This window comes from Pseudomonas sp. YNh (assembly GCF_037993085.1).
Lineage (GTDB): Bacteria > Pseudomonadota > Gammaproteobacteria > Pseudomonadales > Pseudomonadaceae > Aquipseudomonas > Aquipseudomonas putida.
The window spans coordinates 1-113,150 of the sequence record NZ_JBBMRJ010000003.1 but is presented as its reverse complement, the minus strand read 5'-3'; the positions used below and the strand labels follow the sequence as shown (position 1 = coordinate 113,150).

Sequence of the window (113,150 nt, the reverse complement as noted above, 5' to 3'; positions counted from 1 at the left end):
GCCAAGGCGCCGCTGGGCAAGGCCCTGGCCCTTGACAGCCGTGATGCCGACGCACATGCCGCCCTGGCGCTGGTGTTCCAGGCCGAAGGTGAGCCGACACTGGCGGAGGCGCACTTTCGCAAAGCCTTGCAGGCCCGCACGGGCGACACGCGAATTCGCAACAATTACGGCAGTTTCCTTTATGCTCAGGGGCGATTTGCCGAGGCCGAGCAGATGTTTCGCCTGGCCAGTAGCGATACCCTGTATCCTGAGCGCTCACGCGTGTACGAGAACCTGGGCCTGACCGCCCTCAAGCTCGATAGCCGCGAGGCGGCGCACGCGTATCTGCTCAAAGCGTTGCAACTCAACCAGCGGCAACCGAAAGCGTTGCTGGAAATGGCTGAGTTGTCCTACGAAAACAGGCATTATGTGCCGGCCCGGGACTACTACGATCGTTTCAGCCAGTTGAGCGACCACGATGCCCGTAGCCTGCTGCTGGGTAGCCGCCTTGCCAGGGTGTTCGACGAGCAGGGCACATTGGCCGAGCTGGGCCAGCAATTACAACGACTTTATCCCGGTACGCCGGAATATCAGCAATACCTGTCGGAGCAACGATGAACGCCGCGCATCCCGAAGTAGCAGTAGCGCCTGGCCAGAACCCCGGTGAGCTTTTGCGCCTGGCCCGTGAGAAACGGGACTGGTCTCAAGCCGAGGTGGCCCGCAAGCTCAACCTCACTGTCAGTTCGTTGAACCATGTGGAAACCGGCGCCTTCGACAAGCTGCCCGGGCATACCTTCGCCCGTGGCTATATCCGCGCCTATGCCAAGTTGATGGACCTTGACCAGGCCACCCTGGTAGAAGCCTTCGACCGCTACACCGGTACCCACGCCAAAGGCAGCGATGTGCACTCGCTGGGGCGCATCGAAGAGCCGGTACGCCTGTCGCACAACATCCTGCGCGGCGTCAGCCTGTTGTTGCTGGTGGCCGTGGTCGGCGGTGGCTTCGTCTGGTGGCAGGACCAGGGCAGCCTGCGTGGCAAGGACCTGGCCAAGATGGCCCTGGAGCACGTCGAAGTCGAAAGCGCCGACGGCACCACTCAGATTCACCCGCTTGACGAGCCTGAAGATCAGGCTGTTACCGCTGGCCAGCAGCCTGAGAGTGCGCCGCTGGCACTGGAGCAGGGCACTGCCGAACAGCCTGCCGCTACCGCCGAACAGGCCCCGGCAAGCCCGGCGCCCACGGCTGCTGCACCCGCACCCGCCCAGCAGGTGCCTGCGCAGCCCGCAGCCAGCGTAGCGCCTGCTCCGGTCGCACCGGCCACCCCTGCACCGGCCGCCGTTGCGCCAGCAGCACCTGCAGCCGCCGTGGCCGCTGCCGAGCCCGCCGCAGTACCGGCAGGCAGCGCCAAGGTCGCCATCCAGTTCACCGCCGATTGCTGGACCCAGGTCTCCGATGGCAACGGCAAGGTGCTGTTCAGCGCCGTCAAGCGCAAGGGGGACAACCTCGAGCTGACCGGCAAGCCGCCGTTCGCGGTGCGCCTGGGCTTTGCCCGTGGCGCCCAGGTCAGCTACAACGGCCAGGCCGTCGATGTTGCCCCGTTCACCAGTGGCGAGACTGCTCGCCTGAAGTTGGGACAGTAAGTCATGCACGGCGAATCTCCGATCAAACGTCGCGAATCCCGCAAAATCTGGGTCGGCAATGTGCCGGTAGGTGGTGATGCACCTATCGCGGTGCAGAGCATGACCAACACCGACACCAACGATGTCGCCGCCACCGTGGCGCAAATCCAGCGCCTGGTCGATGCCGGCGTGGACATCGTGCGGGTTTCGGTGCCGGACATGGACGCGGCCGAGGCGTTTGGCAAGATCAAGCAACTGGTCAGCGTGCCGCTGGTCGCCGACATCCACTTCGACTACAAGATCGCCCTGCGCGTGGCCGAACTGGGCGTCGATTGCCTGCGTATCAACCCGGGTAACATCGGCCGCGAAGACCGTGTTCGCGCCGTGGTTGATGCTGCCCGCGACCGTGGCATCCCGATCCGCATCGGCGTCAACGCCGGGTCCCTGGAAAAGGACCTGCAGAAGAAGTACGGCGAACCGACCCCGGCGGCGCTGGTGGAGTCGGCCCTGCGCCACGTTGAGCACCTCGACCGCCTGGACTTCCAGGACTTCAAGGTCAGCGTCAAGGCATCCGATGTGTTCATGGCCGTCGAAGCCTACCGGCTGCTGGCCAAGCAGATCGTGCAGCCGCTGCACCTGGGCATCACCGAAGCGGGTGGCCTGCGTTCAGGGACGGTGAAATCCGCCGTCGGCCTCGGTATGCTGCTGGCCGAGGGCATTGGCGATACCATCCGTATCTCGCTTGCGGCCGACCCGGTCGAAGAAGTGAAAGTCGGCTACGACATCCTCAAGTCGCTGCACCTGCGTTCGCGTGGCATCAACTTCATCGCCTGCCCGAGCTGCTCGCGGCAGAACTTCGATGTGGTCAAGACCATGAACGAGCTGGAAGGGCGCCTGGAAGACCTGCTGGTGCCGCTGGACGTGGCGGTGATCGGTTGTGTGGTCAACGGCCCGGGTGAAGCCAAGGAAGCCCATGTAGGCTTGACCGGCGGCACGCCGAACCTGATCTACATCGACGGCAAGCCGGCGCAGAAACTCACCAATGACAACCTGGTCGATGAGCTGGAAAGGCTCATCCGTCAGAAAGCGGCCGAAAAGGTCGAAGCCGACGCGGCGCTGATCGCCCGTGGCTGACACACAGAATTCGTAAGGACTTTTCGTGAGCAAATCGCTGCAAGCCATCCGTGGCATGAACGACATCCTGCCAGAACAGTCGCCACTGTGGCGCTACTTCGAAGGCACCGTGGCCGGTCTGCTGGATACCTACGGGTACAGCCAGATCCGTACGCCGATCGTCGAGTTCACCGAGCTGTTCAAGCGCTCGATCGGTGAAGTGACCGACATCGTCGAAAAAGAGATGTACACCTTCGAGGACCGCAACGGCGATTCGCTGACCCTGCGCCCCGAAGGCACCGCCGCGTGCGTACGTGCCGTGCTGGAGCATGGCATCACCGGCAACGGCCAGGTGCAGAAACTGTGGTACATCGGCCAGATGTTCCGCCACGAGCGCCCGCAGAAGGGCCGCTACCGCCAGTTCCACCAGATTGGCGTGGAAGTGTTCAACCTGGATGGCCCGGACATCGATGCCGAGCTGATCATGCTGACCTGGCGCCTGTGGGGCCTGCTGGGCATCCAGGATGCGGTCAAGCTGGAGCTCAACAGCCTGGGTACCAGCGAAGCCCGTGCGCGCTACCGTGATGCGCTGGTCGAGTTCCTCTCGGCGCGCCTCGAGCAACTGGACGAAGACAGCCAGCGCCGCCTGAAGAGCAACCCGCTGCGCATCCTCGACAGCAAGGACCAGAACACCCAGGCGGTGCTGGTGGGGGCGCCCAAGCTGGAAGATTACCTGGACGAAGCCTCGCGCGTGCACTTCGAGGGCCTCAAGGCCCGCCTGGACGCCGCCGGCATTCCGTTCGTGATCAATACCAAGCTGGTGCGTGGCCTGGACTACTACAGCAAGACCGTATTCGAGTGGGTCACCGACAAGCTCGGTTCCCAGGGCACCGTGTGCGCCGGTGGCCGCTACGACGGCCTGGTCGAGCAGATGGGCGGCAAGCCGACCACGGGCGTCGGTTTCGCCATGGGTATCGAGCGCCTGATCCTGCTGCTGGAAACCCTGGGCAAGGTGCCGGAGTCCATCAACCGCCAGATCGACGTCTACCTGTGCGCCTTTGGCGAGCAGGCCGAGCTGGCTGGCCTGCGCCTGTCCGAAACCCTGCGCGACCGCTTGCCGGGCCTGCGCCTGGCGGTGAACGCGGGCGGTGGCAGCTTCAAGAGCCAGTTCAAGAAAGCCGACAAGAGCGGGGCGCTGTTCGCCCTGATCCTCGGTGACGAGGAACTGGCCAGGCAAGAAATCGGCTTCAAGCCCCTGCGTGGCCAGGGCGAACAACAGAACATTGCCTGGGATGCTCTGGCAGAGCACCTGGAAACCGCGATCGCGCAAGCGTAACGCGGTTCAACAAGCGAATAGGCGAAAAGGAGTATTGGGGTGTCGAGTACCGATGATGATGACCTGGCAGGGGTCAAGGACTGGTGGAACCGCAACGGCAAGCCGCTGCTGACTGGCGCATTGCTGGCAGGCGTGGTGGTGTTGGGCTGGAATACCTGGCACAAGTACCAGAACAACCAGTCGCAAGGTGCCTCGCAGCTGTATCAGGCGTTGCTTGAAACCAGCCTGACGCCGACTGGCCAGCCAGACGCCACCAAAGTTGCGGAACTGGCCGGCAAGCTCAAGAGCGAGTTTGGCGGTACCGCCTATGCCCAGTACGGCAGCCTGTTCGTGGCCAAGGTCGCGGTCGAGAGCGGCAAGCTCGACGACGCCGCTGCCGAGCTCAAAGGCGTGCTGGACAAGCCGGCCGACGTGACCCTGGGCGAGATTTCGCGCCAGCGTCTGGCCCGCGTGCTGGCCGCCCAGAACAAGGCCGAGGATGCCCTCAAGCTGCTCGACGGCGACGCCGACAAGGCCTTCCTGGCCAGCCGTGAAGAGTTGAAGGGTGACCTGCTGGTACAGCTGGGTCGCGCCGACGACGCGCACAGCGCTTACGAAAAAGCCAAGGCTGCGTTGTCCGATGAGGCGGCGGTCGGTGGCCTGCAATTGAAGCTGGATGACCTGGCTAAAGGGGACGCGTAAGTGATCGGTTGGAAACATGCAGCAGTGCTGACCCTGGCCGTACTGGCCGCCGGTTGCAGCAGCAACAGCAAGAAGGAACTGCCCCCGGCCGAGCTGACCAAGTTCACCGAGGAAGTGGTGCTGAAGAAGCAGTGGAGCCGTTCGATCGGTGACGGCCAGGGTGAGACCTACAACACCCTGGTACCGGCCATCGAAAACGACCGTATCTACGCCTCCGACGTCAATGGCGAAGTCTTCGCCCTCGACCGCATCACCGGTGACGTGGTGTGGAAGAAGGACCTGGAGCTGCAGGTTTCCGGCGCTGTCGGCGTGGGCTACGGCCTGGTCATGCTCGGCACCCTCAAGGGCGAAGTCATTGCCCTGGACTCCAGCACCGGTGAAGAGCGTTGGCGCTCGCGCGTGACCAGCGAAGTGCTGGCCCCGCCCGCCAACAACGGTGATGTAGTCGTGGTGCAGACCCAGGACGATCGCCTGATCGGCCTGGATGCCGCCACTGGCGACCGCCGCTGGATCTACGAGAACTCCCCGGCCGTACTGACCCTGCGTGGTACCGGTGCTCCGATCGCCACCAATCGCCTGGCCGTCGCCGGCCTGTCCACCGGCAAGGTGGTCGCGGTGGACATCAACAACGGTGTGCCGGTGTGGGAAAGCCGCGTGGCCATCCCGAAGGGCCGTTCCGAGCTGGACCGTGTGGTTGATATCGACGGCGGCTTGCTGCTGTCTGGTGGTACCCTGTACGTCAGCACCTACCAGGGCCGTGTAGCGGGCCTGGACCTGGAAAGCGGCCGCGAGCTGTGGCAGCGCGATGCTTCCAGCTATGTGGGCGTCGCCCAGGGCTTCGGTAACGTCTACGTCAGCGAAGCTTCGGGTACCGTGGAAGGCGTGGATGAGCGCTCTTCCAGCGCCCTGTGGAGCAACGACAGCATGGCTCGCCGCCAGCTGACCGCCCCTGAAGTGTTCAGCAGCTACGTGGCTGTGGGTGACTTTGAGGGTTACCTGCACCTGCTGAGCCAGGTGGATGGCCGCTTCGTCGGCCGTGAACGTATCGATAGCGATGGCCTGCGCGCCCGCCCACTTGTGGTCGGCGACACCATCTATGTCTTTGGCAACAGCGGCAAGCTCGAGGCACTGACCATCCGCTGAAGCTATGCTTGAAGCCTTGGCGGGCTTCAAGCCGCGGCGTAGGACACGCCGCCCAAACTCCGGCCGCTGCCTTGCAGCGGCCTTTGCATTTTCAAGAATTCGAGAGTGGAGAGCCGATGGTTCCCGTAATTGCCCTGGTGGGCCGCCCGAACGTCGGCAAATCCACCATGTTCAACCGCCTGACCAAAACCCGCGATGCCATCGTGGGTGACCTGTCGGGCCTGACCCGTGACCGCCAGTATGGTGATGCCAGCTGGCAGGGTCGTTCCTTCATCCTGATCGACACCGGCGGTATTACCGGTGACGAAGTGGGCATGGACGAAAAAATGGCCGAGCAGTCGCTCATGGCCATCGAAGAAGCCGACTATGTGCTGTTCCTGGTCGATGCCCGCGCCGGCATGACCGCCGCTGACCAGATGATTGCCGAGCACCTGCGCAAGCGCAACAAGTCGGCGATTCTGGTCGCCAACAAGATCGACAACATCGACCCCGATGTTGCCCGCGCCGAGTTCTCGCCGATGGGCATGGGCAACGCCATTCCGGTGGCGGGCTCCCAGGGCCGTGGTATCAGCGCCCTGATGGAAGCCGTGCTCGGCCACCTGCCACGTGATGCCGAGGAAGAAGCCCTCGACCAGAACGTCGCCGAAGGCGAGGAGGCCGTGCGCATTCCTGGCCCAAGCGAGAAGGATGGCATCAAGATCGCCATCATCGGCCGCCCGAACGTCGGCAAGTCGACCCTGGTCAACCGCATGCTCGGCGAAGAGCGTGTGGTGGTCTACGACGAGCCGGGTACTACCCGAGACAGTATCTACATCCCGTTCGAGCGTGATGGTGACAAGTACACCTTCATCGACACCGCCGGGGTGCGCAAGCGCGGCAAGATCCACGAGGAAGTCGAGAAGTTCTCGGTGGTCAAGACGCTGCAGGCGATCAAGGACGCCAACGTCGTCATCTTCGTCATGGACGCCCGTGAAGGGGTGGTCGACCACGACCTGAACCTGCTGGGCTTCGCCCTCGAAGCCGGCCGCGCCATCGTCATCGCGCTGAACAAGTGGGATGGCATGGAGCCGGGTGAGCGCGCCTACGTGAAGACCGAGCTGGAGCGCCGGCTGTTCTTCGTCGACTTCGCCGACATCCACTTCATCTCCGCCTTGCACGGCACCGGCGTGGGCAACCTGTACAAGTCGGTGCAGGCCGCATTCACCTCGGCTGTGACCCGCTGGCCAACCAGCCGCCTGACGCAGATCCTCGAAGATGCTGTCAGCGAGCACCAGCCACCGCTGGTCAACGGCCGTCGCATCAAGCTGCGCTATGCCCACCTTGGTGGTGCCAACCCGCCGCTGATCGTGATCCACGGCAACCAGACCGAGAGCATTCCCAAGTCGTACTCGCGTTACCTGGAAAACACCTACCGCCGGGTGCTGAAGCTGGTCGGTACGCCGATCCGCATCGAGTACAAGGGCGGTGAGAACCCGTTCGAGGGCAAGAAAAACACCCTTACCGACCGCCAGGTCAACAAGAAGCGCCGCTTGATGTCGCACCACAAGAAGGCCGAGAAGAAGCGCCGCGACAAGCGCTGATTCCGCGTCAGCTTCTTCGCGGGCTGCCCGCTCCCACAGGTCCTCCACAGATTTTGAATATTGTGCAGCACCTGTGGGAGCGGGTTCACCCCGAAGAGGCCCTTTGATCCAGAGCAATCCCCCTATTGTTTCAACCTTTTTCCTGACTGCTCGATCCGCTATGCTCGGACTCCACCCCGTGCCGGATACACCCCAGGAAAGAGGGCTCCATGATCCGCAGCAAACTGCCGAATGTCGGCACGACCATCTTCACCACCATGTCCCAGCTCGCCGTGCAGACCGGCGCGCTCAACCTGTCCCAGGGTTTCCCTGATTTCAACGGCCCGCAGGCCCTGCTCGATGCAGTGGGCCGGCATGTGGCTGCCGGGCACAACCAGTATTCGCCAATGACCGGCCTGCCGGCCTTGCGCCAGCAAGTGGCGGCGAAGGTGGCGCGGCTGTATGGCGCACAGGTGGATGCCGACCAGGAAGTGACCATCACCCCCGGTGCCACCGAGGCGATCTTCTGTGCCATCCAGGCGGTGGTCCATGCCGGTGACGAAGTGATTGTCTTCGACCCGTGCTACGACAGCTACGAGCCGTCCGTGGAACTGGCCGGTGGCCGCTGTGTGCATGTGCAACTGAGCGACGGCGACTTCCGTATCGACTGGCAGAAGTTCAGTGATGCCCTGAGCCCGCGCACCCGCATGGTCATCCTCAATTCGCCGCATAACCCCAGTGGCGCACTGATCACTCGCGAAGACCTTGAGCAGTTGGCAACGCTGATTGCCGACCGCGATATCTACCTGGTCAGCGATGAGGTCTACGAGCATCTGGTTTACGACGGCGTTCGCCACGCCAGCGTGTTGGCCCACGAGCAGTTGTATCAACGTGCCTTTGTGGTCAGTTCGTTCGGCAAGACCTACCACGTTACCGGCTGGAAGACCGGCTACGTGATCGCGCCCCCGGCGCTGAGTGCAGAGCTGCGCAAGGTGCACCAGTACGTCAACTTCTGTGGCGTGACGCCATTGCAGTGCGCCCTGGCTGATTTCATGGCCGAGCACCCTGAGCATATCGATGAGCTGCCGGCCTTCTACCAGGCCAAGCGCGACCTGTTCTGCGGCTTGCTGGAAGGCTCACGCTTCGACTTTACCCGCACGGCAGGCACTTATTTCCAGTTGGTGGACTACTCGCAGATCCGCCCGGACCTGAACGATGTCGACATGTCGCTATGGCTCACCCGTGAGCACGGTGTGGCGACCATCCCGGTATCGGTGTTCTACCAGCAACCCATCCCCGAGCAACGCCTGGTACGCCTGTGCTTTGCCAAACGTGAGGAGACGCTGCGTCAGGCAGCGGAACGACTATGCGCGATCTGAGCACACTGCCCAACCTGAAAGTCGCCCTGGTGCAAACCACCCTGGCCTGGCACGACCGCGAGGCCAACTATGCACACTTCGAGGTGTTGCTGGAGCAGGTAGGGGAGGTGGACCTGGTAATCCTGCCAGAGATGTTCACCACCGGTTTTTCGATGGATTCCGAAAGCCTGGCCGAACCGGAGAATGGCCCGACCTACAAATGGCTGAAGGCCCAGGCGAAGAAGTACAACGCGGTGATCACCGGCAGCGTGATCATCCAGGCCGCCGATGGCAGCCACCGCAACCGCCTGCTATGGGCGCGGCCGGACGGCGAGATATTGCACTACGACAAGCGCCACCTGTTCCGCATGGCCGGTGAGCACAAGCACTACACCCCCGGTGAACGCCAGGTGCAGTTCGAGCTCAAGGGTTGGCGAATTCGCCCGCTGATTTGCTACGACCTGCGGTTCCCGGTGTGGAGCCGTGACGCCCAGGACACCGACCTGCTGCTTTACACCGCCAACTGGCCGGCTGCACGCCGCCAGCACTGGAACCGTCTGCTACCGGCGCGGGGCATCGAGAACCTGTGCTATGTGGCAGCGGTGAACCGGGTGGGCACGGACGGCAAGGGCTTTGCCTATTCGGGCGACAGCCAGGTGCTGGACTTCCAGGGCGAGAGCCTGCTCGGTGCAGGCGAGGCAGACGGGGTGTTTACCGCCGTGTTGAGCGCTGCGGAACTGGCGGCGTACCGGGCCAAGTTCCCGGCCAACCTGGATGCCGATACCTTCGATTTACACTGACAGCCTGTACCGGCCCTATCGCCGGCAAGCCAGCTCCCACAGGTAACCCACTGCCCTCGGGCCCGGTGCTGTACCTGTGGGAGCTGGCTTGCCGGCGATAGGGCCAGCACCGACTACATCAATAGATGATCAGTACACATCCCGCCGATACCGCCCATCCTCGATCAACTGCTGCACAGCGGCTTCACCAAGCATGCCGTTGAGCGCCGCATCCACCCCCGCAGCCATCCCTTGCAGGCTGCCGCAGACATACACACAGGCGCCATCCGCCACCCAGCGCTTGAATTCCTCGGCTTGCTGCAGCAACACATCCTGCACATACGCTTTCTCGGCCTGATCCCGCGAGAACGCCAGGTCCAGGCGTGCCAGGTCGCCGCTCTGCAGCCAGCCTTGAAGCTCGTCACCACACAGCAGGTCATGCGCCCGGTTACGCTCGCCAAACAGCAGCCAGTTGCGCTGTTCGCCAGCATTCACCCGTGCGCGGATCAGGCTGCGCAGGCCGGCCAGGCCGGTGCCGTTACCGATCAGGATCATCGGGGCTGCGGTCTCCGGCAGGTGGAAGCCGCTGTTGCGCCGCAGGCGCAAGCTCAGCGTGCCGTTCAGTGGCAGGTATTCGGTGAGCCAGCCGGAGCCCAGGCCCAGGTTCCCATCGCTATGGCGCTCCTGGCGCACGATCAGCTCCAGCGCGCCATCACTGGCGATGGAGGCGATGGAGTATTCGCGGCTGCCGATCGGCACCAGGGCGTCTACCAGCGCTTGCGGCTGCAAGCCGATCAGGTGATCACGGCGCGCCGGCAACTGGCGGCCAGCGAGGGCTTGGGCAAGTGTTTCCCCCAGGCCATTCACCTGTACCCGGGCGCTGGCGTCCAGCGCCATGCCCTTGAGGAACGCGTCGATCCGTGGCTGCCCATTGAGCGGCAGTATCTCCACCAGGTCGCCGGCTTCCCAACTGGCAGGCTCTTCAGCCAGCAGGCCAAGCAAGTACACCGGCTGGCCCTGGCTGCCCGGGTTGAGCAGTTCGCGACGCACCAGTGACCAGTTGCCAAAGCTTGGCGGCTGCCAGGCGGCCACTGGCTGGGCGCCGGTCAGTTGCGCCAGCTCCTGCTGCCACTGCTGCAGGGCGGCCTGGTCGGCGTTGTCCACTTCCACCGGGCTGAACGCGCTGCTGGCACCGCGTTCTCCCAGCCACGCCTGCAGGCGACGGGCGAAGCCACAGAAGTGCGGGTACTGGCGGTCGCCGAGGGCGAGCAGGGCATAGTTGAGGTTGTTCAGGGGCCAAGGCTGGCCGAGCACCTTGCGCTCGAAACCGCGGGCGCTGTCGGGTGCTTCGCCGTCGCCGAAAGTACTGACCACGAACAACGCGCGGCGGGCCTGGCGCAGGTCGTCTTCACGCAGTTCGGCCAGTGCGCGTACCTGCACCGGCAGGCCGGCTGCCTGCAACTGGCCGGCACTTTGCCAGGCCAGTTGTTCGGCAAAGCCGCTTTGGCTGGCAAAGCCGATCAGCCAGCTGTCGCCGCTGCCGTTGCCGGTGGCGACGTTGCCCCGGGCTGCGCGGACCTGGCGCTTCTTGCGGCGGCGGTCGAGGTACAGCAGCCAGCCCGTGACGAAAAACAGTGGCATGGTCAAGCTGGCGATGGTGATGATGATGCGCCCCGGCAGGCCGAAGTATTCGCCCACGTGCAGGGCGTAGACGCTCTGCAGCAGCTGGGCCTTGAAGGATTTTTCGGAGTAGCGGTCGTGTCTTTTCACCTGGCCGGTGGCCGGGTCCAGTTCCAGGGTGTTGAAGGCGCGCGGGTGATCGGCGTTGTCCAGCAGGTAGAACAGGTTGGCCGGCTGGCCGCCAACCGGTGGCAGGCGCAGGTTGTAGGCGGCAAGGCCTGGCCCTGCTGCGTCTTTGAGGTTGGCCCAGATGGCGTCGTAGTCGACCACCAGCGGCGGGGCGTTCTTGTCGACTTTCTGCGGCCCGTGGCGGCCACGGCCTTCGCCGCGTTTTTGTTGCTGGCCGGCTGCCGGCGCGTCGGCCAGCAGCTTGTTCAGGCCTTCGCGGTACCACTCATAGGACCAGAACAGGCCGGTCAGGGCGAACAGAAGATAGAACAGCAGGCACCAGGTACCGGCCACGGCGTGCAGGTCCCAGTTGAAGGCGCGGCCTTTCTTGGCCCAGTCGAAAGTAAGCCAGGTGCGCCAGTCCAGCGCCTTGCGCGGCCAGCGCAGGTACAGGCCGGACAGGCAGAAGAACACCAGCATCAGGGTGCAGGCGCCGGTGATCTGCCGGCCGGTGTCGCCCATGGCCAGGAAACGGTGCAGGGTGAGCATGAGGTTGAAGAAGCCTTGCCCGGCCACTTCGCCTTTGAGTTCGCCCGTATAGGGGTCCGCATAGCGCAGCTCGCCACGGCGCTCGCCCGGTGCCGGCATGAAGAAGATGCGTGCGGCGTTGCCTTCACGTACGTCTACCCACAGCATCGATACCTTGTCGTGTTGCTGGGCCTCGACCCGTTGCACCAGCTCGGCCGGCGGCAGTACGCCTTCGGCGCGCACTTCTACCTTGAGCACATCGGCATTGAACGCGCGCAGCAGTTCTTCCTGGAACGAGTACAGGGCCCCGGTGATGCCCATCAAGGCCAGCACCAGGCCAGCGGTGATGCCAAAGAACCAGTGCAATTGGAACAGCGTCTTCTTCACCACATCGATCACCTTGTGTTGCTGCCGCAGACTGCGCGGCGTGCATTATGCCTTGATACGCAAAAGCCCCGCTCAATGAACGGGGCGGGGGTGGGCTTCTTTTGGTGGAAGCTTGTACCGGCCTCTTCGCGGGCTTGCCCGCTCCCACAGGTACACCACAGGGTTTGAAGGTTGTGGTGGACTTGTGGGAGCGGGCAAGCCCGCGAAGAGGCCGCCACAGGAGCAGCCCTTCTAGCGGATCAACCCAATCCCGACATCAGAAGTGGACGCTGGTGGTCAACAGTGCAGTCCGCCCGGCCGCCTGGTTGGCGAAGTGGGTGGAGAAGGCCTTGTCGTAGTACACCTCGTTGGTCAGGTTCTGCACGTTCAGCTGCAGGTCGACGTTCTTGGTCAGCTTGTAGGCGGCCATGGCGTCGTAGCGCACGTAGCTGTCGACCATGGTGGTGTTGGCCACGCTGCCGTACACGTCATCCACGTAGAACGCACCGCCACCGACGGTCAGCTTTGGCGTGATCGAGTAGGTCGTCCACAGGCTGGCGCTGTTGTTTGGGGTGTTTGGCAACTGGTTGCCATCGTTGGCCTTGCCCAGCGGGCCGCCGTCGATCTGGCGAGCCTGCATGTAGGTGTAGCCGGCAAACACCTGCCACTTGTCGGTGATCTTGCCGCTGGCCGACAGTTCGATGCCTTGTACGCGGGTTTCGCCGACGTTTTCGTAGGTGGTGGTGTCCACCTGGACGCGGGCGTTTTCCTTCTCTGTGCGGAACAGCGCAGCGGTCAGCGACAGGCGCTGGTCGAGCAGGTCCCACTTGGTGCCGATCTCGTAGTTGGTGGTTTCCTCTGGCTCCATGTCACTGGCCAACAGGTTGCCGTTACGGTCCGGGGTGCCACCCAGCGGGTTGCCTTCTGTACCTTCGCCGAGCATCGAGCCTGGTGGCGTTGCAGAAGTGGCGTAGGAAACGTAGATACTGCCGTTTTCGGCCGGTTTCCACACCAGGCCCAGCTGGCCGGTCACGAACTCGCTGACATCCTTGCCTTTGGCGGTGGTGGTGCCAGCGGCGTTGTAGGTCTTGTAGTCGGTGTCGAAGTGGTCGTAGCGCAGGCCCATGTTGACCAGCCACTCGGGGGTAAGCTCCAGAGTGTCGAACACGTAGATCGCCCGGGTCTTGCTGTTGGTGGTGGTGCCGGCGTAGTTGCGCGAGATGGTACCGTTCCACGGGTCATCCGGGTTCGGGTTGCTCAGTGAGGTGCAGTTGTAGCCACTGGTGGCGCCGATCATACCGGGGGTGCAGTTGCTGTTGGCGGCGCCGCCAGGCACGGTGTCGGTGTCGACGGTGTAGGACGAACGGTCGCTCTCTTCGCGGCTGAGCTCGATACCGGTGGAGAAGCTGTTTTTCATACCACCGACGTAGAACTCGCCGAACAGGTCGGTCTGGTTGGTGGTGGTGGCGGTGTTGCCGACACGGGTGTTTGCACGGCGCCAGACGCTGCCGTTGTTGACGTTGCCCTTGCTGTCGTCAGGCTGGGTCAGGATGTAGTCCTGCATGCTGTTGCCGTGACGCAGGGTGTTCTTGATGGTCAACGAGTCGGTCAGGTCGTGCTCGATCGCGAAGGTGGCGATGTCTACACGGCTCTTGCGGAAGTCACGGCCGGTCAGGCCATAGAAGTTGTCGCTGTCGCCGCCGTCATTCGGCTTGCTCGGGTGTGCCGAGGTGCGCCCGCCGCTGCCGTTGGTCGGGATGGTGTACGGGATGCCCGAATCCGGCAGGTCGTCACTTTCCAGGTGGTAGTAGTCGAGGTTGACGCGGGTCGGTGTGCCCAGGCCGAAGGCCAGCGACGGCGCGATCCCCCAACGGTCGTAGTTGACCTTGTCGCGGCCGGCAACGTTGCTTTCGTGGGTCATCAGGTTCAGACGGCCGGCAACGGTGTCGCTGAACTGGTAGTTGCCATCGAAGGTGTAGCGCTGGGTCTGGTCACTGCCCCAGGTCCAGGCGCCGTCCAGCGAGTTGCCCAGGTGCGCACGCTTGCTCACCAGGTTGATGGTACCGCCGGCAGCACCACGGCCACCGATGGCCGAGTTCGGGCCCTTGGCCACTTCTACCGACTCGATGGCGAAGATTTCGCGGGTTTGCGCGCCAGTGTCACGCACGCCGTCCAGGTAAGTATCGCCTTGGGCGTCGAAGCCGCGGATGAACGGGCGGTCGCCTTGCGGGTTGCCCCCTTCGCCGGCGCCGAAGGTGATTCCTGGCACGGTGCGCAGGGCGTCCTGCAGGGTCAGGGCGTTGGTGTCCTTGATCACCTGCTGCGGGATGACGGTGACCGAGCGCGGGGTGTCTACCAGCGGCGCGGTGTACTTCTGCGAGGCGGCCTTCTCGACTTTGTAATCGGTGCTGGCCTGTTCAGCCTTGCCGTTGACGCTGGTAGCGTCGAGGGTGATCGCGCTATTGGCGGCCGGGTCGGCGGCATACACCGATGTGGCGCTAAGCGCGACGCCGATGGCGGATACGATCAGGCGTGGCGAACTCACTGCAGATGGTACGTACTGGCGCATTGCTAAGGACCTTCCCCAAGGTGTTGAGGCGGCGGATCTTAATGTAAGCAATTGTGACTAACAATTGAGAGTCGTTACCATTCGTGAAGAATTTACAATCTTTACATTTGGCCTTTACGGTTTCATCAAGCTGAAACGTCTTAAGCGGCGAAAAGGCTTGTGCAGCGCAAAAGGGAATCAATATCATTGGCGCCTTTACATTTCCTAACGGTGCTGCCGCCATGCTGCTTCACATCCCAGGCCTGTTTGACGCTGACGAGCTGGCCCGTATCCGCGAGGCGCTGGAGCAGGCCGACTGGGCTGATGGCAAGGTGACTGCCGGATATCAGTCGGCCAAGGCCAAACACAACCTGCAGTTGCCGGAAGGGCACCCGTTGGCCAAGGAGATCGGCACTGCGCTGATCGACCGCCTGTGGAAAACCCCGCGCTTCATGTCTGCGGCCCTGCCGCACAAGGTGTTCCCGCCGTTGATCAACTGCTACCGCGAGGGTGGCAATTTCGGCTTTCACATCGATAACGCCTTGCGTCAGCCCAAGGGCAGTCCGGAGCGGGTGCGTACCGACCTGTCATCGACGTTGTTCCTCAGCGACCCGGACAGCTACGACGGCGGTGAACTGGTGATTCAGGACACCTATGGTGAGCGGCAGGTGAAGCTGGCGGCCGGGGACCTGGTGCTGTACCCCGGTACCAGCCTGCACAAGGTCAACCCGGTGACCCGAGGCCAGCGTTACGCCGCGTTCTTCTGGACCCAGAGCCTGGTGCGCGAGGACAGCCAGCGGGCGCTGCTGTTCGAGATGGACGATGCCATCCAGCAACTGACTGCCGATGTACCCGAGCACCCCTCGTTGCTGCAGCTGACCGGCACCTACCACAACCTGCTACGCCGCTGGGCCGAGGTCTGAACCGTGTCCTATCAGTTGCGACGTGAGGAAGTGGTGGATGTGGCTGGCTTGCAGTCCATGCTGGAGGAGAGCCCCGGCAAAGCTGCCCAGGCAATCCTGGCAGCGGCTGGGCAGGGCGCGGTCGAGGCGCAGTTGCTGCTGGGGCAGATCCTGCTGGATGGGCGCGGTATCGAAGAAGATGCCACCGTGGCCCGGCGTTGGTTCGGCATCGCCGCACAGGGCGGCAGTGCCATGGCGCATAACATGCTCGGGCGTTGCCTGGAGCATGGTTGGGGGGGGGAGCCGAGCCTGGAGCAGGCAGCCATTCATTATGCGCGTGCGGCTGACGCCGGGCTGGACTGGGGCCTTTACAATCTGGGCAACCTGCTGGCCACCGGGCGCGGGGTGCCGGCCAACCAGGCACAGGCACTGATGTGCTACGAGAAGGCTGCGCAGCTGGGGCACGCCAAGTCGATGAACCTGTATGGGCGTTACCTGGAGCAGGGCATTGCCACGGCGCCCAGCCCGGCGCGGGCGGTGCGCTGGTATCGGCGCTCGGCCGAGGCGGGGGATTTCCGTGGGATGTTCAGCCTGGGGCTGGTGCTGGTCGAGCGCGGGCAGCTGGCCGAAGCAGGGCAATGGCTGGAGCAGGCGCGGGTTGAGGGGAACATGAATTTCCTGCGTGCTGCGTTGGTAACCTTGCAGGGTGCAGGGCCGGTGTTGATGGCCTTTGCGGCGCGGTATGCCGAAGAGATCGAACGGCGCGGGGATTGAAGTTGCCTGTGCTGGCCTCTTCGCGCGCTTGCCGGCTCCCACAGGTACTGCGCTGGGCCTGAAGGAAGCACCGCACCTGTGGGAGCGGGCAAGCCCGCGAAGGGGCCGGTACAGCGGGGCACACATGAAAACGGGGCCTTGCGGCCCCGTTTTGCGTTACAGGTAGTAAGCCTTCAGCGGCGGGAAGCCGTTGAATTCGACTGCGCTGTAGCTGGTGGTGTAGGCACCGGTCGACAGCCAGTACAGGCGGTCACCGATGGCCAGGTTCAGCGGCAGGCCGTACTTGTAGTTTTCGTACATGATGTCGGCGCTGTCGCAGGTCGGGCCGGCGATGACGACTTCTTCGGTTTCGCCTTTCTTCTCGGTCCAGATCGGGAACTTGATGGCTTCGTCCATGGTTTCGATCAGGCCGGAGAATTTGCCCACGTCGGTGTAGATCCAGCGCTCGACGGCAGTGCGCGACTTGCGCGCCACCAGCACCACTTCGCTGACCAGGATGCCGGCGTTGGCAATCAGCGAACGGCCTGGCTCCAGGATGATTTCCGGCAGCTCGTCACCGAAGTCTTCCTTGAGGAAGCGGATGATTTCTTCGGCGTAGGTTTCCAGGCTGTTGGTACGGGTGATGTAGTTGGCCGGGAAGCCGCCACCCATGTTGATCAGCTTCAGCTCGATGCCGTCTTCTTCCTTCAGGCGCTCGAAGATCACCTTGACCTTGGCGATGGCGGCGTCCCACACGCTGATGTCGCGCTGCTGCGAGCCCACGTGGAAAGAGATGCCGTAAGGCACCAGGCCCAGGTCACGGGCGAGGATCAGCAGGTCCATGGCCATGTCGGTCTGGCAGCCGAATTTACGCGACAGCGGCCAGTCGGCAGTGGTGGAGCCCTCAGTCAGGATACGCACATACACTTTCGAACCCGGTGCGGCCTTGGCGATGTTGCGCAGGTCGGCTTCCGAGTCGGTGGCGAACAGGCGCACGCCCTTCTCGTAGAAGTAGCGGATGTCCTTGGACTTCTTGATGGTGTTGCCGTAGCTGATGCGGTCGGCGCTGACACCGCGGTCCATCACCTTGTCCAGTTCGTAGATCGAGGCGATGTCGAAGCTCGAACCTTTCTCTTTCAGCAGGTCGATGATTTCGACGGCAGGGTTGGCCTTGACCGCGTAGTAGACCTTGGCGAATTCGAAACCGGCGCGCAGGTCGTCATAGGCCTGGCTGATCATCTGGGTATCGATGAGTACGAACGGGGTTTCCTGCTTGTCGGCGAACGCCTTCATTTTCTGGAAGGTGTCACGCGCGAAATAGTCTTCGACCTGGATCGACATGCTCAGGGACTCCATGGGCAAACAAAAAGAATAAGTGGCTGCAAACTGAACGTCCTCCGTATCCCCACTTTGGTTCGCCTACTCAGTACTTGAGCCGGATGGATCGTTTCCAGCATGGACGTTCGGCGCGCACTTTAGGGCGTGAAGAATGCAGAATCAACAGGCAATCCGGGCGTGATCGGCGTGGATCGACGACCAGCCATTTGAATAACCGACTCGTGTGACCGGCTGATGTTCCCCGCGATGTTTCAAGCGTTAAATATTGTGGAATAGACCGTGTTGGCCCCTTTGTGGGTAAACCCGCTCCTATAGGCTTTTCGCAATTCTCGGGTGGGCGGGTTCACCCGCGAAGGGGCCAGAGGTGTTCATATTTATGGCCACATTTTCCTGGTACCCACGTACAGGAAATGGCCCATAAATTTTTTGTTACCGACTGGCGGATTTGCTGGTTTTGATGAGAAACATTACTATTCGCACCCTTATCCGCCTCCCTGATGACCCAGACCGTGTCCGGACACAAAGGCTTCCTCGACCATTACCATGAGCTGATCGGCACCTGGACGCGCAAACTGCGCAATCGCCAGCAGGCTGAAGACCTCACCCACGATGCCTTTGTCCGGGTATTGGAAAACCCGCGCGACCAGGTCGAGCAGCCCCGCGCCTACCTGCACCAGACCGCACGTAACATTGCCGTGGATGGCTTGCGCCGCGAAGACCGCCGCCAGGCCCTGGCGCTGGAAGCGTTAGACGAGGGCACTGGCGGCAGCGATGACCCGGAGGCCTACGTGCATGCGCTGGAATTGGCCGACAGCGTCGAGCGGGCGCTGGCCGAGTTGCCGCTCAACTGCCGGCAGGTGTTCATCTGGCAGAAGCTCGAAGGCCTGACCCAGGCCGAGATCGCCGAGCGGATGGGGTTGAGCAAGAACATGGTCGAAAAGTATATGATCCGCACGCTCCGGCATTTGCGTGAGCACCTGGATGTGTCGGCATGATGAGTCAGGAGACCTTTTCGATGAAACAGCACGGTACCGATACCGTCCGCGAGCAGGCGGCCGCATGGTTTGCCCGCGTGCAGGATGCGCCTCGGGATGCCGGGCTGCAGAAACAGTTGCGCGCCTGGTTGGCCAGCGACGAGCGCCACCGGGAGGAGTACCAGCACCTGTGCCGCGTGTGGCAGGCCGCCGACTTCATTCCACGCCAGCGCCTTGAAGCGTTGTGCCAGCCGGACCCGGTGCAGCAACTGCCGCGTCGGCGTTTCGTGCGTCAGGCCCTGGCTGCCAGTGTCGCGGTATTGGCCTTGGGCCTGGGTTGGGGCGGCTGGCACCACCAGCAACTGAATCACCAGGGTAGCTTGCAGACCGCCTTCAATGAACGCCGCCAGGTCGAACTGCCGGATGGCTCCTTGCTGGATCTCAATGGCAGCACACAGCTGCAGGTCGACTTCAGCGCCGGCCAGCGGCATATCCGCCTGAGTGCCGGCGAGGTGATGTTCAACGTCGCCCACGACAGTGCCCGGCCGTTTGTGGTCGACACCGCCCAGGGCAGCGTGACGGTAACCGGTACCCGCTTTGACGTGCGCCAAGACCCTGCCAGCACCCGGGTGGCGGTGGAGCAGGGTTCGGTGCGTGTGCAGGGCAAGGGCGACGCGCTGGCGCAGCTTACGGCCGGCCAGGGTTCGCATATAGATGCACATGGCGGGGTGGCCGCCCCCTACGCCGTCAATACCGCTGCCGTTACCGCCTGGCGCCAGGGCAAGCTGGTGTTCGACAACGCCACCCTCGCCGAGGTGGTGGCCGAAGCCTCGCGCTATCGTAGCCAACCCCTGCGGGTCGCCCCCGGTAAAGTCGCCCAGATGCGCCTTTCGAGCACCTTCAGCACCGACGACACCGACGCACTGTTGCGGGCCTTGCCGAGCATCCTGCCGGTGGCCATCAAGGCCCATGAAGACGGCTCTCGCGAAATAATTGCGAAATAGATTCAGGTTTTTTCTCGCTCGTTCGTCTTCCTCGCCAGCTGCAACTGCCAAGCATTTCCATTTGCACGCGGTTGGCGTTTATTCCGCATTCCAGGATGTTTCGACGACGTGAACAACAACAAACCCTTCCCACGCTTCCGCGCCCTGGCGCTGGCCCTGGCGGTCAGCGCCGTGACCGTCAACAGCCAGGCTGCTGAGGCGGGCAACACCATCCAGATCCAGGCCCAACCGCTGGCTTCGGCGCTGAATCAGCTCGGTCAGCAAACCAACCTGCAGCTGTTCTTCAGCCCCGAGCTGGTGGCCGGCAAACAGGCCCCGGCGGTGTCCGGCAACCTGGCGCCGGTGCAGGCGCTGCAGCAGTTGCTGCAAGGCAGCGGGCTGACCTTCGAGATGTCCCAGGACACCGTCGTGGTAAAGCCGCTGCCGACTACCCTCGACCTGGGCAGCGGCAGCCTGGAGCTGGCGCCCACCGACATCAAGGTGGTCGGTGACTGGTTGGGCGATGCCCAGCAGAGCGTGGTGCAGAACCACCCCGGTGCGCGCACCGTGGTGCGTCGCGAGGCGATGGTGGAGAAGGGCGCGATGAACGTGCGCGACGTACTGCGCGGCATCCCGGGTGTGCAGGTGCAGGACTCCAACGGCACCGGCGGCAGCGACCTGTCGCTGAACGTGGGCGTGCGCGGCCTGACCTCGCGCCTGTCGCCGCGCTCCACCGTATTGATCGACGGCATCCCGGCCGCCTTCGCGCCCTATGGCCAGCCACAGCTGTCGATGGCGCCGATCTCCTCGGGCAACCTCGACAGCATCGACGTGGTGCGTGGGGCCGGCTCGGTACGCTATGGCCCGCAGAACGTGGGAGGGGTGATCAACTTCGTCACCCGGGCGATTCCGGAAAAGGCTTCGGCGGAACTGTCCACCACCCTGGAAACCTCCCGGCAGGGCGGCTGGAAGCACACCGAGTCGGCTTTCGTCGGCGGCACGGCTGACAACGGCATGGGCGTGGCGCTGCTGTACACCGGGGTGAACGGCAACGGTTACCGTGAAAGCAACAATGGCAACGACATCGACGACGTCATCCTCAAGACCCACTGGGCGCCCACCGATGTCGATGAGTTCTGGCTCAACTTCCATTACTACGATGGCCGTGCCGACATGCCCGGCGGCCTGACCCAGGCCCAGTACGACAGCAACCCGTACCAGTCGCTGCGCGACTATGACTACTTCGCCGGTCGGCGCAAGGATGTGTCGTTCAAGTGGCAGCGCCAGCTTGACGATGCCACCCAGTTCGAAGTGCTGACCTACTACACCGACAGCTTCCGCGGCAGCGCCATCGCCTCGCGTGACATGAAGACCCTGTCATCGTACCCGCGCAACTATCACACCTTCGCCATCGAGCCACGGGTGTCGCGCATCTTCTTTGCCGGCCCGACTACCCAGGAAGTCAGCGTGGGTTATCGCTACCTGAAGGAAGCGATGCGCGAACAGTCGACCCGCCTGGCGCTGATCGACAACGTGCCGACCGTGACGCCGACCTCTGACGGCCACGTGTTCCAGGACCGCAGCGGCGGTACCGAGGCCAGCGCCTACTACATCGACGACAAGATCGATGTGGGCAACTGGACCATCACCCCGGGCGTGCGCTTCGAGCACATCAATACCGACTGGCGCGACCGCCCGGTGCTGGATGCCAACAACCGCCCGGTGGCGGAAAAGAAGCGCAGCATCACCAGCAACGAGCCGCTGCCGGCGCTGAGCGTGATGTACCACATCTCCGACGCATGGAAAGTGTTCGCCAACTACGAAACCTCGTTCGGCAGCCTGCAGTACTTCCAGCTGGGCCAGGGCGGTACCGGCAACAGCACGGCCAATGGCCTGGAGCCGGAAAAGGCCAAGACCTACGAAATAGGCACGCGCTATGACGATGGTGGCTTTGCCGGCGAGCTGACGGCGTTCTACATCGACTTCGATGACGAGCTGCAGTACATCAGCAACGATGTGGGCTGGACCAACCTCGGGGCGACCAAGCACCAGGGTATCGAGGCGTCGGTGCGCTACGACCTGGCCGGGCTGGACCCGCGCCTGGAAGGGCTTTCGGTCAGCGGTGGGTACACCTTTACCCGCGCCACATATGAAGGTGAGATCCCGGGTTTCAAGGGCCGTGACTTGCCGTTCTATTCACGTCAGGTGGCCACCGCCGGCGTGCGTTACGCGGTCAACCGCTGGACCTGGAACCTGGACGCCTACGCCCAATCCAAACAGCGCGCGCCGGGGACCGGGATCAACGCCGATGGCACCTTCAACGGCGACTACATCACCGAGCCAAGTGCGGATGGGCAGTATGGCGATATTCCGGGTTATGTGACCTGGCATGCCCGTGGCGGGTATGAATTCGGGCCCGAGATGTCCAACCTGAAGCTGGCGGCGGGGGTGAAGAACCTGTTCGACAAGCAGTACTTCACCCGCTCCAGCGACAACAACGCCGGCCTCTACGTGGGTGAGCCGCGGACCTTTTATGTGCAGGCCAGCGTAGGGTTCTGACTGGAGATTGCCGGGGCCGCTTTGCGGCCCATCGCCGGCAAGCCAGCTCCCACAGGTACAGCGCGTGTCTTGAGGTTCTCGCTGTACCTGTGGGAGCTGGCTTGCCGGCGATGGGGCCCGAAGCGCCCCTGGCTTTCTAGGACACCACCGCTTCGGCTGGTGAGACGATGCTGGTCTTGGCCCCACGCGATCTGCCCGAACTCAGGTACGCCGCAATCGACTCCTGCGTCACCTCGCCCAAAAACACCTGCTCGGCGTCCAGCACCGGCAACCACGCCCGGTTGAACTCGTACATGCGCGACAGCAGGATGCGCAAATGCTCATCGTGCGAGGCCGTGGCATTGAACGGCCGCAGGAAGTCGCCACACGTCCCTTGCTGGCGGTGCATGTCACGTCGGCGTACATAGCCCAGTGCCTTGTTCTGTGCATCGGTCACCACCACGTAGCGGCGGTCGTGCTCATCCAGCAGCTCCAGTGCATCGCTCACGGGCGTCTCCGGGCTCACCGACGGCGCGTTGTCCGCTGCATCCTCGGCACGCACCAGCAGCAGGCGCTTGAGCGTGCTGTCCTGGCCAACGAAGTTGCTGACAAAGTCATCCGCCGGGTGCGCCAGCAGCGTGTCCGGGTGGTCCAGCTGCAACAGTTTGCCGGCACGGAAGATGGCAATCTTGTCGCCCAGCTTGATCGCTTCGTCGATGTCGTGGCTGACCATGATCACGGTCTTGTTCAGCGCCCGCTGCATCTCGAAGAACTCGTTCTGGATCATCTCGCGGTTGATCGGGTCGACTGCGCCGAATGGCTCGTCCATCAGCAATACCGGCGCGTCGGCCGCCAAGGCACGGATCACGCCGATGCGCTGCTGCTGGCCACCGGACAGCTCGCGCGGGTAGCGCTGCAGGTACTGCTTGGGTTCGAGCTTGATCATATGCATCAGCTCGCGAGCACGCTCGTGGCACTTTTGCTTGTCCCAGCCGAGCAGGCGCGGGACCACGGTGATGTTTTCTTCGATGGTCATGTTGGGGAACAGGCCGATCTGCTGGATCACATAGCCGATATGGCGGCGCAGGGTGACTTCGTCCAGCCCGGTGGTGTCCTCGCCATTGATGAACACCTGGCCCGACGTAGGCGTGATCAGCCGGTTGATCATTTTCAGCGTGGTGCTCTTGCCGCAGCCCGAGGGGCCGAGGAACACGCAGATTTCCCCTTCGTTGACAGTGAGGCTTACCGCGTCGACGGCTTTGACGTCCTTGCCGTTGACGTTGAAGGTTTTGCTGAGGTTCTTCAGTTCGATCATGGGCGCAGTCCTTCTGGAGTCAGGGCACGTTGCAGGGTTTGCAGCAGCAGGTCGGCAATGATGGCCAGCAAGCTGACCAGTACGGCACCGACCAGCAGCATCGACATGTCGCTGCGGCTGATGGAGGTAAGAATGAGCACGCCCAGGCCGCCGGCGCCGATGGTGGCGGCAATGGTCATGACGCCGATGTTCATGACCACGGCAGTGCGCACACCGGCGAGGATCACCGGCACGGCGATGGGCAGCTCGACCATGCGCAGGCGCTGGCCGAAGGTCATGCCGATGCCGCGCGCAGCTTCACGGATACCGGGCTCTACGTTGGTCAGGGCCAGGTAGGTGTTGCGCAGGATCGGCAGCAGCGAATAGAGGAACACCGCGGTGATCGCTGGCAATGGCCCCAGCCCCTGGCCGAACTTGGAATAGAACGGCAGCAGCAGGCCGAACAGGGCAATCGACGGGATGGTCAGCAGCACCGTGGCGCTGGCCTGCAGCGGCCCGGCAACGGCCGGGAAGCGGGTCATCAGGATGCCCAGCGGCACGCCGACGAGAATGGCCAGGCTCACCGCAACGCCCACCAGCATGATGTGCTGCCAGGTCAGTTGCAGCACCTGGGCCCAGTCCAGGTGGCTGAAGGTATCGATCAGGTTCATGGCTGGCCCTCGCTGTTCAGTGGGTGCTCGCGCAGGAAGGTGGCGGCCACGGCAGTCGGGTTCTGGTGCTCGACGTCGACCTTGGCGTTGAGCTGGCGCATGGTTTCGTCATCCAGCTGCTCGGCCAGTGGCTTGAGCAGTGCGGCCAGTTGCGGGTTGGCGTCGAGCACGGCTTTGCGCACCACGGGCGCTGCGGTGTAATCGGGGAAGTAGTGCTTGTCGTCTTCCAGCAGCTTGAGGTTGAACGCACTCAGGCGGCCGTCGGTGGTGTACACCAGCCCGGCGAATACCTGGTTGTTGCGCATGGCGGTGTACACCAGGCCACCGTCCATCTGGCGGATGTTGCGCCGGTCCAGCGGCAGGCCGTACATCTCGCGCAGGCCAACGAGGCCGTCGGGGCGGTTGGCGAACTCGGTGTCCAGCGCCACCAGGTGGTTGCGCTGGCTTTCGTCACGCAGTACCTGGTTGAGGTCACTGATGGTGTTGACCTGCGGGTAGGCCTCGGCCACTTGCTTGGGCAGGCCCAGCGCGTAGGTGTTACTGAACTTCGACGGGGTCAGCCAGATCAGGTCCTTCTTTGCATCCAGCTCCTTGACCCTGGCGAAGGTGGCTTCGGCACTGGGCATGCGCTCGTCGATGTGGTTGTACGACACCAGCGAAACCCCGGTGTATTCCCACATCAGGTCGAGCTGGCCGGTCTCCTGGGCCTGGCGCGCGATGTTGCTGCCAAGGCCGCTGGTGACACGCACGTCAAAGCCATTGGCGCGCAGGTATTGCGCAGTGATTTCGGCGAGCACGGTCTGCTCGGTGAACACCCGGGCGCCGATGCGCACCAGCGGTTTTTCCACTGCCTGGGCAAATCCTGCGAACAGCAGGGCCGCGCCCAGCAGCAAGGCGATTCTCTTGTTCATACGTTCCCTATCCTTATTGGGCCAGGCCACGTTCCAGCCAGCGCTTGCTGGAGAAACTCACCGCCGCGTCCAGCACCAGTGCCAGCAGTGCGGTGCAGGCGGCACCCAGCAGTAGCTGTGGCTGGTTGTTCAGGGCGATGCCGGGGAAGATCAGGCTGCCCAGGCTGTTGGCGCCGATCAGGAAGGCCAGCGGTGCGGTGCCCACGTTCAACGCCAGGGCCACGCGTACACCACCGACGATGATCGGCACGGCATTCGGTAGCTCCACCTGCCAGAGTTGCTGGCGCGGGGTCATGCCGATGCCGGTGGCGGCTTCCTTGAGCGAGGCGGGGACATTTTTCAGGCCCTCGTAGGTGTTGCGCACGATGGGCAGGAGGGAGGCGAGGAACAGCGCGAAGATCGCAGGCCCGGCGCCGATGCCCAGGATACTGAGCGCGATGGCCAGAACGGCCAAGGGAGGGATGGTGTTGCCAACGTTGAAAAACTGCATGAAGCGCTCTGCCTTGTCGACCCGGTGCGGTCGACTGAGGGCAATGCCAGCCGGGATGCCCACGGCCAACGCCGCCGCCATCGAAGCCAGCACCAGAACCAGGTGCGCTTGCAGGTAGAACCCAAGATCGTCGCGGTAACGCGCGATCGTGTCGATGCCGATCCAGTGGACCAGCAGGGCCAGGATGACGAGCACGGTGGCGCATCCCAACAGCCCTTTTCCGTAGCGTTTAGCCACAGGCGGACTCCTTGTGTTGTCGGCGAGCACACTTCTTTTTTGCCGGCCAGTCCTGGCGGCGGTTGGTGTGTTCGCGAGTAGCAGCGTGACGCACGCCGAAGGCTGCGATCAGGCCATGAGCCGAACCCCGTCGGGCCCGAAAATGCTGATGAAACCAGTCCCCAACCGAAGCGGGTTGCAGGGGAATGGACGTCTCCGTGGGCGCAAAGGTTCCCATCTGAGGCGGCATTTGGCCAGCGTTAATCACTGGCAACAAAGAAAACTCGCACGAAAAAACAGCGCTTTTTTTACGTGAAGGCGTTGAATTACCTGCTATCGAGCCATTTGTCCCGCCAAGCAACATCTCCTTTGAAATTCTCTCTGTATCTCCTTGAGGGGATATTCATTCAGAGGTATGTTTGTTGTGTGGTCCATAGGGATGTGCCCGGAATTTACAGTGGAGTTCGGAATGCTCGAAATGGAGGTCCAGGATGAACTGTTGGCTCAGCTACAGCTGCTGGCCTGCTGCGGCCCGGCTCTGGGTCGACCGCGTGTGGATACCTTGAAGGGCTCAAGGCATTCGAACATGAAAGAGTTGCGATTCAGCGTCGGGAATGGCGTGTGGCGCATAGCGTTCGCTTTTGACCCCTCTCGCTTTGCGGTGCTGTTGGTTGCCGGAGACAAGGCAGGAATCAGTGAACGTAGATTTTACCGGAGCCTGATCGAGCGTGCCGACGCACGTTTCGGACGGCACCTTTCCAGAGGTTGAATGATGAAAACACTCGATGAGGTTATGAACGCGCTGTCGCCTGAGCGCAGGGCGAGAGTAGAAGCACGCGGCCTTGAACTGATTCATGAAGAAATGACCTTGCAAGCCTTGCGCAGGCAGTTGCAAATCACCCAGGACGAGTTGGCGCAGCGCCTCGATATCCGTCAGGGCAATGTTTCGAAAGTGGAGAAGAGAAGTGACATGTTGATATCCACCCTTCGTAGCTATGTTGAGGCCTTGGGTGGAACATTGGAGCTCGTTGCACATGTGCCCGGCCGGGCCCCTGTCACGCTTCAAGGTTTTTGTGATGATCAGGCTCAACGTGCGTGATTGACCAACGGACGGGGATCAGATTTTGGTCCCAGCCCAACTTCAGGTATGATATCGCCCCTTTTTGAATCCCCCAGTCAGGCGATTTCCCATGACCAACCAGGCCGCCGAAGTCGCGAAGCGCCGCACTTTCGCAATCATTTCCCACCCCGACGCCGGTAAGACCACCATCACCGAGAAGCTGCTGCTGATGGGCAAGGCCATTGCCGTCGCCGGTACCGTGAAGTCGCGCAAGTCCGACCGCCACGCCACCTCCGACTGGATGGAAATGGAGAAGCAGCGCGGCATCTCCATCACCACCTCGGTGATGCAGTTCCCGTACCGCGAGCACATGATCAACCTGCTCGACACCCCCGGCCACGAGGACTTCTCGGAAGACACCTACCGCACCCTGACCGCGGTGGACTCGGCGCTGATGGTGCTCGACGGCGGTAAAGGTGTAGAGCCGCGTACCATCGCCCTGATGGACGTGTGCCGCCTGCGCGATACGCCAATCGTCAGCTTCATCAACAAACTCGACCGTGACATCCGCGACCCGATCGAACTGCTCGACGAGATCGAGGCCGTTCTGAAGATCAAGGCTGCGCCGATCACCTGGCCGATTGGCTGCTACCGTGACTTCAAGGGTGTGTACCACCTGCAAGGTGACTACATCATCGTCTACACCCCGGGCCACGGCCATGAGCGTACCGAGGTGAAGATCATCGAGAAGCTCGACTCCGATGAAGCCCGCGCGCACCTGGGTGACGAATATGATCGCTTCCTCGAACAGCTTGAGCTGGTACAGGGTGCATGCCACGAGTTCGATCAGGACGAGTTCATCAATGGCCAACTGACCCCGGTGTTCTTCGGTACGGCGCTGGGCAACTTCGGTGTCGACCATGTGCTCGATGCCGTTGTCGACTGGGCGCCGCGCCCGCTGGCCCGTGTCGCCCACGAGCGTACAGTGGAGCCGGTGGAAGAGAAGTTCACAGGCTTCGTGTTCAAGATCCAGGCGAACATGGACCCGAAACACCGCGACCGTATCGCCTTCATGCGCATCTGCTCGGGCAAGTACGAGAAGGGCATGAAGATGCGCCACGTGCGTACCGGCAAGGACTTGCGCATCGGTGACGCGCTGACCTTCTTCTCCTCCGAGCGCGAGCAACTGGACGAGGCATTTGCCGGCGACATCATCGGCCTGCACAACCACGGCACCATCCAGATTGGCGACACCTTCACCGAAGGTGAGGCGCTGGGCTTCACGGGTATTCCGCACTTCGCCCCGGAGCTGTTCCGCCGGGTGCGCCTGAAGGACCCGCTCAAGTCCAAGCAGCTGCGCCAGGGCCTGCAGCAGCTGGCCGAAGAGGGTGCAACCCAGGTGTTCTTCCCGGAGCGCAGCAACGACATCATCCTCGGTGCGGTCGGTGTGCTGCAGTTCGATGTGGTCGCCAGCCGCCTGAAGGAAGAGTACAAGGTCGAATGCGCCTACGAGCCGATCACCGTGTGGTCGGCGCGCTGGATCAGCTGCGATGACAAGAAGAAACTCGAGGAATTCCAGACCAAGGCCATGGAGAACCTGGCCATCGACGGTGGCGGGCACCTGACCTACCTGGCGCCGACCCGGGTCAACCTGGCATTGATGGAAGAGCGCTGGCCGGATGTGAAATTCCGCGCGACCCGCGAACATCACTGATTTCCAGTGCCGGCTGCTGACCCTGTGGGAGCGGGTTCACCCGCGAATGCGATGTTGAATTTACCGACGCATTCGCGGGTGAACCCGCTCCCACAGGGACCGCACTACGGCCGGGCTCAGTTCCCGGCTTTGATACTGGTCCAGATCCGGGTGCGAATGCGGTCGATCTTCGCCGGCATCGCTTCCAGCGCATACAATTTACCCATCATGTCTTCGCTCGGGTAAATCATCGTATTGCCCTTCATGGCCGGCTCCACAAGTCCGTCCGCCTTGAGGTTACCGTTGGCGTACTGCACATGGTTGCTGATGTTGGCCATCACCTCTGGCTGCAGCAGGTAGTTCATGTAGGCATACCCGGCTTTTTCGTCCGGTGCATCGGCCGGCATGGCCACCATGTCAAACCACATGGGCGCGCCTTCCTTGGGTATCGAATAGCCCACCTTCACCCCGTTCTTCGCTTCTTCGGCACGGTTTTTCGCTTGCAGCACATCCCCCGAGAAGCCCACCACCACACAGATATCGCCATTGGCCAGGTCGCCGGTGTACTTCGATGAATGGAAGTAGCTGATGTAAGGCCGCACCTGCATCAACAGCGCCTTGGCCTTGTCGTAGTCCGCCGGGTTCTGGCTGTGGTGCGGCAGGCCCAGGTAGTGCAGGGCAATCGGCAGCAGTTCGGGGCCGTTGTCCAGCACGGCGACGCCACAGCTTTTCAGCTTGCTCATGTACTCGGGCTTGAAGATCAGGTCCCACGAGTCCACCGGCGCGTTGTCGCCGAGCACCGCCTTGACCTTGTCGATGTTGTAGCCGATGCCGGTACTGCCCCACAGGTACGGGAAGCCGTACTGGTTGCCCGGGTCGTTCACCTCCAGCGCCTTGAGCAGCACCGGGTTGAGGTTTTGCCAGTTGGGCAGCTGCGACTTGTCCAGCTTCTTCAGGGCCTTGCCCTGGATCTGCCGGGCCATGAAGTGGTTGGAAGGGAACACTACATCGTAGCCGGAGTTGCCGGTCATCAGCTTGCCGTCGAGGGTTTCGTTGCTGTCGTACACGTCGTAGGTGGGCACGATGCCGCTGGCTTGCTGGAAGTTCTTCAGCGTGTCGGGGGCGACGTAGCTGGACCAGTTGTAGATTTTCACCGTTTCGGCGGCGCCGGCCACACTGGCGGCCAGCATCAGAGGGGCGAGAAGGAGTGTGCGCATGTCGGGTTTACCTTGCTTTGTCTGTTGTTATCGAAGGCAGGCGATCAGCGGATCAGAAGATGAGTACGTAGGTCTTGCGCACGGTCTCCTGGATGTCCCAGGTGCCGGTGCTGTTGGCCGGTAGCATCAATGCGTCTCCGGCTTCTATGACCAGGGGCTCGCCACCGTCGGGGGTGAAGGTGCAGCGGCCCTTGATGAAATGGCAGAACTCCTGTTGCACGATCTGCCGCCGCCAGCGCCCCGGGGTGCACTCCCAGATGCCGGTTTCGACGCCATCACTGCGTTCCACGCAGGTGACAGATGTCACCGCCACGGGTTCGCCAAGCGGCACCGCGACCGGGTTGGAGCTGTCGAGCACAGCGCTGTCGGTGTTCTTGAACTGGGTAATGCTCATGACCGGTGGATCCTGTGCAGTTGATAAGGGAAGTCAGTGCATGAAGCCTTCCATGAAGTCCGCAAGCGAGCTGGCCAGGCGCCGCCTCCACGGCGCGCTGGCGGGGTTGGCGAGGGTCCGGTCCTCGTGGACGAAGCTCTGGATGATCGCGTTGTAGCCCAGCCAGCGGCAGGGCTCTGGTGGCCAGCTGGCCAGACTCGATACCGGGCGGTTGTCCAGTACCCAAGGTTGCGCAGTCAGTTCGTTGTGCTGGTTAAGGATTAGCGCCGCCAGGGTGCGCCCGCCCAGGTTGGTGGCGCCAACGCCTTCGCCACCGTAACCACCGGCCAAGGCTATGCCGCGCTGGCGGTCGCAGAGCATGTGCGGGTGGAAGCGCCGGGCCATGCCCAGGTTGCCGCCCCAGGAGTGGGTGATGCGCACATGCTTGAGCTGCGGGAACAGCTCGCTGAACAGGTAGCGGCGCAGTTCGATTTCGTGCTCTTGGAGGTTGAAGTTTTCGCGCAGGCGGCCACCGAAGCGGTAACCACCGCGTGCGCCGAATACCAGACGGTTGTCGGCAGTGCGCTGGCCATAGGTGACCTGGCGGCTGCTCTCGCTGAAGGCCTGACCCTGGCTCAGGCCGATCTGCTCCCAGGTCGATTCCGGCAGCGGTTCGGTGGCTATCAGCAAACTCTGTACCGGCAACTGGTGCTTGCCCAGCGGCGGCAGGCTGGCGGCGTAGCCTTCGACGGCCGGCACCATCCACTGGCAGCGAATCCGCGCCAGCGGGGTGCGCAGGTCGCCGGGTTGCCAGTCGATGGCCGGGGTATTTTCGTAGATTGGCACCCCCAGCGCTTCCACGGCCCGCGCCAGGCCACGCACCAGCTTGGCCGGCTGAATGGTCGCGGTGTGCGGGCTGTAGATGGCACCAAATGCATTACTGACCCGCAGCTGGTTTTCCAGTTGCTCGGGGCGTAGCCAGCGGTAGTCTTCCTCGGTCATGCCTTGGCGATACAAGTCATCGAGGTAGGCACGCAGGCTGCGTTCTTGCTCCGGGTAGCGCGCGGCGCAGTACAGCACGCCGCCCTTGCGGTAGTCGCAGTCGATGCCTTCGCGTTGCAACACACCCTGCACTTCATCGGGAATGCCGTGCAGCAGGTCGATGCTGGCGCGGCGCTGTTGTGGCGACAGGGTGGCGAGCAGGCGGTCTTCGCCCAGCAGGTTGCCCATCAGCCAGCCGCCATTGCGCCCGGACGCGCCGAAGCCGGCGATGTTGGCGTCGATCACGGCGATGCTCAGTTGTGGCGCCTGGCGCTTGAGGTAGTAGGCGGTCCACAGGCCGGTGTAGCCGGCACCGATGATGCACACATCCACTGCCAGGTCTTCGCGCAGGGCCGGGCGGGCGCACAATGGCTCTTCGAGCTGGTCCATCCACAGGCTGAGCGTGCGCAGGGGTTGCATCGGGTTCGGCTCCACATCGGTCAAGGTCTGTGGGCGATCCTAGTGCTGTCAGCCAGTGGCTGTCTTACGTGCGTGCACGCAGAGAAATTTGCTTGAGGTAGGCCTTGGGCGTGAGCCCGGTGTGCTCGCGGAAGCACTTGTAGAACGCCGACAGCGAGTTGAAACCGGCGCTGAACGCCAGCTCGTCGATCGTCGCCTCGACGCTGTCGTCGTCGAGGCTGGCCATCAGGTGCTGCAGGCGGGCCTGGTTGACGTAGCGGTAGAAGCTTTGCCCGAGCACCTGGTTCAGCAGGTAGGAAATCTGGTTGCGGCTGTAGCCGCTGGCGTCGGCCACCTGCTGCAGGTCCAGCTCCGGGTCCAGGTAGGGGCGCTGGCGCTGGAAGTAGTGCTCCAGGTCCTGGGCCATGGTCGACAGCTGCCGCGGCGACAGGCCCAGGCGACTGGTGGCCGGGCGCGGGCCGCTGCGGCCATGCCCGCTGCCGTTCTGGCGAACCAGCGTGGCGTATTCGTTGACCCGCCAGATCAGCCCGTCCTTGACGGTGATCGCCTCGCTGGACTGGAACGCCACCAAGCCGTCACCGCCCTGGACGGTGACCTGGTACTGGATGAACGCGGTGCAGCCATCGACGCGGATGCGGTCGCTGTGAACGATATCTTCGCCGGCTTCATGGGGCAGGCAGGCGCGCACGTAGTCGCGCAACTCAACGTAGCCAAGCACACGGTTCTGGAAGAAGTCGTGGTACTGGATGTCGGGGTGGTAAAGCGCAATGACGCCGTCGAGGTCGCGATGCTTCCAGCACAGGTGGTAGCGCAGCACCGTGTCGGCGGTAATCGGGGTCTGGGCGGGGCCATCGGGGAGCGTCATGGGTGAATGATGCCTCGCCGCAAAGCTTGCTACAAGAATGCAGAACACCTGATGCACAGCGCCAAGTCGCGCAATTTGCACGATTCTGAACGAACCGCTATTTCTAACTCATTGTTTTATAAGGGTGTAATTTTTTGTCTCAAATGGCACAGCCGCTGCAATGGTTACTGCGCGAATGGACTTGTCGCTAACCACTTAAGGCGAAAACATCATGATCACCCCTGCCGACTATCCCGCTGTCGATTCACAAAGCCGCTCAGGTGTTTCCTGGGCTGCGATTTTCGCTGGCGCCGCTACCGCAGCTGCCTTGTCCCTGATCCTGGTGGTCCTTGGTGCAGGGCTGGGCTTCGCAGCCACGTCCCCTTGGGCAGACGAGGGGGCCAGTGCCAAGGCCCTGGGCATTTCCACCATCGTATGGCTGCTGCTGACGCAGATCATCGCTTCGGGCCTGGGCGGCTACATTGCCGGTCGGTTGCGGGTGAAATGGGCCAACTTGCATGGCGATGAAGTGTATTTCCGCGATACCGCGCATGGCTTCCTGTCCTGGGCTGTAGCCACCCTGGTTACGGCCATGCTGGTGCTGGGCGCTGCGGGCAACCTGGTGGGCGCTGGTGCCAGCGCGGCTTCGCAGGCGGCCACAGTATCGGCGGCTGCCGGTGGTGCGGCGGCGTCCGGTGACAACAACGATTCGATGGGCTATTTCGTCGATAGCCTGTTCCGTGGCGATGGCCCTGCACCCGTGAGCGAAGATGCAGCAAACGGCGTGGCTGCCCGCATCCTGGCCAAAGGCATTGCCAGCGATGGTGCGCTGCCTGCCGAGGACCGCACGTACCTGGCGCAGCTGGTGGCCCAGCGCACCCGTCTGACCCAAGCCGAGGCCGAAGCCCGTGTCGATCAGGTGATGGCCCAGGTGCAACAGCTGAAAGTGCAGGCCAAGCAAGCTGCTGATACCGCCGCCAAAGTAGCTGCCTGGACAGCATTGTGGACCTTCGTCGCGCTGCTCTGTGGCGCCTTCTTTGCCAGCCTTGCAGCGCTCTACGGTGGTCGCCGTCGTGACCAGGTGCAGTGGCTGGAAGGCGAATACGTCGCACATCGCACCATTCAACGTTAAGCAAGGAGAACTGACATGCGCTCGATACTGCTCTGGATGCTTGGGGTACCGATCCCGGTGATCATCCTCATCGCCATTTTCATGCATTGACCGGGAGGGCCGCTTTGCGGCCCTTTCGCAGCACAAGGCTGCTCCTGCAAACGACCGCGATATCCCCTGTTATCGCGATCTCTTGCAGGAGCAGCCTTGTGCTGCGAATGGGGCGCAAAGCGCCCCCGGTCATCTACAGGAACTGCTCGGCATAGTGGCAAGCCACCTGCCGGCTACTCACCTGCCGTAACGCCGGCACCTCCTTGGCACACCGCTCAGTCGCGTACGGGCAACGCTTGTGAAACGCGCACCCATCCGGTGGATTCAGCGGGTTGGGCAGCTCCCCGACAATGCGGATCTTCGGCTTCAGCGGGTCGGGATGAATGGCTGGCGTCGCCGACAGCAGCGCCTGGGTGTAGGGATGCAGCGGTTTCTCGTAGATATCATCCTTGGCCCCCATTTCCACCGGGCGCCCCAGGTACATCACCAGCACGTGATCGGCCACATGTCGCACCACCGCCAAGTTGTGCGAGATGAACACGTAGGCGGTGTCGAATTCCTTCTGCAAGTCCATGAACAGGTTTAGCACCTGTGCCTGGATCGACACGTCCAGCGCCGAGGTTGGCTCGTCCGCCACCAGCACTTTTGGCTGCAGCATCATCGCCCTTGCCAGGGCAATGCGCTGGCGCTGGCCCCCGGAGAACATGTGCGGGTAGCGCTGGTAATGCTCGGGGCGCAGGCCCACCTGCTCCATCATTTTTTGTACTTTCTCGCGCCGCTCGGCCTTGCTCAGCGAGGTATTGATCACCAGCGGTTCAGCCAGCTGGTCGCCAATCTTCTGCCGTGGGTTAAGCGAGGCGTAAGGGCTCTGAAACACCATTTGCACATCGCGGCGCAGTTGCTTGCGCTGCGCCTTGCTGGCGCCTGTCACCTCGGTACCGGCGATTTGCAGCGAACCGGACGACGGTTCTTCGATGAGGGTCAGGGCACGGGCCAGGGTCGACTTGCCGCAGCCGGACTCGCCGACCACCGCCAGGGTCTTGCCGGCTTCCAGTTCGAACGACACGCCATTCAGTGCGCGGACCAGGGCGTGGCCTTTGAACAGCCCGCGGGAGACTTCGTAATGCCGGGTGAGGTCCCGGGCAGACAGAACGACGGCCATCACGCCACCTCCTGGTTCAGCGGATAGAAGCAACGCACCAGGCTGTGGGCCTGAGGATCGAGAGGCGGGCGCTGGCGCCGGCAGTTGTCCTGCACGTAGGGGCAGCGTGGCGACAACAGGCAGCCGACCGGGCGGTCGTAGCGGCCGGGGACAATGCCGGGCAGGGTGGCCAGGCGCTCGGCGCCGATGCTGTGCTCGGGGATCGCCGCCAGCAAGGCTTCGCTGTAAGGGTGGGCGGGCACGTCGAACAGCGTCGGCACCTGGCCCACTTCGACGGCTTCGCCTGCGTACATCACGCATACCCGCCTGGCCGTTTCGGCGACCACGGCAAGGTCGTGGGTGATCAGGATAAGCGCCATGTTGCGCTCCTTCTGCAGGTTGACCAGCAGCTCCATGATCTGCGCCTGGATGGTCACGTCCAGCGCGGTGGTCGGCTCGTCTGCGATCAGCAGCTTGGGCTCGCCGGCAATGGCCATGGCAATCGCCACGCGCTGGCTCATGCCGCCAGACAACTGGTGCGGGTAGGCGTCCAGGCGGCTTTCGGCTGCCGGGATCTCGACCTTTTTCAACAGCTCAAGGGCACGCTGGCGCGCGGCTTTGCCCTTCAGGCCCAGGTGCTGGCGCAGCACTTCTTCGATCTGGTAGCCCACGGTATAGCTGGGGTTGAGCGCGGTCATCGGGTCCTGGAAGACCATGGCGATGTCCTTGCCCACCACCTTGCGCCGCTGGCGGCCGCTGAGCTTGAGCATGTCGGTGCCGTCGAAGCTGAGGGTGTCGGCGGTGATGCGCCCGGGGGCGTCGATCAGGCCCATCAAGGCCATCATGGTCACGGATTTGCCCGAGCCGGATTCGCCGACGATGGCCAGGATTTCGCCGGCGTCCACCGACAGGTCCAGGCCATCGACCACGGGTACCGCATTGGCATCGCCGAAGCGCACATTCAGGTTTTTGATCTGCAACAGTGACATGGCGTTCTCCTCAGGCGGCGTTCTTGAGTTTCGGGTCCAGCGCATCGCGCAGGCCGTCGCCCATCAGGTTGATTGCCAGCACACTGAGCAGAATGGTCAGGCCGGGCAGGCTCACCACCCACCAGGCACGCTCGATGTAGTCACGGGCCGAAGCCAGCATGGTGCCCCACTCCGGGGTCGGCGGTTGCACGCCCAGGCCGAGGAAGCCCAGGGCGGCAGCGTCGAGGATCGCCGAGGAGAAGCTGAGGGTGGCCTGCACGATCAGCGGCGCCATGCAGTTGGGCAGCACGGTGACGAACATCAGCCGTGGCAGCCCGGCGCCGGCCAGGCGTGCGGCGGTGACGTAGTCGCGGTTCAGCTCGACCATCACCGCAGCCCGGGTAAGGCGCACGTAGGAGGGCAGGGAGACGATGGCGATGGCGATCACCGTATTGATCAGGCCTGGGCCGAGGATGGCGACGATGGCCACGGCCAGCAGCAGGGAGGGCAGGGCCAGCATCACGTCCATCAGGCGCATGATCGACGGGCCGAGGATTTGCGGGAAGAAGCCGGCCAGCAGGCCCAGCAGAATGCCCGGGATCAGCGACATCACCACCGACGACAGGCCGATCAGCAGCGACAGCCGCGCCCCCTGGATCAAGCGCGAAAGCAGGTCGCGGCCCAGTTCGTCGGTGCCGAGGATGAACTGCCAGGTCCCGCCTTCGAGCCATACCGGTGGGGTCAGCAGGAAGTCGCGGTACTGCTCGCTCGGGTCATGGGGGGCAACCCATGGCGCGAACAGTGCGCAGAACACCACCAGGCACATGAAGGCCAGGCCCATCACTGCGCCTTTGTTGCGCGCAAAGGCTTGCCAGAATTCTTTGTACGGCGAGGGGTAGAGCAGGCTCTGGTCCACCGGGCTGGCCGGCGACACGGATTTTGCAATCGGGCTAGTCATGGCAAAGGCCTCAGCGCTGATGACGGATGCGTGGGTTGGCCAGGCCGTAGAGGATGTCCACGACGAAGTTGACCAGGATCACCAGGCAGGCAATCAACAGGATGCCGTTCTGGACCACGGGGTAGTCACGGGCACCGATGGCTTCGATCAGCCACTTGCCGATGCCCGGCCAGGAAAAGATGGTTTCGGTCAGCACCGCACCGGCCAGTAGTGTGCCGACCTGCAGGCCGAACACCGTGAGCACCGGAATCAGGGCGTTGCGCAGGCCATGCACGAACACCACCCGGGCGGGCGAAAGGCCCTTGGCGCGAGCGGTGCGGATGTAGTCTTCGCGCAGCACTTCAAGCATCGACGAACGGGTCATGCGGGCGATTACCGCCAGGGGGATGGTGCCGAGCACGATGGCTGGCAGTATCAGGTGCATCACCGCGTCCTTGAACGCGCCTTCTTCGTCGCTGAGCAGGGTATCGATGAGCATGAAGCCGGTCTTCGGCTCGATGTCGTAAAGCAGGTCGATACGCCCGGACACCGGGGTCCAGCCCAGGCTTACCGAGAAGAACATGATCAGGATCAGGCCCCACCAGAAGATCGGCATCGAGTAGCCGGCCAGGGATATGCCCATGACCCCGTGGTCGAACAGTGAGCCGCGCTTGAGCGCGGCGATCACCCCGGCCAGCAGGCCGACGATGCCGGCGAACAGCAGGGCGGCGAAGGCCAGTTCGAGGGTGGCCGGGAACAGCGTGAGGAATTCGGTCCACACGCTTTCGCGGGTGCGCAGCGATTCCCCGAGGTCACCCTGGGCGAGCTTGCCGACGTAGTCCAGGTACTGGACCGGCAGCGGCTTGTTAAGGCCCAGGCGCTCCATGGCCTGGGCGTGCATTTCGGGGTCGACCCTGCGCTCGCCCATCATCACTTCCACCGGGTCCCCGGGGATCAGGCGTATGAGCGCAAAGGTGAGCAAGGTGATGCCGAAAAAGGTCGGTATCAACAGGCCAAGGCGCCGGGCAATAAAACTCAACATTGTCGGGGTTACCTCATCAGGCCGTGGGGCGATCAGCCCGCTACGGCAGTGCCGCCGGTTCCCGTATGGGTTGCCGGCGGTCGTTGTTGTTCTACTTCACCTTGGTGGTGGCGAAGTTATTGTTGGTCAGAGGGCTGATCACGTAGCCCTCCACGTTGTCACGCATGGCGGTGAACATCTTTGGATGGGCCATGCTGATCCAGGGTTGGTCGTCATCGTACACCTTCAATGCCTCGCTATAGAGCCTTGCACGCTCCTCGTTGTCGACCACCTCGCGGGCGCGGGTGATCAGTTCCTGGAATTTCGAGTTGCACCAGCGGGCGTAGTTCTCGCCGGTCTTGGCCGCGTCGCAGCTAAGCAGTGGGGTGAGGAAGTTGTCTGGATCGCCGTTGTCGCCCGCCCAGCCGGTGGACACCATGTCGGCTTCGCCCTTCTTGGCGCGGCGCAGCATTTCGGCCCACTCCATCACGCGGATATCCAGCTTCAGGCCGATCTGTTTCAGGTCGGCCTGAAGCATTTCGGCAGATAAGCGAGGGTTGGGGTTGGTCATACCGCCGCCGTTGCGGGTGAATAGCGTCATCACCGTGCCGTCCGGCACGCCAGCTTCCTTGAGCAGGGCGCGTGCTTTTGCGAGGTCACGGGGCGGGTTCTGGTTGGCAGCGTTGTAGCCAGGCATGGTCGGCGGGTAAGGGTTCACACCCACCAGCGCGTTGCCTTTGCCAAACAGCTGGTCAACATGGGTCTGGCGGTCGAAAGCCATATTGATGGCTTTGCGCACGCGTACATCGCTGAGGTATTTGTGCTCGGTATTCATGGCGATGTAGCCGGTGACCAGGGCTTCGATTTCGGCGACCTTGAGCTTCGGGTCGGTCTTGATCGATGGCACGTCATCCGGCTTGGGATACAGGGCGACCTGGCATTCATTGGCGCGCAGCTTTTGCAGGCGCACGTTGCTGTCGGTGGTAATGGCGAACACCAGGGCGTCGGCCGGCGGTTTTCCGCGGAAGTAGTCCGGGTTGGGTTTGAAGCGCACCTGCGCGTCCTTGTTGTAGCGCTGGAAAATGAACGCGCCGGTGCCGATCGGCTTGCTGTTCAGCTCAGCGGTTTTACCAGCCTTGAGCAACTGGTCGCCGTACTCGGCGGAGTAGATCGAGGTGAAACCCATGGCCATGTCATGCAGGAAGGGCGCTTCCGGGCGGGCAAGGGTGATCACCACGGTGCGCTCGTCGGCCTTCTTCACCGACTTGAGCAGCTCTTTGAAGGCCATGCTTTCAAAATACGGGTAACCGACACTGGTCTTGTCGTGCCACGGATGGTTCGGGTCCAGCTGGCGGTTGAGGCTCCACAACACGTCGTCGGCGTTGAAGTCGCGGGTTGGCTTGAAGTAGTCGGTGGTGTGGAACTTCACCCCTTGGCGCAGGTGAAAGGTGTAGGTCAGGCCGTCTGGCGAGATATCCCAGCGCTCGGCCAGGGCTGGCTGGATGTCAGTGGTGCCGGGCTTGAAGTCGACCAGGCGGTTGAAGAGCGTCTCGGCCGAAGCATCAAAGGTGACGGCGGTGGTGTACTGGACAACGTCGAACCCTTCCGGGCTGGCCTCGGTACACACCACCAGCGGTTTGGCTGCCAGCTGCGTGGCGCCGCCGAGCACCAGAGCGGCCAGGGCCAAGCGTAGCGGTAGCGATTTGATGAAAGCTCTCTGCATGGGTTGAAGACTCCCTGCTTTTGCATTGATTCCAGCGTAGCCGCCACGGCCCGTCACGAAGGGGCCGTGGCGCCAGCGGTCAAAGAATGTTGAATGGAATGGTGGTGACCACGCGGAACTCGTCCAGGCTGCCGTCACCCTGGGCCTTGCTGGCGCGGTGGGTGGTGTAGGTGGCGCGGACGCTGGTGTCTTTCAGCGGCCCGCTCTGCACCGCGTAGCTGGTGCCGATGCCCCACTCGTAGTGGGTTTCGCCGTTCAGGCCATTCACGTCGTAGGCGGTGCCGCGGTAGTGGGTGCCGTCGATGCCCCAGCCGCGGGCGTTGTACAGGTTGAACTTCAGGCCGGGCACGCCGTAGGGCGCCATGTTCAGTACGTAGGAGATCTTCAGCGATTTTTCGTTGGGGCCGTTGAAGTCCGACAGCAGCGAGTTGGCCAGGTAGATACCGTTGGTTTCGTGCAGGTAGTCGAAGTACTCGTTGCCGTTCACCTGCTGCCAGGAGGCACCGAGGGTGTGGGCCTGGTGGGTAAGGTCGAGCGACAGGCTGTAGGTGTCGTTGTCGATCTTGCCCATTTTCTGGCTGCCGGCATCCACGGTCTTGTAGTAGTTCAGGCCGGTGCTCAGGCTGAGCACTGCGCTGTCGCCGAGCACGTGGTTGGCGCCGAAGTAGTACTGGTTCCAGAAGTCGTCGACCTGGGTGGCGTACAGGCTGGTGCTCAGGCTCCTGAACGGCTGGTAGTTGATGCCGGCGGTGCTGGCGCGGTCGGTTTCCACGCCCGTGGCGCTGTATTCGCTGCGGAACTTGCTCAGGCTCTGTTCGGTACGTGGCGAGACGCGGTCGAAGGTGCCCAGGTCGAAGCTCAGGTTGTCGAACTCGGCGCTGTGCAGGAACGCGCCCTGGAAGCTCGATGGCAAGGCGCGGTTGCCGATGTAGGCGATCATCGGCGTGTCTACCGACTGGCGACCGAGGGTAAGGGTGGTGTTGGACACACGCGCCTTGATATTGCCCAGGCCCAGCTTGCTCCACTGGCCGATGGGGTCGCCATCGCTGTGGGTAAGGGTGCGGTTGTTGGGGCCGGCGACGGCCTGGCGGTTCTGTTGCAGGGCAATGGCATTGTAGGCTGCGGCCTCGACGGCGATGCCCACGGTGCCTTGGGTGAAACCGGAGCTGTAGTTGAGGATGGTGCCTTGCAGCCAGTTTTCCCGGCTGTGGGTGGGGTGGCGGGTGCCGTCGCTCTTGTAGTAGCGCCACAGCGGCGCGCGTGCGGCGCGTTCACGGGCGTACCAGTTGCGGGTGGTGCCGGACAGGCTCTGGCCGTCGATGAAGCCGCTGGCTTGCGCCTGCTCGCTGCTGGCTTTGAGGGTGAGCGGGATGAAGGCCTGGCTTTGCGGATCGGCCTGGGCCACGGTGGAAAAGGCACTGATGGATAAGGCCAGTGCGGTCAGGGTGAATACTCTCAAGGTTGAAGCTCCCATTTTTTTCTAGTCATTGCCGGCCTTGTGGGCCGGATGGTTGTTGCGGTGTTGCCAGGGTTGCCCGGGGTCGCCGGGCTAAATCGGGGGCGTTGGGCTACCTGTACCGGCCTTTTCGCGGGTAAACCCGCTCCCACAGGGACCTGTGCAGGCCCTGGCTGATGGGGGTACTTGTGGGAGCGGGTTTACCCGCGAAGAGGCCCTTGAAGGCTAAAAGTCAGTCAACACGCACGCCGGAGAAATCATTGCGCCCAAACGGGCTGACCTTGAACCCGGAAACCTTGACGCTGAGCGGCTGGTTCACGGTGGAGTGCGCCACCGGGGTAATCGGCACCTGCTGCTTGAGCCGCTGCTGGGCCTGCTGGTACAGGGCGCTGCGCTGCGCCTGGTCGGTGACCTGCTTGGCCTGCTTGACCAGGCTGTCGTACTGCGGGTCGCACCACAGCGAGTAGTTGTTGCTGCCGATGGCATCGCAGCTGTAGAGGGTGCCCAGCCAGTTGTCCGGGTCGCCGTTGTCGCCGGTCCAGCCAATCAGGGCGATGTCGTGTTCGCCGCTTTTCATGCGCTTGAGGTACTCGCCCCATTCGTAACTGACGATGCGCACCTTGAAACCAAGCTTGTTCCAGTCGGCCTGGAGCATTTCGGCCATCAGCTTGGCGTTGGGGTTGTACGGGCGTTGCACCGGCATGGCCCACAGGGTGACTTCGGTGCTCGGTTTGACGCCCGCCTGCTGCAGCAGCTGCCTGGCCTTTTCCGGGTCGTAGGGTGCGTCCTTGAGGCTTTCGTCATAGGACCACTGGGTGGGTGGCATGGCGTTGACCGCCAGTTGGCCGGAGTCCTGATAAACCGCCTGCAGGATGGCTTTCTTGTTCACAGCCATATCCATCGCCTGGCGCACCTCCAGCCGGTCAAAGGGTGGGTGCTGGGTGTTGTAGGCGATGTAGCCGAGGTTGAAGCCCGGTTGCTGCAGCACCTGCAGCGAACGGTCGGCCTTGAGCGCCGGCAGGTCGGCGGGGCGTGGGTGCAGGGTGACCTGGCATTCGTTGCGGCGCAGCTTCTGGATGCGTACCGAGGGGTCGATGTTGATCGAGAACACCAGGTTGTCGATCTTCACTTCATCCGGTGCCCAGTAATCCTTGTTGCCCTTGTAGCGGATCTGCGAATCCTTCTGGTAACGCTGGAACACGAACGGCCCGGTGCCAATGGGCTGCTGGTTGATGTCGCTCGGCCTTGCGCTGGCCATCAGGTGTTCGGCGTATTCGGCGGAGAGGATGGAAGCGAAGCTCATGGCCAGGTTCTGGATGAACGCGGCATCGACCGTGTTCAGGGTGAATACCACGGTGAGTGGGTCGATTTTCTCGACGTGGGCGATGTTCTTGTCCAGGCCCATGCTGATGAAGTAAGGGAACTCGGTGGGGTAGGCCTGGCGGAACGGGTGGCCCTTGTCGAGCATGCGGTTGAAAGTGAACAGCACGTCGTCGGCATTGAAGTCACGGCCAGGTTTGAAGGCCTTGTTGCTGTGGAACTTCACCCCTTCACGCAGGTGGAAGGTGTAGCGCAAGCCATCGTCGGAGACTTCCCAGCGGGTCGCCAGGGCAGGGTGCACGGCAGTACCGCCGCGCTCGAACTCGACCAGGCGGTTGTAGATCGGTTCGGCGGCGTCGTTGTCGGTGGCGCTGGTGTACTGTGCGGTGTCGAAACCGGCTGGGCTACCTTCAGAGCAGAACACCAGGTTGTTGGCCAGCAGGACCGGGGATTGGCTGACCAGGCCCAGGGCCAGCAGCGCGGAAAGGCGGGTAACGTGGCGCATGGCAAATCCTTTTTCATCTGTTCGCGCCGCCTCCGGGTACGAATGGCGGCAACAGTTCGCCGACCCGCAGCGTATGGCCGCAGGACGACATGAAGAGGTGGGGGGAAGGGCACCCGCGATTCAGCGGGTGCCTCAGTCAGCCTATTTGTCCACGCTGACGCCATAGAAGGCGTTCAGCGCAAACGGGCTGATCTTGAAGTCCTTCACTTTGGCGCTCATGGGCTGGTACACGGTGGAGTGGGCGATCGGGGTGATCGGCACCTGCTCCTTGAGGATGTGCTGCGCTTTTTGGTACAGCTCGGTGCGCCTGGCCTGGTCGGCGGTGGCCTTGGCCTGCTTGATCAGGTCGTCGTAGGGCTTGTAGCACCACTTGGAGAAGTTGTTGCCGTCGACGGCATCGCAGCCGTAGAGGGTGCCCAGCCAGTTGTCCGGGTCACCGTTGTCGCCGCTCCAGCCAATCAGCATGGCGCCCTGTTCGCCACCCTTGGAGCGTTTGATGTACTCGCCCCATTCATAGCTGACGATCTTTGCCTTGATGCCGATCCTGGCCCAGTCGGATTGCAGCATTTCGGCCATCAGCTTGGCGTTGGGGTTGTACGGCCTTTGTACGGGCATGGCCCACAGGGTGATCTCGGTGCCTTCCTTGATGCCGGCTTCCTTCAGCAGTTGTTTGGCTTTTTCGGGGTCGAAGGCGGCGTCCTTGATGCTGTCGTCATAGGACCATTGCGTTGGCGGCATGCCATTGACTGCCAACTGGCCGGCACCCTGGTAGACCGACTCGATGATCTTCTTCTTGTCCACGGCCATGTCCAGCGCCTGGCGCACTTTCAGCTGGGCCATGGGGTTGGGCTCGTTGCTGCCCTTGATCTTGTCCATCACGTTGTAGGCGATATAGCCGAGGTTGAACCCGGCTTGCTGCGGCATTTGCAGATTCTTGTCGGCCTTTAGCGGCTCGATGTCGGCCGGGCGCGGGAACAGGGTGACCTGGCACTCGTTCTTCTTCAGCTTCTGCATGCGCACCGAGGCATCGGTGGTGATGGCGAAGATCAGGTTATCGATCTTCACGTCATCGGGCTTCCAGTAGTCCTTGTTGCCTTTGAAGCGGATCTGCGCGTCCTTCTGGTACTTGCTGAACACGAACGGGCCGGTGCCGATCGGTTTCTGGTTGATGTCGGCAGCCTTGCCATTCTTGAGCAACTGGTCGGCGTATTCGGCCGACTGGATGGAAGCAAAGCTCATGGCCAGGTTCTGGATGAACGCTGCGTCGACTTCGTTGAGGGTGAACTTCACCGTCTGCTCGTCGAGTTTCTCCACCTTGGCGATGTTCTTGTCCATGCCCATGTCGGTGAAGTACGGGAACTCGGTGGGGTAGGCCTTACGGAACGGGTTGTCCTTGTCGAGCATGCGGTTGAAGGTGAACAGCACGTCGTCGGCGTTGAAGGGGCGGCTGGGCTTGAAGTAGTCGGTGGTATGGAACTTGACCCCTTCGCGCAGGTGGAAGGTATAGGTCTTGCCGTCGTCGGACACTTCCCATTTGGTCGCCAGGCCCGGGATGACCGCAGTGCCGCCCCGTTCAAACTGGGTCAGGCGGTTGAACACGGTCTCTGCCGAGGCGTCGAAGTCGGTCCCGGTGGTGTACTGCCCCGGATCGAAACCGGCCGGGCTGCCTTCGGAGCAGAACACCAGGTTGGACGCGGCCAGGGCCGACGGTGCACCGGTGAGTAAGCCTGCGCCAAGCAGGAACGGAATGACTGCGTGTTTGAGCATGGTGGCCTCATTGTTGTCATTTTTTGGATGAGGTGGCCTCGTGAGCCGACCTGAGGATACTTATGCAGGGGGTGTTCCCAATGCAACAGGTAGAAGGATAGTTGGCGCCGGAAAAGTGGTACGACCGTACATGGATGTCGCATCGGTATAACTTTCGACGAAGTTAAACGTTTGCGCAGGCAAAATGATGGCATTTTGCGGGATATTTCGAGGCGGGGGTATGCGTAGGATGCACCTGGGTGGTGCGTAGGAATCGTCTGAAAAGCAGGTTCAAGCGGCAGGCTTCAAGCAACAAGACAAAGCAGACCGGGTTCACCGTCAACTTGAAACTTGCCGCTTGAAGCTTGGGGTTGTCAGGGCATCTGCACTTCGATCAGGCCATCGGCATTCATGCTCACTTCGCTGGTACCCGCCTCGATGTCCGGCGCTGGCGCGGCTTCATCAGCCCCCATGGCTTTCATTGCCATCGGCGCACTGCGCAGGTACGGGCGCGGGTAACCGCTGCTGTTGAGGTTCAGGTTGACCACTTTATAGCCCTTGCCGCCCAGCGCTTCGGTGGCCAGTTGCGCGCGTGCCTTGAAGGCATCGACCGCGTCCTTGAGCAGTGCATCCTCGCTTGCCTTGCGCGTGGCCGGGGCGATGGAGAAGTCCATGCCGCCCATTTTCAGCTCTTGCAGCAGGTCGGCGGTAAGCTGGGACAAGGCCGGGAAGTTGTCGCTTTCCAGGCGCAGCTCGGCGCGCTCGCGCCAGCCGGTAATCTTCTGGCCCTTGCTGTCATACACCGGGTAGCTGTTGCGGCTGCCCTGGCTGATCTTCACGTCCTTGACCTGGCGCGACTGCTGCACGGCCTTGTTCATGGTTTCGGTGATCTGCTTGGCGAGCTTGCCCGGGTCGGTGTTCTGCGCTTCGCTGTACAGGGTCACGACCATCAGGTCGCGCGGCACTTCCTTGCTCACTTCGGCACGCAGCGATACCTGGTTGTAACGTGGCTCATCGGCAGCCAGCGCCGGCAGGCTGGCGAGCAAGCCGCAAGACAGGATCAGGGCGGCGCCGCGACGTGGGATTTGCATGTGGTACTCCTTGGCAATAAAAGGCGTGGGGTCTGGTCATCCATTCCACGCATGGCCCATCAGACCGGCAACAGTGTAGTGGGTTCAAAAGTGCCATCATCAACCTGTGACAAAGTGTGGCGCTTTGCCGCATCGCTGCAGTGAGGCGCCCGGCTTCGGTATACTCCAGCCGATTTTCTGGAGCACTCATCAGGAGAGCTCATGCTCGCTGCCGTACAACCGCTGTCCGCTACCCGCCAGAACCTGTGGCGCCTGACCGTCATTCGGGTCCTGGTCCTGGCTGCCCAGGCCGGCTCCGTGGGCGTCGCCTACTGGACCGAATTGCTGCCGTTGCCCTGGCTGTCGCTGGCTGGCACCTTGGCGTTGTCCTCGTTGCTGTGTGCCTTTACGGCGCTGCGCTTGCGCCTGTCGCTGCCAGTCACCGAAATGGAGTACGCCCTGCAGCTGGCCTGCGACCTGCTGATCCACAGTGCCTTGCTGTACTACTCCGGCGGCTCGACCAACCCGTTCGTGTCGTATTACCTGGTACCGCTGGCGATTGCCGCGGTGACCTTGCCGTGGCTGTATTCGCTGATTCTTTCGGGTATCGCCCTGACCGCCTACAGCCTGCTGCTGGTGCAGTTCTACCCGCTTGAAGGCCTGCCCATGGCGCGGGACAAGATGCAGGTCTACGGCATGTGGCTGAGCATTGCCCTGGCTGCGGCGGTGATTACCTTCTTTGCCGCGCGCATGGCCGAAGAGCTGCGCCGCCAGGAGCAGCTGCGCTCCGAACGGCGTGAAGAAAGCCTGCGTGACGAGCAATTGCTGGCCGTGGCCACCCAGGCCGCCGGTGCCGCCCATGAGCTAGGCACGCCGCTGGCGACCATGAGCGTGCTGATCAACGAAATGCGCCAAGACCATACCGACCCGCTGCTGCAGGAAGACCTGCAGATCCTCCAGGACCAGGTAAAGCTGTGCAAAGAGACCTTGCAACAGCTGGTGCGCGCTGCCGAAGCCAACCGCCGCCTGGCGATCGTGGAGCAGGATGTGACCGCGTGGCTGGACGAGGCGCTGAACCGTTGGCACCTGATGCGCCCCGAAGCCAGCTACCGCTTCCAGCGCCTGCGCGATGGCAAGGTGCCGCGGCTGACACCACCGCCAGACCTGACCCAGGCGTTGCTGAACCTGTTGAACAATGCCGCCGATGCCTGCCCCGATGACCTGGAGGTGCGCCTGGACTGGGATGCCCAGGACATCGTCATCAGCATCCGCGACCATGGCCCTGGCGTGCCGCCGGCCATTGCCGAAGCCATCGGCAAACCCTTCATTACCACCAAAGGCAAAGGCTTCGGCCTGGGCCTGTTCTTGAGCAAGGCCAGCGTGACCCGTGCGGGCGGTTCGGTAAAACTCTATAGTCATGAGCAGGGTGGCACCCTGACCGAATTGCGCCTGCCCTATGGCAAGCGAGGAGATGAATGATGAGCGAAGAAAACCAGGTCGAAAGCGAAGAGCTGCCGCACCTGCTGTTGGTGGATGACGATGCCACCTTCACCCGGGTCATGGCTCGGGCAATGAGCCGTCGCGGTTTCCGCGTGAGCACCGCCAGTTCTGCCGAAGAAGGGCTGATCCTGGCGCAGCAGGACTTGCCGGACTACGCCACGCTGGACCTGAAGATGGACGGTGATTCCGGCCTCGTGCTGCTGCCCAAGCTGCTGGAGCTGGACCCGGAAATGCGCGTGGTGATCCTGACCGGCTACTCAAGCATTGCCACTGCGGTGGAAGCGGTCAAGCGCGGCGCCTGCAACTACCTGTGCAAGCCGGCCGACGCCGATGATGTGCTGGCAGCGCTGCTGTCGGAGCACACCGACCTGGATACCCTGGTGCCGGAAAACCCCATGTCGGTCGACCGCCTGCAGTGGGAACACATCCAGCGCGTGCTGAACGAGCACGAGGGCAACATTTCGGCCACCGCACGGGCGCTGGGCATGCACCGGCGGACCTTGCAGCGCAAGCTGCAGAAGCGCCCGGTCCGGCGCTGATCCCTATCGCCTGTACCGGCCTCATCGCCGGCAAGCCAGCTCCCACAGTCACCCCGCAGGTTCCGGTATATGTGCAATACCTGTGGGAGCTGGCTTGCCGGCGATAGGCCAGCACTGTCGGAAACGTCTCTTTATCGCACCTGATCCCCGCAACTAGCGGCCGTTGGCGTATCATTAGCCACCTAACGGCAACCCTCTCCAGGATCGCTTGCGCATGCTCGCCCTTCTCATCCAGACGCTGAACATCACGGCACCTGTCTTCGCCATGCTGTTCATGGGCGTGCTGCTCAAGCGCATCCACCTGATCGACGACAATTTCAACCGTGTCGCCTCGCAGTTGGTGTTCAACGTCTGCATGCCGGCGCTGCTGTTCCTCGGTATCTACCACGCCGACCTGGCAGCAGCGGTAAAGCCTGGCGTCATCCTCTACTTCATCGCCGCCACCCTGGTTGGCTTCGCCGTCGCCTGGGGCATGGCCATCTGGCGCAGCCCGCTGGCCGACCGGGGCATCTATACCCAGGGCGCGTTCCGCGGCAACAACGGCGTGATCGGCCTGGCCCTGGCTGCCAGCCTGTACGGCGACTACGGTATTTCGCTGGGGGCGGTGCTCGCCGGCCTGGTCATCCTCATGTACAACTCGCTGTCGGCCGTAGTGCTGGCGGTGTACAGCCCGGACTTGAAGTCCGACCCGTGGAGCATCTGCAAGAGCATCTTCAGCAACCCGCTGATCATCAGTGTGCTGGTCGCGACACCCATGGCTTACGGCCAGGTGCCGCTACCCAACTGGCTGCTGACTTCGGGGGATTACCTGGCGCAGATGACCCTGCCGTTGGCCTTGATGTGTATTGGCGGCACCCTGTCGCTGACGGCATTGCGCGACAGCGGCAGGCTGGCCATCGACGCCAGCCTGGTGAAGATGGTCTGGCTACCGCTGGCCGGCACCCTCGGCGCCTGGCTGTGTGGCTTTCGCGGGGCCGAACTGGGCATCCTGTTCCTGTACATCGGCAGCCCTACCGCAGCAGCCAGTTACGTCATGGCGCGAGCAGCCAACGGCAACCATCATCTGGCTGCGTCGATCATCGTCATTACTACGCTAATGGCGGCAATCACCACCAATATCGGCATTTTCATCTTGCAGTGGGGCGGATGGATCTAGATCCTTGACTGCAAACAACACAAAAAACACAGCCTCACTGAGCTAAAGGACACTTCATGCAAGACCAGAGCACGCCCGAGCTACAGCGCGGGCTGAAGAATCGCCATATCCAGCTGATCGCGCTGGGCGGGGCCATCGGTACCGGCTTGTTCCTGGGCATCGCCCAGACCATTCAGCTGGCCGGCCCCTCCGTGTTGCTGGGGTATGCCATCGCGGGCCTGATGGCCTTCCTGATCATGCGCCAGTTGGGCGAAATGGTGGTGGAAGAGCCGGTAGCCGGTAGCTTCAGCCACTTTGCCCACCAGTACTGGAGCGAGTTTGCAGGCTTCGTGTCGGGATGGAACTATTGGGTAGTGTATGTGCTGGTGGGCATGGCCGAGCTGACGGCTGTGGGTATCTACGTGCAGTACTGGTGGCCTGATTTCCCCACCTGGGCCACGGCGGCGATCTTCTTCGTGGTGATCAACCTGATCAACCTGACCCAGGTGAAGGTCTACGGCGAAATGGAATTCTGGTTCGCCCTGATCAAGGTAGTGGCCATCGTCAGCATGATCGGCTTCGGCGCCTGGTTGCTGAGCAGTGGCCATGGCGGCCCGGATGCCAGCGTGGCCAACCTGTGGCAATACGGCGGCTTCTTCCCTAACGGTGTCAGCGGCCTGGTGATGGCGCTGGCGGTGATCATGTTCTCGTTCGGTGGCCTGGAGCTGGTGGGTATCACCGCTGCCGAGGCCGACAACCCGCGCGAAAGCATCCCCAAGGCCACCAACCAGGTGGTGTATCGCATCCTGATCTTCTACATCGGTGCCCTGGCGGTGCTGCTGTCGCTGTACCCGTGGCAGAAAGTGGTGCAGGGCGGTAGCCCGTTCGTGATGATCTTCCACGAACTGGACAGCGACCTGGTGGCGACCATTCTCAATATCGTGGTGCTGACGGCCGCGCTGTCGGTCTACAACAGCTGCGTATACGCCAACAGCCGCATGCTGTTTGGTCTGGCCAGCCAGGGCGATGCACCGCGCCAGTTGCTGAACGTCAGCCGTAGCGGTGTGCCGCTGACTGCGCTGGGCGTGTCGGCCTTCGCTACCGGGCTGTGCGTGGTGATCAACTACCTGATGCCGGGTGAGGCCTTTGGCTTGCTGATGGCCCTGGCGGTGTCGGCGCTGGTGATCAACTGGGCGAGCATCAGCATTACCCACCTGAAGTTCCGCAAAGCCAAGCTGGCGGCCGGGATTACCCCGTTCTACAAGAGCCTGGGGCACCCGCTGACCAACTACCTGTGCCTGGCGTTCATTGTGCTGATTCTGGTGGTGATGTACCTGACCCCGCCGATTCGCATCTCGGTAATGCTGATCCCGGCATGGATAGCCGTGCTGTGGGTGGCCTTCAAGCTGAAGAAGGCTCGGCAGGTTCGCCGTTAGATTTGTATCGCCTGTGAGATCGAGCGCCGCCCGCGCGGCGCTCGATCTAAAGGGCGACACAAGGCTTAAGGCATGCGCCAGATGACATGGCCCGATCAATGCTGCCGGCGCCAGGCGCGCACGGTGGTATACAGCAGCACCACGGCGAGCACAGGCAGCACATAGAACAGCATCAACCGCTCCAGGCGCCCGGCCAGCGGCATGCCCATTGTGAATGCCGCCACGTGCAGCCCGTACGCCAGGTACAGGCAGAGGAACACCAGGCCTTCGGCGCGGGTGATCCGGTAACCGGAATAGAACACCGGCAGGCTCAGCACGGCAACCCCGAGCATTACTGGCAGGTCGAACGCCAGGGCGTTGGGCGAGATCGACAGCGGCTCAGGGGTGATCAGCGCGGTCAGGCCCAGCACGGCCAGCAGGTTGAACAGGTTGCTGCCAATGACCGTGCCCACGGCAATTTCCCGTTCACCGCGCAGGGCAGCGATCAATGCGGCGGCGAGCTCTGGCAGGGATGTGCAGATGGCGACGACGGTCAGGCCGATGATGCGCTCGGACAGCCCCAGGTCGGTGGCAACCTCCACGGCGGCCTCCAGCAGCAGGTGCCCCGCCAGGCTCAGCAGGGCAAGGCCGGCCAACACCAGCAGCAGCGTGCCTGACCAGAAGCGCCTGGCGCTGGATTTGGCCGTGTCCGGCGCGGGGTAGGTGCGTGCGTAGTGGCGCGACTGGTGCCAGAGCATTACCAGGTAGCCGACCAGGCCAAGCAGCAGCAGCCCCCCTTCAACCCGGCCCAGGTAACCGTTGGCGCACAGGGCATAGACCAGGCCGCTGGCGACGATCATCAGCGGAATGTCCAGGCGCACCAGCTGGCGCGATACGCGCAAGGGGATGATCAGCGCGGCCAGGCCGAGAATGACCAGTACGTTGAATATGTTGCTGCCGATCACGCTGCCGACCGCCACATCCGGCGCGCCCTGGTAGGCGGCCTGCAGGCTGACGGTGAGTTGTGGCGCGGTACTGCCGAAAGCCACCAGGCTCAGGCCGATGATCAACGGGCGAACATGAAGGCGTTGTGCCAGGCGCAGCGCTGCGCGCACCAGCAATTCGGCGCCGCCGACCAGCAGCAGCAGGGCAACGCCCAATTGCAGCAGGCTGAAGGTGGGAAGGGTGGCCAGGTCGAAAATGGTCGGACTCCTGTCGCGTCAGTCGCTAAGCCCTTGTACTCGCACGCGCGCTGTTCCGCTACGGAGCATGCCGATTTTTTCTGCTGCGGCGCGAGACAGGTCGATCAGGCGGCCGCGTGTGTGCGGGCCACGGTCGTTGATGCGCACCACCACACTGCGCTGGTTGGCCGTGTTGGTGACCAGTACGCGAGTGCCGAACGGCAGGCTGCGATGGGCGGCGGTAAGGCCGTGCTGGTTGAACGGTTCGCCGCTGGCGGTGCGTTTACCGTGGTGGCGCGAGCCGTAATAGGAAGCGGTGCCCGTCTGGTCGTAACCGCGCGGGTCGATGTCGTGGCTGGCGCAGCCGGCCAGCAGGGAGAAGAGGGCGAGAGTACCCAGGGATCTTTTCAGCAAGTGAGATGCGCTCCAGTGCGGCCATTCGCGGGCTTGCCCCCTTCCCACAGGCATATCACCGCCTGTGAGAGCGGTGCAGTACTGTGGGGGCGGGCAAGCCCGCGAACGAGGGCAAAGCCCTCGCAGCATATTCAGGTCAGCCTTCGAGCTTGGCCTTGAGCAATTGGTTCACCTGCCCCGGGTTGGCCTTGCCTTTGGAAGCTTTCATCGCCTGGCCGACAAAGAAGCCGAACATCTTGCCACGCTTGGCCTCGTCGGCGGCGCGGTACTGTTCGACCTGCTCGGCGTTGGCCGCCAGCATTTCGTCGAGCATCTTGTCGATCGCACCGGTGTCGGTAACCTGCTTCAGGCCTTTGCTTTCGATGATGCTGTCGGCATCGCCCTCACCGGCGGCCATGGCCTCGAACACGGTCTTGGCGATCTTGCCGCTGATGGTGTTGTCGCGGATGCGCAGCAGCATGCCACCCAGGTGCGCGGCGCTGACCGGTGCCTGGTCGATCTCGATGCCCAGCTTGTTAAGCAGGCTGCCCAGCTCGACCATGACCCAGTTGGCCGCCAGCTTGGCGTCGCCACCGATTTTCACCACTTCCTCGAAGTAGTCCGCCTGTTCGCGGCTGGATGCCAACACGTTGGCGTCGTAGGCCGACAGGCCGTACTGGCTCTGGAAGCGTTCGACCTTCTGCGGCGGCAGCTCCGGCAGGCCGGCGCGGATGGTTTCGAGGAAGCTGTCCTCGATCACCACCGGCAGCAGGTCCGGGTCGGGGAAGTAACGGTAGTCGTTGGCTTCTTCCTTGCTGCGCATGGAGCGGGTTTCGTCTTTGTTCGGGTCGTACAGGCGGGTTTCCTGCACGACCTTGCCGCCGTCTTCGATCAGGTCGATCTGGCGCTGGATTTCGCTGTTGATCGCGCGCTCGATGAAGCGGAACGAGTTGACGTTCTTGATCTCGCAGCGGGTGCCGAACTCGACCTGGCCTTTCGGGCGAATCGACACGTTGCAGTCGCAGCGTAGCGAGCCTTCGGCCATGTTGCCGTCGCAGATGCCCAGGTAGCGCACCAGCGCGTGGATCGCCTTGACGTAAGCCACGGCTTCCTTGGCACTGCGCATGTCAGGCTCGGAGACGATTTCCAGCAGCGGGGTACCGGCACGGTTGAGGTCGATGCCGGTGGAGCCGCTGAAGTCTTCGTGCAGGCTTTTGCCTGCGTCTTCTTCCAGGTGCGCGCGGGTTACCCCGATGCGCTTGATGGTGCCGTCTTCCAGGGCGATATCCAGGTGACCCTTGCCGACGATTGGCAGGTCCATCTGGCTGATCTGGTAGCCCTTGGGCAGGTCCGGGTAGAAGTAGTTCTTGCGCGCGAACACGTTGCGCTTGCCGATTTCGGCATCGATGGCCAGGCCGAACATGCATGCCATGCGCACGGCTTCCTGGTTCAGCACCGGCAGTACGCCAGGCATCCCCAGGTCAACCAGGCTGGCCTGGGTGTTCGGCTCGGAACCGAAGGTGGTGGCGCTGCCGGAGAAGATCTTCGACTGGGTGGCGAGCTGGGTGTGGATTTCCAGCCCGATCACAACTTCCCATTGCATGTGTGAACTCCTCAGAAGCCGTTGGGGGCACGGGTGTGCCAGTCGGTCACTTGCTGGTAGCGGTGCGCGACGTTGAGCAGGCGGCCTTCCTGGAAGTACGGTGCCAGCAGCTGCACACCGACCGGCAGGCCGTCGACGAAGCCGGCCGGCATCGACAGGCCCGGCAGGCCCGCCAGGTTGGCGGTGATGGTGTAGACGTCTTCCAGGTAGGCGGCGACCGGGTCGCTGCTCTTGGCGCCAAGCTTCCAGGCCGGGTTCGGCGTGGTAGGGCCGAGGATCAGGTCGACATCGTTGAAGGCGGCCATGAAGTCGTTCTTGATCAGGCGGCGGATCTGCTGTGCCTTCACGTAGTACGCGTCGTAGTAGCCGGCCGACAGGGCGTAGGTGCCGACCATGATCCGGCGCTGCACTTCAACGCCGAAGCCTTCGCCACGGGAACGCTTGTACAGGTCGGTGAGGTCTTTCGGGTCCTCGCAGCGGTAGCCGAAGCGCACGCCGTCGAAGCGCGACAGGTTGGAAGAGGCTTCAGCCGGGGCGATCACGTAGTAGGCCGGGATGGCGTGCTGCATGTTCGGCAGGCTGATTTCCTTGACCACTGCGCCGAGCTTTTCCAGCTCTTTGACACTGGCCTGAACCAGGTCGGCGATACGCGGGTCGAGGCCTGCACCGAAGTACTCTTTCGGCAGGCCGATCCGCAGGCCCTGCAGCGAACCATTGAGGTTGGCGCTGTAGTCCGGCACCGGCTCTTCGATGCTGGTGGAATCCTTGGCGTCGAAACCGGCCATGCCTTGCAGCAGCAGGGCGCAGTCCTCGGCAGTGCGGGCCAGCGGGCCGCCCTGGTCGAGGCTGGAGGCGTAGGCGATCATGCCCCAGCGCGAAACACGACCGTACGTCGGTTTGAGGCCGGTGAGGTTGGTCAGTGCCGCCGGCTGGCGGATCGAACCGCCGGTGTCGGTGCCAGTGGTGGCCGGCAGCAGGCGCGCGGCCACGGCAGCGGCCGAACCGCCCGACGAACCGCCTGGGACGTGTTCGAGGTTCCACGGGTTCTTCACCGCGCCGTAGTGGCTGGATTCGTTGGCCGAACCCATGGCGAACTCGTCCATGTTGGTCTTGCCCAGGGTGACCATGCCGGCTTCAGCCAGCTTGGCGACCACGGTGGCGTCGTACGGCGCCTTGAAGTTGTCGAGCATCTTCGAGCCGCAACTGGTGCGTACGCCGTTGGTGCAGAACAGGTCCTTGTGGGCGATGGGGGCACCCAGCAGCGCGCCGGTTTCGCCTGCGGCGCGACGGGCGTCGGCGGCACGCGCCTGGCCCAGGGCCAGGTCTTCGGTGACGCTGATGAAGCTGTTGATTTGCGGGTCGAGTTGCTTGATGCGCGCCAACAGGGCGCCGGTCAGCTCTTCGGAGGAAAACGACTTGTCGGCGAGTCCGCGGGCGATCTCGGCCAGGGTCAATTGATGCATGGCAGGCTCTATCCCTTACTCGATGACTTTGGGAACTAGGTACAGACCGCTTTCGGTCGACGGCGCGATAGCCTGGTAGGCGTCGCGCTGGTTGCTTTCGGTGACCTGGTCGGGGCGCAGGCGCTGGCTGGCCTCCAGCGGGTGGGCCAGGGGCTCGATGCCAGTGGTATCGACCGCTTGCATCTGGTCGACCAGCCCGAGGATGCTGTTCAGGGCATCGGTAATGCGTGGCAGTTCGCCATCATTCAGCCCCAGACGGGCCAGATGGGCGATCTTTTCCACGTCGCAGCGTTCAAGCGCCATGAAGATCTCCAAGGGAAACAAAGAACGGAATTTGGGTCCGCGATGAGGAACATGTCAGCTTTCTGGCGGTCCAACGGCCGCGATCATCGGCTGGCATGCTCGGAAAAACAGCCAATTTAACATATTGGCTCCTTGCCCAAAATCCCTGCCATTGTTAGAGTTTGCCGCACTTTTTTACCCACGCTTTCCCCAGGGTCACTTTCCCATGTTCAAGAAACTGCGTGGCATGTTTTCCAGCGATCTCTCCATCGACCTGGGTACTGCCAACACCCTTATTTACGTGCGTGAGCGCGGTATCGTTCTGAATGAGCCCTCGGTTGTTGCCATCCGTACCCATGGCAATCAGAAAAGCGTCGTCGCCGTCGGTACCGAAGCCAAACGCATGCTGGGCCGTACGCCTGGCAACATTGCTGCCATTCGTCCGATGAAGGACGGCGTTATCGCCGACTTCAGCGTTTGCGAAAAAATGTTGCAATATTTTATCAACAAGGTTCACGAGAACAGCTTCCTGCAGCCAAGCCCGCGCGTGCTGATCTGCGTGCCGTGCAAGTCGACCCAGGTAGAGCGCCGCGCCATTCGCGAGTCGGCCCTGGGTGCCGGTGCCCGTGAAGTGTTCCTGATCGAAGAGCCAATGGCAGCTGCCATCGGTGCTGGCTTGCCGGTTGAAGAGGCTCGCGGTTCGATGGTCGTCGATATCGGTGGTGGTACCACTGAAATCGCACTGATTTCCCTGAACGGCGTGGTCTATGCCGAATCCGTACGTGTTGGCGGCGACCGCTTCGATGAAGCCATCGTCACCTACGTGCGCCGCAACTACGGCAGCCTGATCGGCGAGTCCACTGCCGAGCGCATCAAGCAGGAAATCGGTACCGCTTACCCGGGCGGCGAAGTGCGCGAAGTCGATGTGCGTGGCCGCAACCTGGCCGAAGGCGTACCGCGTGCCTTCACCCTGAACTCCAACGAAGTGCTCGAAGCGCTGCAGGAATCGCTGGCGACCATCGTCCAGGCCGTGAAGAGCGCCCTGGAGCAATCGCCGCCCGAGCTGGCTTCGGACATCGCCGAGCGTGGCCTGGTGCTGACCGGTGGTGGCGCGCTGCTGCGTGACCTCGACAAGCTGCTGGCCCAGGAAACCGGCCTGCCGGTGATCGTCGCCGAGGACCCGCTGACCTGTGTCGCCCGTGGCGGCGGTCGCGCCCTGGAGATGATGGACAAGCACGCGATGGACCTGCTCTCCAGCGAGTGATCCCACTCGCTGTTCACGAGCGCCCGGTTTACAGGTAGCACGCACAGTGCTACCTGTATGTGCTGGGCTGGCGCCCGTCAAGGGCGCCGTATCCGTCAACCCGCAACCAGGCTGGTGCGTTGTTCCATGTCCAATGACCTCCTGAGTCGTCCACGAGGAACGGCCCATTAAACCGCTTTTCTCCAAGGGCCCTTCGCTGGGCGTTCGCCTGCTCGTTCTGGTGGTGATGTCGGTCGCGTTGATGGTTGTCGACGCGCGCTTTGACGTGCTCAAGCCCGTGCGCAGCCAGATGGGCATGGTGCTGATGGAGTCGTACTGGATCACCGACCTGCCGCAACGTGCGTGGCAAGGCGTGGCCGGCCAGTTCGGCAGCCGCACTGAACTGATCGCCGAAAACGAAAAGCTCAAGACCGAAGCCCTGCTGCTGCAGGGGCGTCTGCAGAAACTGGCAGCCCTGACCGAGCAGAACGTGCGTCTGCGCGAGTTGCTGAACTCTTCGGCGCTGGTCAACGAAAAGGTCGAAGTGGCCGAGCTGATCGGTGTCGACCCCAACCCGTTCACCCACCGCATCCTGATCAACAAGGGCGAGCGTGATGGTGTGTTCCTTGGTCAGCCGGTGCTCGATGCGCGCGGTCTGATGGGCCAGGTGGTCGAGCTGATGCCCTACACCTCACGGGTACTGTTGCTGACCGATACCACCCATAGCATTCCGGTGCAGGTCAACCGCAACGGCCTGCGCGCCATTGCCAGTGGCACCGGCAACCCGGAGCGCCTTGAACTGCGTCACGTGGCCGATACCGCCGACGTCAAGGAAGGCGACCTGCTGGTCAGCTCCGGCATGGGCCAGCGCTTCCCGGCTGGCTATCCGGTGGCGACGGTCAACGAGGTGATCCACGATTCCGGGCAGCCGTTCGCCATCGTACGCGCCATTCCCACCGCCGCGCTCAATCGCAGCCGTTACATGCTGCTGGTGTTCAGCGACCGGCGTACCCCGGAGCAGCGCGCCACTGATGCTGCCATCGCCCAGGAAGAGGCTGACCGCAAGGGCACCTCGGTCCCCGGCCAACCGGCGGGTACGGGCGAGCAGGGCACACCTGCCAGCACTACGCCTGTAACCCCAGCCACACCCGCAGCGCCGACAGCACCGGCCGCACAGCCTGCAGCCCCGGCGGCCAACCCTGCCACGCCTGCCGCAGCGCCTGCCGCACCCGCTCACACCCGGAGACAATGATGGCTGCTTCGCGCCGCAACAACGGCTGGGTCATCTGGCTGACTTTCGCCATCGGCCTGCTGCTCAGCGTCTCGCCCATGCCGCAGTTCATGGAAGTGTTCCGGCCCATGTGGCTGGCTTTGCTGGTGTCGTTCTGGACCCTGGCGGTGCCGGGCAAGGTCGGCATGACCACGGCGTTCGTGCTGGGCCTGGCCGAGGACGTGTTGTACGGCACCCTTCTGGGCCAGAACGCGTTGATTCTCACCCTCATCACCTTCCTGGTGTTATCCCTGCAGCAGCGCTTGCGCATGTTCCCCATGTGGCAGCAGAGCCTGGTGATCCTGGTCATTTTCGGCATCGCCCAGCTTATCCAGCTATGGCTCAGCGCCCTGACCGGCAACCGGCTGCCTACCCTGGCGCTGGTCTGGTCGGCGGTCATCAGTGCCTTGCTCTGGCCATGGATCAGTTTCGCCCTGCGCGACCTGCGCCGACGCTTGCATATCAACTGACGGCGACGCCGCAACTGACAGGGAGATGTCTGCATGAACCCGTTATACCTGGCCTCTGGCTCGCCCCGCCGTCGTGAATTGCTGACCCAGATCGGTGTGCCTTTCACCGTTGTCAGTGCACCCATCGATGAGTCCCCGCTGCCTGACGAAAGCGCCCCGGCCTACGTTGAGCGCCTGGCTCGGGCCAAGGCTGCGGCTGGTCTGGCCCGTGTCGAGGGCCCGGCTGTGGTGCTGGGGGCGGACACTGCCGTGGTGCTCGATGGTCGTATTCTGGGCAAACCGGAAAACCGCGAAGATGCCATGGCCATGCTGGCTGACCTGTCGGGCCGCGAGCACCAGGTATTGACTGCGGTTGCCCTCAGCGACGGGCTGCATACGCAAAGCCTGTGCGTCACCAGCAAGGTGCGCTTCCGGGCGATCAGCGCCGATGAAACACAACGCTACTGGGCCAGCGGCGAGCCTGTGGACAAGGCCGGTGGCTACGCCATCCAGGGCCTGGGCGCAGTGTTCGTCACCGGTCTGTCCGGCAGTTATTCGGCCGTGGTAGGCCTGCCCCTCAGTGAGACGGCCGAGTTGCTTGGCACGTTTGGTATCGCCTGTTGGCAATCGCCCGTGCATACGCCAGAGGTAACAAACCCGCAGTAGCCAGCACGGCATACGCCATCCATCATTACAAAAGACCTTTGACGAGAGCCGGCCATGAGTGAAGAGATCCTGATCAACATCACCCCGATGGAGTCACGCGTGGCGGTGGTGGAAAACGGGGTACTGCAGGAAGTGCACGTCGAGCGCACCCAGCGCCGTGGCATCGTCGGCAATATCTACAAGGGCAAGGTGGTGCGTGTGCTGCCAGGCATGCAGGCGGCCTTCGTCGACATCGGCCTGGAGCGCGCCGCGTTCATCCATGCGTCGGAAATTTCCCAGCGTGAAGGCTCGGCGGTCGAGACCATCACGGCGCTGGTGCACGAAGGCCAGTCCCTTGTGGTGCAGGTGACCAAGGACCCGATTGGCACCAAGGGCGCACGCCTGACCACCCAGCTGTCGATCCCTTCGCGCTACCTGGTGTACATGCCGCGCAGCAGCCATGTCGGCATTTCGCTGAAGATCGAAGACGAAGCCGAGCGAGACCGCCTCAAGCAGGTGGTCAGCAACTGCATGGAAAGCGAAAACATCAAGGATGCCGGTGGTTTCATCCTGCGCACCGCCGCCGAAGGCGCTCGTGCCGAAGAGATCTTGCAGGACATCCGCTACCTGCGCCGCCTGTGGGAGCAGATTGGCGCCCAGATCAAGACCTGCGGCGCGCCGATGGTCATCTACGAGGACCTGGGCCTGGCCCTGCGTACCCTGCGTGACCTGGTCAACCCGAAGATCGAGAAGATCCGCATCGACTCGCGTGAAACCTTCCAGAAGACCACGCAGTTCGTCGGTGAACTGATGCCGGAAATCGCTGACCGCCTCGAACACTACCCAGGCGAACGGCCAATCTTTGACCTGTACGGTGTCGAAGACGAAATCCAGCGCGCCCTCGAGCGCAAGGTGCCGCTCAAGTCCGGTGGCTACCTGGTGGTCGACCCGGCCGAAGCGATGACCACCATTGATGTGAACACCGGTGCATTCGTCGGCCATCGCAACCTTGAGGAGACCATCTTCAAGACCAACCTGGAGGCTGCCACCGCCATCGCCCGGCAACTGCGCCTGCGCAATATCGGCGGCATCATCATCATCGACTTCATCGACATGGAAGATGAAGAGCACCAGCGCCAGGTGCTGCGCACACTGGAAAAACAGCTGGAACGGGATCACGCCAAGACCAACATCATCGGCATCACCGAGCTGGGGCTGGTGCAGATGACCCGCAAGCGCACCCGTGAAAGCCTGGAGCAGGTGCTGTGCGAGCCGTGCCTGGCCTGTCAGGGCCGCGGCAACCTGAAAACCCCCGAGACCATCTGCTACGAAATCTTCCGCGAGATCCTGCGCGAGGCACGTGCCTATCAGGCCGAGGGCTACCGTGTGCTGGCCAACCAGAAGGTGGTCGACCGCCTGCTGGATGAAGAATCGGGCAACGTGGCAGAGCTGGAGGCCTTTATCGGTCGAACCATTCGCTTCCAGGTCGAGTCGATGTATTCGCAGGAACAATACGACGTGGTGCTGCTCTGAGGTCTTCTCGAACGCGCCACTGGATGTTCGGGCTGGCAAAACCGCCACTACCGGCCATCATGGATAAACGACTTGGAGGGCCATGGCCATGGGACGTCTGACCCGCGTTCTTGTCGCCTTGACCCGCTGGGGGCTGGGCTTTTGCGCCCTGCTGGCGGTATTGGTGGCGTTGTATGTCAGCCTCGGCCGCGAGCTGGTACCGCTGGTGGCCGAATACCGTGCCGATGTGGAACGCAAAGCCGAGCAGGCGCTGGGCCTGCCGGTGCATGTCGGTGCCCTTGAGGGGCGCTGGAGCGGCCTGGCACCGGTGCTGCGGGTACGTGACCTGCAACTGGGTGAAGGCGCGACGGCGCTGCGCCTGGACGACGTCAAGGTTGTGCCCGATGTCTGGGCCAGCCTCAGTGCCCGCGAAGTGCGCCTGGCGCGTATACAGCTGGGTGGTCTGCAACTGATCCTGCGTGAGAACGAGCAGGGGGCCTGGGACCTGGAAGGCCTGCCGAAGAAGGACGATGCGCCGCTTGACCCCGCCGAACTGCTGGAGCGCCTGCGCCAGCTGGGCCGCATTGATGTGTTCGACAGCCAGGTCACCTTGCACCCGTGGCAGCGTGACCCGCTCACCCTGACGTATGTGAGCGCCGGCCTGCAGGCGGGTGCTTCGCGCCAGGCCCTGGACTTGAGTGCAACCCTGCCCGATGGCCAGCCCCTTGCGCTGAACCTGCGTAGCCGTGCGTCGGCAAAGGCCTGGCGTGATGCCCAGCTAGATGCCTACCTGAGCCTGCCGCAGAGTGACTGGGCGCGATGGTTGCCCCCACGCCTGTTGGGCCAGTGGCATGCCGAGGCGCTGCGAGCAGGCGGCGAGTTGTGGGTCGACTGGCGCGAAGGGCAATTGCAGCAGGCAGTGGTGCGGCTCAACGCACCCGAGCTGCAGGGCGGTTACGCCGGGCGCAAGGCCGCGACACTGAACAATCTGGCTCTGGGCGCCTGGTTCCAGCGCCAGGCCCAAGGCTTTGATGTAGTGGTCGACTCCCTGGCCATGGACATCGGCAAGACCCGCTGGGAGTCGCACCTGCAGTTGCAGCAGCGCCCCGGCCAGAGCGCTGCCGATGAAAGCTGGAAGCTGCAGGCCGACCGGCTGCACCTTACGCCCCTTACCCCGCTGATCGAAGCCCTGGCACCGCTGCCTGACAATGTCATGGCAGTAGTCGATGGCCTGAAAGTAACCGGCGCGTTGCGCAATGTACGGCTGGAGGCCCGGCCCAAGGCCGAGGGTGACCAGCGCCTGCAATTCGACGCCAACCTGGAGAAGGTCGGCTTCGATGCCTATCACGGTGCCCCGGCTGCCGGTAACGTCAGCGGCAGCATCAGCGGCGACCTGGGGCATGGTGAACTGCGCCTGGATACCGATGCGTTCATGCTGCACCTGTACCCGATCTTCGCCAAACCCTGGCAATACCAGAAAGCCAATGCGCGCCTGACCTGGGCGCTGGACAAGGAAGGCTTCACCCTGGTTGCGCCTTACCTCAAGGTGTTGGGCGAGGAGGGCAAGATTGCGGGTGACTTCCTTATCCGCCTGTTGTTCGAGGAAGGCCGCGAGGACTACATGGACCTGCGTGTCGGCCTCACCGAGGGCGATGGCCGCTACACCGCCAAGTACCTGCCCGAGGTGCTCAGCCCGGCCCTCGACGAATGGCTGCGCAGCGCCATCGTCAAAGGCACGGTGGATGAGGGTTACTTCCAGTACCAGGGCTCGCTGAATCATGGCGCCGCACCGGAGGCTCGCAGCATCAGCCTGTTTTTCAAGGTGCGGGACGCGGCCCTGGACTTCCAGCCTGGCTGGCCGCAGGTGCAGCACGTAGATGGCGATGTGTTCATCGAGGACAGCGGTGTGCGCATCAAGGCCCAGCGTGGCCTGTTGCTCGACACCAGGGTGAGCGATGTCAGCGTTGATATCCCGCATGTCGAGGGTGAGCAGCACAGCCGCCTGTACCTGGATGGCGACTTCGACGGCAGCCTGGGCGATGGCCTGAAAATACTCAAGGAAGCGCCGATCGGCACGGGCGAGATCTTCGCCGGCTGGGAGGGCGAAGGGCCGTTGAAGGGCAAGGTCAAGCTCGACATCCCGCTGGCTCATGGGGAACGGCCGAAAGTGCAGGTGGATTTCGCCACCAGCGATGCGCGCCTGAAAGTTGCCCCGCCCAGCCTGGAGTTGAGCCGCTTGAAGGGTGATTTCAGCTTCGATTTTGACAAAGGCCTAAGTGGCAAGGGCATCAGCCTGCAGGCGTTCGGCAAGCCGGTGACGGCGCAAATTACTGCCGAAGGCCAGCCGGGGCAGATGCAGACGCGCATCGAAGCCAATGGCCAGGTATCGCTCAAGGCACTGACCGACTGGCTGCAGTTCAAACAGGCCTTGCCGGCGTCCGGTGACCTGCCTTACCAGTTGCAACTCAGCCTGGGTAGCCGGGACAACCGACTGAGCGTCAACTCGAACCTGAAGGGCTTGGCCATCGACCTGCCGGCGCCCTTCGGCAAAGCCGCAGCAGACACCCGCGACAGCCGTTTCAGCATGAGCCTGCAAGGCCAGGAGCGGCGGTTCGATGCCGCTTACACCGACCTTGCACGCTTTGCCTACGCCGCACCGGCCGACAAGCTCATGCAGGGGCGTGGTGAATTGCTGTTGGGCACTGGTGACGCCCAACTCCCAACTGGGCAGGGTTTGCGGGTACGCGGGCGCCTGGAGTCGCTGGACCTGGCGCCTTGGCAAGAACAGGCGGCCCGGCTTGCCGGTGACGACCCAGGTGGCAGCGCGCGACAGAACCTGCAAAGTGTCGACCTGAGCATCGGCCAGCTGAAAGCCTTCGGCATGGACCTGAACCAGGCCGTGGTGCGGATGGCCCGTGGCGGCCCGGCCTGGGACCTGCGCCTGGACAGCAAGGAAGTGATTGGCAACGCCCGCGTGCCGGATGCCAAGGGTGCGCCAATGGTCGTGCGTATGCAGACCCTGCGCCTGCCCGCTGCCGACCCTGCCCAGGCTCAGGCCGAAGAGGGCCCGGACCCGTTGGCCTCGTTCGACCCGCGCAAGGTACCGGCGCTGGATTTGAGCATCGACAAGCTTTACCGCGGCGACGACCTGTTCGGCAGCGCGGCGATCAAATTGAGACCGACAGCGCGGGGCGTGACCGCCAGCGATATCGACCTCGACTTCAAAGGGCTGCGCATCGACGGCGGTGGCGGCTGGGAGGGTGAGCAGGGCCGCACCAGCAGCTGGTACAAAGGGCGCCTGGACGGCAAGAACCTGGCCGATGTGCTCAAGGCCTGGGGCTTCGCTCCGACTGTGACCAGCCGTGACTTCCGCCTGGATGTGGACGGTCGCTGGCCGGGTTCGCCCGCTGCGGTGGGCCTGAAGCGCTTCTCTGGCAGCATGGACGCGGCGCTGCGCACCGGCCAGTTCGTCGAAGTTGAAGGCAGTGCACAGGCACTGCGCGTGTTCGGCCTGCTCAACTTCAACTCCATTGGCCGGCGCCTGCGCCTGGACTTCTCCGACCTGTTCGAAAAGGGCTTGGCCTACGACCGGGTCAAAGGCCTGCTGGTTGCCAGTGACGGTGTCTATGTGACCCGCGAGCCGATCAGTGTCACTGGCCCGTCGAGCAACTTTGAGCTGGAGGGCACCCTGGACATGGTGCGCGACCGGGTCGATGCCAACCTGCAGGTGAGCCTGCCGGTGACCAACAACCTGCCGCTGGCTGCACTGATTATCGGCGCGCCGGCCGTAGGCGGTGCGCTGTTCCTGGTCGACCGCTTGATCGGTGACCGCGTGTCGCGCTTTGCCAGCGTGCACTACCGTGTCGAAGGGCCGTGGAAAGAGCCTAGAATCACATTTGTGAAACCTTTCGAGAAATCCCGCTAGGAGTGCCCATGAAGGCAGCGGTAATCCAGATGGTCAGCCAGGATGATGTGCTGGCTAACCTGCAGCGTGCCGGTGCCCTGTTGGAGCAGGCCGCATCTGGCGGCGCACGGCTGGCGGTACTGCCGGAAAACTTCGCCGCCATGGGCCGCAAGGACGCCGCTGCCATCGGCCGCGCCGAAGCATTGGGCGAAGGGCCGATCCTGCCATGGTTGAAACGCACCGCCCGCGACCTCAAGTTATGGATTGTGGCCGGTACCTTGCCCTTGCCTCCGGTCGGCCAGCCCCAGGCCAAGGCGCATGCCTGCTCGCTACTGATCGACGAACACGGCGAGGTGGCGGCACGCTATGACAAGCTGCACCTGTTCGACGTGGACGTTGCCGACAATCGCGGTCGGTACCGTGAGTCGGATGACTACGCCCATGGCGCCCAGGTGGTGGTGGCTGACACGCCGGTTGGGCGGCTGGGGCTTAGCGTGTGCTACGACTTGCGCTTTCCTGAGCTGTACAGCGCACTGCGCGAGGCCGGCGCGGAACTGATCACTGCCCCAGCGGCCTTCACTGCCGTGACAGGCGCGGCACATTGGGAGGTGCTGGTACGCGCCCGCGCAATCGAAACCCAGTGCTACCTGCTGGCTGCGGCGCAGGGCGGCACCCATCCAGGGCCCCGGGAAACCCATGGCCATGCGTCGATCGTCGACCCTTGGGGGCGCATCGTCGCAGAACAGGCGCGAGGCGAAGCAGTACTGCTTGCCGAGCGCGACATTGAAGAACAAGCGTCCATCCGGGCGCGCATGCCGGTGGTATCGCACCGGCGCTTTTTCTCGCAGGGCGCGTTGCGGCCTGCGCACACCTCGGAGTGACTATGAGCCAGATGTTATCCACCGTCAGTGAGCAGCTCCTGGCCCCAGGCGGCTTGACCCTGGACAGCCTGCAGAGCGTACTGGGTGAGTTGGCCGGCCCCGGCATCGACGCCGCCGACCTGTATTTCCAGGGCCAGATCTCGGAAACCTGGGCGCTGGAAGACGGCATCGTCAAAGAGGGCAGCTTCAACCTGGACCAGGGCGTGGGCGTACGTGCCCAGTCCGGTGAAAAGACCGGCTTCGCCTACAGCAATGCGATCAACCACGAGGCATTGACCTCGGCGGCGCGTGCCGCCCGTTCGATTTCACGTGCCGGGCAGAATGGCACGGTCCAGGCTTTCCGCAGTCAGGAAGTGGCCGCCCTGTATGCCGCAGACAACCCGCTGGATGTACTCAGCCGTGCCGAAAAGGTCGAGCTGCTCAAGCGTGTCGATGTCGCCACCCGCGCCCTGGACCCGCGCATCCAGCAAGTCAGCGTGAGCATGGCCGGGGTCTGGGAGCGCATCCTGATCGCTGCGGCCGATGGCAGCCTGGCTGCCGACGTGCGCCCGCTGGTGCGCTTCAACGTCAGCGTCATCGTCGAACAGAATGGCCGTCGCGAGCGCGGCGGGCAGGGCGGTGGCGGGCGTACCGACTACCGTTTCTTCACCGAAGAACGGATAATGGGCTATGCCCGCGAGGCATTGCGCCAGGCGCTGGTAAACCTTGAGGCGATCCCGGCACCTGCAGGCACCTTGCCGGTTGTACTGGGCTCGGGCTGGTCGGGCGTGTTGCTGCACGAGGCTGTAGGTCATGGCCTGGAGGGTGACTTCAACCGCAAAGGCAGTTCGGCGTTCAGCGGCCGCATTGGCGAGAAGGTGGCATCGAGCCTGTGCACCATCGTTGACGATGGCACGCTCGAAGGCCGCCGTGGCTCACTGAGCGTGGATGACGAAGGCACTCCGACCGAATGCACCACGCTGATCGAGAACGGTGTGCTCAAGGGGTACATGCAGGACAAGCTCAACGCACGCCTGATGGGCATGGCGTTGACCGGCAACGGTCGCCGTGAATCCTACGCGCACCTGCCGATGCCCCGCATGACCAACACCTACATGCGTGCAGGCGAAAGCGACCCGCAGGAAATCATCGCGTCGGTGAAGAAGGGCATCTATTGCGCCAACCTGGGCGGTGGCCAGGTGGACATCACCAGTGGCAAGTTCGTGTTCTCGACCAGTGAGGCCTACCTGATCGAAGACGGCAAGATTACCGCGCCGGTCAAGGGTGCGACCCTGATTGGCAATGGCCCGGAGGCGATGAGCCGGGTGTCGATGGTCGGTAACGACCTGGCGCTGGACAGCGGGGTAGGGACGTGCGGCAAGGATGGGCAGTCGGTACCCGTAGGAGTAGGGCAGCCGACTTTGAAGCTGGACGCGATTACCGTGGGCGGTACCGGGGCGTGACGGCCATCTTGGACCGCTCTGCGGTCCTTTCGCGACGCAAGGCCGCTCCCACAGGGGCTGCGCCATGCAGGAATGGCTGCGCGAATACTGTGGGAGCGGCCTTGTGTCGCGATTGGGCCGCACAGCGGCCCCAGGGGCTCAGCGCAAACCGCGCTGTAACTCGTCGAGGTCGCGGATGTACTTGAACACCTTGCGTGCAGCAGCAGGCGGCTTGTTACGCGCTTTTTCGTGCTGGGCATGCCGGATCAGCGAGCGTAGTTGCTGGCGATCGGTATCGGGGTATTCGTTGACGAAACGCTCGAGGTCTTCGTCATTACCGTCGATGAGCCGGTCGCGCCAGCGCTCCAGGCCGTGGAAGCGCTCGTTGTACTGGCGGGTCGAGCTGTCCATCTGCTCAAGCAAGGCGTGGATGGCATCCAGGTCCTGCACGCGCATCAGCTTGCCGACAAACGACATGTGGCGTTTGCGGGCACCGTGAGCGGTGTGCTTGGAAGCCTCGGCCAGGGCCTTGCGTAGCTCGTCGGTCAACGGCAGACGCGCCAGAGTGTCGGCCTTGAGCGTAGTGAGGCGCTCGCCGAGTTCAACCAGCTCATGCAGTTCGCGCTTGATCTGGGTTTTGCTTTTTTCGCCGTCGTAGGCGTCGTTTGAATCAACCATGGTGGCAGTCCGCTAGAAATCGTCGCCATGATAACCAGTCGGGGGCCGCTTGTCCGGCCCGGTCGTAGAATGACCCCAAGCCGTACGCAGAATTTTAGTGGAGAGAACCATGAGTGCAGTCCAGAGCGTAGGTCCGAAAGACCTGCCAGCATTGCAGGAGCAGGTCGAGGAGATCATTGCCGAGGCGCGCCGCCAGGGGGCCACCGCCTGCGAAGTGGCGGTGTCGCTGGAGCAAGGCCTGTCCACCACGGTACGCCAGCGTGAGGTCGAAACGGTCGAGTTCAACCGCGACCAGGGCTTTGGTATCACCCTTTATGTTGGCCAGCGCAAAGGCTCGGCCAGCACCTCGGCCAGTGGCCGGGACGCGATCCGCGAGACCGTCTCCGCAGCGTTGGCCATTGCCAAGCATACCTCCGAGGACGAATGCTCAGGCCTGGCCGACGCGGCGTTGATGGCCCGCGAAATCCCGGATCTGGACCTCTATCACGACTGGGCCATGGAGCCTGAAAAGGCCATCGAAATGGCCCTGGCCTGCGAGGCTGCGGCGTTCGATGAAGACCCGCGCATTCTCAACGCCGATGGCACCACACTCAATACCCACCAGGGCTGCCGGGTGTATGGCAACAGCCATGGCTTCATCGGCAGTTATGCTTCGACCCGGCACAGCCTGAGCTGCGTGATGATCGCTGAAGGCGACGGGCAGATGCAGCGTGACTACTGGTACGACGTGAACCGCCAGGGCAACCTGCTGGCCGACCCGCGCAGTATCGGCGCCCGCGCTGCCCAGCGCGCAGCCAGCCGTTTGGGCGCACGCCCGGTACCGACCTGCGAGGTACCGGTGCTGTTCTCCGCCGAGCTGGCCGGTGGCCTGTTCGGCAGTTTCCTCTCGGCCATTTCCGGCGGCAACCTTTACCGCAAGTCGTCGTTCCTTGAAGGCACCATTGGGCAACGCCTGTTCCCCTCCTGGCTTACCCTTGACGAGCGCCCCCATATCCCACGGGCACTGGGTAGCGCGGCATTCGACGGTGATGGCCTGGCGACCTATGCCAAGCCGTTCGTCGACAAAGGCGAGCTGGTGTCGTACCTGCTGGGCACCTATTCCGGGCGCAAGCTGGGCTTGCCTAGCACGGCCAACTCCGGTGGCGTGCATAACCTGTTTGTCACTCACGGTGTGGAAGACCAGGCCGCATTGATCCGCCGTATGGGGCGCGGGCTGCTGGTGACTGAGTTGATGGGGCATGGGCTGAATATGGTGACGGGGGATTACTCCCGTGGTGCGGCCGGCTTCTGGGTCGAAAATGGCGAGATTCAGCATGCTGTGCAGGAAGTGACCATTGCCGGCAATATGAAGGATATGTTCCAGCAGATTGTTGCGATTGGCAGCGATCTGGAAACCCGCAGCAACATCCATACAGGCTCGGTTCTGATCGAACGGATGACTGTTGCTGGTAGCTGATCATCAACCTGTACTGCTCAGATAAATGAAGACCCGGCCCCTGCGCCGGGTTTTTTTTCATCACCTTTTCCTTGAAGTGATTCTGTTTATCACTTAATAATGAATATCATTATCCAGTAACCCGGCGATGATGTTCATGAAACCCGTCCTCCGCGAACTGCCCTACCTGGAAAACTGGCGCTGGCTCAGCCGGCGCATACGCTGTGCGCTCGAGCCCGACGAGCCGCGCCTGATCGAGCATTACCTTGCCGAAGGCCGCTATCTGGTGTGCTGCACCGAGACCTCGCCATGGACGGTGGCACTGACCTCTTTCCGCCTGCTGCTGGATACCGCCTGCGACCGCATGCTGCCCTGGCATTGGCGCTGCCTGTGCCTGGACCTGGCCTGGCGCCCGCTGCTGGACATGCGCAACCTCGACCGCCAGGAACAGAACCAGCGCTGGCAGCCCTATGCCCTGCAGTTGGCCAATTGCCGTCTGCTGCCGTCGATTTCTCCCGATGAACTGATGCAAGGATTTGATGATGAGTGATACCCGTATCGAGCGTGACAGCATGGGTGAGCTGCAGGTGCCGGCCCAGGCCCTGTACGGTGCCCAGACCCAGCGCGCGGTCGACAACTTCCCGGTCAGCGGTCTGCGCATGCCGGCCCAGTTCATTCGTGCCTTGTTGCTGGCCAAAGCTGCTGCCGCCAAGGCCAACGTGGAGCTGGAGCAACTGTCTGCAGCGCAGGGCCAGGCCATCGTCAAGGCTGTCGAGCAACTGCTGGCGGAAGACTTCATTCAGCACTTCCCGGTGGATGTGTTCCAGACCGGCTCCGGCACCAGCTCGAACATGAACGCCAACGAGGTGATTGCTACCTTGGCAAGCCGCGTGCTGGGTGACGCTGTCAACGCCAATGACCACGTCAACTGTGGCCAGAGCAGCAACGACATCATCCCCACCACCATTCATGTCAGTGCTGCGCTGGCCTTGCACGAACAGTTGCTGCCGGCCCTGAGCCACCTGGTACAGGTGATCGAGACCAAGTCGGCGCAAGTGCACCAGTATGTGAAAACGGGCCGTACGCACTTGATGGACGCCATGCCGGTGCGCATGAGCCAGGTGCTGGATGGCTGGGCGGCACAGATCAACGCTGCGAAGGGGCACATCGAAGCGACCCTACCCAGCCTGCAGGCGCTAGCCCAGGGCGGCACCGCCGTGGGTACGGGCATCAACGCCCACCCTCAGTTCGCTGCCGGTTTCGCCCGACAGCTCAGCGGCCTGACCCAGGTCGAGTTCACCCCAGGGCAGAACCTGTTCGCCCTGATCGGCTCGCAGGACACCGCCGTGGCGCTGTCTGGCCAGCTGAAGACCACCGCCGTGGCACTGATGAAGATCGCCAACGACCTGCGCTGGATGAACTCCGGCCCACTGGCCGGCCTGGGCGAAATCGAGCTGCAAGGCTTGCAGCCGGGGTCTTCGATCATGCCTGGCAAGGTCAACCCCGTGATCCCGGAGGCCACCGCCATGGTTGCCGCCCAGGTGATCGGTAATGACGCGACCATCGCTGTCGCTGGCCAGTCCGGCAACTTTGAGCTGAACGTGATGCTGCCGGTGATCGCCCGCAACTTGCTGGAGAGCATCGAGCTGATGGCCAACGTCAGCCGTTTGCTGGCCGACAAGGCCATCGCCACCTTCAAGGTCAACGAGGCCAAGCTCAAGGAAGCCCTGGCGCGCAACCCGATCCTGGTCACTGCGCTGAACCCGATCATCGGTTACCTCAAGGCTGCCGAAATTGCCAAGACCGCCTACAAGCAGGGTCGCCCGGTCATCGATGTGGCGCTGGAGCACACCGACCTGTCACGTGACCAGCTTGAAGCGCTGCTGGACCCGGAAAAACTCACCGCCGGCGGTATCTGACCCTGCGTCACCGCCCAGGAGACAACCCATGCAGCACTGGAAACGCACCACGGAAACCGCCAACCGCCTGTTCGAACAAGGCGAGCTGGTCGACGCCCGGGAACACTACCTGCAAGCCCTGGCGCTGGCCCAGGTGCTGTTCGAGCGCTGGCATGACGTCGACGAAGCGGTGGCCGTGTTCGTCATCGCCCACCACAACCTGGCCGACCTGCACGTGCGCCTGAATCAGCCGCACGAGAGCGCCGACTACTTGTGCGCCGCCCACCAGCGGCTGCTGCACGCCAGTCAGGAGGCGCGATTGCCCCAGCCGCTACGTGACGCAGCGCTGCGCCACAGTGGGCGAACCTACACCGAACTGCTGAATTTCATCGCCGAGTACGGCCAGTACCCGCGAACCGAGCGCCTGCTCAACCGCCACAATGCCGGGGCCAGCGAACTCGCTGCCCAGCCGGACGTGGCGCCTGGAACCCATGCCTACGGAATTCACTGACATGCCCCATACCTTGCCTGCTTTGCCTTACGCCTACGATGCGCTGGAGCCGCACATCGACGCCCAGACCATGGAGATCCACCACAGCAAGCACCATCAGACCTACGTCAACGGCCTCAATGCCGCCATCGAAGGCACTGAGTGGGCCGAATGGCCGGTGGAAAAACTGGTCGGTGCGGTCAAGCAGCTGCCAGAAAACCTGCGCGCTGCGGTCACCAACCATGGCGGCGGCCACGCCAACCACAGCCTGTTCTGGACTGTGATGTCGCCGCATGGCGGCGGTGAGCCACGGGGCCAGCTGGTACAAGCCATCTCCTCGCAACTGGGCGGTTTCGATGCCTTCAAGGATGCCTTCACCAAAGCGGCGCTGACCCGCTTCGGCAGCGGCTGGGCCTGGCTCAGCGTGACCCCGCAGAAAACCCTGGTGGTGGAAAGCAGCGGTAACCAGGACAGCCCGCTGATGCACGGCAATACGCCGATCCTCGGCCTGGACGTGTGGGAGCATGCCTACTACCTGAAGTACCAGAACCGTCGTCCGGAATACATCGGCGCTTTCTACAACGTCATTGACTGGGCGGAAGTGGAACGTCGCTACGTTGAAGCCCTGAAGTGAGTCGGACCGGTATGCGCTCTGAAGTGATGTCTGTCAGCAGTGTGCGCCTGTTTCGCCTTGCGCTTGGGACTTTGCTTTTGCTGGCGGGCACCGCGCTGTTGGTAGCGCGTGGCCTTGCCTGGCTGGACCTGGAACCACGGATGTTGCGCGCCCTGGAGGGCGGCGCATTGTGCGCACTGGGGACGGCGTTGGGGGCGGTACCGGTACTGGTCATTCGCAACATGCCAGTGGCGCTGGCCGACACGCTGCTGGGCTTCGGCGCTGGCGTTATGCTGGCAGCCACCGCGTTTTCCCTGATCATTCCGGGTCTGGGCGCGGCCCAGTCCATCGGTTTCAGCCCTTGGGGCGCGGGCGGCCTGATCAGCTTTGGCTTGTTGTTCGGTGCGCTCTGCCTGTTTCTGGTTGACCTAAAAGTGTCTGGCGCCTCACCAGAAGCGCTGGTCGGCACCGACAACCAGCCGGTGATTGCTGCGCGCATCTGGCTGTTTGTGATCGCCATCATCGCCCACAACATTCCCGAGGGCATGGCCATCGGTGTGTCCGCCGGTGGTGGCATGGCCGACGCCGACAGCCTGGCCATGGGCATTGCCTTGCAGGATGTGCCTGAGGGGCTGGTCATTGCGCTGGTGCTGGCCGGGGCGGGCATGTCGCGCTTCAAAGCCTTCTTGATAGGCGCAGCGTCAGGCCTGGTCGAGCCGGTGGCTGCGGTGATCTGCGCCTGGCTGGTGAACATCGCCGAACTGCTGCTGCCGTTGGGCCTGGCCTGCGCGGCGGGGGCAATGCTGCTGGTGGTGACCCAGGAGATCATCCCGGAATCGCGCAGTAACGGCCATCATCGTCTGGCCAGCCTGGGGCTGTGTATTGGCTTCTGCCTGATGATGGTGATGGATACAGCGATGTCCTGATTCATTATCAGGTTTGCGTGTTCCCTGTGGGAGCGGCCTTGTGTCGCGATAGGGCCGCAAAGCGGCCCCGGCAACTTGTGCCTTGTTGCTCAAATTCTGGGACCGCATTGCAGCCCTGTCGCGGCGCAAGGCCGCGCCTACAAGGATCGTGCTGGCTTTTATTCGCCTTCGTCGAAGAAGTTGTTGATCAGCTCGACCAGCGCATCCATGGCGTCGTTGTCCTGCTCGCCTTCGGTGTGCAGGTGCACCTGGGTGCCTTTGCCGGCCGCCAGCATCATCACCGCCATGATGCTCTTGCCGTCCACCAGCTTGTCCGGCGCACGGCCAACCCGCACCTGGCAGGGGAAGCGGCCTGCCACGCCGACGAACTTGGCTGCCGCCCGGGCATGCAGGCCCAGCTTGTTGATGATGGTGATTTCGCGGGCGGGCATCGTGGGGCGGATCCTTGGGCTAGAGGTCGCGGTGGCGGACCTGGACGTTTTTCAGGGATTGCTGCAGCAACTGGCCAAGGCGCTCAGTGATGTACACCGAGCGGTGGTGGCCGCCGGTGCAGCCGATGGCAATGGTGACGTAGGCACGGTTGCTGGCGGCGAAGCGGGGCAGCCACTTGAGCAGATAGCTGGAAATGTCGCTGAACATGTCTTCGACATCCGGCTGTGCGGCCAGATAGTCGATTACCGGTTGGTCGAGGCCGGAGTGCTCGCGCAGCTCGGGCTTCCAGTAAGGGTTTGGCAGGCAGCGCACATCGAACACCAGGTCTGCATCGACCGGCATGCCACGCTTGAAACCGAACGACTCGACCAGGAACGCGGTGCCGGGCTCGGGTTGGTTGAGCAGGCGCAGCTTGATTGAATCACGCAACTGATACAGATTCAGGTTGGTGGTGTCGATCTTCAGGTCGGCCAGGTCGGCGATCGGGCCCAGAAGCTCACTCTCGACCCGAATCGCTTCGGCCAGCGAGCGGTTGGCATTGGTCAGTGGGTGGCGTCGGCGGGTTTCCGAGAAGCGCTTGAGCAGCATGTCTTCGTCGGCATCCAGGAACAGCACATCACACTGGATGTTTCGCGCACGGGCTTCTTCGAGCAATTCGGGGAAGCGCGTCAGGTGGCTGGGCAGGTTACGCGCGTCGATCGACACGGCAACCTTCGGTTGCAGCAGTTCGGTGTTGATCAGCGCTTCTTCCGCCAGTTCCGGCAGCAGCCCGGCGGGTAGGTTGTCAATGCAGTAGAAACCGTTGTCTTCCAGTACATCGAGGGCGGTGCTCTTGCCGGAGCCGGAGCGGCCGCTGACAATGATCAGGCGCATGTTCAGTGCTCGTTCTGTACGTCCAGGACAACCTGGAACAGGGCCTCGTTACTGCTGGCGGCACGCAAGCGATCACGAACCTCCTTGCGATCGAGCATGCTGGCAATCTGGCGCAGCAGTTCCAGATGGGCATCGGTAGCGGCTTCAGGCACCAGCAGGACGAACAGCAGGTCCACGGGCGCGCCATCGATGGCGTCGTAATCGATTGGAGCTTCCAGGTGCAGCAAGGCACTGACCGGTGCGGAACAGCCTTCAAGCCGGCAGTGGGGGATGGCGATGCCATTGCCGAAACCGGTCGAGCCGAGTTTTTCCCGGGCGACCAGTTTTTCGAAGACGTCTTGCATCTCCAGTTCTGGCACTTGGTCGGCGATGACGGTGGCGACCTTTTCCAGGGCGCGCTTCTTACTGCCGCCCGGCACGTTCACGAGTGAACGGCCGGGGGTCAGGATGGTTTCAAGTCGGATCATGGATGAGGGGGATCAGCGTGCAGCTGCACCTTGCAGCAGGCTTTGCTGTTTTTCCTTGTGTTTTTTCAGTTGGCGGTCGAGCTTGTCGGCCAAGGCGTCGATTGCTGCATACATGTCTTGGTCTTCGGCATTGGCAACCACTTCACCGCCGGGAATCTGCAGGGTCGCTTCGACCTTCTGCTGCAGCTTCTCGACTTTCATGATGACCTGCACGTTGGTGATCTTGTCGAAGTGACTCGCTACGCGTTTGAGCTTCTGCTCCACATAATCACGCAGCGGTGGGGTGACTTCTACATGCTGTCCACTGATATTGACTTGCATACAGCTTCTCCTTTGTTGCCCGTGCATAAAGAGGCAGGTCTCGCACCTGCCCCACAAACGCTGTGGCTCATCTCAGGGGCTACATCAGTCGCTTGCGCTCGCTCGACGGTGCGATGCCGAGGGACTCGCGGTACTTGGCGACGGTGCGACGGGCTACCTGGATGCCTTGTGCCTCCAGTAAACCAGCGATCTTGCTGTCACTCAATGGCTTTTTCTGATTTTCAGCCGCAACCAGTTTCTTGATGATCGCGCGAATCGCCGTGGACGAGCATTCTCCGCCTTCGGAGGTGCTGACGTGGCTGGAGAAAAAGTATTTCAGTTCGTAGATGCCACGCGGTGTGTGCATGTACTTTTGCGTGGTAACTCGCGAAATGGTCGACTCGTGCATCCCCACCGCTTCGGCAATGTCATGCAGCACCAGCGGCTTCATCGCTTCGTCGCCGTGGTCGAGGAAACCACGCTGGTGCTCGACGATCTGGGTGGCAACCTTCATCAGGGTTTCGTTACGGCTTTGCAGGCTCTTGATGAACCAGCGCGCTTCCTGCAACTGGTTGCGCATGAAGGTGTTGTCGGCGCTGGTGTCGGCGCGGCGCACGAAACCGGCGTATTGCGGGTTCACCCGCAGGCGCGGTATGGCTTCCTGGTTCAGCTCCACCAGCCAACGGTCGGTATCTTTGCGCACGATGACGTCGGGCACCACGTACTCGGGTTCGCTGGACTCGATCTGCGAACCAGGGCGCGGGTTGAGGCTTTGTACCAGTTCGATGACCTGGCGAAGCTCGTCTTCCTTGATTTTCATGCGCCGCATCAGCTGGCTGTAGTCGCGGCTGCCGAGCAGGTCGATGAAATCGGTGACCAGGCGCTTGGCTTCGGTCATCCACGGGGTATTGGCAGGTAGCTGGCGCAGTTGCAGCAGCAGGCATTCGCCCAGATTGCGGGCGCCGACACCTGCCGGTTCGAACTGTTGGATGCGGTGCAGTACCGCCTCGACTTCGTCCAGCTCGATGTCCAGCTCAGGGTCGAAACCGGCGCAGATTTCTTCGAGGGTGTCTTCCAGGTAGCCCTGGCCGTTGATGCTGTCGATCAGGGTAACGGCGATCAGGCGGTCGGTGTCGGACATCGGCGCCAGGTTCAGTTGCCACAGCAGGTGGCTTTGCAGGCTTTCGCCGGCCGATGTGCGGGTGGTGAAGTCCCACTCGTCGTCATCGTTGCTCGGCAGGCTGCTGGCGCTGGTCTGGTAGATGTCTTCCCATGCGGTATCGACTGGAAGCTCGTTGGGAATGCGCTCGCTCCATTCACCGTCTTCCAGGTTGTCGGCACTGATGGTGCTTTCCTGGAAGCTGTTGTCCTGGGCTTCGGCTGTCGGCTTGTTCTCGGCGTTGTCCGCCATCGGGTCGCTGTTGTCGAAGTCCTCGCCGTCTTCCTGACGTTCGAGCATCGGGTTCGACTCCAGCGCTTCCTGGATTTCCTGTTGCAGGTCCAGGGTGGAAAGCTGGAGCAGACGGATGGCCTGTTGCAACTGCGGTGTCATCGTCAGTTGCTGGCCCATTTTTAGGACGAGCGATGGTTTCATGGCAGGGGCTTGTACCTTGTTCGCCGGCGCGCATGCGCCATCCACTACACGAGGGCGCCGGGGCGCCAGATCAAGCAAGTTTTATGCCTTAAATTGTAGCGTTTGCCTAGAGCACCGTAACAACTTTACCCGCAGTTGTGCGGCTATTTTCCGGTGCTCCAGGCGCGTGCCGGGGTCAGAGACGGAACTCGTGGCCCAGGTAAACCTCTTTGACCAGGTCGTTGGCCAGGATGGTTTCGGCGTCGCCTTCGGCGATCAGTCGGCCATCATTGACGATATAGGCGGTTTCGCAGATATCCAGGGTCTCGCGCACGTTGTGGTCGGTGATCAGCACACCGATGCCCTTGGCCTTGAGATGGTGGATGATCTGCTTGATGTCGCCGACCGAGATCGGGTCGACACCGGCGAATGGTTCGTCCAGCAAGATGAACTTGGGTGCGGTCGCCAGGGCGCGGGCAATCTCGACGCGACGGCGTTCACCACCAGAGAGGCTCATGCCGAGGTTGTCGCGGATGTGGCTGATGTGGAACTCCTGCAGCAGGCTTTCCAGCTCCTTGCGCCGGCCGTCGCGGTCGATGTCCTTGCGGGTCTCGAGGATGGCCATGATGTTGTCGGCCACCGACAGCTTGCGGAAGATCGAGGCTTCCTGCGGCAGGTAGCCGATGCCAGCACGGGCGCGGCCGTGCATGGGCTGGTGGCTGACATCGAGGTTATCGATGAGCACGCGCCCCTGCTCGGCCTGGACCAGCCCGACAATCATGTAGAAGCAGGTGGTCTTGCCGGCGCCGTTGGGGCCGAGCAGGCCGACGATCTGGCCGCTGTCGATCGACAGGCTGACATCGCGTACGACCTGCCGCCCCTTGTAGCTCTTGGCCAGGTGCTGGGCTTTGAGGGTTGCCATTTACTCGGCCTTCTTCTTGGGCTGGATCACCATGTCGATGCGCTGACGCGGTGTAGTCACGTTGCCACCGCGACCGGCGGTCGCCACCTGGGTCTGGGTGTTGTAGACGATCTTCTCGCCTTCGGTGGTGTTGCCTTCGTTCTCGACCTTGGCGCGGTCGGTGAGGATCACCAGGTCTTTCAGCGCCTGATACTGGATGGTCACGCCCCAGCCTTTCATCTTGTCTGGCTTGGCCGCGCTCTGCTGCTGCTCGAAGTAGGCCAGGTTGCCCACCGAGGTCACCACATCGATGTCGCCGGAAGCGGAGCGGGTGATGGTCACGGTGTTGCCTTTGATCATCATCGAGCCCTGGGTAATGACCACGTCGCCGGTGTAGGTGGCTACGCCTTGCTTGTCATCCAGGTGGGCCTGGTCGGCCTGGATGCGGATCGGCTGATCACGGTCATTCGGCAGTGCGAAGGCGCTCGCGCTTCCCAGTGCTGCGCTCAGGCTGAGCAAAAGGGGGAGGGTTTTAACGAGCCTCATACTGTCCTCTTACGTTAGAGAGCAGGTCCATCCTGCTTTCTTTCAAATACGCTTTCATTCCTTTGCCCGTAGTTGTGCCACCGGCGCCGTCGATTCTAACGGCTTGCTCGGTCTGCGCATATTGCTTCTGCGGGAACACGGTCATGCGTGAGCTGGTAATGATGGTTTCACGCTGCTTTTCGTCGATGCGCGCAATCCGGACCTTGTCGATCAGTTCGACCTCGGTGCCGTCCGGATTGACCTCGGCGCGGGTGCTCTGCACGTGCCACGGGTATTCGGTGCCGCGGTACAGGTGCAGGTCCGGCGTGGTCAGCAACGTGATTTCGCTGGCCTTGAGGTGCTCGACCTTGTCGGCAGTCATTTCGTACTGCAGCTTGCCATCAGGCAGAAACTGCACGCTGTGGGCGTTGATCGCATAGTAGTCGATGGCGCTTTCGTCGACCTGGGCCACCGGCTTGTCGAGGAAGCTTTCCGGGCTGACGTTCCAGTAGCCGACCGCCGCCAGCAGGGCGGCGATCACTGCTAGCAGCGCAATATTGCGGGCTTTCTTGCTGAACATGGGCAGCCTTACAGGTAATTGGCGTTGGCAGCGTCCAGGGTGCCCTGGGCCTGCATGATCAGTTCGCAGAATTCACGGGCTGCGCCTTCGCCGCCGCGTGCCTGGGTCACGCCGTGGGCGTGCTGGCGAACAAACGGAGCGGCGTTGGCCACGGCCATGCCCAATGCTACCCGGCGAATGACCGGCAGGTCGGGCAGGTCGTCGCCCAGGTAGGCCACTTGATCATAGCTTAGGCCCAGTTCGGCGAGCAGGCCGTCAAGCACGACCAATTTGTCCTCGCGGCCCTGGTACAGGTGCGGGATGCCGAGGTTTTTCGCCCGCCGTTCGACCACAGGGGTTTTACGCCCGCTGATGATCGCGGTGGTCACGCCCGAGGCCATGAGCATCTTGATGCCCTGGCCGTCGAGGGTGTTGAAGGTCTTGAACTCGCTGCCGTCCTCGAGGAAGTACAGGCGCCCGTCGGTGAGCGCGCCGTCCACATCGAACACTGCCAGCTTGATGGTTTTGCCGCGTTGCATGAGATCCTGGTTCATTCCATCGCTCCTTACATTACACCGGCGCGCAGCAGGTCGTGCATGTTCAGGGCGCCGGTCGGGCGGTCCTCGCGGTCCACCACCACCAGTGCGCCGATCTTGTGGTCTTCCATGATCTTCAAGGCTTCGGCAGCGAGCATTTCGGCACGGGCCGTCTTGCCGTGCACGGTCATCACCTGGTCGATCAGGGTGGTGTGTACGTCGATGTTGCGGTCCAGGCTGCGGCGCAGGTCGCCGTCGGTGAAGATCCCGGCCAGCGTGCCGTCGGCTTCGACGATCACGGTCATGCCCAGACCTTTGCGGGACATTTCAAGCAGCGCATCCTTGAGCAGGGTGCCGCGGGCTACCTGGGGCAGCTCGTCGCCGCTGTGCATCACGTTCTCGACCTTGAGCAACAGGCGGCGGCCCAGTGCACCGCCCGGGTGCGAGAAGGCAAAGTCTTCTGCCGTGAAGCCGCGGGCTTCGAGCAGGGCGATGGCCAGGCAGTCGCCCAGCACCAGCGATGCGGTGGTGGAAGAGGTGGGTGCCAGGTTAAGTGGGCAGGCCTCTTGCTCTACGCGGGCGTCGAGGTTGACCTCGGCGGCCTGGGCCAGAGGCGAATCGGGGTTGCCGGTCAGGCTGACCAGCTTGATGCCCAAGCGTTTGATCAGTGGCAGCAGGGTGACGATTTCGGCAGTGCTACCGGAATTCGACAGGGCAAGGATGACATCATCGCGGGTGATCATGCCCATGTCGCCATGGCTGGCTTCAGCCGGGTGCACGAAAAACGCCGGCGTACCGGTGCTGGCCAGGGTGGCGGCGATCTTGTTGCCGATATGCCCGGACTTGCCCATGCCGACCACGACCACCCGGCCCTTGCTGGCCAGGATCAGTTCGCAGGCTTTGACGAAATTGTCGTCGATGCGCGCCAACAGGGCCTCTACGGCCTCGAGTTCCAGGCGCAGGGTGCGTTGGGCGGATTGGATCAGCTCGCTGGATTGGCTCATGTCGAGAAAGCAATGCCTGATGAAAAGGCCGCGATTATACGCGCAATGACGAAAACCCTCACCCCTTCGATTGCTGTAGCGAATGTCATCAAAGCCTGTCACAGGGCTGAACGACTGCTTGCCTGGCCTTGGGGCGGTGGCGTCAGCGGTGCTATAGTTCGCCGCTATTCGGCCTGGCAGGGGCGCTTGTGCCTTCCTGATGGAGGCTGGCGTCCACTAGGACGAGGCTGCACTAGCAAGGAGTCTAGATGAGTGTGGATAGCGCCTACGCGGTCGAGTTGAAGGGGGTTACCTTCAAACGCGGTTCGCGCAGCATTTTCAGCAACGTCGACATTCGCATCCCGCGCGGCAAGGTCACCGGCATCATGGGGCCATCGGGTTGCGGCAAGACCACGTTGCTCCGCCTGATGGGCGCGCAACTGCGCCCCTCCAGCGGTGAGGTATGGGTTGCCGGGCAGAACCTGCCGACCCTGTCGCGCAGCGACCTGTTCGATGCCCGCAAGCAAATGGGCGTGCTGTTCCAGAGTGGTGCACTGTTCACCGACCTTGATGTGTTCGAGAACGTCGCGTTCCCGCTGCGCGTGCACACCCAGTTGTCGGAAGAAATGATCCGCGACATCGTGCTGATGAAGCTGCAGGCCGTGGGCCTGCGCGGTGCCATCGACCTCATGCCCGACGAATTGTCCGGTGGCATGAAGCGCCGTGTGGCGCTGGCACGGGCAATTGCCCTGGACCCGCAGATCCTCATGTACGACGAACCGTTCGTCGGCCAGGACCCCATTGCCATGGGCGTACTGGTGCGCCTGATCCGCCTGCTCAACGATGCCTTGGGCATCACCAGCATCGTCGTCTCCCACGACCTGGCGGAAACCGCCAGCATCGCCGACTACATCTATGTGGTAGGCGACGGCCAGGTGCTGGGGCAGGGCACGCCTGACGAGCTGATGGGCTCCGACAACCCACGGATTCGCCAGTTCATGAAGGGCGACCCGGACGGCCCGGTTCCCTTCCACTTTCCTGCGCCTGACTACCGCGCCGACCTGCTGGGAGCGCGTTGATGCGCAAAAAATCCTTACTCGAACGTGTCCGTTTGCTGGGCCGTTCGGCCATCGACGTGCTGGCCGTGCTCGGGCGTTCGTGCCTGTTCCTGTTTCATGCGCTGGTCGGCCGTGGCGGCATCGGCGGTGGCTTCCAGTTGCTGACCAAGCAGCTGTACTCGGTAGGCGTGCTGTCGCTGGCAATCGTTGTCGTGTCCGGTGTGTTCATCGGCATGGTGCTGGCGCTGCAGGGCTACAGCATCCTGACCAAGTACGGTTCGGAGCAGGCGGTGGGGCAGATGGTCGCCCTGACCCTGCTGCGCGAGCTCGGCCCGGTGGTGACGGCGTTGCTGTTTGCCGGCCGTGCAGGTTCTGCGCTGACCGCCGAAATCGGCAACATGAAGTCCACCGAGCAGCTGTCGAGCCTGGAAATGATCGGCGTCGACCCGCTCAAGTACATCGTCGCGCCGCGCCTGTGGGCCGGCTTCATCTCGCTGCCGCTGCTGGCGCTGATCTTCAGCGTGGTAGGCATCTGGGGTGGCTCGTGGGTGGCCGTGGACTGGCTGGGCGTCTACGAGGGCTCGTTCTGGGCCAACATGCAGAACAGTGTTTCGTTCACTGACGACGTGCTCAACGGGCTGGTCAAGAGCCTGGTGTTCGCCTTCGTCACAACCTGGATCGCCGTATTCCAGGGGTACGACTGTGAGCCCACCTCAGAAGGGATCAGCCGTGCCACCACCAAGACCGTGGTCTATGCCTCGTTGGCAGTGCTGGGTCTGGACTTTATTCTGACCGCCTTGATGTTTGGAGATTTCTGATGCAAAACCGCACCCTGGAAATCGGTGTCGGCCTGTTCCTCCTGGCCGGGATCCTGGCGCTGCTGCTGCTGGCCCTGCGTGTCAGCGGGCTGTCGGCCAGCCCGAGCAGCGATACCTATAAAGTTTATGCCTACTTCGACAATATTGCCGGTTTGACGGTCAGAGCTAAAGTGACCATGGCCGGTGTGACCATCGGCAAGGTCACCGCCATCGATCTGGACCGCGATTCCTACACCGGTCGGGTGACGTTGCAGCTGGACAAGACGGTAGACAACCTGCCGACCGACTCCACTGCCTCGATCCTGACCGCCGGTTTGCTTGGCGAGAAGTACATCGGCATCAGCGTGGGCGGTGAAGACCAGGTGCTCAAGGATGGCGCGACCATCCACGACACCCAGTCGGCACTGGTGCTGGAAGATCTCATTGGCAAGTTCCTGCTCAACTCCGTTGGCAAGGAACCGAAAGAAGCGCAACCGGCTAATTAAGGAGTTTCCATGATTTCGATCCTGCGACGTGGCCTGCTGGTTTTGCTGGCGGCTTTCCCCCTGCTGGTCGTGGCCGCGCAGACGCCCCACGATGTGATTCAGGGCACCACCACCGAACTGTTGGGCGACCTCAAGGCCAACAAGGAACAGTACAAGTCCAACCCTGGCGCCTTCTACGATGCACTTAACCGCATCCTCGGCCCGGTGGTGGACGCCGACGGCATTTCCCGCAGCATCATGACCGTCAAGTACTCGCGCAAGGCCACGCCTGAGCAGATGCAGCGCTTCCAGGAAAACTTCAAGCGCAGCCTGATGCAGTTCTATGGCAACGCGCTGCTCGAATACAACAACCAGGGCATCATCGTCGATCCGGCCAAGGCCGATGACGGCAAGCGCGCCAGTGTCGGCATGAAGGTCACCGGCAACAACGGTGCCGTTTACCCGGTGCAGTACACCCTGGAAAACATCGCCGGCGAGTGGAAGGTGCGTAACGTCATCGTCAACGGCATCAACATCGGCAAGCTCTTCCGTGACCAGTTCGCCGATGCCATGCAGCGCAACGGCAACAATCTGGACAAGACTATCGACGGCTGGGCCGGCGAAGTGGCCAAGGCCAAGCAAACCGCGGACAGCTCGCCTGACAAGGAAGTGAAATGAGTGATGCCGGTGTGAGCATGGCCGAACCAGGCGTGCTGCGCCTGGCTGGCGTGCTGGATTACCGCAGCGGCCCGGGCTTGCGCAAGCAAGGCAAGGCGTTGATCGAAGCGTCTCGCGAGCCACGCCTGGTGCTGGATTGCTCGGCTGTCGAGAAATCGTCGAGTGTCGGCCTGTCGCTGTTGCTGGCGTTCATTCGCGATGGTCAAGCCGCCGGCAAGGCCTTCGAGGTGCGCGGCATGCCCGACGACATGCGGGAAATCGCCGAGGTTTATGACCTCGATGAAGTGCTGGCGAGCTGATGGCTCGCCACTGATTGAGGCCCCTCGGTCAGCGCACGCCCTCGGTGGGCTTCGCAGGCGAGGGGCTTTTTTGTATGATGGCCGACCCGTGCGCATCGGGCGCCGATTGAGGTTGAGCATGCAGGCCCTAGAAGTTAAGAGCTTCCTTGAAGAAAAATTGCCGGGATCCCTGGTTGAAGTTGAAGGCGAAGGCTGCAACTTCCAGTTGAACGTGATCAGCGACGAGTTGGCTGGCCTGAGCCCGGTCAAGCGCCAGCAGGCGATCTATGCTCACCTTAATCCCTGGATCGCCAATGGCAGCATCCACGCGGTAACCATGAAATTTTTCAGCAGCGCAGCCTGGGCTGAGCGCACCTGAGCCAACTTGGCGGCGAGACTCCAATGGACAAACTGATTATTACTGGCGGCGCTCGCCTTGACGGCGAGATCCGTATTTCGGGCGCGAAGAACGCAGCCCTGCCGATTCTGGCGGCGACCCTGCTGGCCGATGGCCCGGTCACCGTGGGCAACCTGCCGCACCTGCACGACATCACCACCATGATCGAGCTGTTCGGCCGCATGGGCATCGAGCCTGTGATCGACGAAAAGCTGTCGGTGGAGATTGACCCACGCACCATCAAGACCTTGGTTGCGCCTTACGAGCTGGTCAAGACCATGCGTGCCTCGATCCTGGTACTGGGCCCGATGGTTGCCCGTTTCGGCGAAGCCGAAGTGGCCCTGCCTGGCGGTTGCGCGATTGGTTCGCGCCCGGTCGACCTGCACATCCGCGGCCTCGAGGCCATGGGCGCGAAGATCGAAGTGGAAGGTGGCTACATCAAGGCCAAGGCGCCTGAGGGTGGCCTGCGCGGCGCGCACTTCTTCTTCGACACCGTCAGCGTCACCGGTACCGAGAACATCATGATGGCCGCTGCCTTGGCCAAGGGCCGCAGCGTGTTGCAGAACGCCGCACGTGAGCCTGAAGTGGTCGACCTGGCCAACTTCATCAATGCCATGGGCGGCAATGTCCAGGGCGCGGGTACCGACACCATCACCATCGATGGCGTCGAGCGCCTGCACTCGGCCACCTACCGCGTGATGCCGGACCGCATCGAGACAGGTACCTACCTGGTCGCTGCTGCCGTCACCGGTGGCCGCGTCAAGGTCAAGGACACCGACCCGACCATCCTTGAAGCCGTACTGGAAAAACTCAAGGAGTCCGGTGCCGACATCAACGTCGGCGAAGACTGGATCGAGCTGGACATGCACGGCAAGCGGCCGAAAGCCGTCAACCTGCGTACCGCCCCGTACCCGGCGTTCCCGACCGACATGCAGGCGCAGTTCATTTCGCTGAACGCCATTGCCGAAGGCACTGGCGCGGTGATCGAGACCATCTTCGAAAACCGCTTCATGCACGTTTACGAAATGCACCGCATGGGCGCGCAGATCCAGGTCGAAGGCAACACTGCCATCGTCACTGGCGTCAAGTCGCTCAAAGGCGCACCGGTCATGGCCACCGACCTGCGTGCTTCCGCCAGCCTGGTGCTGTCGGCGCTGGTTGCAGAAGGCGATACCCTGATCGACCGCATCTACCACATCGACCGTGGTTACGAGTGCATCGAAGAGAAACTGCAGATGCTCGGCGCAAAAATCCGCCGCGTACCGGGCTGATAGCCCGCAGGTGCAAGGATGCACCTTTCGAATTGAATGCGGCCAGGTCGATGACCTGGCCGGCAGCAGCCGCTTAAGGACCGACGTTCCAATGTTGACCATCGCGCTTTCCAAAGGCCGTATTCTCGACGACACCCTGCCGTTGCTGGCCGAGGCCGGTATCGTGCCGACCGAGAACCCGGACAAGAGCCGCAAACTGATCATCCCCACCACGCAGGACGATGTGCGCCTGCTGATCGTGCGTGCCACCGACGTGCCGACCTATGTCGAGCATGGTGCCGCCGACCTGGGTGTGGCCGGCAAGGACGTGCTGATGGAGTACGGCGGCCAGGGTATGTACGAACCCCTGGACCTGCAGATTGCCCAATGCAAGCTGATGACTGCCGGCGTGGTCGGCGCAGCCGAGCCCAAGGGCCGCCTGCGCGTGGCCACCAAGTTCGTCAACGTAGCCAAGCGCTACTACGCCGAACAGGGCCGCCAGGTCGACATCATCAAGCTGTACGGCTCGATGGAACTGGCACCGCTGATCAACCTCGCCGACAAGATCATCGACGTGGTCGACACCGGCAACACCCTGCGTGCCAACGGCCTGGAACCCCAGGACCTGATCGCCACGATCAGCTCGCGCCTGGTGGTCAACAAGGCCTCCATGAAAATGCAGCATGCCCGTATCCAGAGCCTGATCGACACGCTGCGCGAAGCGGTCGAATCGCGACACCGCGGCTGACTCCCTGCGCGCGACCTTCGCTGTCGCGTCCGTCTATCCGCGTCATAGCCACTTTTCTCGGGTGCCCGCGCGGATGGACTGGTAGCCTAGGGCGCCTGAGCATTCGCTAATAATCGAGGCCCTCGCCATGACCGTGTCCACTGCAATTGCCCGTCTCAACGCTGCTGATCCGGATTTCGCCCGACATCTGGATCATCTGCTGAGCTGGGAAAGTGTGTCCGATGACGCGGTCAACCAGCGCGTGCTCGACATCATCAAGGGCGTGCGCGAGCGCGGCGATGCGGCACTGGTGGAGTTCACCCAGCGTTTCGACGGCGTTGCCGCCAACAGCATCGATGACCTGATCCTTGGTCGCGAGCGCCTTGAACTGGCCCTGACCCGCATTACCCCGGTGCAGCGTGAAGCCCTGGAAAAGGCCGCAAACCGTGTGCGCATGTACCACGAGCGGCAGAAGCAGGACTCCTGGCAGTACACCGAGGCCGACGGCACGGTGCTGGGCCAGAAGGTCACCCCGCTGGACCGTGCAGGCTTGTACGTGCCGGGCGGCAAGGCGTCGTACCCGTCGTCGGTGCTGATGAACGCCATTCCGGCCAAGGTTGCCGGCGTGGCCGAAGTGGTGATGGTAGTGCCGACCCCACGTGGTGAGGTCAACGAACTGGTGCTGGCCGCCGCCTGCATCGCCGGCGTCGACCGCGTGTTCACCGTCGGTGGTGCGCAAGCTGTCGCAGCGCTGGCCTACGGTACCGAAAGCGTGCCGCAGGTGGACAAGATTGTCGGCCCTGGCAACATCTACGTGGCCACTGCCAAGCGCCACGTGTTTGGCCAGGTAGGCATCGACATGATCGCCGGCCCGTCGGAAATCCTCGTGGTGTGTGACGGCCAGACCGACCCGGACTGGATCGCCATGGACCTGTTCTCCCAGGCCGAGCACGACGAGGATGCCCAGGCCATCCTGGTCAGCCCGGATGCCGCGTTCCTCGACCGCGTTGCCGCCAGCATCGACAAGCTGATGCCGACCATGGAGCGTGCCGATATCATCGAGAAATCGATCAACGGCCGCGGCGCGCTGATCCAGGTGCGTGACATGCAACAGGCCATGGATGTGGCCAACCGCATCGCCCCGGAACACCTGGAGCTGTCGGTGGCCGACCCGCAAGCCTGGTTGCCGCACATTCGCCACGCTGGGGCGATCTTCATGGGCCGCCACACCAGCGAAGCGCTGGGCGATTACTGCGCCGGCCCCAACCACGTGCTGCCTACCTCCGGCACCGCGCGTTTCTCTTCGCCGCTGGGGGTGTACGACTTCCAGAAGCGTTCGTCGATCATCTTCTGTTCCGAGCAGGGCGCGTCCGAGCTGGGCCACACCGCTTCTGTGCTGGCCCGCGGCGAGTCGCTGACCGCCCACGCCCGCAGCGCTGAATACCGTATCCTGACCCAAGAGAAGGGGAACTGAGCATGAGTCGATTCTGGAGCCCCTTCGTCAAGGATTTGGTGCCTTACGTGCCGGGCGAGCAACCCAAGCTGGCCCGTCTGGTCAAGCTCAACACCAACGAAAACCCCTACGGCCCGTCGCCCAAGGCGCTGGAGGCCATGCGTGGCGAGCTGAACGACAACCTGCGCCTGTACCCGGACCCTAACGGCGACCGGCTGAAGCAGGCGGTTGCCGAGTACTACGGCGTAACCCCGGGGCAAGTGTTTGTCGGCAACGGCTCGGACGAGGTGCTGGCGCACATTTTCCACGGCCTGTTCCAGCACGATGCACCGTTGCTGTTCCCGGACATCAGCTACAGCTTCTACCCGGTCTATTGCGGCCTGTACGGTATTGCCTTCGAGCAGGTGGCGCTGGATGAGCAGTTCCAGATCCGCATCGAGGACTACAACAAGCCCAACGCCGGCATCATCTTCCCCAACCCAAATGCGCCGACTGGCTGCCTGATGCCGCTGCAGGCGGTGGAGCAGTTGCTGCAGGCCAACCGTGACTCGGTGGTGGTGGTCGACGAGGCCTACATCGATTTCGGTGGCGAGACGGCCATCAGCCTGGTGGACCGCTATGACAACCTGCTGGTGACCCAGACCCTGTCGAAGTCGCGCTCCCTGGCCGGCCTGCGGGTTGGCCTGGCGGTCGGGCACCCGGACCTGATCGAGGCGCTGGAGCGGATCAAGAACAGCTTCAACTCCTACCCGCTGGACCGTGCGGCGATCGTTGGCGCGGCGGTGGCGTTTGAAGACCGCGAGTACTTCGAGCAAACCTGCCGCAAGGTGATCGACAGCCGCGAAGTGCTGGTCGGGCAGCTTGAGGCCAAGGGCTTCGAGGTACTGCCTTCGGCCGCCAACTTCATCTTCGCGCGCCACCCGCAGCAGGATGCCGGCGAGCTGGCTGCACGTCTGCGCGAGCAAGGTGTGATCGTGCGCCACTTCAAGCAACCACGCATTGCTCAGTTCCTGCGTATTACCATCGGTACGCCAGAGATGAACCAGGCGCTGCTCGATGCGTTGAACTGACGCATGGCCGGGCGCGGTTCTTACAGGAGCGCGCCTGGCTTAATAGCTGCTCTCTTCGATAACAAATGCCTTGGCCGCTGGCCGGTTGCGCACCGCCGTCGGCGTGCCATCAAGCACCAGCACGTAATCGTTCTGCCTTTCCATCCCCTGCGGATCAGTCCATTGCCCGTCCCTGGCCGGTACCTGTGCAACCACTTGCCCGTTCTTCAGAATCGTCAGGTAGCCAGTGGCATTGCTGTTCCAGCGCAACCGTCCCTTGTGTTCATCGGCTCGAGCCTTGCGCGCACCGGTTTTACCCAGCAAAGGCGTGCCATCCAGTAGCCATTCTGGCTGCAGCGTCAGGCCCATGTGGCGTAGCACAGTGGGTGCCACCGAAGTCTGCGCGGGAAGGCCGTACAGGTTGTTGGGCCCTGGCATTTCCGCAGGAATGCTCAGCTCGGTCAGCTCCTGATTCAGCGGCTTGTTGCTGGCGATGAAGATGCTCTTTTCCTGCTCCGAAGCGCTGCCATGGCCTTTCCCCCAGTAATCGCGCCCATGGTCTGTGCTGACGATCACCAGCCAGTCTTCCTGCGGGTGCAGGCGCCGGCGTTCGTCGACCTTGTCCAGCAAATGCCCGATCTGGCTATCGAGTGTGCGCAACGCCTGCTGATAGTGATCGCCAAAGCCACTGTCGTGCCCGACCTGGTCTGCCGCATCCAGCTGAATGAATGTGAAGTCGGCGGGCGTGTTGGCAAGGATTTGCAGCGTTCGCTCAATTACCCGCGCATCTGACAAACCACTCTCGCGTACATCGGCACCATGGGCATCTTCCAGCAGGAATGCCGTGTTCAGCGGTGACCAACCCACCACACTGGACAGGTAAGCGTTGGGCATGGCCAGGCGCAGCCGTTTGAACAGGCTGGGAAACGCCGGATCTACCCGCAACGACTCGGTATCCGAGTCGACGCCATGCTTGTTGCTCCAGACGCCGGTAAGCAGCGTGACCCAGCCCGGGCCACTCAAGGTAGGCTGCTCACTGGCCCTGCCGTTGATTCCGCCAGCGTAGGCCTTGCCGTAATACAGCCGTTGATTCAGGTTGGTGGCGTCGCCCAACAGCAGGTATTGCTCCAACTGCACCCCGTCCAGCCCGATGAGCAAGGCTTTGGGGCGGCTGGGGTGTCTGGCCGGATCGCAACCCGGCAGCATTGCCAGAAACAGCATTAACAGCAGGCTCGCCAGTCGCATGTAAGTTCACCCCTGAAAAAACACTGCGAGCGTTGCAACAAAGGGTTTTGTTCACAACTGGCAGAAATACCAGGTGGTTTGCGGCGTTACCCGGCATCCAGTAAGCTGTGCCAATTCATCGGATGATTGGTTGAGTAAGATGAGCACTGAGTTGACCAAGCGTTCCCTGGTCGAACTGGCCGTGGAGCGCATGCGCGAGCGCATCGTGTTGGGCGACTGGCAAGTCGGCCAGCGTTTGCCCACCGAGCCGGAACTGGCCCTTCAGCTGGGCATTAGCCGCAACACTGTGCGTGAGGCCATGCGCGTGCTGGCGTTCAGTGGCCTGGTGGAAATTCGTCAGGGCGACGGCAGCTACCTGCGTACGGCCCAGGACCCATTGCAGGCGGTGCAGGCAATGTCCCGCTGCACCCCCGAGCAGGCCCGTGAAACCCGCCATATCCTCGAAGCCGAGGCCATTGGCCTGGCGGCGTTGCGCCGCACGGATGCCGACCTGCAAGCGCTGCGCGAGGCCCTGGCCGGCAGTGCCGGGCACTTCCACGGGAATGTCGATGCCTATGTGGCGTGTGACCTGGTGTTTCATCAGCGGCTGGTCGATGCCGCCCACAATCCGGCATTGAGCGAGCTGTACCGGTACTTTTCCGGGGTGGTGGCTGCCGCTCTTCAGCACAACATGGCGACCGTGCCCCGTTGCCAGGCCACGTTCGATCTGCATGGGCAGATCCTCGATGCCATCGAACAACGTGATGCGGAGCGGGCCAAGCGCCTGAGCCGTACCCTCATCGAATCCTGACTCCGAGAAGGCCATGGCTGAATCCATCACCCGTAACAACCCGCGCAACGAGCGGGATCTCGATGAGCTGCTGATCGACGCTGAGGCGGACGACGAGCAGGTGCAGCAACAGCCTGTGGTATTGCGGCGGCCCTGGCTGTTGTTGCTTGGCCTGGTGCTGGTGGCATTGAACCTGCGCCCTGCATTGTCGAGCATGGCGCCGGTGCTGGGGCAGGTTGCCGAAGGCCTGGGGCTGAGTGCTTCGCAGGCCGGGTTGCTGACTACCTTGCCGGTGCTGTGCCTGGGGCTGTTCGCCCCACTGGCGCCGGTACTGGCGCGGCGTTTTGGCAGCGAGCGGGTGATCCTGGGCATCCTCGTCACCCTGGCGCTGGGCATCATGGTGCGAAGCGCCTTTGGGGCCATCGGGGTGTTTCTTGGCAGCCTGATGGCGGGGGCCAGCATCGGAATTATCGGCGTGCTGTTGCCGGGTATCGTCAAGCGCGACTTCCCGCAGCACGCTGGCACACTGACCGGTGTGTACACCATGGCGTTGTGCCTGGGCGCAGCGATGGCAGCCGGTGCCACCGTACCTTTGGCCCAACATTTTGACGGCAGCTGGGCGCTGGGGTTGGGCTTCTGGGTGCTACCGGCCCTGCTGGCCATGCTGGTGTGGCTGCCGCAGGCCCGCCAGGGGCACGGCCTGCACAAGGTGGCCTATCGCGTGCGTGGCCTGTGGCGTGACCCGCTGGCCTGGCAGGTGACCCTTTACATGGGCCTGCAGTCATCGCTGGCTTACATCGTGTTCGGCTGGTTGCCATCCATCCTCATCGGTCGCGGCCTGAGCCCGACCGAAGCGGGGCTGGTGTTGTCGGGGTCGGTGATCGTGCAGCTGGTCAGCTCCCTGAGTGCGCCTTGGCTGGCCACCCGCGGCAAGGACCAGCGGCTGGCGATCGTGCTGGTCATGCTGATTACCCTGGCTGGCCTGTTCGGTTGCCTGTATGCACCGGTGTCGGGGCTGTGGGGATGGGCCGTGGTGTTGGGCCTGGGGCAGGGCGGAACCTTTGCCCTGGCGCTGACCTTGATCGTGCTGCGCTCGAAAGATGCCCATGTGGCCGCGAACCTGTCGAGCATGGCCCAGGGAGTAGGTTACACCCTGGCGTCGATGGGGCCGTTCGCGGTGGGCCTGGTGCATGACCTGACAGGGGGCTGGGCGGCAGTAGGGTGGATTTTTGCTGTGCTGGGGGTAGGTGCAATCGTGTTCGGGCTGGGTGCCGGGCGCGCGTTGCATGTGCAGGTGACCAGCGAAAAAGTTTGAGACTGGCATAAGCCATCGGGGCAGATTATCGTGCTGCTTTCGACCCCAGGACGGACCTGCCCCATGAGTGACGCCAACCGCGACCTGATCACCCGCTTCTACCAGGCCTTCCAGCGCCTGGACGCCGAGGGCATGGTGGCTTGCTACAGCGACGATATCGTTTTCAGCGACCCGGTTTTCGGTACCCTGCGCGGCAAGGATGCGGGGGACATGTGGCGGATGCTCACCACCCGCGCCAAAGACTTCACGCTGGCATTCGACAGTGTGCGCGCCGACGAGCGCAGCGGCGGCGCGCACTGGGTGGCGACCTACCTGTTCAGCCAGACCGGCCGTATTGTGGTCAACGACATCCAGGCCCGCTTTGTGATCCGCGATGGGCTGATCTGCCAGCATGACGACACCTTCGACCTGTGGCGCTGGTCGCGGCAGGCGTTGGGTGTGCCGGGTATGTTGCTGGGCTGGTCGCCACTGGTGCAGAACAAAGTACGCCTGCAGGCATTCAAGGGATTGCGCGCTTTCCAGCAGGCCCAAGGTGAGTGATGCCGTTGAGACGGTTGTTGGCAAACCCTGGTATGTCTACCTGGTAAGGGCTGCCAACGGCTCGCTGTACTGTGGCATCAGTGATGACCCGCAGCGCCGGTTTACCGCGCATCAGAAAGGGCAGGGCGCGCGTTACTTCAAGACCAGCCCGGCCCAGGCGCTGGTGTATGTCGAGCAATGGCCGGACAAAGGCGAAGCGTTGCGCCAGGAGCGGTTGGTGAAGCGGCTGCGCAAGTCGGCGAAGGAGGCGCTGGTGGCCTCCTTCAGCGGCCTTGGAGGTATCAGTCCTTGCGCCGCTTCAGCTGATCCACCAGGGTTGTAGGCAAGCCCTTGATGATCAAGGTCCCCGCCTCTTCGTCATACTCCACCTTGTCGCCCAGCAAGTGCGCCTCGAAGCTGATCGACAGCCCCTCGGCACGCCCGGTGAAGCGGCGGAACTGGTTGAGGGTGCGCTTGTCTGCGGGAATTTCCGGCGACAGGCCGTAATCCTTGTTGCGGATATGGTCGTAGAACGCCTTTGGCCGGTCCTCGTCGATCAGGCTGGACAGTTCTTCCAGCGTTACCGGTTCGCCCATTTTGGTCTGGCTAGTCGCGTATTCGACCAGGGTCTGGGTCTTTTCGCGGGCGGACTCTTCGGGCAAGTCTTCGCTCTCGACGAAGTCACTGAAGGCCCTGAGCAGGGTGCGGGTTTCGCCCGGGCCGTCGACGCCTTCCTGGCAGCCGATGAAGTCGCGGAAATAGTCCGAGACCTTTTTGCCGTTCTTGCCTTTGATGAACGAAATGTACTGCTTGGAATTCTTGTTGTTCTTCCACTCCGACAGGTTGATGCGCGCTGCCAGGTGCAACTGGCCAAGGTCAAGGTGGCGCGAAGGGGTCACATCAAGCTCGGCGTTCACCGCCACGCCTTCACTGTGGTGCAGCAGGGCAATCGCCAGGTATTCGGTCATGCCTTGCTGGTAGTGAGCAAAAAGGGTGTGGCCGCCAGTAGACAGGTTGGACTCTTCCATCAGCTTTTGCAGGTGCTCCACCGCCACGCGGCTGAATGCGGTGAAGTCCTTTTCCTCGTCGAGGTACTGCTTCAGCCAGCCGCTCAGCGGATACGCCCCGGACTCACCGTGGAAGAACCCCCAGGCCTTGCCTTGCTTGGCGTTGTAACTGTCGTTGAGGTCAGCCAGCAGGTTTTCGATGGCGTCGGAAGCCGCCAGCTCGGCGTCGCGGGCGTGCAATACAGCAGGGCTGCCATCAGGCTTTTTGTCGATCAGGTGAACGATGCAATGACGGATTGGCATGGGATTCTCGGCGAGCTGCAAAAGGCGTCAAGTTTACCCTAGACACAAGGTGATGCAGTGGCCGTATGTTGGCGGATATGTCGGTTGTTCGTTTTTTGTTCAGTTTTGTGCGTTTTAGGCTAAAACCCCCGAAAAACCTGCATTAAATCGAAGTGCGCAGCGGATATTTATCCATTCCTGTGGTAGTTTTGCGCGGTCTTGCGCCCCTCGTGTGGCGCAGTGCTGGCAGCGTGCTGTCGTCGTGTCGAACCAAACGTCGATTTACGTATCTACATACGCGATTGGCGCGGCCCTCCACTGTAAGGGGCTGGCCCGATAACGTCGTAGTTCGCTGCATAACCATCGAATTTGATAGGGAAGGAACATCACCATGGCATTGACCAAAGACCAACTGATTGCCGACATCGCCGAATCGATCGCCGCGCCAAAAGCCACCGCTAAAAACGCTCTGGAGCAACTGGGCCAGATCGTTGCCGACCAACTGGAAAACGGCGCCGAAATCACTCTGCCAGGCATCGGCAAGCTGAAAGTCTCCGAGCGTCCTGCCCGTACCGGCCGCAACCCTTCGACTGGCGCTGCCATCGAAATCGCTGCCAAGAAAGTCGTCAAGTTCGTTCCAGCCAAAGTGCTGACCGATGCCATCAACAAGTAATTGTTGAAGCATTGACAAAAACCGCGCCTGGCTTGCCCAGGCGCGGTTTTTTCATGCCTGTGATTTACGCTGGGCGTGCCAGGCCTGGCGCGCGGCGTCGTCATGGAAGCTCCAGGCGACCATGCGGCTCTGTTTCTGCCCCTGGCCCATCTCGATGATGCGTACGGCCTTGGCACCGGCCTTTTTCAACGCAGCGTCTATCCCCGGCAGGTTGCTGGCCTTGGACACCAGGCTGGTAAACCACAGCACCCGCTTGGCGTACTGCACGCTTTCGCCAACCAGTTGGGTGACAAAGCGGATTTCGCCGCCTTCGCACCACAACTCATTGTTCTGGCCCCCGAAGTTCAGCACCGGCAGCTTGCGCTTGGGGTCCTGCTTGCCGAGGTTTTTCCACTTGCGCTGGCTGCCGCGGGTGGCTTCCTCGCGCGAGGCATGGAAGGGCGGGTTGCACAGGGTCAGGTCGAAGCGGTCGTCGTCCTGCAGCAAGCCGCTGAGGATATGCGCGCGGTTGGCCTGCTGGCGCAGGGTGATCGCCTTGCCCAGGCCATTGGCCTGGACGATGGCTTTGGCCGAGGCCAGGGCCACGGGGTCGATGTCCGAGCCGAGAAAACGCCAGCGGTAGTCGCTGTAGCCCAGCAGCGGGTAGATGCAGTTGGCGCCAACGCCGATATCCAGCGCACGCACCTGGGCGCCCTTGGGGATCTCACCCGCATTGTCGTCGGCCAACAGGTCGGCGGCCACGTGGATGTAGTCGGCGCGACCGGGAATGGGTGGGCACAGGTAATCGGCGGGGATGTCCCAGTGCTGGATGCCGTACTGGGCCTTGAGCAGGGCGCGGTTGAACACCCGCACGGCTTCGGGGTTGGCGAAGTCGATGCTGGGTTTGCCATGGGGGTTGGTGATGGTGAAGCGCGCCAGGTCAGGGTGGGCCTTGATCAGGCTGGGGAAGTCGTAACGGCCCTGGTGGCGGTTGCGCGGGTGCAGGGTGGGTTTGTCTTGGGTCATGCTCGGGTCCGGTGCTGCATGTGCTGGCCAGGCGGCCGCTGTGCGGCCCATTCGCGGCACAAGGCCGCTCCTGCAGGATAGCGGCGCCCTTGAAACCGGCGCCGTGCCTGTAGGAGCGGCCTTGTGCCGCGAACGAGGGCGAAGCCCTCGCTGGTCAGATCAGCAGTGTCAAGTTACAGCGCTGCAATCCGCGCATGCTGCTCGGTGAAGTTGGCCAGGGCCTGTTCGGACTCGGCCAGCTTGGCGCGTTCCTTCTCGATCACGGCAGGCGGTGCCTTGTCGACGAAGGCGGCGTTGGACAGCTTGCCGCCAACACGTTGCACTTCGCCTTGCAGACGCTGGATTTCCTTGTTCAGGCGCGCCAGCTCGGCATCCTTGTCGATCAGGCCGGCCATTGGCACCAGCACTTGCAGGTCACCGACCAGGGCGGTGGCCGACAGCGGCGCTTCGTCGGCATCGCCGAGGACGGTGAACGACTCGACCTTGGCCAGCTTCTTCAGCAGCGCTTCGTTTTCGTGCAGGCGGCGCTGGTCGTCGGCGTTGGCGTTTTTCAGGAACAGCGGCAGCGGCTTGCCCGGGCCGATGTTCATCTCGGCGCGGATATTGCGCAGGCCGACCATCAGTTCCTTCAGCCACTCGATGTCGCCTTCGGCAGCTGCGTCGATGCGCGCTTCATTGGCCACCGGCCACGGCTGCAGCATGATGGTCTTGCCCTCGATACCGGCCAGCGGCGCGATGCGCTGCCAGATTTCTTCGGTAATGAACGGCATGAAGGGGTGCGCCAGGCGCAGCGCCACTTCCAGTACGCGCACCAGGGTGCGACGGGTGCCGCGGGCGCGCTCGACCGGGGCGTTTTCGTCCCACAGTACCGGCTTGGACAGCTCCAGGTACCAGTCGCAGTACTGGTTCCAGATGAACTCGTACAGCGCCTGGCTGGCCAGGTCGAAGCGGAACTGCTCCAGCTGGCGGGTCACTTCGGCTTCGGTGCGCTGCAGTTGCGAGATGATCCAGCGGTCAGCCAACGACAGTTCGTAGGCTTCGCCGTTCTGGCCGCAGTCTTCGCCTTTGTCCAGCACGTAGCGGGCGGCGTTCCAGATCTTGTTGCAGAAGTTGCGGTAGCCTTCGACGCGGCCCATGTCGAACTTGATGTCGCGGCCAGTGGAGGCCAGCGAGCAGAAGGTGAAGCGCAGGGCGTCGGTGCCGTAGCTGGCGATACCTTCGGGGAACTCGGCCTTGGTCTGCTTGGCGATCTTCTCGGCAAGCTTGGGCTGCATCATGCCGCTGGTGCGTTTTTCCAGCAGGGCGTCGAGGGTAATGCCGTCGACGATGTCCAGCGGGTCGAGGACGTTGCCCTTGGACTTGGACATCTTCTGGCCCTGGCCGTCACGCACCAGGCCGTGCACGTACACGGTCTTGAACGGGACTTGCGGGGTGCCGTCTTCGTTCTTGATCAGGTGCATGGTCAGCATGATCATGCGCGCAACCCAGAAGAAGATGATGTCGAAGCCGGTTACCAGCACATCGGTGGAGTGGAACTTCTTGAGGAACTCGGTCTGTTCCGGCCAGCCCAGGGTGGAGAAGGTCCACAGGCCCGAGCTGAACCAGGTGTCGAGTACGTCGTCGTCCTGGCGCAGGGCCACGTCGGCGCCGAGGTTGTGCTTGGCACGCACTTCGGCTTCGTCGCGGCCAACGTAGACCTGGCCGGCCTCGTCGTACCACGCCGGGATGCGGTGGCCCCACCAGAGCTGGCGGCTGATGCACCAGTCCTGGATGTCACGCATCCAGGAGAAGTACATGTTCTCGTACTGCTTGGGCACGAACTGGATGCGGCCATCTTCAACGGCAGCGATGGCAGGTTCTGCCAGCGGCTTGGTGGAAACGTACCACTGGTCGGTCAGCCACGGCTCGATGACGGTGCCCGAACGGTCGCCTTTCGGCACTTTCAGGGCGTGGTCGTCGATGCTCACCAGCAGGCCCTGGGCGTCCAGGTCGGCAACGATCTGCTTGCGCGCGACGAAGCGGTCGAGGTTGGCGTACTGGGCCGGCAGGCGGGTGTCGACCTGCTCGTTGATACTGCCGTCGAGGTTGAAGGCCTGGGCGCTGGCCAGCACGAAGGCATTCTTGTCGAAGATGTTCAGCAGCGGCAGGTTGTGGCGCTTGCCGACTTCGTAGTCGTTGAAGTCGTGAGCCGGGGTGATCTTCACGCAGCCGGTACCGAACTCGGGGTCGCAGTAGTCGTCGGCGATGATCGGGATGCGGCGGCCAACCAGCGGCAGTTCGACGAACTTGCCGATCAGCGCCTGGTAGCGTTCGTCGGTCGGGTTGACCGCAACGGCCGCGTCACCTAGCAGGGTTTCCGGACGGGTGGTGGCAACGACCAGGTAGTCCAGGCCCTCGGCGGTCTTGGCGCCGTCGGCCAGCGGGTAGCGCAGGTTCCACAGGTGGCCCTTTTCGTCGTGGTTTTCCACTTCGAGGTCGGAGATGGCCGTGTGCAGCTTGGTGTCCCAGTTGACCAGGCGCTTGCCGCGGTAGATCAGGCCGTCTTCGTGCAGGCGCACGAAAGCTTCCTTGACCGCGTCGGACAGGCCGTCATCCATGGTGAAACGCTCACGGCTCCAGTCTACCGACGAGCCCAGACGGCGGATCTGGCGGCTGATGTTGCCACCGGACTGGTCCTTCCATTCCCAGACTTTTTCCAGGAACTTCTCGCGGCCCAGGTCATGCCGGTTCTGGCCCTTGGCTTCGAGCTGGCGCTCGACCAGCATCTGGGTGGCGATACCGGCGTGGTCGGTACCTGGCTGCCACAGGGTGTCGCGGCCTTGCATGCGGCGGAAACGGATCAGGGCGTCCATGATCGCGTTGTTGAACCCGTGGCCCATGTGCAGGCTGCCGGTCACGTTCGGCGGCGGGATCATGATGGTGTAGGACTCGCCTGCACCTTGTGGGGCGAAATAGTTCTCGGACTCCCAGGTGTTGTACCAGGAAGTTTCGATGGCGTGCGGCTGGTAGGTCTTATCCATGCGCGGCGGGACCCTGTGCATTTATTCGGGAAAGCCGGGAAGTATAACCAAGCTGGGGTGTTGAGGCGACAGCCGCTGGGGCTGCTTTGCAGCCCATTCGCGGCACAAGGCCGCTCCTACAGGGACCGCGGTGCCTGCAGAAGCGGCATTGTGCCGCGAATGGGCCGCAAAGCGGCCCCGGAATATCACTCGGTACGCTTGATCAAGCGCTCGATCCGCGCATCCAGCCGGCGCTTGATCTCGTTTTCGATATGCGGGGTGAAGTCGTTGATCACGTCCTGCATGATCATCTGCGCCGCAGCGCGCAGCTCGCTTTCCAGGTGCAGCAGGGTGTCCTGCCGGCGTGTCTGCGGGTCTTCCTCGGGCTCGACAGCGATTGGCTCGCCATCAGGCGCAGGGTTACCGGCAGGTTCTTCCAGCAGTAACGGGATCTGTTCCACCGTCTCGGTCAGCAGCGGCGGTTGCAGGTCGGCGTCGCCAAGCAGCTGGCGGATCGACTCGAGGTCATCGAGCAGATGGGCGGAGTCGGGCAAAGGGGAGGGCTTGTCCATCGTCGTCAAAGTCGCTGTAAGCGGTGGTCTTGCAGAGCATAGCCCTGTTCGCGGTAGAAACGGAATCGCTCCCGGGCTGATTGGCGGATGCCAGGCTCTTCCACCACGATTTCGGCCACCCGCTCGAACTGGCCGACGAAGCCCGGCACGCCGGCCCCCAGGTTGATCAGCAGGTCGCGGTGATCGCCCGCATTGTCAGCCAGGCCAAGGGCCACGCCGGCATCGGCATGCAGCTCGGCCAGGTCGTGGGGCACGAAGGCCTCACCCTTGAAGCGCCACAAACGCAGGTCCAGCTCGCTGCGCTGTTCTTCATCCTGGCAGTGCAGATAGACCCGGTGGCCGAGGCGCCAGGCCTTTTCGCACAGTTTGCAGGCGAAATCGAGCCGCGCCGACAGCGAGTCGGTGGGCAGGATGTAAAAGTCGACTTTGCTCATGGTGGTAATCGCCGGCCGGAGGTGCGCAAGGCACCGCCGGCCTCACGGCGTCAGGCGCCAGCGCGGTCCAGCAGGTACTGGGTCAGCAGGGGCACCGGGCGGCCTGTGGCGCCTTTGTCCTTGCCACCACTGATCCATGCGGTACCGGCGATGTCCATGTGCGCCCAGTTGTAGGCCTTGGCGAAGCGCGACAGGAAGCAGCCTGCGGTGATGGTGCCGGCCTTCGGCCCACCGATGTTGCCCATGTCGGCGAACGGGCTGTCCAGCTGCTCCTGGTATTCATCGAACAGCGGCAACTGCCAGGCACGGTCGTCGGCGCGTTTGCCAGCGTCGAGCAACTGGCCAACCAGGTCGTCGTTGTTGCCCATCAGGCCGGTGGTGTGGCTGCCCAGGGCGACGATGCAGGCGCCGGTCAGGGTGGCGATGTCGATCACCGCCTGCGGCTTGAAGCGCTCGGCGTAGGTCAGGGTGTCGCACAGCACCAGGCGGCCTTCGGCGTCGGTGTTGAGAATTTCGACGGTCTGGCCGCTCATGGTGGTAACGATGTCACCCGGGCGGGTGGCACCGCCGCTTGGCATGTTCTCGGCACAGGCCAGCAGACACACCAGGTTGACCGGCAGTTGCAGTTCGAGCACCGCGCGCAGGGTGCCGAACACGCTGGCAGCACCGCACATGTCGTACTTCATTTCGTCCATGCCGGCGCCTGGCTTGAGGCTGATGCCGCCGGTATCGAAGGTGATGCCCTTGCCCACCAGCACGAACGGCTTGTCTGCCTTCTTGCCGCCCTGGTAGTTGAGCACGATCAGGCGGGGTGGCTGGTCGCTGCCTTGGCCCACGGCGTAGAACGCGCCCATGCCCAGGTCCTTGATCTTCTTCTCGTCCAGCACCTCGACCTTCAGCGCCTTGTGCGCCTTGCCCAGCTCCTTGGCCTGTTCGGCGAGGAAGCTTGGGTGGCACAGGTTAGGCGGCAGGTTGCCCAGGTCGCGGGTGAAGGCCATGCCGGTGGCAATGGCGCTGGCGTGCTTGACGGCGCGCTCGACCTCGGCCTGGCCGGCCAGCAGGGTGACTTTTTTCAGGGCGCGTGGCTCGACCTTCTGGCTCTTGAAGCGGTCGAACACGTACTCGCCGTCCAGCAGGGTTTCGGCCAGCAGGCGGTATTTGCCGTAGTGTGCATCGCGGTTGTTGACCGCGACATCGTCCAGGGCCAGCACTGCATCGGCGCCATTCAGGCCCTTGAGCACGCCGGCCACGCTGGCGACCAGTTTGCGCCAGGTGCGGTCGCCCAGGGCTTCGTCCTTGCCGCTGCCTACCAGCAGCACGCGCTCGGCTTTCAGGCCCTGCAGGTTCTGCAGCAGCAGGGTCTGGCCTGGCTTGCCAGCCAGGTCGCCGCGCTTGAGCACAGCGCTGATGGCACCTTCGCTGGCCAGGTCGACAGCCTTGGCAACAGCGCCGAGCTTGCGGTTTTCACCTACCGGAATGACCAGGGTGGCGGTTTTTACGGATGCAGCAGCTACGCTTTTTACAACCAGTTCCATGTCAGGGTCCCCGAATGATCGATACGAATGGCGCTGTGTGTTCCAGCGCTCTGGACGGGCCTGGCGGCGGAGTCGCGCGCCAGCGGAAAAGCTGCCAGTTTGAGCCTGCGGCAAGCGTGCTGACAACCCCGTTATGCGCCTTCATGCGCGGCCAAGTGACAGGCGCGGTCAATCACAGGATAATGCGCGCACTTTACATGGAGGTTCGCCTTTGGCGAACCGGCATTGGTCTTGGCTGTACTAAGTCATTGTTTGGCGCCATTGCATGGCAGTCCGCCCTGACAACCCAGGAGTGTCTGGTTTGATCGTCTTTCGTTATCTCTCCCGCGAGGTCCTGGTGACCTTGAGCGCCGTCAGCGCTGTGCTGCTGGTGATCATCATGAGCGGGCGCTTCATCAAGTATCTGGCCCAGGCGGCCCAGGGCGTGCTCGACCCGGGCGTGCTGTTCCTGATCATGGGCTTCCGGCTGCCGGGTTTCCTGCAACTGATCCTGCCTCTGGGGCTGTTCCTCGGCATTCTCCTGGCGTACGGGCGGCTGTACCTGGAAAGCGAGATGACCGTGCTGTCCGCAACCGGTATGAGCCAGCAGCGCCTGTTGGGGCTGACCATGGTACCGGCGGCGCTGGTCGCCCTGCTGGTGGCCTGGCTGAGCCTGAGCCTTGCGCCGTTGGGCGTTGCCCAGGTGCAGCAGATCATTGCCCAGCAGGACACGCTGACCGAGTTCGACACCTTGGTGCCGGGCCGCTTCCAGACCTTGCGTGACGGTTCGCGGGTGACCTACACCGAGCAGCTGTCGGACGACCGCGTCAACCTGGCCGGGGTGTTCATCTCCGAGAAGCGCTTCAACCAGGACAAGACCAAGGACCGCGCCCCATCGGTACTGGTCGCTGAAAAAGGTCACCAGGAGATCCAGGCCGACGGCAACCGCTACCTGGTGCTGGAAAACGGCTATCGCTATGACGGTAACCCGGGCCAGGCCGATTACCGCGCGATCAAGTACGATACTTATGGTGTGCTGCTGCCCAAACCGGAAGTCGCCGAGGAAGTCACCGAGCGCGAAGCCATCCCTACTTCCGAGCTGATCGGCAAGAAGGGCCTGCGAGAGCGTGCCGAGCTGCAATGGCGGCTGTCGCTGCCGATCCTGGTATTCGTCGTGACCCTGCTGGCGGTGCCGCTGTCACGGGTCAACCCCCGCCAGGGCCGCTTCCTCAAGCTGCTGCCGGCAATTCTCTTGTACATGGCCTACCTGACAATGCTGATTTCCGTACGCGGCGCCCTCGAGAAGGGCAAATTGCCGATTGGCCTGGGCATGTGGTGGGTCCACGGCCTGTTCCTGCTGATCGGCCTCGGCCTGTTGTACTGGGAACCGATGCGCCTCAAGCGCGCCGCCCGTCGTGCGGAGGTGGCCCATGGGTAAGCTGGACCGCTACATCGGCCAGAGCGTACTGCTGGCCATCCTGGCGGTGCTGGGCATCATCCTCGGCCTGGCCTCGCTGTTTGCCTTCATCGACGAGATGAGCGACCTGAGTGACACCTACACGGTGATGGAGGCTGGCAACTTCGTCATGCTCACCGCACCTCGGCGGCTGTACGACATGCTGCCGATGGCAGCCCTGATCGGCTGCCTGATCGGCCTGGGCAGCCTGGCAAGCAGCAGCGAACTGACCATCATGCGTGCGGCCGGGGTGTCCATCGGCCGCATCGTCTGGGCGGTGATGAAACCGATGCTGGTGCTGATGCTGGTTGGCCTGCTGATTGGCGAATACGTGGCTCCGGTGACCGAGAACAAGGCCCAGGCCGACCGTTCCCTGGCCCAGGGCGGTGGTGAGGCGCAAAGCTCCAAGCGCGGCATGTGGCACCGCCAGGGTGAAGAGTACGTGCACATCAACGCCGTGCAGCCCAACGGCCTGTTGCTGGGTGTGACCCGTTACCGCTTCGACAGCGAACGCAAGATCGTTACTTCGAGCTTCGCCCGCCGCGCGCAGTACCAGAGCGACCACTGGTTGCTCGCCGACGTGCGTACCACCTACTTCCGTGGCGACCACACTGAAGTCGTCAGCGCACCGCAGGAGCGCTGGGACGTTTCGCTCACGCCAGAACTGCTCAATACGGTGATCCTGGCGCCGGAGTCGCTGTCCATTACCGGGTTGTGGGATTACATCCACTACCTGTCCGACCAGGGCCTGAACAATGCCCGTTACTGGTTGGCGTTCTGGACCAAGGTGCTGCAGCCGATGGTCACCGCGGCGCTGGTGCTGATGGCGATTTCCTTCATCTTCGGCCCGCTGCGCTCGGTAACCCTTGGCCAGCGCGTGTTCACCGGTGTACTGGTGGGCTTCGTGTTCCGCATCGCCCAGGACCTGCTGGGGCCATCCAGCCAGGTGTTCGGCTTCCCGCCGCTGCTGGCGGTGGTGATCCCGGCGGGGATCTGCGCCTTGGCCGGTGTCTGGCTGTTGCGTCGGGCAGGATAGTGGCCTGAGTTGTCTAAAAAAGCCGACCTCAGTGTCGGCTTTTTCATGGGTGTTGCCTGTTCAGGCCTCTTCGCGGGTAAACCCGCTCCCACAGGGATCGCATGGGGTTCGAATACTGTGCTGTACCTGTGGGAGCGGGTTTACCCGCGAAGAGGCCAGCACAGGCAGCACAACGCTCGGATCATTTCTTTTGCTTCGGCACCCGCACCAGCTGGCTTTCCGAATAGATGTCATGCCAGCCACGCTTGCGCTTGTCGATCAACACCCAGAAGAACCCCAGCCCCAGGCACAGCCATGAGGCAATCGACACCACGAAGCGCAACAACGCCTGCCACAGGCTGATGGCTGAGCCATCGGCATTCTGCACGCGCACGCCCCACACCTGCATGCCCAGCGTCTGCCCGCCATGGGTCCAGAACTTGGCAAAGAAGCCGAACAAGGCGAACAGCAGTACCGTCGACAATAGCGGGTCGCCATCCAGTGCGCCGGCTTCGGTCAGCTCTCGCATGCGCGCTTCGCCGATGATCGCCATCTGGATCAGCTTGTAGGCACCGGCTGTCACCATGAGCAGCGCAGTACATAGCAGGAAGTCATAGAACATCGCGGCCAGTCTTCGGCCCAGGCCAGCAGCGGGGAAGTCGCCTTGAGGGATAAGGTGGGGCTTGGGCATCGCTCGGCAACTCCAGGGGGAAAAGCTCATTCTATGGAATCGCAAGCAAAAAAAAGCCCCTGCGCGTCAACGCAGGGGCTCTTTTTTAGAAGTATCAGGCTTCAGCCTGGACTTCGTCAGCCTGCATGCCTTTTTGGCCCTGCACAGCAACGAAGGTCACTTTCTGGCCTTCTTTCAGGCTCTTGAAGCCGTTGCCCTGGATGGCGCGGAAGTGCACGAACAGATCCGGACCGCTTTCTGGGGTGATGAAACCGTAACCTTTTTCGTCATTGAACCACTTGACGGTACCGTTCTGACGCTCAGCCATTGTCTTAGTTCCTATGAAACTTAAATTTTGATGACAGTTTCTTCTGCATTGTTTGTAAGCAAAAGACTACTGGGCTGGGTTGCAGGAAAGTAAGAGACGTCGAACGGGTTGTAGCAGATTGCGGCTACTGGCCCAGGTCACGAACTGTTGCGACCCATGCAAACACAGTGCAGTGACTCTACGACAACTCCCGAGCGAAAAACAAGCCCTTGGTCGAATGGAAAATCGGCCGCTTGCCGATAACCGACCAATTTGTCGGAAACGGCGTGGCGCCTGGCCTGGCGCCATGTTCAAAAGTTATTGGGCAGGTTCGAAAACGAATATGTCGAACCTGGCCACAACCTTCACAAAGCCGTTTCAACCACGGTAGTAACGTTGCGCCACGAAAGGCATTTTGCTGACTTTCAAGGCAACCTTCTTGCCGCGCACCACGGCAAACAGTGCGGTGTCGAGTGCAGCATGTTCACTATCGATATAACCCATTGCAACAGGTGCGCCGAGTGTCGGGCCAAAGCCGCCGCTGCACACTTTACCTACCGGCTTATCGTTTTCATCGACAATATCCGCGCCTTCACGTACTGGCGTACGCTCCTGCGGCAACAGGCCGACACGTTTGCGCGCCACACCGTCGCGCTGGTGGGCAAAGATCGCTTCAGCGCCGGGGAAGCCGGCCGCACGTGCACCGTCGGCACGGCGCACCTTGGAAATCGCCCACAGCAGGCTCGCTTCGATCGGGGTGGTCTCGGTATTCATGTCATGGCCGTACAGGCACAGGCCGGCTTCCAGGCGCAGCGAGTCGCGTGCGCCCAGGCCGATAGGCTGTACTTCGGGCTCGGCCAGCAGGCGGCGGGCCAAGGCTTCGGCGGCCTGGACCGGTACCGAAATTTCGTAGCCGTCTTCGCCGGTGTAGCCTGAGCGGCTGACGAAGCAGTCTTCACCCAGCAGCTTTACTGGGCGGAACTGCATGAAGGTCATGCCGGCCACTTCCGGGGCCAGGCGCTCCAGCACCTTGACCGCTGCCGGCCCTTGCAGGGCAAGCAGGGCACGTTGTTCGAACAGCGGCTGCACCTCGCAACGGCTGCCGATGTGCGTTTGCAGGTGGGCCAGGTCCTGGTCCTTGCAGGCGGCGTTGACCACCAGGAACAGGGTGTCGTCGCCCAGGTTGGCAACCATCAGGTCGTCAAGGATGCCGCCTTGTTCATTGGTGAACATGGCGTAGCGCTGCATGCCCACCGGCAGGTCGATGATATCCACCGGCACCAGGCTTTCCAGGGCCTTGGCGGCATCGGCTCCGCGCAGGATGATCTGGCCCATGTGTGAGACATCGAACAGGCCGGCCTGCTCGCGGGTGTGCAGGTGTTCCTTGAGCACGCCCAGCGGGTACTGCACCGGCATGTCGTAGCCGGCAAACGGCACCATGCGCGCACCCAGTTCCAGGTGCAGGGCGTGCAGTGGGGTCTTGAGCAGTGTTTCGGACATCGGTGACTCCTTGGTTTTATTGTTGGGTCAACATTCGATGATGTTGACGGCAAGACCGCCGCGGGCGGTCTCCTTGTATTTGCTTTTCATGTCGGCGCCGGTCTGGCGCATGGTGCGGATGACCTTGTCGAGCGACACGAAGTGCTGACCGTCGCCGCGCAAGGCCATGCGCACCGCGTTGATGGCCTTCACCGAGCCCATGGCGTTGCGCTCGATGCAGGGCACCTGCACCAGCCCGCCGATCGGGTCGCAGGTCAGGCCCAGGTTGTGTTCCATGCCGATTTCGGCAGCGTTTTCCACCTGCTGCACGGTGCCGCCCATCACTTCGCACAGCGCGCCGGCGGCCATTGAACAGGCCACGCCGACTTCACCCTGGCAGCCCACTTCGGCGCCGGAGATGGAGGCGTTCTCCTTGTACAGGATGCCGATCGCTGCGGCGGTGAGCAGAAAACGCACCACCCCGTCGTCGCTGGCGCCCGGCACGAAGCGCATGTAGTAGTGCAGCACCGCCGGGACGATGCCCGCGGCGCCATTGGTGGGTGCGGTAACCACACGCCCGCCATTGGCGTTTTCCTCGTTCACCGCCAGGGCATACAGGTTGACCCAGTCCAGCACCGACAGCGCATCGCGCAGGCTGGCTTCCGGGTGGCGGCTCAGCTGGCGGTACAGGGCCGGGGCCCGCCGCTTGACCTTGAGCCCGCCCGGCAGGATGCCTTCATGCTGGCAGCCGGCTTCAACACAATCCTGCATCACTTGCCAGATACGCAGCAGCCCGGCGCGGGTCTCCGCCTCCGGGCGCCAGGCGGCCTCGTTGGCCAGCATCACCTGGCTTACCGACAGGTTCTGCGTGGTGCAGTGGCCAAGCAGTTCCTTGGCGGTCTTGAACGGGTAGGGCAGCACGGTGCTGTCCTCGACTATACGGTCGTGGCCGGCGGCATCCTCGTCGACCACGAAACCACCGCCCACCGAATAGTATTCGCGGCTGCGGATTTGCAGGCCGGCGTCGTCGAAGGCGCGGAAGATCATGCCGTTGGGGTGGTAGTCCAGCGGCTTGCGGATCATTGCCAGGTGCTGCTTTTCGATGAACGCAATGCGCTGTTCGCCCAGCAGGTTGATGTGGCCGCTGTCGCGGATGGCCTGCAGGCGGCCTGGGATGGAGCCGGTGTCGACGGTGTCGGGGTGTTCACCTTCAAGGCCTAGCAGTACGGCCTTGTCACTGCCGTGGCCCTTGCCGGTGGCGCCCAGGGAGCCATACAGCTCGGCCTTGACGCTAATCGTGCTGGGCAGCAGGCCGTCGCGGCGCAGGCCTTCGGCGAAACGTGCGGCAGCACGCATCGGGCCGACCGTATGGGAGCTGGAGGGGCCGATGCCGATCTTGAACAGGTCGAAAACGCTCAGTGACATGGTGGTTCCTCCAGCCAGGAAAATTAGGCGGACGGTGAACCCGGTGGGAGCGGGCGTGCCCGCGAATGCGTCGGTGAAGTCATCATCGCATTCGCGGGCGCGCCCGCTCCCACAGAGGTCCACACCTCAAGTCAGGTAGCGGGCCTGAGCGCAATCAGGCGTCCTGATAGCTCTCGATCGACGGGCAAGCGCACACCAGGTTGCGGTCGCCGAACACGTTGTCGACCCGGCCGACCGGCGGCCAGTACTTGCTTTCCACCAGGCTTGGCAGCGGATAGACCGCCTGCTCGCGGCTGTAGCCGTGGGCCCACTCGCCAACCAGCTCGGCCGCCGTGTGCGGGGCGTTCTTGAGCGGGTTGTCGTCCTTGTCCAGGCTACCGCTTTCGACCGCACGGATTTCTTCGCGGATCTGGATCATGGCGTCGCAGAAGCGGTCCAGTTCTTCCTTGGCCTCGCTTTCGGTCGGTTCGATCATCAGCGTGCCGGCCACCGGGAAGGACATGGTCGGGGCGTGGAAACCGAAGTCGATCAGGCGCTTGGCCACGTCGTCGACGCTGATGCCGCTGGTGTCTTTCAGTGGGCGCAGGTCGAGGATGCACTCGTGGGCCACCAGGCCATTGCCACCGGTATACAGAACAGGATAGTGCTCTTCCAGGCGGCGGGCGATGTAGTTGGCGTTGAGGATCGCCATCTGCGAAGCACGCTTCAGGCCGGCGCCGCCCATCATGCGGATGTACATCCAGGTGATTGGCAGGATGCTGGCGCTGCCGAACGGTGCGGCGCACACCGCCCCTTCGGTGTTTTCCAGCTGCGCATGGCCGGGCAGGAACGGCGCCAGGTGCGACTTGACGCCAATCGGGCCCACGCCCGGGCCGCCACCACCGTGCGGGATGCAGAAGGTCTTGTGCAGGTTCAGGTGGGACACGTCGCCGCCGAACTTGCCTGGCGCGCACAGGCCGACCATGGCGTTCATGTTGGCGCCGTCGATGTACACCTGGCCACCGTTGTCGTGGATGATCGCGCAGATTTCGCCGATCGCTTCCTCGAACACACCGTGGGTCGACGGGTAGGTGATCATGATCGCGGCCAGGCGCTCGCGGTGCTCGATGGCCTTGGCGCGCAGGTCCTCGACATCGACGTTGCCGCGGGCGTCACAGGCGGTGACGACTACGCGCATGCCAGCCATGTGTGCGGTGGCCGGGTTGGTGCCGTGGGCCGACGACGGGATCAGGCAGATGTCGCGGTGGCTTTCGCCACGGCTGCGGTGGTAGGCGCGGATGGCCAGCAGGCCTGCGTACTCGCCTTGGGAGCCGGCGTTGGGCTGCAGCGACACGGCGTCATAGCCGGTGGCGGCGCACAGCATGGCTTCCAGCTCGGTGGTCATCTGCAGGTAGCCCTGGCTCTGCGCGGCCGGGGCGAACGGGTGCAGGTTGCCGAACTCGGCCCAGGTGACCGGGATCATTTCACTGGCCGCGTTCAGCTTCATGGTGCACGAGCCCAGCGGGATCATGCTGCGGTCCAGTGCCAGGTCCTTGTCGGCCAGGCGGCGCAGGTAGCGCATCAGCTCGGTTTCGCTGTGGTAACGGTTGAACACCGGGTGTTCGAGGATGGCCGACTGGCGCAGCAGGGCGGCAGGCAGCAGCGAACCGGTGCTGGCAGCCAGGGCGGCGAAGTCAGGCTGGGCCTTGTCGTCACCGAACAGCTGCCACAGGGATTCTACGTCTGCCTGGCTGCTGGTTTCGTCCAGCGACAGGCCCACGTGGGCGGCGTCGATCTGGCGCAGGTTGATGCCCTGGGCGCGTGCGTTGTCATGCAGGGTTGCGGTGGCAGTGCCAGTAGCCAGGGTCAGGGTGTCGAAGGCGCTGGCGCCCACTACCTGGACGCCCAGCGTCTTCAGGCCGGCGGCCAGGATCGCGGTCAGTGCATGGGTGCGTTCGGCAATGCGCTTGAGGCCGGCCGGGCCGTGGTAAACGGCGAACATGCTGGCGATGTTGGCCAGCAGCACCTGGGCGGTGCAGATGTTGCTGGTGGCCTTTTCGCGGCGGATGTGCTGCTCGCGGGTCTGCATGGCCAGGCGCAGGGCGGTTTTGCCGAAGCGGTCGATCGATACGCCGACCAGGCGGCCCGGCATGTCGCGCTTGAACGCGTCCCGGGTGGCGAAGTAAGCCGCGTGCGGGCCACCGAAGCCCAGTGGTACGCCAAAACGCTGGGCGCTGCCGATGGCCACGTCGGCGTCGAATTCGCCCGGCGGGGTCAACAGGGTCAGGGCCAACAGGTCGGCGGCCACGGCGACCAGGGCGTTGGCGGCGTGGAAGCGCTGAACCACTTCACGGTAGTCAAACACTTCACCGTTGCTGGCGGGGTATTGCAGCAGGGCGCCGAAGAAGGCACTGACATCGCCCAGCTCACGCTCGTCGCCGATCACCACCTCGATACCCAGCGGTTCGGCACGGGTGCGCAGCACGTCGAGGGTTTGCGGGTGGCAGTGCACGGAGGCGAAGAAGGCATGGCTGGCCTTGTTCTTCGACAGGCGCTTGCAGAAGGTCATGGCCTCGGCCGCAGCAGTGGCTTCGTCGAGCAGGGAGGCGTTGGCGATCGGCAGGCCGGTCAGGTCGCTGATCAGGGTCTGGAAGTTCAGCAGCGCTTCCAGGCGGCCTTGGGAAATTTCTGGCTGGTACGGGGTGTAGGCGGTGTACCAGGCAGGGTTTTCCAGCAGGTTGCGCAGGATCGGCGCCGGCGTGTGGGTGTTGTAGTAGCCCTGGCCGATGTAGCTTTTGAACAGCTGGTTCTTGCCGGCGATGGCCTTGAGCGCGGCGAGCGCGTCGGCTTCGCTCTGGCCGTCGTGCGAGCCCAGTACGCTGGTGCCCTTGATGCTGTCGGGGATGACTGCGGCCGTCATGGCGTCCAGCGAGTCGAAGCCCAGGGCGGCGAGCATGGCCTGCTCGTCAGCGGCGCGCGGGCCGATGTGACGGGCAATGAATTCGTTGGCGGTGCTGAGGTTGATGGTCATGGCGGGGTTCCTCAGGCGTCGTCGTTGGCTTTGATCAGGCGGTCGTAGGCGTCCTGGTCGAGCAGGGCGGTGACTTCGCTCATGTCGGCCGGGTTGAAGCGGAAGAACCAGCCTTCCCCCATCGGGTCTTCGTTGACCAGTTCAGGGCTGCTTTCGAGCTGGCCGTTGACCTCGACCACTTCGCCGGTCAGCGGCATGTACACGCCGCTGGCGGCCTTGACCGACTCGACGGTGGACGCTTCGCTGCCTTTCTCATACTGCTGCAATTCGGGCAGTTGCACGAAAACCACATCGCCAAGGGCGTTCTGGGCGTAGGCAGTGATGCCCACGGTGACGCTGCCATCGGCGTCGACGCGCAGCCATTCGTGATCTTCAGTGAAACGCAACTCGCTCATGGGGAATCCTCGGGAAGCAGGGCGTTGGGCGCGGTGGCTCCGCGCTCTTGGGTTGGGATTCCCTAAGCAATAATGCGGCCAATAACAATAAATCCTTTTAAATCAGCAATTTAGCTAATTCATGCAATGCATTTGTCATTTTTGTGGAATGAAAACGCTACAGATAGCAAGGAGGAGGAAAGGGTTTTGGGATCAAACCCTTGTGCAGGCGCATTCGGATGCGTGTGTATCGATTTCAATCCGATGTATTGAAATCGATACAGGCGGAAGTGCCGGGATTCAACCTCCAGTAAGGAAGGGCAATGCCAGGTACAGCTTGATCACGATCACATTGATGATGTCGATGAAGAACGCGCCCACCATCGGCACTACCAGGAAGGCGATGTGCGAGGCCCCGTAGCGCTGGGTCACCGCCTGCATGTTGGCGATGGCCGTCGGCGTTGCCCCCAGGCCGAAGCCGCAGTGCCCGGCAGCCAGTACTGCCGCATCGTAGTTGCGGCCCATTACCCTGAACGTCACGAAGATCGCGAACAGTGCCATGACCAGTGTTTGCGTGGCCAGCAATATAAAGAAGGGTAACGCCAGTGCGGCCAGGTCCCACAACTTCAGCGACATCAAGGCAATGGCCAGGAACAGGGACAGACTGACATTGCCCAAGACCGAAACTTCCCGCTCGAATACACGATAGAAGCCGAATGCGGAAAGACCGTTGCGCAACAACACGCCGACAAACAATACGCACACGAAGGTCGGTAATTCAAATGCAGTGCTTTTCAATAAACCGTGAAGCAGGGTGCCCGCCAGCAAACTGACGGCAATCAGGGCCAAGGTTTCGATGAATGAAGATGATGTAATCAGGCGCTCTTTATTCGGCTGCTCAAAGCCTTTTGGCAGTTGGGGAGCCTCTTCTTCGCTGCCGTGCGTCTTTACCCGCTTGATTAGCAGCCTGGCAACCGGGCCGCCAATCAGGCCGCCCAATACCAGGCCGAAAGTGGCAGAGGCCATCGCCAGTTCGGAGGCCGAAGGCAGGCCAAATTTTTCAGTGAACGTCGCGCCCCAGGCGGCGCCTGTGCCGTGGCCACCGGAGAGGCTGATCGAGCCGGCCAGCAGGCCCATCAACGGGTCGAGCCCCAAGGCCGTTGCCAGGCCGATGCCCATGGCGTTCTGCACCAGGAGCAAGCCAGTCACCACCAGCAGGAACACGGCGACCACACGCCCGCCTTTCTTCAGGCTGGCGAAGTCTGCACTCAAACCGATGGTGGCGAAGAACGCCAGCATCAATGGGGTTTGCAATGAGGTATCAAACTGGACCTGTATATCGAAGCTGCGTAATGCCAAGAGTGCCAAGGCAACGACCAATCCGCCTGCAACAGGTTCCGGGATATTGTAAACGCGCAGGAAACCAATACGCGCGACCAGCCCTCGCCCCAGTAGCAGTACTAAAGAGGCGGCTACAAGTGTCCCGTAAAAATCGAGTTCAAACATCAAGGTACTCTTCGTTCAAGGTGACATGCGAAATTACGATGTCACCATTCTACGGCGAGCACTCCAGTCAATTGCGGCTACACGGCTAGGAAAAGTCTGAATGAGCTGTCGGTTTTGGCGACACGTATCAAAGTTTCCCCGGTATTCCATATTTACGTAGTCGCTGGGCAATAGCGGTATGCGAAGTTTGCAAGCGCCCGGCCAGCTGCCGCGTCGACGGGTAACTGGCATACAGGCGCTGTAACAGTTCCCGCTCGAAATCACCCACGGCCTGTTCCAGGCTGGCCACTTCGCCGTCCTGCCCGCGGGCCACCGAGGTGCCGGCAATGTCCAGGTCGCCGATATCCACCAGGTTGCCCTCGCAGATGGCTGCAGCGCGGAAAATCACGTTCTGTAGCTGGCGCACGTTGCCCGGCCAAGGGTTGGCCAGCAGTGCAGAGTGGGTGGCGGGGGTCAGCCGGCAGGCTGGGCGCTGGATCTGCGTGCAGGCTTGCTGCATGAAGAAGTGCGCCAGCATCAGGATGTCCTGGCCCCTGTCGCGCAGGGGCGGTACCTGCAGGTTGAGCACGTTGAGGCGGTAGAACAGGTCTTCGCGGAAGCTGCCTTCGGCGACCATGCGCTCCAGGTCGCGGTGGGTGGCGCTGATGATGCGCACATCCACCTTCACTTCGCGGTCGCCGCCTACCCGACGGAAGCTGCCATCGCTTAGGAAACGCAGCAGCTTGGCCTGCAAATACGGTGACATTTCGCCAATTTCATCAAGGAACACCGTGCCCTGGTTGGCCAGCTCCATCAGCCCGGGCTTGCCACCGCGTTGCGCGCCGGTGAAGGCGCCAGGGGCGTAACCGAACAACTCGCTCTCGGCCAGGCTTTCGGGCAGTGCGGCACAGTTCAGGGCCAGGAACGGTGCCGCATGGCGGCTGCTGATGGCATGGCAGGCGCGGGCCACCAGCTCTTTACCGGTGCCGGTTTCGCCATGCACCAGCAGCGGTGCATCGAGCGCCGCCACGCGCAGGGCGCGGGCCTTGAGCGTGCGGATGGCGGGCGACTCGCCGAGCAGGGCATCGAAGCCTTCGGCATGGTCGTGGTGCAGGGCCGAGAGGCGTTCGCCCATGCGCGTCGGGGGGTACAGCGTCAGCAGTCCACCGGCGTTGGTGATCGGCATGGCGTCCAGCAGCAGGCTCTGGCCGTTGAGCTGCATCTCGCGCATGGGCAGGTGGAAGTTGTTGTCCAGCAGCGCTTGCAGCAGCGCGGGGTCGCCGAACAGTTCACCCACCGAGCGCCCGGCGGATTCGCGGCCGCACAGGGCGATCAGCGCCGGGTTGGCCAGCAGCACCAGGCCTGCGCTGTCCACCGCCAGCACCGGGTCGCTCATCGCTGCCAGCAGGGCATCGAGCTGCAGGTGGCGACGCTGGCCGGGGAGGATGTCGACCACGTCCACCGATTGCACGCCCTGCACCTCGAACAGTGCATCATGCAGTTCTTCGAGCACGGCGGGGCTGAGGGTGGGGGCGTCGATGTAGACGTTCGGCGGGACCATCTCCACGGCGTCCAGGTTGAGGTGGCGGGCACCAAGCAGGGCGAGGACTTCCTGGGTGATGCCGACGCGGTCGATGAAGCTGACGTGGATGCGCATGAGGAGGCGAAAGGTGGTGGCCGGGGAGGGCGGTAGTATGCCTTAACATCGCCGGGGCCGCTGTGCGGCCCTATCGCGACACAAGGCCGCTCCCACAAAGTTTATGCATTCTCCTGTAATCGATGGACTCGCCCCCGCCGAGGCATCACAGTGCCACGGTGGCGTTCGAAGAAGCCA

General features: G+C 62.8%; 104 protein-coding genes (1 of these 104 running past the window's edge). 53 read left to right on the top strand and 51 right to left on the bottom strand.

What is annotated here, in order from left to right:
• The 9 genes from pilW to WF331_RS04505 all read left to right on the top strand — a co-directional run.
• Window positions 1-597 carry the 3' portion of a type IV pilus biogenesis/stability protein PilW gene (gene pilW, locus WF331_RS04545; RefSeq protein WP_061203517.1) on the top strand. The gene continues 165 nt to the left of window position 1, outside the view, so the window shows 597 of its 762 coding nt (coding positions 166-762); its start codon lies off the left edge, out of view; its stop codon occupies window positions 595-597.
• Window positions 594-1,619 carry a RodZ domain-containing protein gene (locus WF331_RS04540; protein ID WP_016501394.1) on the top strand — a complete coding sequence of 342 codons (1,026 nt, stop codon included), beginning with the start codon at window positions 594-596 and terminating at the stop codon, window positions 1,617-1,619. The genes pilW and WF331_RS04540 overlap by 4 nt, the downstream gene beginning before the upstream one ends.
• A gap of 3 nt (window positions 1,620-1,622) precedes the next feature.
• Complete coding sequence (gene ispG, locus WF331_RS04535) at window positions 1,623-2,732, top strand: flavodoxin-dependent (E)-4-hydroxy-3-methylbut-2-enyl-diphosphate synthase (protein WP_016501393.1); 1,110 nt, start codon at window positions 1,623-1,625, stop codon at window positions 2,730-2,732.
• Between the two features lie 25 nt (window positions 2,733-2,757).
• On the top strand, window positions 2,758-4,047 hold the full coding sequence (gene hisS / locus WF331_RS04530; RefSeq protein ID WP_049274109.1) for a histidine--tRNA ligase: 1,290 nt from the start codon (window positions 2,758-2,760) through the stop codon (window positions 4,045-4,047).
• A 39-nt stretch (window positions 4,048-4,086) separates the two neighbouring features.
• Window positions 4,087-4,728: a tetratricopeptide repeat protein gene (locus WF331_RS04525; RefSeq protein ID WP_016501391.1), complete on the top strand. Its 642-nt coding sequence runs from the start codon at window positions 4,087-4,089 to the stop codon at window positions 4,726-4,728.
• Window positions 4,729-5,871: an outer membrane protein assembly factor BamB gene (bamB, locus tag WF331_RS04520; RefSeq protein ID WP_003248513.1), complete on the top strand. Its 1,143-nt coding sequence runs from the start codon at window positions 4,729-4,731 to the stop codon at window positions 5,869-5,871.
• A 116-nt stretch (window positions 5,872-5,987) separates the two neighbouring features.
• Window positions 5,988-7,451 (top strand): ribosome biogenesis GTPase Der, encoded by a 1,464-nt coding sequence (gene der, locus WF331_RS04515; RefSeq protein ID WP_016501390.1) that lies wholly within the window; start codon window positions 5,988-5,990, stop codon window positions 7,449-7,451.
• Between the two features lie 209 nt (window positions 7,452-7,660).
• Window positions 7,661-8,809, top strand: coding sequence for a pyridoxal phosphate-dependent aminotransferase (locus WF331_RS04510; RefSeq protein WP_016501388.1), 1,149 nt, complete (start codon window positions 7,661-7,663; stop codon window positions 8,807-8,809).
• Entirely contained in the window at window positions 8,797-9,588 is a 792-nt protein-coding gene (locus WF331_RS04505; protein WP_016501387.1) for an amidohydrolase, read from the top strand. Before WF331_RS04510 ends, WF331_RS04505 begins: the two co-directional genes overlap by 13 nt.
• Before the next feature lie 129 nt (window positions 9,589-9,717).
• Here WF331_RS04505 and WF331_RS04500 read toward each other — a convergent pair whose 3' ends face one another.
• Both WF331_RS04500 and WF331_RS04495 read right to left on the bottom strand, forming a co-directional pair.
• Window positions 9,718-12,273, bottom strand: a complete 2,556-nt coding sequence (locus WF331_RS04500; protein WP_340622685.1) for a sulfite reductase flavoprotein subunit alpha — start codon at window positions 12,271-12,273, stop codon at window positions 9,718-9,720.
• A 253-nt stretch (window positions 12,274-12,526) separates the two neighbouring features.
• Window positions 12,527-14,818, bottom strand: a complete 2,292-nt coding sequence (locus tag WF331_RS04495) for a TonB-dependent receptor (protein WP_016501385.1) — start codon at window positions 14,816-14,818, stop codon at window positions 12,527-12,529.
• A gap of 221 nt (window positions 14,819-15,039) precedes the next feature.
• Between WF331_RS04495 and WF331_RS04490 the strand changes: the two genes are divergently transcribed.
• The gene (locus tag WF331_RS04490; RefSeq protein ID WP_016501384.1) at window positions 15,040-15,720 is read left to right on the top strand and encodes a Fe2+-dependent dioxygenase; all 681 of its coding nucleotides are present in this window, start codon (window positions 15,040-15,042) and stop codon (window positions 15,718-15,720) included.
• 3 nt (window positions 15,721-15,723) lie between these two features.
• Window positions 15,724-16,473: a tetratricopeptide repeat protein gene (locus WF331_RS04485; RefSeq protein ID WP_016501383.1), complete on the top strand. Its 750-nt coding sequence runs from the start codon at window positions 15,724-15,726 to the stop codon at window positions 16,471-16,473.
• 156 nt (window positions 16,474-16,629) lie between these two features.
• Here WF331_RS04485 and WF331_RS04480 read toward each other — a convergent pair whose 3' ends face one another.
• Entirely contained in the window at window positions 16,630-17,793 is a 1,164-nt protein-coding gene (locus WF331_RS04480) for a type III PLP-dependent enzyme (RefSeq protein WP_016501382.1), read from the bottom strand.
• A gap of 494 nt (window positions 17,794-18,287) precedes the next feature.
• On the opposite strand from WF331_RS04480, the gene WF331_RS04475 reads away from it, so the two are divergent.
• The 3 genes from WF331_RS04475 to WF331_RS04465 all read left to right on the top strand — a co-directional run bounded on the left by WF331_RS04475 (window position 18,288) and on the right by WF331_RS04465 (window position 22,306).
• Window positions 18,288-18,785: a sigma-70 family RNA polymerase sigma factor gene (locus WF331_RS04475; protein ID WP_016501381.1), complete on the top strand. Its 498-nt coding sequence runs from the start codon at window positions 18,288-18,290 to the stop codon at window positions 18,783-18,785.
• Window positions 18,786-18,805: 20 nt separating this feature from the next.
• Window positions 18,806-19,768, top strand: a complete 963-nt coding sequence (locus WF331_RS04470; RefSeq protein WP_174371239.1) for a FecR family protein — start codon at window positions 18,806-18,808, stop codon at window positions 19,766-19,768.
• Between the two features lie 108 nt (window positions 19,769-19,876).
• Window positions 19,877-22,306: a TonB-dependent siderophore receptor gene (locus WF331_RS04465; protein WP_016501379.1), complete on the top strand. Its 2,430-nt coding sequence runs from the start codon at window positions 19,877-19,879 to the stop codon at window positions 22,304-22,306.
• A 136-nt stretch (window positions 22,307-22,442) separates the two neighbouring features.
• On the opposite strand, the gene WF331_RS04460 is transcribed toward WF331_RS04465, so the two are convergent.
• From WF331_RS04460 to WF331_RS04445, 4 genes are read right to left on the bottom strand one after another with little or no spacing between them, the layout of a single operon-like run.
• Window positions 22,443-23,600, bottom strand: coding sequence for an osmoprotectant ABC transporter ATP-binding protein OsmV (locus tag WF331_RS04460; protein WP_016501378.1), 1,158 nt, complete (start codon window positions 23,598-23,600; stop codon window positions 22,443-22,445).
• Window positions 23,597-24,250 (bottom strand): ABC transporter permease, encoded by a 654-nt coding sequence (locus WF331_RS04455; protein ID WP_016501377.1) that lies wholly within the window; start codon window positions 24,248-24,250, stop codon window positions 23,597-23,599. Before WF331_RS04455 ends, WF331_RS04460 begins: the two co-directional genes overlap by 4 nt.
• Entirely contained in the window at window positions 24,247-25,161 is a 915-nt protein-coding gene (locus WF331_RS04450; protein ID WP_016501376.1) for a glycine betaine ABC transporter substrate-binding protein, read from the bottom strand. Before WF331_RS04450 ends, WF331_RS04455 begins: the two co-directional genes overlap by 4 nt.
• 13 nt (window positions 25,162-25,174) lie before the next feature.
• Window positions 25,175-25,888 carry an ABC transporter permease gene (locus tag WF331_RS04445; protein WP_016501375.1) on the bottom strand — a complete coding sequence of 238 codons (714 nt, stop codon included), beginning with the start codon at window positions 25,886-25,888 and terminating at the stop codon, window positions 25,175-25,177.
• Between the two features lie 448 nt (window positions 25,889-26,336).
• On the opposite strand from WF331_RS04445, the gene WF331_RS04440 reads away from it, so the two are divergent.
• The 3 genes from WF331_RS04440 to WF331_RS04430 all read left to right on the top strand — a co-directional run bounded on the left by WF331_RS04440 (window position 26,337) and on the right by WF331_RS04430 (window position 28,641).
• Window positions 26,337-26,636, top strand: coding sequence for a type II toxin-antitoxin system RelE/ParE family toxin (locus WF331_RS04440; protein ID WP_016501374.1), 300 nt, complete (start codon window positions 26,337-26,339; stop codon window positions 26,634-26,636).
• Window positions 26,637-26,966: an XRE family transcriptional regulator gene (locus WF331_RS04435; protein WP_016501373.1), complete on the top strand. Its 330-nt coding sequence runs from the start codon at window positions 26,637-26,639 to the stop codon at window positions 26,964-26,966. It begins immediately after the preceding gene.
• A 91-nt stretch (window positions 26,967-27,057) separates the two neighbouring features.
• On the top strand, window positions 27,058-28,641 hold the full coding sequence (locus tag WF331_RS04430) for a peptide chain release factor 3 (protein ID WP_016501372.1): 1,584 nt from the start codon (window positions 27,058-27,060) through the stop codon (window positions 28,639-28,641).
• A 116-nt stretch (window positions 28,642-28,757) separates the two neighbouring features.
• Here the strand turns inward: WF331_RS04430 and WF331_RS04425 are convergent, their stop codons facing one another.
• The 4 genes from WF331_RS04425 to WF331_RS04410 all read right to left on the bottom strand — a co-directional run bounded on the left by WF331_RS04425 (window position 28,758) and on the right by WF331_RS04410 (window position 32,536).
• Window positions 28,758-29,837 carry a polyamine ABC transporter substrate-binding protein gene (locus tag WF331_RS04425; protein WP_016501371.1) on the bottom strand — a complete coding sequence of 360 codons (1,080 nt, stop codon included), beginning with the start codon at window positions 29,835-29,837 and terminating at the stop codon, window positions 28,758-28,760.
• Between the two features lie 52 nt (window positions 29,838-29,889).
• On the bottom strand, window positions 29,890-30,231 hold the full coding sequence (locus WF331_RS04420; RefSeq protein ID WP_016501370.1) for a cupin domain-containing protein: 342 nt from the start codon (window positions 30,229-30,231) through the stop codon (window positions 29,890-29,892).
• Between the two features lie 33 nt (window positions 30,232-30,264).
• Window positions 30,265-31,671, bottom strand: coding sequence for an NAD(P)/FAD-dependent oxidoreductase (locus WF331_RS04415; RefSeq protein WP_340622684.1), 1,407 nt, complete (start codon window positions 31,669-31,671; stop codon window positions 30,265-30,267).
• Window positions 31,672-31,735: 64 nt separating this feature from the next.
• Window positions 31,736-32,536, bottom strand: coding sequence for an AraC family transcriptional regulator (locus WF331_RS04410; RefSeq protein ID WP_016501368.1), 801 nt, complete (start codon window positions 32,534-32,536; stop codon window positions 31,736-31,738).
• A 211-nt stretch (window positions 32,537-32,747) separates the two neighbouring features.
• On the opposite strand from WF331_RS04410, the gene WF331_RS04405 reads away from it, so the two are divergent.
• Complete coding sequence (locus WF331_RS04405) at window positions 32,748-33,647, top strand: hypothetical protein (protein ID WP_229608844.1); 900 nt, start codon at window positions 32,748-32,750, stop codon at window positions 33,645-33,647.
• A 223-nt stretch (window positions 33,648-33,870) separates the two neighbouring features.
• Here the strand turns inward: WF331_RS04405 and WF331_RS04400 are convergent, their stop codons facing one another.
• The 9 genes from WF331_RS04400 to WF331_RS04360 form a co-directional block, all read right to left on the bottom strand.
• Window positions 33,871-34,839 (bottom strand): peptide ABC transporter ATP-binding protein, encoded by a 969-nt coding sequence (locus WF331_RS04400; protein ID WP_229608845.1) that lies wholly within the window; start codon window positions 34,837-34,839, stop codon window positions 33,871-33,873.
• The gene (locus WF331_RS04395) at window positions 34,839-35,807 is read right to left on the bottom strand and encodes an ABC transporter ATP-binding protein (protein ID WP_016501365.1); all 969 of its coding nucleotides are present in this window, start codon (window positions 35,805-35,807) and stop codon (window positions 34,839-34,841) included. The genes WF331_RS04400 and WF331_RS04395 overlap by 1 nt, the downstream gene beginning before the upstream one ends.
• 10 nt (window positions 35,808-35,817) lie before the next feature.
• A complete protein-coding gene (locus WF331_RS04390) occupies window positions 35,818-36,744 on the bottom strand; it encodes an ABC transporter permease subunit (protein ID WP_016501364.1) in 927 nt (308 codons plus the stop codon).
• Window positions 36,745-36,754: 10 nt separating this feature from the next.
• Window positions 36,755-37,765 carry an ABC transporter permease subunit gene (locus tag WF331_RS04385; RefSeq protein ID WP_016485006.1) on the bottom strand — a complete coding sequence of 337 codons (1,011 nt, stop codon included), beginning with the start codon at window positions 37,763-37,765 and terminating at the stop codon, window positions 36,755-36,757.
• A gap of 91 nt (window positions 37,766-37,856) precedes the next feature.
• The gene (locus WF331_RS04380) at window positions 37,857-39,467 is read right to left on the bottom strand and encodes an ABC transporter substrate-binding protein (protein WP_340622683.1); all 1,611 of its coding nucleotides are present in this window, start codon (window positions 39,465-39,467) and stop codon (window positions 37,857-37,859) included.
• A gap of 79 nt (window positions 39,468-39,546) precedes the next feature.
• On the bottom strand, window positions 39,547-40,926 hold the full coding sequence (locus WF331_RS04375; protein WP_016501362.1) for an OprD family porin: 1,380 nt from the start codon (window positions 40,924-40,926) through the stop codon (window positions 39,547-39,549).
• Between the two features lie 229 nt (window positions 40,927-41,155).
• On the bottom strand, window positions 41,156-42,748 hold the full coding sequence (locus WF331_RS04370) for an ABC transporter substrate-binding protein (RefSeq protein ID WP_340622682.1): 1,593 nt from the start codon (window positions 42,746-42,748) through the stop codon (window positions 41,156-41,158).
• Between the two features lie 141 nt (window positions 42,749-42,889).
• The gene (locus WF331_RS04365; RefSeq protein ID WP_340622681.1) at window positions 42,890-44,515 is read right to left on the bottom strand and encodes an ABC transporter substrate-binding protein; all 1,626 of its coding nucleotides are present in this window, start codon (window positions 44,513-44,515) and stop codon (window positions 42,890-42,892) included.
• A 353-nt stretch (window positions 44,516-44,868) separates the two neighbouring features.
• Window positions 44,869-45,585, bottom strand: a complete 717-nt coding sequence (locus WF331_RS04360; protein ID WP_016501359.1) for an SIMPL domain-containing protein — start codon at window positions 45,583-45,585, stop codon at window positions 44,869-44,871.
• A 201-nt stretch (window positions 45,586-45,786) separates the two neighbouring features.
• Between WF331_RS04360 and WF331_RS04355 the strand changes: the two genes are divergently transcribed.
• From WF331_RS04355 to WF331_RS04340, 4 genes are all read left to right on the top strand, one after another.
• Window positions 45,787-47,043 carry an ATP-binding protein gene (locus tag WF331_RS04355; RefSeq protein WP_012270632.1) on the top strand — a complete coding sequence of 419 codons (1,257 nt, stop codon included), beginning with the start codon at window positions 45,787-45,789 and terminating at the stop codon, window positions 47,041-47,043.
• Window positions 47,043-47,603, top strand: a complete 561-nt coding sequence (locus WF331_RS04350; protein WP_003255244.1) for a response regulator transcription factor — start codon at window positions 47,043-47,045, stop codon at window positions 47,601-47,603. The genes WF331_RS04355 and WF331_RS04350 overlap by 1 nt, the downstream gene beginning before the upstream one ends.
• A gap of 214 nt (window positions 47,604-47,817) precedes the next feature.
• Window positions 47,818-48,759: an AEC family transporter gene (locus WF331_RS04345; protein ID WP_340622680.1), complete on the top strand. Its 942-nt coding sequence runs from the start codon at window positions 47,818-47,820 to the stop codon at window positions 48,757-48,759.
• A gap of 56 nt (window positions 48,760-48,815) precedes the next feature.
• The gene (locus tag WF331_RS04340) at window positions 48,816-50,174 is read left to right on the top strand and encodes an amino acid permease (protein WP_340622679.1); all 1,359 of its coding nucleotides are present in this window, start codon (window positions 48,816-48,818) and stop codon (window positions 50,172-50,174) included.
• A gap of 95 nt (window positions 50,175-50,269) precedes the next feature.
• Here the strand turns inward: WF331_RS04340 and WF331_RS04335 are convergent, their stop codons facing one another.
• From WF331_RS04335 to gatC, 5 genes are all read right to left on the bottom strand, one after another.
• Window positions 50,270-51,313 carry a calcium/sodium antiporter gene (locus WF331_RS04335; RefSeq protein WP_016501355.1) on the bottom strand — a complete coding sequence of 348 codons (1,044 nt, stop codon included), beginning with the start codon at window positions 51,311-51,313 and terminating at the stop codon, window positions 50,270-50,272.
• Between the two features lie 60 nt (window positions 51,314-51,373).
• The gene (locus WF331_RS04330; protein ID WP_016501354.1) at window positions 51,374-51,748 is read right to left on the bottom strand and encodes a septal ring lytic transglycosylase RlpA family protein; all 375 of its coding nucleotides are present in this window, start codon (window positions 51,746-51,748) and stop codon (window positions 51,374-51,376) included.
• A 136-nt stretch (window positions 51,749-51,884) separates the two neighbouring features.
• Complete coding sequence (gene gatB, locus WF331_RS04325) at window positions 51,885-53,330, bottom strand: Asp-tRNA(Asn)/Glu-tRNA(Gln) amidotransferase subunit GatB (RefSeq protein WP_016501353.1); 1,446 nt, start codon at window positions 53,328-53,330, stop codon at window positions 51,885-51,887.
• An 11-nt stretch (window positions 53,331-53,341) separates the two neighbouring features.
• A complete protein-coding gene (gene gatA / locus WF331_RS04320) occupies window positions 53,342-54,793 on the bottom strand; it encodes an Asp-tRNA(Asn)/Glu-tRNA(Gln) amidotransferase subunit GatA (RefSeq protein WP_016501352.1) in 1,452 nt (483 codons plus the stop codon).
• 15 nt (window positions 54,794-54,808) lie between these two features.
• Window positions 54,809-55,096: an Asp-tRNA(Asn)/Glu-tRNA(Gln) amidotransferase subunit GatC gene (gene gatC, locus WF331_RS04315; protein ID WP_003255165.1), complete on the bottom strand. Its 288-nt coding sequence runs from the start codon at window positions 55,094-55,096 to the stop codon at window positions 54,809-54,811.
• Window positions 55,097-55,301: 205 nt separating this feature from the next.
• Here gatC and mreB point away from each other — a divergent pair, with 205 nt between their 5' ends.
• The 8 genes from mreB to tldD all read left to right on the top strand — a co-directional run bounded on the left by mreB (window position 55,302) and on the right by tldD (window position 66,421).
• Window positions 55,302-56,339: a rod shape-determining protein MreB gene (gene mreB, locus WF331_RS04310; RefSeq protein ID WP_003255163.1), complete on the top strand. Its 1,038-nt coding sequence runs from the start codon at window positions 55,302-55,304 to the stop codon at window positions 56,337-56,339.
• Window positions 56,340-56,535: 196 nt separating this feature from the next.
• Window positions 56,536-57,570, top strand: coding sequence for a rod shape-determining protein MreC (gene mreC, locus WF331_RS04305; protein WP_218178501.1), 1,035 nt, complete (start codon window positions 56,536-56,538; stop codon window positions 57,568-57,570).
• Window positions 57,570-58,058, top strand: a complete 489-nt coding sequence (gene mreD, locus WF331_RS04300; RefSeq protein ID WP_016485021.1) for a rod shape-determining protein MreD — start codon at window positions 57,570-57,572, stop codon at window positions 58,056-58,058. The genes mreC and mreD overlap by 1 nt, the downstream gene beginning before the upstream one ends.
• A 33-nt stretch (window positions 58,059-58,091) precedes the next feature.
• Window positions 58,092-58,703: a Maf family protein gene (locus WF331_RS04295; RefSeq protein ID WP_284361887.1), complete on the top strand. Its 612-nt coding sequence runs from the start codon at window positions 58,092-58,094 to the stop codon at window positions 58,701-58,703.
• Between the two features lie 54 nt (window positions 58,704-58,757).
• Window positions 58,758-60,215 carry a ribonuclease G gene (rng, locus tag WF331_RS04290; protein ID WP_340622678.1) on the top strand — a complete coding sequence of 486 codons (1,458 nt, stop codon included), beginning with the start codon at window positions 58,758-58,760 and terminating at the stop codon, window positions 60,213-60,215.
• Window positions 60,216-60,297: 82 nt separating this feature from the next.
• Window positions 60,298-64,119 carry a YhdP family protein gene (locus WF331_RS04285; RefSeq protein WP_340622677.1) on the top strand — a complete coding sequence of 1,274 codons (3,822 nt, stop codon included), beginning with the start codon at window positions 60,298-60,300 and terminating at the stop codon, window positions 64,117-64,119.
• Window positions 64,120-64,127: 8 nt separating this feature from the next.
• Window positions 64,128-64,979 carry a carbon-nitrogen hydrolase family protein gene (locus WF331_RS04280; RefSeq protein WP_284361883.1) on the top strand — a complete coding sequence of 284 codons (852 nt, stop codon included), beginning with the start codon at window positions 64,128-64,130 and terminating at the stop codon, window positions 64,977-64,979.
• A 2-nt stretch (window positions 64,980-64,981) separates the two neighbouring features.
• Window positions 64,982-66,421, top strand: coding sequence for a metalloprotease TldD (gene tldD, locus WF331_RS04275; protein ID WP_340622676.1), 1,440 nt, complete (start codon window positions 64,982-64,984; stop codon window positions 66,419-66,421).
• Window positions 66,422-66,559: 138 nt separating this feature from the next.
• Here tldD and yjgA read toward each other — a convergent pair whose 3' ends face one another.
• Window positions 66,560-67,078 (bottom strand): ribosome biogenesis factor YjgA, encoded by a 519-nt coding sequence (yjgA, locus tag WF331_RS04270; protein WP_027595596.1) that lies wholly within the window; start codon window positions 67,076-67,078, stop codon window positions 66,560-66,562.
• Between the two features lie 109 nt (window positions 67,079-67,187).
• On the opposite strand from yjgA, the gene pmbA reads away from it, so the two are divergent.
• The 6 genes from pmbA to WF331_RS04240 all read left to right on the top strand — a co-directional run bounded on the left by pmbA (window position 67,188) and on the right by WF331_RS04240 (window position 72,440).
• Window positions 67,188-68,534: a metalloprotease PmbA gene (gene pmbA / locus WF331_RS04265; RefSeq protein WP_016501344.1), complete on the top strand. Its 1,347-nt coding sequence runs from the start codon at window positions 67,188-67,190 to the stop codon at window positions 68,532-68,534.
• Between the two features lie 127 nt (window positions 68,535-68,661).
• Complete coding sequence (locus tag WF331_RS04260) at window positions 68,662-69,063, top strand: hypothetical protein (protein WP_016501343.1); 402 nt, start codon at window positions 68,662-68,664, stop codon at window positions 69,061-69,063.
• Window positions 69,056-70,432: a class II fumarate hydratase gene (locus WF331_RS04255; RefSeq protein ID WP_059394669.1), complete on the top strand. Its 1,377-nt coding sequence runs from the start codon at window positions 69,056-69,058 to the stop codon at window positions 70,430-70,432. The genes WF331_RS04260 and WF331_RS04255 overlap by 8 nt, the downstream gene beginning before the upstream one ends.
• Window positions 70,433-70,460: 28 nt before the next feature.
• Window positions 70,461-70,922, top strand: a complete 462-nt coding sequence (locus WF331_RS04250) for a hypothetical protein (protein WP_016501341.1) — start codon at window positions 70,461-70,463, stop codon at window positions 70,920-70,922.
• Window position 70,923: 1 nt separating this feature from the next.
• Window positions 70,924-71,535 (top strand): superoxide dismutase, encoded by a 612-nt coding sequence (locus WF331_RS04245; protein ID WP_340622675.1) that lies wholly within the window; start codon window positions 70,924-70,926, stop codon window positions 71,533-71,535.
• An 11-nt stretch (window positions 71,536-71,546) separates the two neighbouring features.
• Complete coding sequence (locus WF331_RS04240; protein WP_016501339.1) at window positions 71,547-72,440, top strand: ZIP family metal transporter; 894 nt, start codon at window positions 71,547-71,549, stop codon at window positions 72,438-72,440.
• Between the two features lie 158 nt (window positions 72,441-72,598).
• Here WF331_RS04240 and WF331_RS04235 read toward each other — a convergent pair whose 3' ends face one another.
• From WF331_RS04235 to WF331_RS04190, 10 genes are all read right to left on the bottom strand, one after another.
• Window positions 72,599-72,871, bottom strand: a complete 273-nt coding sequence (locus WF331_RS04235; RefSeq protein WP_003255140.1) for an HPr family phosphocarrier protein — start codon at window positions 72,869-72,871, stop codon at window positions 72,599-72,601.
• 19 nt (window positions 72,872-72,890) lie between these two features.
• Window positions 72,891-73,745, bottom strand: a complete 855-nt coding sequence (rapZ, locus tag WF331_RS04230; protein ID WP_016501338.1) for an RNase adapter RapZ — start codon at window positions 73,743-73,745, stop codon at window positions 72,891-72,893.
• 2 nt (window positions 73,746-73,747) lie between these two features.
• The gene (ptsN, locus tag WF331_RS04225; RefSeq protein ID WP_016501337.1) at window positions 73,748-74,212 is read right to left on the bottom strand and encodes a PTS IIA-like nitrogen regulatory protein PtsN; all 465 of its coding nucleotides are present in this window, start codon (window positions 74,210-74,212) and stop codon (window positions 73,748-73,750) included.
• 12 nt (window positions 74,213-74,224) lie between these two features.
• Window positions 74,225-74,533 (bottom strand): ribosome hibernation-promoting factor, HPF/YfiA family, encoded by a 309-nt coding sequence (gene hpf / locus WF331_RS04220; RefSeq protein WP_016501336.1) that lies wholly within the window; start codon window positions 74,531-74,533, stop codon window positions 74,225-74,227.
• Between the two features lie 79 nt (window positions 74,534-74,612).
• Entirely contained in the window at window positions 74,613-76,106 is a 1,494-nt protein-coding gene (locus tag WF331_RS04215) for an RNA polymerase factor sigma-54 (protein WP_041167860.1), read from the bottom strand.
• 175 nt (window positions 76,107-76,281) lie between these two features.
• The gene (gene lptB / locus WF331_RS04210; RefSeq protein WP_016501334.1) at window positions 76,282-77,007 is read right to left on the bottom strand and encodes an LPS export ABC transporter ATP-binding protein; all 726 of its coding nucleotides are present in this window, start codon (window positions 77,005-77,007) and stop codon (window positions 76,282-76,284) included.
• Complete coding sequence (gene lptA / locus WF331_RS04205; protein WP_016501333.1) at window positions 77,008-77,532, bottom strand: lipopolysaccharide transport periplasmic protein LptA; 525 nt, start codon at window positions 77,530-77,532, stop codon at window positions 77,008-77,010. It lies immediately after the preceding gene.
• On the bottom strand, window positions 77,519-78,091 hold the full coding sequence (gene lptC, locus WF331_RS04200) for an LPS export ABC transporter periplasmic protein LptC (protein WP_016501332.1): 573 nt from the start codon (window positions 78,089-78,091) through the stop codon (window positions 77,519-77,521). Before lptC ends, lptA begins: the two co-directional genes overlap by 14 nt.
• An 8-nt stretch (window positions 78,092-78,099) precedes the next feature.
• Window positions 78,100-78,624 carry a KdsC family phosphatase gene (locus WF331_RS04195; protein ID WP_340622674.1) on the bottom strand — a complete coding sequence of 175 codons (525 nt, stop codon included), beginning with the start codon at window positions 78,622-78,624 and terminating at the stop codon, window positions 78,100-78,102.
• Window positions 78,625-78,635: 11 nt separating this feature from the next.
• The gene (locus WF331_RS04190; protein WP_016501330.1) at window positions 78,636-79,610 is read right to left on the bottom strand and encodes a KpsF/GutQ family sugar-phosphate isomerase; all 975 of its coding nucleotides are present in this window, start codon (window positions 79,608-79,610) and stop codon (window positions 78,636-78,638) included.
• 248 nt (window positions 79,611-79,858) lie between these two features.
• On the opposite strand from WF331_RS04190, the gene WF331_RS04185 reads away from it, so the two are divergent.
• From WF331_RS04185 to hisC, 10 genes are all read left to right on the top strand, one after another.
• Complete coding sequence (locus WF331_RS04185; RefSeq protein WP_016501329.1) at window positions 79,859-80,668, top strand: ATP-binding cassette domain-containing protein; 810 nt, start codon at window positions 79,859-79,861, stop codon at window positions 80,666-80,668.
• On the top strand, window positions 80,668-81,465 hold the full coding sequence (mlaE, locus tag WF331_RS04180; RefSeq protein ID WP_016501328.1) for a lipid asymmetry maintenance ABC transporter permease subunit MlaE: 798 nt from the start codon (window positions 80,668-80,670) through the stop codon (window positions 81,463-81,465). The genes WF331_RS04185 and mlaE overlap by 1 nt, the downstream gene beginning before the upstream one ends.
• Window positions 81,465-81,950: an outer membrane lipid asymmetry maintenance protein MlaD gene (gene mlaD / locus WF331_RS04175; protein ID WP_016501327.1), complete on the top strand. Its 486-nt coding sequence runs from the start codon at window positions 81,465-81,467 to the stop codon at window positions 81,948-81,950. Before mlaE ends, mlaD begins: the two co-directional genes overlap by 1 nt.
• A 9-nt stretch (window positions 81,951-81,959) precedes the next feature.
• Window positions 81,960-82,607, top strand: coding sequence for an MlaC/ttg2D family ABC transporter substrate-binding protein (locus tag WF331_RS04170; RefSeq protein WP_016501326.1), 648 nt, complete (start codon window positions 81,960-81,962; stop codon window positions 82,605-82,607).
• Window positions 82,604-82,906 carry an STAS domain-containing protein gene (locus WF331_RS04165; protein WP_016501325.1) on the top strand — a complete coding sequence of 101 codons (303 nt, stop codon included), beginning with the start codon at window positions 82,604-82,606 and terminating at the stop codon, window positions 82,904-82,906. Before WF331_RS04170 ends, WF331_RS04165 begins: the two co-directional genes overlap by 4 nt.
• A gap of 118 nt (window positions 82,907-83,024) precedes the next feature.
• Complete coding sequence (locus WF331_RS04160; protein WP_016501324.1) at window positions 83,025-83,264, top strand: BolA family protein; 240 nt, start codon at window positions 83,025-83,027, stop codon at window positions 83,262-83,264.
• Window positions 83,265-83,287: 23 nt separating this feature from the next.
• Window positions 83,288-84,553, top strand: a complete 1,266-nt coding sequence (gene murA, locus WF331_RS04155) for a UDP-N-acetylglucosamine 1-carboxyvinyltransferase (RefSeq protein WP_016501323.1) — start codon at window positions 83,288-83,290, stop codon at window positions 84,551-84,553.
• Window positions 84,554-84,644: 91 nt separating this feature from the next.
• The gene (gene hisG / locus WF331_RS04150; RefSeq protein ID WP_061203535.1) at window positions 84,645-85,280 is read left to right on the top strand and encodes an ATP phosphoribosyltransferase; all 636 of its coding nucleotides are present in this window, start codon (window positions 84,645-84,647) and stop codon (window positions 85,278-85,280) included.
• A gap of 127 nt (window positions 85,281-85,407) precedes the next feature.
• Window positions 85,408-86,733: a histidinol dehydrogenase gene (gene hisD / locus WF331_RS04145; protein ID WP_016501321.1), complete on the top strand. Its 1,326-nt coding sequence runs from the start codon at window positions 85,408-85,410 to the stop codon at window positions 86,731-86,733.
• Window positions 86,734-86,735: 2 nt separating this feature from the next.
• A complete protein-coding gene (hisC, locus tag WF331_RS04140; protein ID WP_174370917.1) occupies window positions 86,736-87,782 on the top strand; it encodes a histidinol-phosphate transaminase in 1,047 nt (348 codons plus the stop codon).
• Between the two features lie 39 nt (window positions 87,783-87,821).
• Here the strand turns inward: hisC and WF331_RS04135 are convergent, their stop codons facing one another.
• Window positions 87,822-89,006, bottom strand: a complete 1,185-nt coding sequence (locus tag WF331_RS04135) for an alkaline phosphatase family protein (RefSeq protein ID WP_241799607.1) — start codon at window positions 89,004-89,006, stop codon at window positions 87,822-87,824.
• A 139-nt stretch (window positions 89,007-89,145) separates the two neighbouring features.
• Here WF331_RS04135 and WF331_RS04130 point away from each other — a divergent pair, with 139 nt between their 5' ends.
• The 4 genes from WF331_RS04130 to WF331_RS04115 all read left to right on the top strand — a co-directional run bounded on the left by WF331_RS04130 (window position 89,146) and on the right by WF331_RS04115 (window position 91,952).
• Window positions 89,146-89,796, top strand: coding sequence for a FadR/GntR family transcriptional regulator (locus WF331_RS04130; protein ID WP_016501318.1), 651 nt, complete (start codon window positions 89,146-89,148; stop codon window positions 89,794-89,796).
• A 13-nt stretch (window positions 89,797-89,809) separates the two neighbouring features.
• Window positions 89,810-91,090, top strand: a complete 1,281-nt coding sequence (locus tag WF331_RS04125; protein ID WP_016501317.1) for a CynX/NimT family MFS transporter — start codon at window positions 89,810-89,812, stop codon at window positions 91,088-91,090.
• Between the two features lie 63 nt (window positions 91,091-91,153).
• Complete coding sequence (locus WF331_RS04120) at window positions 91,154-91,630, top strand: nuclear transport factor 2 family protein (protein WP_016501316.1); 477 nt, start codon at window positions 91,154-91,156, stop codon at window positions 91,628-91,630.
• Window positions 91,623-91,952 (top strand): GIY-YIG nuclease family protein, encoded by a 330-nt coding sequence (locus tag WF331_RS04115; protein WP_016501315.1) that lies wholly within the window; start codon window positions 91,623-91,625, stop codon window positions 91,950-91,952. Before WF331_RS04120 ends, WF331_RS04115 begins: the two co-directional genes overlap by 8 nt.
• Here the strand turns inward: WF331_RS04115 and yejK are convergent.
• Window positions 91,912-92,919 (bottom strand): nucleoid-associated protein YejK, encoded by a 1,008-nt coding sequence (gene yejK, locus WF331_RS04110; protein WP_016501314.1) that lies wholly within the window; start codon window positions 92,917-92,919, stop codon window positions 91,912-91,914. The genes WF331_RS04115 and yejK overlap by 41 nt on opposite strands.
• Before the next feature lie 370 nt (window positions 92,920-93,289).
• Here yejK and WF331_RS04105 point away from each other — a divergent pair, with 370 nt between their 5' ends.
• Window positions 93,290-93,571: an HU family DNA-binding protein gene (locus tag WF331_RS04105; protein WP_003255106.1), complete on the top strand. Its 282-nt coding sequence runs from the start codon at window positions 93,290-93,292 to the stop codon at window positions 93,569-93,571.
• 51 nt (window positions 93,572-93,622) lie between these two features.
• Here the strand turns inward: WF331_RS04105 and rlmF are convergent, their stop codons facing one another.
• From rlmF to WF331_RS04080, 5 genes are all read right to left on the bottom strand, one after another.
• The gene (rlmF, locus tag WF331_RS04100) at window positions 93,623-94,576 is read right to left on the bottom strand and encodes a 23S rRNA (adenine(1618)-N(6))-methyltransferase RlmF (RefSeq protein ID WP_016501313.1); all 954 of its coding nucleotides are present in this window, start codon (window positions 94,574-94,576) and stop codon (window positions 93,623-93,625) included.
• A gap of 173 nt (window positions 94,577-94,749) precedes the next feature.
• Window positions 94,750-97,596 (bottom strand): valine--tRNA ligase, encoded by a 2,847-nt coding sequence (locus WF331_RS04095; protein ID WP_016501312.1) that lies wholly within the window; start codon window positions 97,594-97,596, stop codon window positions 94,750-94,752.
• 185 nt (window positions 97,597-97,781) lie between these two features.
• Window positions 97,782-98,147: a hypothetical protein gene (locus tag WF331_RS04090; protein ID WP_016501311.1), complete on the bottom strand. Its 366-nt coding sequence runs from the start codon at window positions 98,145-98,147 to the stop codon at window positions 97,782-97,784.
• Between the two features lie 5 nt (window positions 98,148-98,152).
• Window positions 98,153-98,581 (bottom strand): DNA polymerase III subunit chi, encoded by a 429-nt coding sequence (locus WF331_RS04085; RefSeq protein WP_016501310.1) that lies wholly within the window; start codon window positions 98,579-98,581, stop codon window positions 98,153-98,155.
• 50 nt (window positions 98,582-98,631) lie between these two features.
• Window positions 98,632-100,116 carry a leucyl aminopeptidase gene (locus WF331_RS04080; RefSeq protein WP_340622673.1) on the bottom strand — a complete coding sequence of 495 codons (1,485 nt, stop codon included), beginning with the start codon at window positions 100,114-100,116 and terminating at the stop codon, window positions 98,632-98,634.
• A gap of 301 nt (window positions 100,117-100,417) precedes the next feature.
• Between WF331_RS04080 and lptF the strand changes: the two genes are divergently transcribed.
• Together lptF and lptG are read left to right on the top strand one after the other, a co-directional pair.
• Complete coding sequence (gene lptF / locus WF331_RS04075; RefSeq protein WP_016501308.1) at window positions 100,418-101,533, top strand: LPS export ABC transporter permease LptF; 1,116 nt, start codon at window positions 100,418-100,420, stop codon at window positions 101,531-101,533.
• Window positions 101,526-102,587, top strand: a complete 1,062-nt coding sequence (lptG, locus tag WF331_RS04070; RefSeq protein WP_063426410.1) for an LPS export ABC transporter permease LptG — start codon at window positions 101,526-101,528, stop codon at window positions 102,585-102,587. The genes lptF and lptG overlap by 8 nt, the downstream gene beginning before the upstream one ends.
• Window positions 102,588-102,768: 181 nt before the next feature.
• Here lptG and WF331_RS04065 read toward each other — a convergent pair whose 3' ends face one another.
• From WF331_RS04065 to WF331_RS04030, 8 genes are all read right to left on the bottom strand, one after another.
• A complete protein-coding gene (locus WF331_RS04065; protein ID WP_340622672.1) occupies window positions 102,769-103,257 on the bottom strand; it encodes an RDD family protein in 489 nt (162 codons plus the stop codon).
• A 94-nt stretch (window positions 103,258-103,351) separates the two neighbouring features.
• Window positions 103,352-103,564, bottom strand: coding sequence for a cold-shock protein (locus WF331_RS04060; RefSeq protein ID WP_016501305.1), 213 nt, complete (start codon window positions 103,562-103,564; stop codon window positions 103,352-103,354).
• Between the two features lie 357 nt (window positions 103,565-103,921).
• Window positions 103,922-105,043 (bottom strand): glycine cleavage system aminomethyltransferase GcvT, encoded by a 1,122-nt coding sequence (gcvT, locus tag WF331_RS04055; RefSeq protein WP_340622671.1) that lies wholly within the window; start codon window positions 105,041-105,043, stop codon window positions 103,922-103,924.
• A gap of 27 nt (window positions 105,044-105,070) precedes the next feature.
• Complete coding sequence (locus tag WF331_RS04050) at window positions 105,071-106,447, bottom strand: L-serine ammonia-lyase (RefSeq protein ID WP_284395656.1); 1,377 nt, start codon at window positions 106,445-106,447, stop codon at window positions 105,071-105,073.
• A 154-nt stretch (window positions 106,448-106,601) separates the two neighbouring features.
• Entirely contained in the window at window positions 106,602-109,457 is a 2,856-nt protein-coding gene (gene gcvP, locus WF331_RS04045; protein ID WP_340622670.1) for an aminomethyl-transferring glycine dehydrogenase, read from the bottom strand.
• 11 nt (window positions 109,458-109,468) lie between these two features.
• Complete coding sequence (gene gcvH / locus WF331_RS04040; RefSeq protein ID WP_340622669.1) at window positions 109,469-109,852, bottom strand: glycine cleavage system protein GcvH; 384 nt, start codon at window positions 109,850-109,852, stop codon at window positions 109,469-109,471.
• Between the two features lie 279 nt (window positions 109,853-110,131).
• Window positions 110,132-111,337 carry a sodium/glutamate symporter gene (gene gltS / locus WF331_RS04035; protein ID WP_016501300.1) on the bottom strand — a complete coding sequence of 402 codons (1,206 nt, stop codon included), beginning with the start codon at window positions 111,335-111,337 and terminating at the stop codon, window positions 110,132-110,134.
• Window positions 111,338-111,464: 127 nt separating this feature from the next.
• Window positions 111,465-112,973 carry a sigma-54-dependent transcriptional regulator gene (locus WF331_RS04030; protein WP_016501299.1) on the bottom strand — a complete coding sequence of 503 codons (1,509 nt, stop codon included), beginning with the start codon at window positions 112,971-112,973 and terminating at the stop codon, window positions 111,465-111,467.
• Window positions 112,974-113,150 lie beyond the last annotated feature (177 nt).

Bases quoted from the DNA above. Each gene is read 5' to 3' on its own strand.
- WF331_RS04540 (WP_016501394.1), top strand. From the start codon at position 594: ATGAACGCCGCGCATCCCGAAGTAGCAGTAGCGCCTGGCCAGAACCCC.
- ispG (WP_016501393.1), top strand. From the start codon at position 1,623: ATGCACGGCGAATCTCCGATCAAACGTCGCGAATCCCGCAAAATCTGG.
- der (WP_016501390.1), top strand. From the start codon at position 5,988: ATGGTTCCCGTAATTGCCCTGGTGGGCCGCCCGAACGTCGGCAAATCC.
- WF331_RS04510 (WP_016501388.1), top strand. From the start codon at position 7,661: ATGATCCGCAGCAAACTGCCGAATGTCGGCACGACCATCTTCACCACC.
- WF331_RS04505 (WP_016501387.1), top strand. From the start codon at position 8,797: ATGCGCGATCTGAGCACACTGCCCAACCTGAAAGTCGCCCTGGTGCAA.
- WF331_RS04495 (WP_016501385.1), bottom strand. From the start codon at position 14,818: ATGCGCCAGTACGTACCATCTGCAGTGAGTTCGCCACGCCTGATCGTA.
- WF331_RS04490 (WP_016501384.1), top strand. From the start codon at position 15,040: ATGCTGCTTCACATCCCAGGCCTGTTTGACGCTGACGAGCTGGCCCGT.
- WF331_RS04480 (WP_016501382.1), bottom strand. From the start codon at position 17,793: ATGTCGATCCAGGTCGAAGACTATTTCGCGCGTGACACCTTCCAGAAA.
- WF331_RS04475 (WP_016501381.1), top strand. From the start codon at position 18,288: ATGACCCAGACCGTGTCCGGACACAAAGGCTTCCTCGACCATTACCAT.
- WF331_RS04470 (WP_174371239.1), top strand. From the start codon at position 18,806: ATGAAACAGCACGGTACCGATACCGTCCGCGAGCAGGCGGCCGCATGG.
- WF331_RS04460 (WP_016501378.1), bottom strand. From the start codon at position 23,600: ATGATCGAACTGAAGAACCTCAGCAAAACCTTCAACGTCAACGGCAAG.
- WF331_RS04455 (WP_016501377.1), bottom strand. From the start codon at position 24,250: ATGAACCTGATCGATACCTTCAGCCACCTGGACTGGGCCCAGGTGCTG.
- WF331_RS04450 (WP_016501376.1), bottom strand. From the start codon at position 25,161: ATGAACAAGAGAATCGCCTTGCTGCTGGGCGCGGCCCTGCTGTTCGCA.
- WF331_RS04440 (WP_016501374.1), top strand. From the start codon at position 26,337: ATGCTCGAAATGGAGGTCCAGGATGAACTGTTGGCTCAGCTACAGCTG.
- WF331_RS04435 (WP_016501373.1), top strand. From the start codon at position 26,637: ATGATGAAAACACTCGATGAGGTTATGAACGCGCTGTCGCCTGAGCGC.
- WF331_RS04430 (WP_016501372.1), top strand. From the start codon at position 27,058: ATGACCAACCAGGCCGCCGAAGTCGCGAAGCGCCGCACTTTCGCAATC.
- WF331_RS04425 (WP_016501371.1), bottom strand. From the start codon at position 29,837: ATGCGCACACTCCTTCTCGCCCCTCTGATGCTGGCCGCCAGTGTGGCC.
- WF331_RS04420 (WP_016501370.1), bottom strand. From the start codon at position 30,231: ATGAGCATTACCCAGTTCAAGAACACCGACAGCGCTGTGCTCGACAGC.
- WF331_RS04415 (WP_340622684.1), bottom strand. From the start codon at position 31,671: ATGCAACCCCTGCGCACGCTCAGCCTGTGGATGGACCAGCTCGAAGAG.
- WF331_RS04410 (WP_016501368.1), bottom strand. From the start codon at position 32,536: ATGACGCTCCCCGATGGCCCCGCCCAGACCCCGATTACCGCCGACACG.
- WF331_RS04405 (WP_229608844.1), top strand. From the start codon at position 32,748: ATGATCACCCCTGCCGACTATCCCGCTGTCGATTCACAAAGCCGCTCA.
- WF331_RS04400 (WP_229608845.1), bottom strand. From the start codon at position 34,839: ATGGCCGTCGTTCTGTCTGCCCGGGACCTCACCCGGCATTACGAAGTC.
- WF331_RS04395 (WP_016501365.1), bottom strand. From the start codon at position 35,807: ATGTCACTGTTGCAGATCAAAAACCTGAATGTGCGCTTCGGCGATGCC.
- WF331_RS04390 (WP_016501364.1), bottom strand. From the start codon at position 36,744: ATGACTAGCCCGATTGCAAAATCCGTGTCGCCGGCCAGCCCGGTGGAC.
- WF331_RS04385 (WP_016485006.1), bottom strand. From the start codon at position 37,765: ATGTTGAGTTTTATTGCCCGGCGCCTTGGCCTGTTGATACCGACCTTT.
- WF331_RS04380 (WP_340622683.1), bottom strand. From the start codon at position 39,467: ATGCAGAGAGCTTTCATCAAATCGCTACCGCTACGCTTGGCCCTGGCC.
- WF331_RS04370 (WP_340622682.1), bottom strand. From the start codon at position 42,748: ATGCGCCACGTTACCCGCCTTTCCGCGCTGCTGGCCCTGGGCCTGGTC.
- WF331_RS04365 (WP_340622681.1), bottom strand. From the start codon at position 44,515: ATGCTCAAACACGCAGTCATTCCGTTCCTGCTTGGCGCAGGCTTACTC.
- WF331_RS04360 (WP_016501359.1), bottom strand. From the start codon at position 45,585: ATGCAAATCCCACGTCGCGGCGCCGCCCTGATCCTGTCTTGCGGCTTG.
- WF331_RS04355 (WP_012270632.1), top strand. From the start codon at position 45,787: ATGCTCGCTGCCGTACAACCGCTGTCCGCTACCCGCCAGAACCTGTGG.
- WF331_RS04350 (WP_003255244.1), top strand. From the start codon at position 47,043: ATGAGCGAAGAAAACCAGGTCGAAAGCGAAGAGCTGCCGCACCTGCTG.
- WF331_RS04345 (WP_340622680.1), top strand. From the start codon at position 47,818: ATGCTCGCCCTTCTCATCCAGACGCTGAACATCACGGCACCTGTCTTC.
- WF331_RS04340 (WP_340622679.1), top strand. From the start codon at position 48,816: ATGCAAGACCAGAGCACGCCCGAGCTACAGCGCGGGCTGAAGAATCGC.
- gatB (WP_016501353.1), bottom strand. From the start codon at position 53,330: ATGCAATGGGAAGTTGTGATCGGGCTGGAAATCCACACCCAGCTCGCC.
- gatA (WP_016501352.1), bottom strand. From the start codon at position 54,793: ATGCATCAATTGACCCTGGCCGAGATCGCCCGCGGACTCGCCGACAAG.
- gatC (WP_003255165.1), bottom strand. From the start codon at position 55,096: ATGGCGCTTGAACGCTGCGACGTGGAAAAGATCGCCCATCTGGCCCGT.
- mreB (WP_003255163.1), top strand. From the start codon at position 55,302: ATGTTCAAGAAACTGCGTGGCATGTTTTCCAGCGATCTCTCCATCGAC.
- mreD (WP_016485021.1), top strand. From the start codon at position 57,570: ATGGCTGCTTCGCGCCGCAACAACGGCTGGGTCATCTGGCTGACTTTC.
- WF331_RS04295 (WP_284361887.1), top strand. From the start codon at position 58,092: ATGAACCCGTTATACCTGGCCTCTGGCTCGCCCCGCCGTCGTGAATTG.
- rng (WP_340622678.1), top strand. From the start codon at position 58,758: ATGAGTGAAGAGATCCTGATCAACATCACCCCGATGGAGTCACGCGTG.
- WF331_RS04285 (WP_340622677.1), top strand. From the start codon at position 60,298: ATGGCCATGGGACGTCTGACCCGCGTTCTTGTCGCCTTGACCCGCTGG.
- WF331_RS04280 (WP_284361883.1), top strand. From the start codon at position 64,128: ATGAAGGCAGCGGTAATCCAGATGGTCAGCCAGGATGATGTGCTGGCT.
- tldD (WP_340622676.1), top strand. From the start codon at position 64,982: ATGAGCCAGATGTTATCCACCGTCAGTGAGCAGCTCCTGGCCCCAGGC.
- yjgA (WP_027595596.1), bottom strand. From the start codon at position 67,078: ATGGTTGATTCAAACGACGCCTACGACGGCGAAAAAAGCAAAACCCAG.
- pmbA (WP_016501344.1), top strand. From the start codon at position 67,188: ATGAGTGCAGTCCAGAGCGTAGGTCCGAAAGACCTGCCAGCATTGCAG.
- WF331_RS04260 (WP_016501343.1), top strand. From the start codon at position 68,662: ATGATGTTCATGAAACCCGTCCTCCGCGAACTGCCCTACCTGGAAAAC.
- WF331_RS04255 (WP_059394669.1), top strand. From the start codon at position 69,056: ATGAGTGATACCCGTATCGAGCGTGACAGCATGGGTGAGCTGCAGGTG.
- WF331_RS04250 (WP_016501341.1), top strand. From the start codon at position 70,461: ATGCAGCACTGGAAACGCACCACGGAAACCGCCAACCGCCTGTTCGAA.
- WF331_RS04245 (WP_340622675.1), top strand. From the start codon at position 70,924: ATGCCCCATACCTTGCCTGCTTTGCCTTACGCCTACGATGCGCTGGAG.
- WF331_RS04240 (WP_016501339.1), top strand. From the start codon at position 71,547: ATGCGCTCTGAAGTGATGTCTGTCAGCAGTGTGCGCCTGTTTCGCCTT.
- WF331_RS04235 (WP_003255140.1), bottom strand. From the start codon at position 72,871: ATGCCCGCCCGCGAAATCACCATCATCAACAAGCTGGGCCTGCATGCC.
- rapZ (WP_016501338.1), bottom strand. From the start codon at position 73,745: ATGCGCCTGATCATTGTCAGCGGCCGCTCCGGCTCCGGCAAGAGCACC.
- ptsN (WP_016501337.1), bottom strand. From the start codon at position 74,212: ATGATCCGACTTGAAACCATCCTGACCCCCGGCCGTTCACTCGTGAAC.
- hpf (WP_016501336.1), bottom strand. From the start codon at position 74,533: ATGCAAGTCAATATCAGTGGACAGCATGTAGAAGTCACCCCACCGCTG.
- WF331_RS04215 (WP_041167860.1), bottom strand. From the start codon at position 76,106: ATGAAACCATCGCTCGTCCTAAAAATGGGCCAGCAACTGACGATGACA.
- lptB (WP_016501334.1), bottom strand. From the start codon at position 77,007: ATGGCAACCCTCAAAGCCCAGCACCTGGCCAAGAGCTACAAGGGGCGG.
- lptA (WP_016501333.1), bottom strand. From the start codon at position 77,532: ATGAGGCTCGTTAAAACCCTCCCCCTTTTGCTCAGCCTGAGCGCAGCA.
- lptC (WP_016501332.1), bottom strand. From the start codon at position 78,091: ATGTTCAGCAAGAAAGCCCGCAATATTGCGCTGCTAGCAGTGATCGCC.
- WF331_RS04195 (WP_340622674.1), bottom strand. From the start codon at position 78,624: ATGAACCAGGATCTCATGCAACGCGGCAAAACCATCAAGCTGGCAGTG.
- WF331_RS04190 (WP_016501330.1), bottom strand. From the start codon at position 79,610: ATGAGCCAATCCAGCGAGCTGATCCAATCCGCCCAACGCACCCTGCGC.
- WF331_RS04185 (WP_016501329.1), top strand. From the start codon at position 79,859: ATGAGTGTGGATAGCGCCTACGCGGTCGAGTTGAAGGGGGTTACCTTC.
- mlaE (WP_016501328.1), top strand. From the start codon at position 80,668: ATGCGCAAAAAATCCTTACTCGAACGTGTCCGTTTGCTGGGCCGTTCG.
- mlaD (WP_016501327.1), top strand. From the start codon at position 81,465: ATGCAAAACCGCACCCTGGAAATCGGTGTCGGCCTGTTCCTCCTGGCC.
- WF331_RS04170 (WP_016501326.1), top strand. From the start codon at position 81,960: ATGATTTCGATCCTGCGACGTGGCCTGCTGGTTTTGCTGGCGGCTTTC.
- WF331_RS04165 (WP_016501325.1), top strand. From the start codon at position 82,604: ATGAGTGATGCCGGTGTGAGCATGGCCGAACCAGGCGTGCTGCGCCTG.
- WF331_RS04160 (WP_016501324.1), top strand. From the start codon at position 83,025: ATGCAGGCCCTAGAAGTTAAGAGCTTCCTTGAAGAAAAATTGCCGGGA.
- murA (WP_016501323.1), top strand. From the start codon at position 83,288: ATGGACAAACTGATTATTACTGGCGGCGCTCGCCTTGACGGCGAGATC.
- hisG (WP_061203535.1), top strand. From the start codon at position 84,645: ATGTTGACCATCGCGCTTTCCAAAGGCCGTATTCTCGACGACACCCTG.
- hisD (WP_016501321.1), top strand. From the start codon at position 85,408: ATGACCGTGTCCACTGCAATTGCCCGTCTCAACGCTGCTGATCCGGAT.
- hisC (WP_174370917.1), top strand. From the start codon at position 86,736: ATGAGTCGATTCTGGAGCCCCTTCGTCAAGGATTTGGTGCCTTACGTG.
- WF331_RS04135 (WP_241799607.1), bottom strand. From the start codon at position 89,006: ATGCGACTGGCGAGCCTGCTGTTAATGCTGTTTCTGGCAATGCTGCCG.
- WF331_RS04130 (WP_016501318.1), top strand. From the start codon at position 89,146: ATGAGCACTGAGTTGACCAAGCGTTCCCTGGTCGAACTGGCCGTGGAG.
- WF331_RS04125 (WP_016501317.1), top strand. From the start codon at position 89,810: ATGGCTGAATCCATCACCCGTAACAACCCGCGCAACGAGCGGGATCTC.
- WF331_RS04120 (WP_016501316.1), top strand. From the start codon at position 91,154: ATGAGTGACGCCAACCGCGACCTGATCACCCGCTTCTACCAGGCCTTC.
- yejK (WP_016501314.1), bottom strand. From the start codon at position 92,919: ATGCCAATCCGTCATTGCATCGTTCACCTGATCGACAAAAAGCCTGAT.
- WF331_RS04105 (WP_003255106.1), top strand. From the start codon at position 93,290: ATGGCATTGACCAAAGACCAACTGATTGCCGACATCGCCGAATCGATC.
- rlmF (WP_016501313.1), bottom strand. From the start codon at position 94,576: ATGACCCAAGACAAACCCACCCTGCACCCGCGCAACCGCCACCAGGGC.
- WF331_RS04095 (WP_016501312.1), bottom strand. From the start codon at position 97,596: ATGGATAAGACCTACCAGCCGCACGCCATCGAAACTTCCTGGTACAAC.
- WF331_RS04090 (WP_016501311.1), bottom strand. From the start codon at position 98,147: ATGGACAAGCCCTCCCCTTTGCCCGACTCCGCCCATCTGCTCGATGAC.
- WF331_RS04085 (WP_016501310.1), bottom strand. From the start codon at position 98,581: ATGAGCAAAGTCGACTTTTACATCCTGCCCACCGACTCGCTGTCGGCG.
- WF331_RS04080 (WP_340622673.1), bottom strand. From the start codon at position 100,116: ATGGAACTGGTTGTAAAAAGCGTAGCTGCTGCATCCGTAAAAACCGCC.
- lptG (WP_063426410.1), top strand. From the start codon at position 101,526: ATGGGTAAGCTGGACCGCTACATCGGCCAGAGCGTACTGCTGGCCATC.
- WF331_RS04065 (WP_340622672.1), bottom strand. From the start codon at position 103,257: ATGCCCAAGCCCCACCTTATCCCTCAAGGCGACTTCCCCGCTGCTGGC.
- WF331_RS04060 (WP_016501305.1), bottom strand. From the start codon at position 103,564: ATGGCTGAGCGTCAGAACGGTACCGTCAAGTGGTTCAATGACGAAAAA.
- gcvT (WP_340622671.1), bottom strand. From the start codon at position 105,043: ATGTCCGAAACACTGCTCAAGACCCCACTGCACGCCCTGCACCTGGAA.
- WF331_RS04050 (WP_284395656.1), bottom strand. From the start codon at position 106,447: ATGTCACTGAGCGTTTTCGACCTGTTCAAGATCGGCATCGGCCCCTCC.
- gcvP (WP_340622670.1), bottom strand. From the start codon at position 109,457: ATGACCATCAACCTCAGCACCGCCAACGAATTCATTGCCCGTCACATC.
- gcvH (WP_340622669.1), bottom strand. From the start codon at position 109,852: ATGAGCGAGTTGCGTTTCACTGAAGATCACGAATGGCTGCGCGTCGAC.
- gltS (WP_016501300.1), bottom strand. From the start codon at position 111,337: ATGTTTGAACTCGATTTTTACGGGACACTTGTAGCCGCCTCTTTAGTA.
- WF331_RS04030 (WP_016501299.1), bottom strand. From the start codon at position 112,973: ATGCGCATCCACGTCAGCTTCATCGACCGCGTCGGCATCACCCAGGAA.